This is a genomic window from Acidimicrobiales bacterium (genome assembly GCA_035547835.1).
Lineage (GTDB): Bacteria > Actinomycetota > Acidimicrobiia > Acidimicrobiales > Iamiaceae > DASZTW01.
This window is the reverse complement of record DASZTW010000008.1, coordinates 115,343-230,685: the sequence shown is the minus strand read 5'-3', so window position 1 is coordinate 230,685 and position 115,343 is coordinate 115,343. Positions and strand designations below refer to the sequence as shown.

Below are 115,343 nucleotides of genomic sequence, written 5' to 3'. Positions count from 1 at the left end.
GGCCTCACTCCGAGGGCCGTGAAGCAGGTCCAGGACATGGGCCTCGAACCGGTCATCGCCAAGTACCACCGGTGCCAGGGCTTGCGGGCCCTCGGCCACGGGATGACGCTCGAGCTGCCGTGGCCGGAGCACTCCGAGTTCCCGAACTATGGCTACGTCGTGAAGCGGTGGGACCTCGATGAGGCGGTGGCCCGCCACGCGGCCCGCGCCGGTGCCGTCTTGCACGAGGCGACCGAAGCCGTGGCCCCCCTCTTGGAAGGAGGGCTCGTTCGCGGCGCGGTGGTGAAGGACAAGCGCAGTGGCGAGCAGCGCGAGATCAGAGCCCGCTACGTGGTGGTGGCCGACGGGGCGAACTCGCGGTTCGGGCGGGCGCTCGGCACCAACCGCAACCGCGCGTACCCGATGGGCCTTGCCATCCGTGCCTACTACGAGAGCCCGATGGCGGCCGACCCGTGGATCGAGAGCTCGCTCGACGTGCGCGACCGGGCCGGCAACTCACTGCCGGGCTATGGCTGGATCTTCCCGCTGGGCGACGGAACCATCAACGTCGGCATCGGGCTGCTGTCGACGTTTCGCGACTACAAGAGCGTGAACACCACGAAGTTGATGAACGAGTGGGTGGCCACGTGCCGGCCCGAGTGGGGCATCCGCGATGCCGAGCCGCTCGGCCCCATGCTCGGCGGCCGGCTCCCGATGGCCGGGTCGGTCACCCCCAACGCCGGACCCAACTGGTTGGTGACGGGCGACGCCGCCGGTTCGATCAACCCGTTCAACGGTGAGGGCATCGATTACGCATACGAGACGTCGCGCATCGCGGCCGAGCTGATCGACGAAGCGCTCGGGACCGGTGACGGTCTCGAGCTCGCTCGCTACCCCGCGATCCTCGAGGAGCGCTACGGGCTGTACTTCAAAGTCGCCCGCCTCTTCATGAACCTGATGGGCAACCCGGCGCTGATGCGGGAGCTCACGCGTGTCGGCATGTACTCCAAGACGCTCATGGAGTGGGTGCTGGCGATCATGGCCAACGTGCTCGAGCCCGACGAGATCGGCGCAGCAGAGGCGGTGTACCGCACTGTCGCGACGTTGGCGAGGGTCATCCCCGAGCCACTCGCGAGCTGACCACACCACCGGCGCGCTCACACCTCCCCGAACCGGCTGGGGATCTGGTCGCCCCCGACCACCGCATCAGCCCCCACCGCGAACAAGGAAAGGGGTCTTGCGGACCGGTCGGGGCCGCGTCCCGCCACCGAGTGTGGTGTCCCATTCGCGGAGAATGAGTGGCGAGATGACCGCGGACCGTGCACAATGAGGCGTCGCCCGACTCGTGGGGGTGCCCGAGATGCACGTCGCGACCCGACCCGGCCGAGTCCGGGTCCTGCTCAGCGCAGCGTTGCTGCTGGCCGTGTGCGCGCTCTTCGCGCCGACGACAGCCGCGTCTGCGGCGGCCACCGCACCCTGCAACAGCAACCCCTACGGCTGCACCACCACTTCGTCACCGCCACCCGCCGCGCCGGTGTCCTGCACGCTCAGCGTGAACATCGGCGGGCCCGGCGCCCTGGTCACGTTGACGTGCACGGCGGTCGCGCCCGGCACCGCGCTGCAAGTGGTGCTCGACGGCCACACCGTGTTCCACGGGGCCACCCGGGCCGTGCCCGCCGATCTGCGCCCGGCCGCGGCGGGGGCCGCGCAACCGTTCGACGGTGCCGGCCGCGTCTCGGTGACCACCACCAAGGGCTCATACGTACGGTTCCGGGTCCCCGACCTCGCGCCCGGCGCCTATCACGTGTTCGTGGCCACCTCGTCGTCGAACGAAGCGCTGGGCACGTTCCGACTCACGGCGTTGACGGCGCGACCGGTCGGCGGTGGGAACAGCGGCGTGTCGCCGCTCGGGGTCGGCTTGCTGGTCCTGGCGGCGATCATCACCATGGCTGCCGCCAAGCGGTACCTCGGCTCACGGCGCCGGGCCCACTGACCCTGCCGCCTCGGGGAGCTCGCACGACCGCGGCCGCCGCGCGCGCCCGGCCGCGGCATGGATGTCAGGCCGAGGAGCGACGGGGGCGTGGACGGACACCGAGGATCTGGCGGACCACGCCGAGCAGCTCCTCGCGCAGCACGACCGGATCGGTCTCCACCATCAGGGTGGGCGCCCAGTCGTCGAAGCCGGTCACTGCGGCAAGCGCGGCCACCATGCGCACCTGCTCGCCCAAGTCGCTCGACATCTGCCGCACGGTCCGCTCCAGCCGTGCATGCGCCTCTTCGTGGTCGGAGAAGGCTTCTCGCGCCGCCTGGTGCGCGGCCAGGGAGGCTCGGTTGCGCACGATCATGCGGAAGAAGTCGAGCCGCTCGAACCACTGATCGACCGCCCACTCGAGGGCATCGACCCATTCGGTCGCGTCGGTCGCGCCTTCCAGGCGGTCGAGGAACTCGTGGAGCATCTCGTCCATCGGCTCGACCAGCGCGACGAGGATCTCGTCCTTGCTCTTGAAGTGGTAGTAGAGCGCGGCCTTCGTGAACCCGAGCTCGTCCGCGATCTCCCGTAGCGACGTGCCGTCGTAGCCTTGGTCGGTGAACAGCCGTGTGGCGGTCTCGAGGATCCGTTCCCGGGTGCCGAGTGGTGGCTCCGACTCCTGCTCGAGGTGGTCGCGCCGGGCCGCCTCCCTGATGTGGTGCCGCTGGCTGCGACGGGTCGGCTCCGCGCTCATGTGTCGCATGTTACTTGACGGCCGGTAAGTTCGACACTTACCTTTCGGCAAGTAACTACTTGCCGACCGGCAAGCAGCCTTCCCCACCGCCACACTGATGAGGAGATCACCATGTCCGATCTCGTGATCGAAGCCTCGGGCCTCCACAAGCGCTACGGCGACGAGATCGCCGTCGACGAGGTGAGCCTCGCCGTGCCGCAAGGCCGCATCCTCGGTGTCCTCGGCCCGAACGGCGCCGGCAAGTCGACCACCGTCCGCATGCTCACCACCATGACGCAGCCCGACGCCGGCACGGGGCGTGTGGCCGGGCTCGATATCGTCCGCGACGCACGGGCGGTCCGCCGGCTGATCGGTGTGACCGGGCAGGACGCCACCCTCGACGAGCAGCTCACCGGCCGCCAGAACCTGGTGCTCATCGGCCGCCTCTCGAAGCTCTCCCGTGGCCAGGCGCGCCGGCGCGCCGTCGAACTGCTCGACCAGTTCGAGCTCGCCGACGCCGGCGACCGCCAGGTGAAGACGTACTCGGGCGGCATGCGGCGCCGCCTCGACCTGGCGGGCAGCTTGGTCACGCGCCCGCCGGTCCTGTTCCTCGACGAGCCGACCACCGGCCTCGACCCGTCGAGCCGGCAGCGCATGTGGGACCTCATCCGCGTGCTCGTGGCCGACGGCACGACCTTGTTGCTGACCACCCAGTACCTCGACGAGGCCGACGCCCTCGCCGACACGATCTCGGTCATCGACCGCGGCACGGTCATCGCCGAAGGGACCGCCAGCGAGCTCAAGGCGCGCATCGGTGGCGAGCGGGTGGAGGTCAGGTTGAGCCAGCCTCACCCCGAGGCGGTCGCCGCGCTCTCGCCGCTTGCCACTGGAGCCGTGCAAGTGACAGACGACGGCCGTCGGCTGACCGCACCGGTCGTGCTGCGCCACGGTCTCGCCACGGCCGTCATCCGCGCGCTCGACGAGGCCGGCGTCGACGTGGACGACATCGAAGTGCACCGGCCGTCGCTCGACGACGTGTTCTTCACCCTCACCGGCGCGCCACCGGACAGCGGCGGGCCACACGACCCCAGCGCGCCGGACGCGACCGACGGCCGCTCGGCCGTCGCGGCAGCACCCGACGATTCCGAGCCCGCTCCCACCGAGGAGGCCTACGCATGACTGCAGCAGTGCTCGACCCCCGCCTCACCGCGGCCGACGCCGCCCGCCGCGACGACCGCCTCGCCACGCGAGCCCGCGACTGGCTGACCGACGTCGCCGTGCTCACCAAGCGCAACTTGGTGCACGTCGCCCGCGAGCCCGCTCAACTCTCCGACGCCACCATCCAACCCATCTTGTTCACCGGCTTGATGGTCTTCATCTTCCAAGCGTCGATGCACATCCCCGGCGGCGGCGGCTACAAGGCGTTCGCCATCGGCGGACTGATCACCATGAACCTCACGACCGCCTCGATGGGCACCGCGGTCGGCCTCAGCAGCGACCTCTCGACCGGCGTGGTGAACCGCTTCCGCACCCTTCCGATGGCGCGCAGCGCGATCCTCACCGGCCGCACGTTGTCGGACCTGTTGGCCAGCGCCCTGTGCGGGTCGATCGTGGTCGCCACCGGCCTCGCCATCGGTTGGCGACCCGAATCAGGGCTGACCGGAGTGCTGGGCGCGCTTGCCGTGGCCGTGCTGTTCGCCTACGCCCTGAGCTGGCTGACCGCGTGCTTCGGTCTGCTGGTCACCGACCCCGAGTCGGCCCAAGCGGTCGGATTCCTCGTGCTGTTCCCGATGGCGTTCGTGTCGAGCTGCTTCGCCCCCACACAGGGCATGCCGGCCTGGATGCGCACCATCGCGGACTGGAGCCCTGTGTCCGCCGTGGCCGCGTCGTGCCGGCATTTGATGGGTGATCCCAACCCCGCCGCGCTGGTGCACAACTTCCCCTCGCAGCACCCCGTGCTGGTGGCGTTGCTGTGGAGCGTGGCGATCGTGGCGGTGTGCGCGCCGATCTCGAGCCGGCTGCTGCGCCGACGCACCACCGACTGAGTCGGAGCAGGCGTTCGGGACCAAGTCCTACAGGACCCAGTGGACTCCCATCAGGCGAGCCGACCCAAGCGCCCGTGACGAGCGGCCGCTCGCCGTCGGGCGGCTCAGCAGGGATCGACCCACCCGCCGAAAGGCCGGGCGAGCGCCTCGGCCTCGGGCGGGCCCATCGAGCCCTCGTCGTAGAGGTGCACCGGCGGGGGGTCGAGCAACAGCGGCTCCACGATGCGCCACTGCTCCTCGATCGCGTCGGCCCGGCCGAACCGGCGGTGGTCGCCTGCGATGGCGTCCTCCAACAACCGTTGGTATGCGTCCTCACGGTGGCCGAGGACTTGCTCGTAGTTCACATCGAGCGCCATCGGTTGGGTGACGAGCTCGTCGCCGGGTGCCTTGGCGAGCAGGTCGAGGACGACCCCGTCGTCGGCGCCGAGACGGAACCGCAACCGGTTGGGCGCCGGCCGCTCGCCGGTCCCGTTGCCGAACAACAGGCGCGGCGGCTCGTTGAAGGTCACCACGGCCTCGGTGGCGGTCGACATGAGCGACTTGCCGGCGCGGATGAGCCACGGGACGCCCGCCCAGCGCCACGACTCGATCTCGAAGCGGATCGCCACGAACGTCTCGGTGTCCGAGTGCGGATCGACGCCGTCGATGTCCTTGTACGCACGGGCCTGCCCACGCACGATCTTCGCAGGGTCGAACGAAGGTGTCTGGCGGAACACCTTGAGCTTCTCGTCCTGCATCGCGGCCGCGTCGCTGCCCGCGGGCGGTTCCATGGCCAGCAAGGCGACGATCTGCAGGAGATGGTTCTGCACGACGTCGCGCGTCGCGCCGACCGTCTCGTAGAACCGGCCGCGGGTACCCACACCGAACTGCTCCGCCATGGTGATCTGCACGTTGGAGATGAAGTTGCGGTTCCACACCGGCTCGAGCAGCGAGTTGGCGAGCCGGAACACCAGCAGGTTCTCCACCGGCTCCTTGCCGAGGAAATGGTCGATCCGAAAGATCGCCTCCTCTGGGAACACCGAGTGGAGGCAGTCGTTCAGCCGGCGTGCGCTCACCAGATCGCGGCCGAACGGCTTCTCGACGACGACCCGGGCGTCGCGGGCGAGCCCGACCCGGCCCAGGCCCGTCACGACATCGTCGAACATGGCGGGTGGGATGGCGAGGAAGAACAGCGGCCGTTTGACGTCAGCCAGCTTGGCGGCGAGAGCATCGAAGGTCGTCGGGTCTCGGTAGTCACCGCTCACGTAGCGCATCCGCGAAGCCATGTCCGCGAAGGCCGCGCGGTCGACCTCGCCGCGTTCGGCGATCGAGTCATGCGCGCGGGACCGCAAGTCGTCGTCATCCCAGGCGGACCCCGACACGCCGATGATCTGCAGCGCGGGGCCACCGGCCTGCTCCAGCTCCCACAGCGCCGGGAAGATCTTCTTGCGGGCGAGGTCGCCGGTGGCGCCGAACAGCACGACTGCGTCGGCGTCGGTCGGCGATCGGTCGTCGCGGCTCACGGCGCGGCCCACACCATCGCTGCGGCGCGGCCAGCCGCGGCCCGCACCTCGTCGACCACTTGGTCGTCGTGTGCCAGACCCGGGAATGCGATCTCATACGCACCCGGGGCGAGGGCGACCCCTTCGTCGAGCAGCGCGTGGAAGAAGCGGGCGTAGGCGGCTTCGTCGGTGCGGCGCGCGTCGTCGTAGTCCTCAGGGAGCTCCTGGCCGAAGTAGAGACCGACGAGGGTGCGGACGACGGGCACCGACACCGGCGCGCCAACCGACGCGAACGCCTCTTGGAAGGCGCCGGCCAACGCGTGGGCTTGCGCCTCGAGCAGCGTGTACGCCGCTTCGTCGAGCAACTCGAGCACGGCCAGGCCTGCCGCGGTCGCGAGCGGATTCCCCGACAGCGTGCCCGCCTGGTACACGGGGCCCACCGGCGCGAGCACGTCCATGACCTCGGCCCGGCCGCCGAACGCGCCGATCGGCAGTCCTCCGCCGATCACTTTGCCAACGGTGGTCAGATCGGGCTGTACGCCGAAGTAGCCCTGCGCGCCGCCGTACGCGAGCCGAAAGCCCGTGATGACCTCGTCGAACAACAACAGCGCGCCGACGCGGTCGCACGCGGCGCGCAGACCCTTCAAGAAGCCGTCGCCGGGGGCGACGAGGCCCATGTTGGCGGCGACCGGTTCGACGATGACGCAAGCCACGGACTCGTCGAGGTCGGGAACGACGTTGTACGGCACGACCGAGGTCGCAGCCACCGCATCCGCCGGGACACCGGCCGAGCCGGGCACCGCGCCCGACGCCGCCACCGCGCGAGCGTCGAGCTGCGCCACGCCCGATCCCGCCTCCGCCAGCAGTGCGTCGCTGTGGCCGTGGTAGCAGCCGGCGAACTTCACGATCCGGTCGCGCCCGGTGAAGCCCCGCGCCACTCGGATCGCGCTCATGGTCGCTTCGGTGCCGCTCGACACCAACCGCACGCGCTCCATCGACGGCATCCGCTCCCGGATGGCTTCGGCCAGGAGCACTTCTCGCTCGGTCGGCGCGCCGTAGCTCGTGCCGCCTCGGGCCGCTTCGGTCACGGCGTCGACCACTGACGGGTGGGCGTGGCCGGCGACGATCGCGCCGTAGGACTGCACCAGGTCGACGAGCGCGCGGCCTTCGGCGTCGTACACGTATGCCCCCTCCGCGCGATCCACGAAGTACGGCGTGCCACCCACCGAGCGGAATGCCCGGACCGGCGAGTTCACGCCGCCAGGGATCACCGCCGCGGCCCGGGCGAACAGATCTGCGTTGGTGGTCATCGGTCTCCGCGGAGGATCGGCCGTTGGGTGGGAGCGCGCTCGCGCGCGTCCCCACCCTACGGCCACAGGCCGCTACCCAGGCCCCGAGATCGGCGCCATCGGGCGCGGCGACACCACCGCGTCAGCTCGGACAGCGAATGCCCGCGTCGAAGCTTCCGATGCCCTTGAAGATCTGCAAGGCCAGGATGTAGATCGGCTGCACGAAGAAGCGCAGCGGCTGGAGATAATCGCCCGCGGGCGCCACGAGGAACGTGCCGTCGTCGGTCGTCTCGAACCCGTTGGAGAACTGCGACAGCAGGCCAGGGTGGGTGTCGACGTACGCGTGGTAGGAGGTGATGTCGACACCGTCCCACGACACGTCGACGTCGCACGGCACCAACAAGTTGATGTCGATCCAGTTGCCGGTGCTGTTCGACGAAAGGTCGACCATGTTGATGCTGATCGGGAACGACAAGTTCTCGAGGTCGATCGGCGGGAACACCAACGGGAAGCTCGGGTTGATCGAGTCCGAGATGTGGACGGTGATCTTCAGACCGACGCCCGCCAGGTAGCCGTTGACGATGTGCGGGTCGCGGAGGCCGAACTTGACCTTGGCGAAGTCACCGCTCACGCCGACCGTCACCCCCGGATCCAGCGTGACGTTCTTCAGCCCGTCGATGTCGAGCACAATCCCGGTCGACAAGTCGAACCGGAGCCCTCCGGCGCTGGAGAACTCGATCGGCCCGATGCTCTTGCTGAAACCGCAGCCACCCTCGCTGGGCGGCTGGAGGCTCCAGTTCAAGATCTTCAGGATCTGCGTGCTGACCTCGAGGTGGAGGTTCCCCGTCGGCGCGGCTGACGGGTCGGGCTGGGTCACCTCGAACTTGCCGTCGTGGGTGTTCACGAACTGCACCGAGTGCGACAAGTTCGTGGCCGACACCTTCAACGCCGGATCCGGCTGCTCCTTGACCGTGCCGTCGTCGTCGAGCTCCGGGTGCGTCGGGTCATGGGCGAGCATCACGAAGTCGATCTCCGCGTCGAGGTCGAGCGCGTCGCGCTGGTCGCCCTCGGCGGAGTACGTGATGCCCGGCAGCGTGTTCGACGACTTGGCGCACGGCTGTGCGACCGACGAGTCCTTCGGCACGCCGGCCCCGATGAGGATGTTCATGTGGGCCGGAACGTCGCGCAGGTGCGCCTGCACTTGCGGGACGGTTCGCACGGTCTGCGTGCCCGGCTCGTACTGCCAGCTGAGGACGTTCAGCTTCACATCGTTGATCGACTGCGAGTTGTCCTGCTGATGGTTCGTGCCGAGCAGCGTCATGTCCATGATCGTCTGCTTGGACCCGTCGGGACCCGGCTTGGTCGAGTCCAAGTTGAACTCGAAGCCTGGCGGCAAGTTGGAGATCGTGCCCGTCAGCTGCAAGGCGCACTGCGAGCACGGCGCGGGGTCGATCGGCGTGGAGGACCCGTTCTGGTTCTTTCGCTTCGGCACGCCGGCCCCCACGTCGAGTTCGACCCCACCGCTCAGCGGCGCGCTCCCCTCCACGCGCATGTCGAAGTACGTGCCGTCGTCGCCACCGGTCGAGTCGTTGCCCTTGGCGATCGGCAACACGTTCACGCCGTAGCCAGCTGGCACGCCACGGAGCACCGCTTGGACGCGGATGTCCTTCGACAAGTCGCGGTTGCCGTTGTCGTCGACCGAGTTCTTCAAGTCGATGTCGACGGAGAGGTCGGCGCTCCCGCCGGGCGGCTGGTAGTCGGTGAACGTGAGGAAGCTCGGGTCGTTGGTGCCTCGCGTCGCGGTCGTGATCTTGTCGACCAGCAAGTCGAGCGTGCTCGGCGCGCCGAGCAGCAGCAGACCCACCTTCTTGTTTCCGAGCGTCGAGCTGTCACGCAACATCACGCCGACGGGACGGTTGGCCGGGAGCGACACCGTGTCGAGCTCGCCGGCGTGGCCGAGCGCGATCTCGAGGTTGGTGTCGAGGTGCCCACCTGGGGTCTGGTAGTGGACTTGCGTGTCGCCCTCAACCAGGCCGAGGACCAGGTGCAAGTCGGGCGTCAGCTTGTTGATGGTGCCGCGCACCCGCGCTTCAGAGCTGTCCTCGGACGTGAAGTCGAGGTTCGTGCCCACGTCGTCGAGCTCGCTGGCCAGCGCCAACTTCGTCTCGACCCCAGTCGTCTTGCTGTCGGGATCGGCCGGGTTCTCGTGGCGGACGTCGAGCTGGAACAGCTTCACGCCCGCGATGCGGACGCTGGCGGCTGTGCCCTTCGTCGGCGAGCTCGCGCGCTTGTCGGACTCGACCGACAAGCTGTTGGCGGCGGGCACGTCCGGCACCGTCCCGTTGGGATGATCGGTGAAGGCCACCGCCACCGATCCGATCGGGGTCGACGTCGGCGTGTCCTCGGCCAGGCCGACTTGGGTCAGGGGCGTCGTCGTGTCGGCAAGGTCGCTGAAGCGCAGACGGTTGGGGTCGATCGCGGCCCCGAACTGCAGCGGCAGCTGCCGCAAGTCCGCGTTGATGCCACTGCTGGCGGTGCATGCGCCGGAGCCGACGCTCTGCGACAAGATGCTGGCAGCGACTTGGCCGATCTCGGAGTCCGCCCGGTACTTCACCTGCTTGGTGTGACCGTTGACGAACATCTCCATGTGTTGCGGGATCGGCCCGGTGTGCGTGCTCGGGTCCCGGCCCGCGTTCAACACCGTGAGGTTGTTCGGGTCCGGGTCGCCGTTGGCGAGCTTGCCTTGCACGCGGACCGTCGCCTTGTCGATGGGACCGGACGCGTCATACACCACCGAGTGGGTGTTCTCCGGTGAACCGCAATCATCGGTGGTTCCGGTCTGGCGACGGTGGTACGAGACGTCCACGTCCTTGGGCACGTTGAGCACCTCGGCGTCGACCGTCGACTCCGGGTTGTCGAACTGGACCGTGGTGGCCCGGTCGAGGTCGTTCACGACCTTGGCGTGCAGGTCGAGTGCGCCCTTGTCCAAGCCGTCACTGGTGAGCGACACGTCAGTCCGCTTCAGACCCGCGTACTGCGCCTCGAGCGCGAGGCGGTCGTCGTCGGTCGAAGCCGTGTTGTCGGGCCCCTTGTCGCTCCTCACCACCGCGTACTGCGCGGTGGACGGTCGGGTGGTGTCATCGAGCGACAGGAAGTCGCTGTTCTTCGCGTAACGGATGAACGCAGTGCCGAGCTGTGCGGACCCATCCGCCGCGTCGGGTGCCGACTTCGCGTCGAAGTCGATCGCGTCGGTGCCGCCAAGCCCGACGACATGGTGCGAGACCGTCGCGGTGAGCGACGGGGGCAGCGACGTGACGTTGCCGCTGAGCTTGCTGGTGCCCGAGTCGCTCTTGTCGAAGAAGTCGACGGACAGGTCGTGCGCCTCGCTCGACGCGTCGTACGTGAGCCCGACGTCGAGGTTCTTGCCCTTCGGTTGTGGCGGCGTGTTCAACGAATCGCCGGCGAGGTTGGCGTCGAGCTTCACTTGTCCCGGCACGTCGTTCACTTGCGCCGACAAGCTGCGTTGCACATCGCCCGCTGTCTGCTCGACGGTGCCGAACGCGAATGTCGGCACGACCACCAACGTGTTGGGGTCCGCGGCTTTCGAAGCCCGGTAGTCGACGCTCACGTGGCGTGGGTTGGCGTTGGGAAGCGGCAGCGTGGCCACGACGTCGACTTTGGTCGGGAGGTTGCGCACGTCAGCCGTGAACGTGTTGACCGTCTGCTCGGCGGGTGGTTTCAAGAAGTCCTCGACGGTCGGGAAGTCGAAGCCCTCCAAGGTGAGGTGGTCGACGTTGGCGTTGGCGCCATAGTGCGCGGTCCAGCGGTTCAAGTCGTCCTGCTTCAAGATGTCGATGTTCAATGCGGTCGGCAGCTTGTCCACCGTGGCCAGGAACGACTGCACCGGGCAGCACGGCGAGAGCGGATCAGCAGGGCTGAACTGACGGGTGATGCCCAACTTGAACTTCGAAGGACTCGAGGTGGTCATGTCGTTGATGAACCGCGCGCTGTTCTTGCCGACCGCCGCTTCGGATGTCCGGATGTCGAGGGTGCCCTTGGTGGTCTGCGGCACTCCGACGAAGTTGAGGTAGGCGGCGGTGGTCTCGGGGGTGCTCAGCGCGCCCGTGTCGGCGCGCAGCACCTTGGTCACGCCCGCCATCGCGAGGCTCTCTGGGCCAGCGCCCTGCTGGGTCAGCGTGTACGCGATCTTCGGGTCGCCCTTGGTGGCGTCGGTGAGGTTCGTCACCGTGGCGAGCATCGAGTTGTGCCGCGGCAGAGTGAACCCGCCATACGTGCTACCGAACCCGAGGTGCACGCGCATGTTTGCGAGCGGCACGTCCCACGTCGCCCACACGTCGGCCGTGACCGGCGGCGGCGAACCCAACGGGTTGAGCAAGGGCGGCAAGCGGTCGAGCGTGAAGCCCATCGTGACGCCCGTCGGGTACTGGAGGTTCACCGACGGGGCGAGCTGGGCCGAGAGGTCTGGCTGCGCATCGCCTTGCACGTCGAGAAGCACGGGAAGACCGATCAAGGTGCGAGTGCATCTGACCGCGCCGCCGGTCTTGGCGCCCCGGTAGCAAACCTCGTACGTGGTCGAGTCGAGCACCGAGCGGATCGTGTTGATCAGGTCCGTGATCGACGGGAGCGAGAGGTCGGGCAGCGGCGGCAGCGAGATCGGCAGCGGCGGCAGTTGGAGCAGGTCGGCGAGCGATGGCAGCTTGGGCAGCCCGATGCCTTGGAGCGCGGAGACGAGGTTGTTGATCAACTGCGTCGCCGGGGTGAGGATGCCGAGGTCCGACGGGATCGAGATGGTCGGCACGGTGAGGTGCTGGAGTGCGTCGAGGCCCACGCCCCGAAGCGCGTCGCCCACCACGTCGGGGAGGGGGATCTGCGGCGCGACCGCAGGGGTGCTCGGCTGGCTGGTGGGCTTGTTGTGGAAGACCGTCAGGGCGAGCATCGACTTGACGGTGTCGTCGGGGAACGCTTCGGGCGGGCTCTTGCTCGTGTCCATGCCGAATGACGCATCCATCGTCTTCAACACGTCGAACAGCTTGCTGACGAGGCAGCCACGGGTGAGTGTGTCCTTCGTCGCGTCGTTGAAGCCCGGCTCGGCCGCGATGTCGGCCGGGATGGCGTCGGCGTCCAGGTACGACTGCAAGTTGAAGGTCGGGTCCTGCCCTTCGATCCGAGCCGCCCACCGATTGGCGAAGTCGGTCTGCTCTTGTGCCGTCGCGGTCACGTCGGGCGTGCACGAGTACATGGGCGGCGGGGGGTCGGCCGCCGCGGCCGGTTCCCGGTTCGCGGTGGCGGACTCGTCCGCCGCGCCAGCACGTCGAGCGGTGATCGCCGGCGAGAGCGTCGCGACCAGCAACACCAAGAAGAACAGGAGTCCCAACGCCGCCCGACGCCCCGTCGGGAAGGTCGACCGTTTCGTTCCCATGTGCTCGCTCCTCGTCTCGGTCCGTGTCGCCAGGGTCAAGTGCTGGGTGGGTCGGATGCCGCGCATCAGCCGTGCTCGATCACCAGTTGCGCGAGTCGCAGCGCGTCGCGGCGGGCCTGTACGCCGCCCGCGTCGTGCTGCACCCGGATCTCGAAGCGCAGGCTCCCGGCTCTCACGAGCAACCGGGTGCCGTCGGGGCGTGGTGCGGTCAGATAGGCCTGATCACCGATCCCCGCGACGGGCTCGGCGTACTGGCCTTGCGACAGCCCCGACTGGGTGAACGCCACCGCCAGCTCGCGGTTGAACGTGGCGTTCGGCGCCAGCGCGCCGTCGGCGGGATGGAAGCTGCAGCTCGCCGCGTCACGATCGACCTGGATGCCGAGCACGTCGGCGACCTGCGCCGCGGTGATCGGGCACCCGATCGTGCCGCTCGCCGGTTGTCGCACACCTTGCACGACCCGCGCGTCGGCGTCGCCGCTGCCGCTGCATGCAGCAAGGACGGTGACCGTGGCGAGCGCGAGCGCGAGCGCGACAGCAGACCGTCGTGGCCGAACCAGGTCGCTCGTCACGTCAAACGATCGCTCGCCCATCGCACCCCTCTGCGCTGGCACCCAAATGTACCTTTCGTGTGTTTTGCGTCAACCCCTTAGGTGTGCCACCGGGTGTGCCATCGCCGCGGCCGGACGCGCTCGTGCGGCAGACGGGTGCGGCAGTTGGGCGTCGAGCGGCGGTCGCCGCGCCGCGCCATGACGTCGGGAACTGCCGTGGTGAGGTGGTGGGCGCGGCGACCTCGGCCTGCGCCGACCCGTCAGGCCAGACGCTCGGCGAGATCGCGGGCGAAGTACGTGAGGATGAGGTCGGCGCCAGCCCGCTTGATGGCCCCGATCTGCTCGGCCGCGACGGCCGGGCCGTCGATCCAGCCACGCTCGGCTGCCGCCATCACCATGGCGTACTCACCCGAGACGTGGTAGGCGGCCAGCGGCGCGTCGACCTCGGCGCGGGCCCTGGTGAGGATGTCGAGGTACGGCAGCGCCGGCTTCACCATCACCATGTCGGCGCCCTCTTCGAGATCCGCACGGATCTCCTCGAGCGCCTCACGGGCGTTGGCCGGATCCTGTTGATACGCCCGGCGATCACCGCCTCCCGCGATCTCGACGTCGACCGCGTCGCGGAACGGGCCGTACAAGGCCGAGGCGTACTTGGCGGCGTACGCGAGGATCGGGACCTCGAGGTAGCCGGCCTGGTCGAGCGCGGCCCTGATGGCGGCGACCTGCCCGTCCATCATCCCCGAGGGGGCCACGACGTCGACGCCCGCGTCGGCCTGCACCACGGCCACTTCGCCATACCGCTCGAGGGTGGCGTCGTTGTCGACCTCGCCCGACGGGGCGACGATCCCGCAATGACCGTGGTCGGTGTACTCGTCGAGACAGAGGTCGGCGAACACGACCATGTCGTCGCCCAGGTCGTCGCGCAGCTCCCGGAGCGCCACTTGCACGATGCCGGCGGGGTCGCTCGCGCCGGACCCGACCGCGTCCTTGCGCTCGGGGACGCCGAACAGGATCACGCCCGAGATCCCGAGGTTGTGCAGCTCGGCGACTTCCTTGCGCAGCGATGCAACCGTGTGCTGGACCACACCGGGCAACGAGGCGACCGGCTGTGGCTCGTCGATCCCTTCGCGCACGAAGAGGGGCGCGATCAGGTCGTCGACCCCGAGGCGCGACTCCGCGACGAGGCGGCGCAGGGCTGCGGTGCGGCGCAGCCGGCGGAGTCGGCGCTGCGGGAACGGCATCGCCCCAGCGTACGTCGCGCCACGGCGAGCCAGCGCGGCCAGACGGTCGGACGTGGCGGTGCGTTGCTACACGGGCGGACCGACCGAGGCGTCCCGTGTGAGCGCGCCCACCAGCGCATCGACCAGGCCGTCGATGGTGTGGGGCTCGGCGACCGCGTCGACCTGGAGCCCCGCGTCTCGGGCGGTCGCCGCCGTGATCGGGCCGATGGCGACGACGACGGGCGACACCTGTGCGCTCGCCCCGCGGGTGCCAGCGACGGTCAAGTAGTTGGTGACCGTCGACGACGACGTGAAGCACACCGCGTCGGCGGTCGACGCCGCGGCGAGCGCACTGGGGTCGGGGCGACCCGGGACCGTCCGGTACGCGTCGACCACGTGGACGTCCCACCCTCGCGCCCGCAACCCGTCGGGCAGCACGTCGCGAGCCACCGCTGCCCGGGGGAGCAGGATCCGACCGCCGGCTGCGGGCGCCGGAGGGAACACCGCGAGGAGGCCTTCAGCTACGAACCGGTCGGGAACCAGGTCGGGCAGCACGCGGTACCGGGCGAGGGCCGCCGCCGTTTCGGACCCGATCGCGGCCACTTGCACGCCGCCGAGGAGGCGCGCGTCGGGGATCTCTTCGAACGTCCGGTGCACGCCGTTGGCCGACGTGAACACGACCCAGTCGAACCGGGCGGGCCCGGCGCCGGGCGCCAACTGCGCCACCGCCGAGCGCAGCGCCGCTCCCCCGTCGTCGGGGGGACCGATCTCGATGGCGGGCACTTCGATCACGTCGGCGCCGAGCTCCCGCAACCGCGCCGACAGCACGCTGGCCTGGGCGCGGGAGCGAGTGACCACGACCCGGCGACCGAACAGCGGGCGCGAGGTGAACCAGTCGAGGTCGATCGCCGCGACTTCACCCACGACGATGACCGACGGCGACTCGAGATCGTGTTCGGCGAGCGTGGCGAGGGTGGCACGGACGGTGTGCTGCTCGGGCCGGGTCCCCCAGCGCACGGCGGCCGCCGGTGTGTCGGGGGGACGGCCCGCGGCCAACAGGCGCTCTGCGATCCGGGGCCAGCGGCCGACCCCCATCAGGATCACGATCGTGCCGCCGACCCGCGACACCGCCTCCCAGTCGACCGACCCCTCCGGCCCCGCTCGGCTGGGATCTTCGTGGCCCGTCACCACCGTGAAGGAGGTGGAGGAATGCCGCCGGGTCACCGGGATGCCGGCGTACGCCGGTGCCGCGATGGCCGACGTGATGCCAGGCACGATCTCGAACGCCACGCCGGCGGCCGCCAGCGCGGCGGCTTCCTCCGCGCCCCGGGCGAACACGAAGGGATCGCCCCCCTTGAGCCGTACGACCTGCTGTCCGGCTCTGCCTCGGTGGACCAGCAGCTCGTTGATGGCCTCTTGCGCCATGGTGACCCGGCCCGGCGCCTTGCCGACACCGATCCGCTCCGCGTGCGCGGGCGCGAGGTCGAGCAGCCCGGCGATCGACAGCCGGTCGTAGACCACCACGTCGGCGCTGGCCAGGACCTCCGCACCGCGCACGGTGAGGAGCCCAGGGTCGCCGGGGCCCGCGCCCACGAGGTAGACGGTCACCGCGCCAGCGTACGGCCCCGCGAGATCTGGCCTCGCGTGCGAATCCGCCCGTCCAGCCCATCCGGAACCGGTGGTGCCAAGGCTGGGCCCACGGGGGATGCGGTCCACGGGGGATGCGGTCCACGGCGATCGCCCGCGACGCGCGTCCTACCGGAGCCGGGCCTCGAGCCCGTCGAGGCCGGCGAGGCCGCCACTACGCTCGACGCGATGCCCGACGCTCCGCCGGATCCGTCTGCGCCTGGCCCTGGTTGGGGCCACTTCCTGAGCGCCAACCAACGCCGAGCGCTCGACCAGGCCCTGCAGCAGGAGCTCGATGCCCGCCGCGCCGGCGATGGTCCGCAACTCGACTTCGACGCGGATGCCGGCCGCCTGACGGTGACCAGCAACGGCCCCGAGGCCGACGTGGTCGATTTGGCCGACTTGGCACGGGCGGTCGCCGAGCACGGCGAGGGCCCGCTCGACGTCGACGAGATCGTCGAGGCCTGGTTCGCCGCCGTCCTCGACGCGCCGGCAGCCGCCGACGCGCTGCTCGACCGACCCGACGACGCCCGCGCCGCGCTGCGCGTCCGCATCATCCGCGACGACGACCTCGCCGGCGCACCCGCCCTCGTCCGCACCGACGCGTTCCCCGGCCTCAGCGCGGTCCTGTTACTCGAGCTCGACGCTTCGCTCGCGACCGTCCCGGCGGCCCGGGTGGCCGAGCTGGGTCCGGTCGACGACTTGTTCGCCCGCGCGCTGGCCAACGTCGCCGCCCTCGACGAGCCCGACGTCGGCCGCGCCGAGTTCGACGCCGAGCTCTCGGTCGTGACGGTCACCTCGGACTCGCCGTTCGCCTCGTGCCATGCCCTGTGGCCTGACCGCTTCGCACCCGTCGGCGCCGACGGGGCGCTGCTGGCCGTCCCGACCGAGAACCTGGTGCTGATCCACCCGCTGCACGACGCGTCGGCCAACCGGGCTGTCGGCACGATGGCGCTCGAAGCGCGCCACCACCACGAGCTCGGTCCGGCGTCGCTCAGCCCCGACCTGTTCTGGTGGCGGCCCGGCGAGGTGGAACACGTCCCCACCAGCTTCGACGGGGTCACGGTCCACGTCACCCCGTCCGAGGCCCTCCTCGACGTCCTCGCCCAACTCGCCCCCGAACCTTCCGAACCCCCCGAACCCCCCGAACCCCCCGAACCCCCGAACCCCCCCGAGGTGTGAGCACTTGACCACCGTGGAGGTGGCCAAGTGCTCACAGCAGGGTCGATGGGGACACGATCAGGGGAGGAGGGCCGCGGCGCCCGTCTCGTCGCGCAGGCGGCGGGCGAGTCGGTGACCGAGCTCGGCGGGCGTCTCGCCGCTGCCGAGGTCGGCGACGTCACGTAGCACCACGTGGCCGTCGAGCGACGCGATCAGGGCGTCGAGCCGTAGCGAACCATTGGCCCCTCCGACGGCGTGCGCGCCGGCAGGGAGGTTGCAGTCGCCGCCGAGCTCGGCCAGGAACCCTCGCTCGGCGTCGACGCGCCGTCGCGAGCCCGCGTGTTCGATCGCTGCGAGGAGCGTGCGGGTCGCGTCGTCGTCCTCGCGACACTCGACAGCCAGCGCGCCTTGCGCCACTTGCGGCAACAGCAGGCGCGGGTCGAGCACCTCGGTGAGGTGTTCGTCGAGGCCCAGGCGCTCGAACGCCACGGCGGCCACGACGATGGCGTCGAAGTCGGCTGCCTTGGCCAACCGGGTGGCCATGTTGCCCCGCAGCTCGCCGAACGTGAGGTCGGGCCGAAGGTGCGCCAGCTGGGCCCGACGGCGGACCGATCCCGTGCCGATACGTGCGCCAGACGGGAGCGCGTCGAGTGTGCTGCCGACCAGCGCGTCGCGGGCGTCGCCGCGTTCGGGGACTGCGGCCAGCACCAACCCGTCGACGGCGATCGACGGGAGGTCCTTGCCGGAGTGGACGGCCAGATCGGCACGGCCGTCCAACACCGCGGCCTGGACTTCCTTGGCAAACACCCCTTTGCCGCCCAGCTCCCAGATCGGGACGTCGAGCCGGCGGTCGCCGGTGGTCTGCACGGGCACGAGCTCCACCGAGAGCCCGGGGTGCGCGGTCGCCAACAGGGAGCCCACGTGGTCGGCCTGCCAGCGGGCCAGCTCGCTCCCCCGGGTCGCGATGCGAACGGCGCCCGCGGCGGCGGAAGTGATCAACGGGCGTTCGGGGGTGCGGCGATCGGCGGGACGGACCCGGGCGGTATCTCCTCACCCAGCTCCGACAGAGGCGTGGACCCGAGCGGGGCGGGCCCGTCGCCTTCCTCCCGCAACCCGAACACGTCGCGCAATGCGTCGGCAAGCCGTTCGCCACGGGCCGACCCGGCCGTGTCCTTCAACGCCACGGTGGGTTGATGGAGGAGCTTCGCGACGATGCCACGGGTGAGCGCCTCGACCGATTCGCGCTGGCGGGGATCCAACCCTTCGAGCCGCGCGGCATACCGCTCGAGCTCCGACCGACGGATCCATTCGGCGCCTTCGTGGAGCTTGGCGATCAGCGGCGACACCGTACGGGCCGAGGTCGAGCTGCGGTAGCGCTCCAGTTCCTCCTCGATGATCGACTGAACGTCGACCACCTCGCGGCGGCGGGCGCGCATCCCGGCTTCGGCGAACCGCCGCAGGTCATCCATGTCGAGCAACGTGACGCCAGCGAGGTCGCCGATGGCGCGGTCGACGTCGCGCGGCACGGCGATGTCGACGATCAACAGCGGCCGGTCGTCGCGCTCCTGCACGAGCGGGGCGAACTCGGCGTGGTCGACGATCAACTCGGTGGCGCCGGTCGAGGTGAGCAGCACGTCGACGTTTCGCACGGCATCGGGGATGGCGTCGAGCCCGACGGCCCGCCCACCGACCCGTTCGGCGAGGGCGTCGGCCCGCGCCCGGGTGCGGTTGGCCACCAGCACCTCTCGGACGCCGGAGCGGGCGAGCGTGACGGCCATGCCTTCGCCCATCTCGCCGGCGCCCACCACCAGCACCGACCGACCTTCGAGGGTGCCGAGCCGCTCGGCCGCCATGGCCACCGCGGCTTGCGACGCCGATGCGATGTGGCGTCCGATGCTGGTCTCGGTGCGGGCCCGCTTGCCGGTCTCGACCGCATGCCGGAACAACATGTTGAGGACGGGCCCTGCCGCGGACTCGTCCTGCGCGAGCTCCCAGGCGTCTTTGGTCTGACCGAGGATCTCGTGCTCGCCCACCACCACCGAATCGAGCCCGCACACCACCGAGAACAGATGCCGCACCGCGCCTTCGTCGTAGTGGACATACAGGTGGTCGCTGAACTCCTCCGGGGCGACATCGGCCATCTGCGCGAGGAAGTCGCGGATGTCGGAGTACGCACCGTGGAACTTCTCGGCGACGGCATAGACCTCTGTGCGGTTGCACGTGGAGAGCACAACGGTCTCGGCGACGTGATCGGTGCCGCGCACCATCGCCAGTGCCTTGGGCAACTGGGGCTCACCGATCGCCATGCGCTCGAACTGATCGAGCGGCATGGTGCGGTGGTTCAAGCCGATGACGACGACAGACACGCGTCGAGCAACTCCTTGGCGTCAGCGGTCCGACCCTGGCGGACCAGATCAAGGATTCCCGAATCGAGCGCTCGTTGCCAACCTCGGGGGTCCGACGACGCGCCGCGCGCCTGGCGTTCACGCCGGACTCGGCCCAACAAGGTCGTCAACGTCTCGTACTCCGGCCCATACGTCTGCTCGGCCTGGCGCCGCAGCCACTTGCTCAACGCCGGGCTCGTGCCGCCGGTCGAGAACGTGACCAGCAGGTCGCCTCGCCGCAGCCGCGACGGCAAGATCGCCGTGCAGCTCGCCGTGTCGTCGGCGGCGTTGACGAACACGTGGCGAACATCGGCAGCCGCCCGCACCGCCGCGTTCACGGCCGGGTCGCCGGTCGCGGCAACGACGTACCAGACCCCGTCGAGGTCGGCGTCTGCATAGGGGCGCGAGGCAAGCTCGACTTCCCCCGCGGCAGCCCGTTCGGCGATGGCGGGAACGGCCCGAGGAGCGACCACGACGACCTCGGCACCCGCGTCGAGCAGGCCGTCGACCTTGTCGACCGCGACGCTTCCGGCGCCGACGACCAGGCACCGGCGACCACGAAGGTCGAGGTTCACCGGATACCAGGACGTGCCCATGTCAGGCGTTCGGCGCCAGCTCGCCCCTGCCCACGCCGGGTGACGCCCCGTCGAGCAGGGGCGGTCCGCCCTGGCGGCGCTGCTGGTAGAAGCTGAGGACCTGCAGCTCGAGGGCCAAGTCGACTTTTCGCAAGCTGACATCGGCGGGCACCGACAGCACGACGGGGGCGAAGTTCAAGATGGCCTGCACGCCGGCGTCGACCAGCATGTTCGTGACGTCCTGTGCCGCATTCGGGGGTGTGGCCACGATGCCGATCGCGACGTCCAGCCGCTCCACCAGGTCGGGGAGCTCGGCAACGCCGCTCACTTCGATCCCGTGCACACGGCTGCCTGCCTTCGCCGGGTCGGCGTCCACCAACGCCACCACAGGGAAGCCGCGCTGGGCGAAACCGCGAAAGTCGGCGAGCGCGCGGCCGAGGTTTCCGACGCCCACGATGACAACCGGCCAGTCCTTGGTGAGGCCGAGCTCGCGGCTGATGTGGAAGATCAGCGGCTCGACGTCGTAGCCGACACCGCGGGTGCCATAGCTACCGAGGTACGAAAGGTCCTTGCGGACTTTGGCGGCATTCACGCCCGCCAAGTCAGCGAGCTGCTCCGACGACACGGTGGCGGATCCGGCGTCTTGCAGGTCGGCGAGGCTGCGCAGGTACACCGGCAAGCGGGAGACGGTGGCCTCTGGAATCCGGCGCGGGGGGCGGTTCGCCATGGTGCTCTGAACATACCCCGCTCGTTCGTTTGTTCACAAAGGACGGTTCTCAGTCCAACGCCGACCGCAGGACCTTTCCGCTCAGTCCCTTCGGCAGCTCGGTCACGAACATGACCTTCTCCGGGCACTTGTAGCGCGCCAAGTGCTGGCCGCACCACGCGATCAGGTCGTCTTCCTCGAGGGCGACACCCGGCGCGCCCACCACGTAGGCCTTGACGGACTCGCCGGAATAGGGATGCGGCACGCCGACCACTGCGCACGCGTCGACGCCAGGATGGGCGATGAGGACGTCCTCGACCTCGCCGGGGTACACGTTGAACCCCGACACGATGATGAGGTCCTTCATCCGGTCGACGAGCGTGAGGTGCCCGTCGTCGGACACGACCGCGAGGTCGCCGGTGCGCAGCCACCCGTCGTCGGTGAGCACTGCGGCGGTGGCCTCGGGGTCGTCCCAGTAACCCTGGAAGACGTTGGGTCCGCGGACCCACAGCTCGCCGGGATCGTCGATCAGGGCGTCGTCGCCGCCGGCGTCGACCAGGCGGACCTCGACACCGGGCAACGGCACGCCGATCGACCCGTAGCGGGGTTGGTCACCCACCGACGTCGTGACCACCGGCGCGGCCTCGGTCAGGCCATAGCCCTCGTGGACCACGACGCCGAACCGGGCTTCGACGGCCTCTGCCACGGCGGCCGGAAGCTTGTCGGACCCGCTGAGCGCGAGCCGCACCGATGCCAGCGCGTCGGGCGACGCGTCGGGCAGGTTGGCCCAGGCCGCCCACATCGCGGGTGCGCCGGGGATGATCGTGACCCCGTGCCGCCCGACGGTCTCGAGCGCCGAGCTGGGATCGAAGCGCTCCACCAGCACGACCGATCCGCCGTTGGCGAGCGCCGCGCCGATGCCGACCGTGAGGCCGAAGATGTGGAACAGCGGCAACACGACGAGCACGACTTCGTCGGCTCGGATCGCCCTGCTCGGCTCGGCGTTCAACTGGGCGATGTTCGACAGCAGGTTGCGGTGGCTCAACATGGCGGCCTTGGGCCGACCGGCCGTGCCACTGGTGAACACCAGCGCGGCGAGGTCGCCGGGCTCGCGATCGACGATCGGTGCCGGCCCGGCCGCGAGCAGCTGCTCCAAGTCGACCGCGTCGGCGAGCCCGTGGCCGGCAGCCGCCACCACCGCCTCCAACTCCGGCAGAGCGGCGCGGTCGAGGCCGCTGACCCCGTGACGACCAGAGGGGCCGGCGATCACGGCCTTGGCACCGACCACGGTCAGCTCGTGCTGCAGTTCGGGCGCGGGGCTGGTGGGGTTGAGGGGCACCGCGATCGCGCCGATGCCGACCACCGCCAGGTACGACACCACGAAGTACCAGTTGTTGGCACAGCAGATGGCGACCCGGTCGCCGGGCTGGATCCCGAGCCCGACCAGCCCGCCACGCAGTCGCTCGGTCTGGTCACGCAGCTGGCCGTAGGAGGTGACATCGGCGCGGCTCACCAGCGCCGGCGATTCGGCGGGGTGCGACTCGATGATCGATGCGAGGTTCACGTCGACTCCCTGGCTGCCTCGGCGAGGGTCGCAGGCGGCTCGATGGTAGAGCGCCGAGGCCGCGCCGCTCCCCGAGGCCAGGTCCTCAACGGGCGAGGAACACGAACTGGATGAACGCTGCGCCGAAGATCAACAGCAGCAGGCCGACCAACACGATGGTGGTTCCGGGTCGCACCGCCCCATTGGAGAGCGCGCCAAGAGTGACGCGCAAACCAGGCTCATGGCATCGGCGGCGTCGCTCGCCCACCGCGGTCGCACGCGCCGGCCTCCCCTACCATCGACCCATGCCGAACCTGCGGGAGTCGCCCGACCCAGCGGACCCGCCCGCGCCCGACGCCCCGGCCACACCCGAGGAGCTCGACGCACTCGACCGGCAGATCGACGAATGGCTGCAAGACCTGCGCGAGGACAACCCGGTCATCGACGTGGTGGAGCGCGGCGATCCGGGTGAGCACCGGTGGTACGCCCGCCTCATCGGCGACGAGCGGGGACCGTTCACCATCTGGTTGACGCTCCGCCAACGATCGCTGCACCACGAGACGTACGTCATGCCGGCGCCCATCGAGCGGCACGGCGAGCTGTACGAGCACTTGCTCCGGCGCAACGCGCGGCTGCAGGCGATGGCCTTCGCGATCGGGCCGGAGGACGCGATCTACCTCGTCGGCCAAGTGCCGTTCGACGAGGTCGACGAGGCGCGCCTCGATCAGCTGATCGGGTCGGTGTGGGCTTACGTCGAGCAGTTCTTCGGCCCTGCCATGCGGATCGGCTACGGCTCGGTGTTCCGCGGTCGACGGTCGTAGCCGACCGGGCTTCAGCCGGCCCACCGCAGCCGGGTTGTACTTTTCAATGATTTCCATTGCTTTTCTATCACTCTCTGTTGTACCTTGAGCACGCCGGGTCGCTGCCCATCGGGGAAGGGGCAGCGGCCCGGCAATCCCGCTCCTGGGCACCGGAGCGTGCCCCCGGTGCACGGTCAGGCGCCTGGAACGGAAGGCCGGCGCACCGGCGATCAGTAGGGTGGCGCCCATGACGCGGCTGCTGATCGTGGGTGGCGGGAGGATGGGCGAAGCCCTCCTCGGTGGACTGATCCAGGCCGGCTGGGCTCCAGCCGAGCAACTCGCCGTCTCCGAGACCGACCCGCACCGCCGCGAGGCGCTCGCCGACCGGTTCCCCGGCCTCGCCACCAGTGCAGAACCCGTCGCTGCCGACGGCGTGGTGATCGCCGTGAAGCCGCAGCACGTCGCAGGCGTCGCCGACCAGCTCAGCGGCCTCGGCGCCACGACACCCAAGCGGGTGTTGTCGATCGCCGCCGGCATCACGCTCACCGTGCTCGAATCGCACCTGCCCGCGGGTACCGCCGTCGTTCGCGCCGTGCCGAACACGCCCTCGCTCGTCGGGGCTGGCGCAGCCGGCATCAGCGCGGGGACCACGGCCAGCGTCGACGACCTCGCGTGGGCGACCGGGATCCTCGAAGCCGTCGGCACCGTGATCGAAGTGCCCGAGCCGCAGCTCGACGCAGTGACCGGGCTGTCCGGCTCGGGTCCCGCTTACGTGTTCCTGGTGGCCGAGGCGCTGATCGAAGCGGGCGTGCTCGTGGGCCTCAGCCGGACCACCGCGATCGACCTGACGATCCAGCTGCTGCTCGGCTCGGCACGCCTGCTCAGCGAAGTGGGCGATGCCCCCGCAGAGCTGCGCGCCGCGGTCACTTCACCGGGCGGCACCACCGCAGCGGGTCTGCGCGAGCTCGAGCGCGCCGGCGTGCGAGCCGCCTTCCTCGACGCCGTGGCCGCCGCAACTGCTCGATCGCGCGAGCTCGGCTGACCGGCACCGGGAGCGACGCAGCGCCGAGCGCGGTCGGTCAGCCGCCACACTCCACGAGGCTGCGCGAGGCCACGTCGGCGTACACCCGACGCAGGCGCGCCGCGGTGAGGGACCACGTGTAGTTCGCGGCGCGGGCCGAGGCGGCCTCCCCCATACGAGCGGCCAGGTCGGGCGACGCCAGCAATGCGTCGACCGCCGCCGCGAAGCGCGCCGGATCGCGGTCGTCGATCAGCAACCCCGTGCGCCCGTCCTCGATGATCGTGGTGAGCCCACCCACGGCCGCAGCCACCACCGGCACGCCACAGGCGGCCGCCTCGAGTGCGACGAGCCCGAACGACTCCGAGCGGCTCGGCACCAGCACGACATCGGCCGCGCGGTAGAAGGTGGACAACAAGTGGTGAGGCTGCGGCGCGACGAACCGGACACGGTCCGCGACCCCGAGCCCGTCGGCCAGCGCGTGGCAGCGGGCGTACTCGGCCTCGCCGCGCTCGCCGCTCGGGCCGCCCACCGCCACCAGCACTGCGTCGGGGCGGGCCAGCTGCGCCAAGGCCGCGATCGCGACGTCGAGCCCCTTCAGCGGCTGCACGCGGCCCACGAACAACAGGACCGGGTGGTTGCCGAGGCCGAGCGCGGCGCGGGCCCCTGCCGCCTCGCCGGGTGAGAAGAAGGCGTGCACCACGCCTGGCGGGACGATCTCGATGCGCCCCGGCGGCGCGCCGTACAAGGTCACGAGCTCGTCGGCCTCCGCGTCGGACGACGCGGTGATCGCGTCGGAACAGGCGATCACCATCGACTCCGCCTCCACCCGACGTTCCGGCTCCGGGTCGCCGGTGTCGGCCTTCACCCGGGCCAGCGTGTGGAAGGTGGCGACCAGCGGCAGGTCGAGGGCGTGCTTGATCTGATGGCCGGCCACGCCCGAGAGCCAGTAGTTGGCATGGACGGCTTCAACCGGGTTCGTGCGGATGCGGGCCAGCGCTCGCTCGGTGAACTCGTCGACGACCTCGGCCAGCAGCTCCTTCGGCAGTGACGGGTCGCCCGCCGGCACGTGGATCACCCGAAAGCCCGGCTCGACGAACACTTCGTCGGGCAGGTCGTCACGCCACCGCCGGACGTAGACGTCGGAGTCGACACCCGCCTGGGCCAGCGACGACACCAGCTCGCGGACGTACACGTTCATGCCGCCCGAATCCCCGACGCCCGGCTGCACCAACGGCGACGTGTGCAGCGACAGGACCGCCAACCTGCGCACGGTGCTCAGCCCGCCTTGCCGCCAGTGGCGTCGGCTTTGGCGCCCGGGGCTTCGACTCGCTCGCGCCGGAACGACTCGTAGATCTGCAGCAGGGTGCGCTTCTGCTCCTCGGTGAGGAGCGGGTCACGCCGGATCTCGGCCGGCACGTCGGACTCGCCCTGGCGCTCGTCGAGGATGCCAGCCCGCACGTACAGGCTCTCGGAGCTGATCTCGAGCGCGCTGGCGATCTGGCGCAGGATCTCCGCCGACGGCTTGCGGAGACCGCGCTCGATCTGGCTGAGGTACGGGTTGGAGATGCCGGCCATCTCCGACAGCTTCCGCAATGACAAGTGGCCGGTGCGACGCTGCTCGCGGATGAACTCGCCGAGGTTCTGCCACCTCTGCTCGATCTCGTCCTTCATGGGCACGCCGCTCATCGGCGACCACCGATCGTGGCCATCACCCCCACGAGGGTAGGGCAGCCGTCTCGCGAAACGACAACCGGCGCGAGCACTTCGCGCACCGCCGCGAACTCCGGCGACCCGCGATCGACAGGGGCGGACGCCCTCAGCGTCGGTTGGCCAAGTACTTCTTGTAGTTCTCGGCCGCCTGCTGGAGCTCGGGGTTGGCATCGAGCACCGGCTGCATCCTCTTCCACGCCGCTTCGGCCTTCGCGGGCCGGTACTCGGTGGGCCAGTAGCCCTCGTGCGGCCGGTAGTCCTTGAGGATCCGGCGGGCCACGGTGGCCTTGTGCACCTCGTCGACGCCGTCGGCGATGCCCATGGTGGGCGCAGCGGCGTACATCGCCTGCAACGGGGTGAGATCGGTGGTGCCCAGCGATCCGAGGATGTGCAGCGCGTTGAACGACACGTCGCGCAGCACGTTGGCCATCGTGAACTTCACCGCCGCGATGTCGGTGCGGGCTTCTTGGGTGGAGGTCTGGTCGATCTTCCAGGCCGTCTCCAAGACGAACAGGCGCAGCATGCGGATCTGGGCGTAGGAGTCAGCGATCTTCTCTTGCACCATCTGGTGCTCGCCGATGATCTTGCCGTGCGACTCGCGCGACAGCGCCCGCTCGCACATCATGTCGAAGGCCAGCTTGCACTGGGCGATGGTGCGCATGGCGTGGTGGATGCGGCCACCGCCGAGGCGACGTTGCGCCAGCACCTTGGCGCCGTCCTCGGGGCCGAGCAGGTGGTCGGCCGGCACGCGCACGTCGCGGTAGATGATGTGGTTGTGGTTGCGGGGCTCGGGCTGGATCTCCACGCCGGGCGTCTGGCGAGGCACCACGAACATGCCGTTGGTGCACATCACGAACAAGATGTCGGCCACCCGGCCGGCGCTGGTGAACCACTTCTCGCCGTTGATCACCCACTCGTCGCCGTCGCGCACGGCGTGGGTCTTGAACAGGTTCGGGTCAGATCCGCCCTGCGGCTCGGTCATCGAGTACGCCGAGAACATCTCCTGGTTCAGGAGCGGCTCGAGCCAGCGCTTCTTCTGCTCGTCCGTGCCGTAGGCCGCGAGCATCTCCATGTTCCCCGTGTCCGGCGCGGCCGCGCCGAACATCTGAGGGGCCGACGGGTAGCGGCCGATGACCTCGTTGAGGAGGCCGAGCTTGAGCTGGCCGAACCCGGGGCCCCCGAGCTCCTCGTCGAGGAAGATGGCCCACAACCCCTGGTCCTTCACTTCCTGCTGGAGGCTGCGCACGTATGCCTTGACGGCAGGGTCGGGCGACCGGATGGCGTACGGGAACACGTACTCGAGCGGCTCGACCTTCTCCTGGCAGAACTGCTCGACCCAGTCGAGCTTCGCCTGGAATTCCGGATCCGTGGAGAAATCCCACGCCATTGGTACGTCCCCCTGCACGTCGGCTGCGTCGCGGCCCGATCATGGGGCGAGATTGACCTGGCGGTCAAGGCGCGCCCCCGCCGGGCGAACCCCGCCACCTGCGCGCCCCGAGCCGCAGGACGTTCAGTGGTGGTGCTGCAAGAAGATGCCGATCGCGAACGTGTACACGGGCGCCAGCACGAGCAGCGAGTCGAGCCGGCGCAGCGCCGGGGCGCTCGAGTGACTCGAAGGGAGGATGGCCGAAGCGGCGACTTGGCCGAGCGGGCACGTGAGCGCGGCCAGCGCCGCGAACTCCCACGTCGGCGCGCCCCGGAACGGTGGGACGTGGAGCACCACGACGACCATGGTCGCCGCCGCGATGGCGAGCCACCCCGCCAGCGGCCCTTCGTACGCGTTCGGCGAGCCGGTGCCGACGAGGAAGTCGCCCGCGTCGTACGCCAGCGTGAACGCCAGCAGCACCGCGCACGCGCCGAGGTCGTCGTAGCGGAGGTTGGTCGCGACGCATGCGCCGACCAGCCCGACGGGGACCGCCGCCAGCAGCGTGTGGCCCGCGTCGGTGTACACCGACGAGTGGCGCCGGGCATTCATCTGGGCCACAGCGAGCGCCGCCAGCACCGCCACGAGCACCGCGGCCCCGACCCAGCGGAGGTCGACCGCGCCGGCAACCACCATCAGCGCCGCGGCGCCGGCGGCCACCCACGGGTCGGCCTCGACGTTGCGCGGCTCCCACGCCCTCGCGACCTGGTGCGCGGCGAGGGCCCCCACCACGGCGAAGACCACGGTCACGGCCGGCAGGCCGATCGCGAGCGCCACGCCCACGACCACGAGCCACAGCAGACCCATCCGCACCCGAGGGCCGTCGATGTCGTGCACGGCGCCGTAGCGCGCCTGCCAATGCCCAGGGAGCCTCGGCTCACGGACCACGCGCGCCCGGTTCCACCAGCGCGCCGCTTCCTCTTGCTCGACTTGGCGCCACAACGGGGTGCGCCCCGCCGGGGCGGCGGCCGCGACTTCCGCGACTTGGGAACGGGTGGCCGGCCGGGAGCGCAATGCCGGCTTCTGCGCGTCGAACGTGCGGTAACGAGTTGCTTGACCGTCGGGGCCCACGGGACCGCGACGCGAAGCGGTGCGCGGCCGGGCGGCCGGCGCAGGTTGGGCTGCCGGTCGCGGCGCAGCGGCGGAGCCTTCGGGTGGCTGGCGGACCGGTGCCCGCGGAGCGCGCGGTGGCTGGCGCGTCACGCGGGTGCGGCGAGGTGGGCGTTGGCCGCGCTGCGGCTCGTCAGCCATCAGCCGAGCCCGCCCGACACGGGCGGCAGCACCGCGACCTCGTCGCCGTCGGTGACCGGCGCGTCGCCCGGCACTTCTTCGCCGTTGCGCCAGACCTTCGACGTGACCAGGACCGCAGCGAAGGGTCGCCCGTAACGAGCCTCGGCCGCGTCGAGCACTTCACGGACGGTGGCTCCAGGAATGACGTCGCGGCCGGTGCCGGCCGCTTCACGGGCAGCGGCGAACAACCGCAACACAGCCATGACCTGCTCAAGGGTACAAACCATGCCCCTCCCACGCCCATCGGGCGCCTCCCCGACCTCGGCTGGTCAGCACATCGGGCGCCCCCCACCTCGGGTGGTGAGCAGCAGGTCGCGTAGAGCGCGGGGCCCGGGGACCCAGCGCGGCGTGGTCGCATCGAGCGCGGGCCCGAGCGGCATTCCGACGTGTCGCACCCGACGGGTACCGTGCACACCCATGTCCGGCGAGCCGACCACGCGCGTGCTGTTGATCCGCCACGGCCAGTCCGAGTGGAACGCCGACGGGCGTTGGCAGGGCCAGGCCGACATCGAGCTCAGCGACCTGGGTCGCGCACAGGCCGCCGCAGCCGCGGCGAGCCTCGGCGCCGTCGACCTGCTCGTCGCGTCGGATCTCGTGCGCGCCGCCACGACCGCAGAGATCCTGGCCGACGCGCTCGGGATCGGCCCGGTGTACCTCGACCCCGACTTGCGCGAGCGCCACGCCGGCGAGTGGCAGGGCCTCACCCGCGCCGAGATCGAAGCGCGCTGGCCGGGCTACCTCGTGCCGGAGGCGACGGCCACGAACGGGCCCTTGCGCGGCGAGCAGCGGCGTCCGCCGGGCTGGGAGAGCGACGAGGAGCTCGTCGCCCGCGCCGAACGGGCGTTGCATCGGGTGGCCGCGGCAGTGCCCGGCGGCGACGCCCTCGGGGTGACCCACGGCGGGTTGATCATGGCGCTCGAGCGGCGGCTCGGATCGCCGAGCCCCCGGTTGTCGAACCTCGATGCCCGTTGGGTGCTGGTGCGCGGAACCACCCTGGAGCTCGGCGAGCGCGTGCGCCTGCTCGAGTCAGGCTCGGTGACGGTCACGACCCCCGAGGGGATCTAGCGCGGCGACCAGCGACGTTCGCGGCGTGCCCACCAGCCCAGATCCGGTGTGACCATCACCAACGTGTGTGAACCGCGCCTTCGTGGCTCCCGCCGTCAGTGGGCGGCGCAACGCGCGGCGGTGGGGTCCACCGCCAACCGGGCGTCGTCGATCGCTGCGCCACAGTCCTCACAACGTCCGTAGCTGCCGTCGTCGAGGCGGGCCAGCGCTCGATCAACCGCCCGCAACGCTGTCTCGAGCTGGTCGATGTCCGGCCCTTCGGCCAGGCGGGCCCCGTCGCGCGCGGGCGTCGCTTCGAGCGCAGCACCCTGACCCAGACCGTCGACGGAGGTGACATCGGCCTCCGCGCGGGCCGCGGCGGCAGGCGACCCGGCGGGTTCCGACAGCGGCGACGGCGTCCACGACATGGGTCGCACCCTAATGGTGCGTCTGGCAAGTGGCGGGGCGGTCCCGGCGGCCCTCGGCACCGCTGGGCGACGTCCTCCTCCTCACCGCAGCCACGGCTGCGCCTTCGTCGTGCGTCCTGGCCAGCGGCACGGATGAATCGCCATGACCACCTCCTCACCCACCCGACACACCACCAGGGCGAGCGGGACGTGACCGATGTCCTGTGGACCCGGCGCCGGCTCCTGACGAATGATTCCATCGATAACGTAACCGTGTTACGTCAGGGGAGTCGGACCCATGCTCGCTCGCATCGGAAGCTTCGTCGTCCGCCGCCGGAGGCCGGTCCTCGTGGCCGCGCTGCTCGCGTTCCTCGTGGCCGGCGCCGTCGGCGGTGGCGCGGCGAAGCACTTGTCATCGGGCGGCTTCGACAACCCCGCCGCCGAAGCGACCAAGGCCTCGAACGCGCTCAAGGACCAGTTCCACCAAGGCTCGCCCAACCTGGTGGTGGTCGTGTCCGCGAAGACCGGGACGGTGGATTCCCCGTCCGTGGTCGCCGTCGGCAACCAGCTCAGCCAGCAGCTCGCGGCGACGACCGACGTCCGCGACGTCGCCTCGTACTGGAGCCTCGGGTCCGTGGCGCCGCTGCGGTCGAAGAACAACCGCAGTGCGCTGATCATCGCCCGCATCGCCGGCGCGCAGAACGAGGTCGTCGACCGGGCGGGCGAGATCCAGACCGACCTCGAAGGCCATCCCCCGGCAGGGGTCACCGTCCGCGTCGGTGGTTTCGGACCCACCTTCCACGAGGTGAACCACACCGTGGAGAAGGACCTTCAGAAGGCCGAGATGGTCGCCATCCCGATCACGATCGTGTTGCTCTTGCTGGTCTTCGGGTCGGGCATGGCATCGCTCATGCCCCTGGTCACCGGTGCGCTCTCGGTCATCGGCACGTTCTTGATCCTGCGAGTCCTGGCCGGGTTCACCGAAGTGTCGATCTTCTCGCTGAACATGACCACGTCGATGGGCTTCGGGCTCGGCATCGACTATTCGCTGTTCATCGTCACGAGGTTCCGCGAGGAGCTGGCCGCGGGGCACGCCCCCAACGACGCGGTCATCCGCACCGTCTGCACCGCCGGCCGCACGGTTGCGTTCAGCGCGCTGACCGTCGCCGCGTCACTGTCGGCTTTGCTGGTCTTCCCGCTGGCGTTCCTCCGGTCGTTCGCGTACGCGGGCGTCGCCGTGGCCGCGCTGGCCGGCGTGTGCGCCGTGGTCGTGCTCCCCGCCCTGTTGGCGGCGCTCGGTGCGCGCGTGAACGCGTTGCCGCTGTGGAAGCGCTCGCTGAAGCCGGCTGGCGAAGGGTTCTGGCATCGGGTGGCCACGGTGGTGATGCGACGGCCGATCCCGTTCGTGACCGCTGCGCTGGTGCTGTTGGTCGCGCTCGGCGCCCCGTTCCTCGGCCTCAAGCTCGGGTACCCCGACGACCGGGTGCTGCCGCCCAGCAGCCATGTGCGCCAAGTCAACGACATGATGCGCGAGCAGTTCTCCTCCAAGGACTTCGGCGCGACATCGGTGGTCTTGCCGGACCTCACCAAGCTCGGCAACGCCGCCGCGCGAGCCCAAGGCGTCGACCGCTACGCGACCGAGATCTCCAAGGTCTCGGGGGTCGGGCGGGTCGACGCGCCGACCGGCATCTACTTCGACGGCGACAAGCTCCCGGCGCCCGCCGCGGTGACCCAACGGTTCGAGGACCCCACGGGTGCGGGCACCTGGCTGTCGGTGGTGCCGACGCTCGAACCGCTGTCGACACGGGCGGTGACGATGGTGCAGGACATCCGCGACGTGCCGACGCCCGATGGCGTCCGTGCGCTGGTCGGCGGACAGTCCGCCGAGATGGCCGACACCAACGCGTCGGTGTTCGGGCGCCTGCCCCTCGCCCTCGGGATCATCGCCGTGGTCACGTTCGTGTTGCTGTTCTGGGCGTTCGGCTCGGTGCTCGTGCCCCTGAAGGCGCTGGTGATGAACGTCCTCAGCCTCTCGGCGACGTTCGGCGCGATGGTCTGGATCTTCCAAGAAGGCCACTGGTCGGGGTTCTTGAACTTCACACCCACCGGCACGCTGGCCGCCACCATGCCGATCCTGATGTTCTGCGTGGCCTTCGGCCTGTCGATGGACTACGAGGTGTTCCTGCTCAGCCGCATCAAGGAGGAGCACGACCGGGGCCAGCCCAACGAGCAGGCCATCGCCCACGGGTTGGAGCGCACCGGTCGCATCGTCACCGCTGCCGCCCTGTTGATGTCGATCGTGTTCCTCGCCATGGCCACCGGGCAGGTCAGCTTCATCAAGCTGTTCGGCATCGGGCTGACGCTGGCCGTGTTGATGGACGCCTTCGTGATCCGCGGCACGCTGGTGCCCGCCCTGATGCGCCTCGCCGGCAACGCCAACTGGTGGGCACCTGGCCCACTGCGGCGCTTGCACGACCGCTACGGGTTCTCTGAGCACATCGACCTCGACGCGGGAGCGCACTCCGAGACCGGTCGACCGTCCGGTGGCGCACCCGCCGACGGCCTCGCCTCGCCCACCCCGATCGCCACCGCACGTGAGACGACGCACAGCGACGACGACAAGGTGGGATCATCGATGTCGAGATGACCTCTGCAACGCGGGCCTCCACGACCGCTCGCCCGCCGGCAACGCGCACGCGGGCCCGGCGCGGCGAAGGGGAGCTGCTGCGCACCGAGATCCTGGAAGCGGCCGAGGAGCTGCTGATGGAGACCGGGTCAGAAGATGCGGTGTCCATCCGGGGCGTCGCCGAACGGGTTGGCGTCACACCGCCATCGATCTACCGCCACTTCGACGACAAGACCGCCCTGCTGGTCGAGGTCTGCCGGCTCGAGTTCGACCGGCTCGGAGAAGCGATCGACTCGGCTGATCCCGAGACCGACCCCGTCGCCGAGGTGTTCCGCCAAGGCCGGGCCTACGTCCACTTCGCGCTCGAACACCCCGAGCACTACCGGCTGATGCTGCTGAGCAGGCTGCCGTCAGACCGCGACGCCTTCGGCGATGTGTTCATGTCGGACCACTCCACGTTCCGCGGTTTCCTCGAAGCCGTCGAGGCGATGCTCGAGAGCGACGCCGTCCGGCCGGAGATCACGGCGATGGGCGCGTTCAACCTCACGCTGGCGTTGTGGAGCTCGGTGCACGGCCTGTCGGCGCTGATGATCGCCAAGCCGCAACTCGACTTCGGCGACGTGGACGAGGCCATCGACCGCCAGTTCGAGCTGGTGTTGCACGGCCTGGTGCGCGACCCGACGGGCAGGCGGCGCAAGTCCTGACGACGCGCGCGCCCGCCCCGCCGGTGGCCCACGCGCCCCGAGTCGCGAGCCCAGAGCCGCGAGGCGCGAGTCCCAGCCCCCAGCCCCAGCCCGAACTCCCCGACCAGCCGCGACCGCGCCGACCTATATTGGCCACATCCACGCGGGAGCCGACTTGGCCGCAAGGCCGGCGAGGCTGAGAGGGCGAGGGTGCCACCGAGGTGCCGGAGCCGACCGCCGAACCTGATCCGGGTCATGCCGGCGAAGGGAGTGCGAATGACTGACACGATCGACCCTGTTCGTGCCGCCAGCCGTCCGAACACCGCCGGCGCGCCCCGGCGGCGCGAGGTGTACGTGACGGGCAGTCGAGCTGACCTGCGGGTGCCGTTCACCGAGGTCGACCTCGACCCGTCGACCACCCCCGACGGGGTCGAGCCGAACGCGCCGGTCCGGCTCTACCGGACCGGGGGACCGGCGGGCGACGTGCACGCCGGTCTCGCGCCGATGCGCCGGGCGTGGGTGCTCGAGCGCGGCGATGTCGAGGAGTACGACGGTCGCGACGCGCAACCCCGCGACGATGGCCGCGCCGCGGTGCGATCCGGTCGGGCTGCCGAAGCGTTCCCTGGCGAACGTCCCAAGCCGCTGCGCGCCCGCGCGGGCGCCACCGTCACCCAGCTCCACTATGCGCGGCGTGGCGAGATCACCCCCGAGATGGAGTTCGTGGCGATCCGCGAAGGGCTCGAGCCGGCGTTCGTGCGCGACGAAGTGGCCCGTGGGCGGGCGATCATCCCGGCCAACGTCAACCACCCCGAGTCCGAGCCGATGATCATCGGCACGAAGTTCCTCACCAAGGTCAACGCCAACATCGGCAACTCGGCCGTCACCTCGTCGATCGAAGAGGAAGTCGACAAGCTGCGCTGGTCGACCCAGTGGGGCGCCGACACCGTGATGGACCTGTCGACGGGTCGCGACATCCACACCACGCGTGAGTGGATCATGCGCAACAGCCCGGTGCCGATCGGCACGGTCCCGATCTACCAGGCGCTCGAGAAAGTCGACGGCGCCGCCGAGGAGCTCACCTGGGAGATCTTCCGCGACACGATCGTGGAGCAGGCCGAACAGGGCGTCGACTACATGACCATCCACGCCGGGGTGCTGTTGCGCTACGTGCCGATGACCGCCAGGCGGGTGACCGGCATCGTGAGCCGCGGCGGGTCGATCCTGGCTGCGTGGTGCCTCGCCCACCACCGCGAGAACTTCCTGTACGAGCACTTCGAGGAGCTGTGCGAGATCTTCGCCGCATACGACGTGTCGTTCTCGCTCGGCGACGGTCTGCGACCCGGGTCGATCGCGGATGCCAACGACGAGGCGCAGTTCGCCGAGCTGCACACGTTGGGCGAGCTCACCGACATCGCGTGGCGCCACGACGTGCAGACCATGATCGAGGGGCCCGGCCACGTGCCGATGCACAAGATCAAGGAGAACGTGGAGCTCCAGATGGAGCTGTGCCACGAGGCACCCTTCTACACGCTCGGGCCGCTGACCACCGACGTGGCGCCGGGCTACGACCACATCACTTCCGCGATCGGCGCGGCGATGATCGGCTGGTTCGGCACGGCGATGCTCTGTTACGTGACCCCCAAGGAGCACTTGGGGTTGCCAAACCGCCAAGACGTGAAGGACGGCGTGATCGCCTACAAGATCGCGGCGCACGCGGCCGACGTCGCCAAAGGTCACCCCGGCGCGCAGGTGTGGGACGACGCGCTGAGCAAAGCCCGCTTCGAGTTCCGCTGGAACGACCAGTTCGACTTGGCGATGGACCCCGACACGGCCCGCGAGTACCACGACGAGACGCTGCCGGCCGAGGGAGCCAAGACCGCCCACTTCTGCTCGATGTGCGGGCCGAAGTTCTGCTCGATGCGCATCAGCCAGGACGTGCGGGACTACGCGCGAGAGCACGGGATGTCCGACGATGAGGCGCTGGCCGCCGGCATGGAGGAGAAGTCGGCGGAGTTCGTGGCGGCCGGCGGCGAGGTCTACGTCGCCCCGCCGACGCACAAGCCGTGACCGCGGCGGTCCGCGCCAGCCGCCTGGGTGGCCTGCACGTCATCGTCGGCTCGGTCGACGTGGCCCGCGCCGCGGCGCGCGGTGGCGCGACGGTCGTGCAAGTGCGAGCAAAGGCCGGAACCGATCGCAGCCGGCTGGCGCTTGCTACGGCGGTCGTCGAGGTGTGCCGCGACACCAGCACGCGTTGCGTGGTCAACGACCGCGTCGACCTCGCCCTTGCCGCCGGTGCCGGCGGGGTGCATCTCGGCGCCGACGACCTGCCCGTTGCCGATGCACGGCGCCTCGCTGCAGGAGTGCGAATCGACGCGCCGGCGACCACCGGCCGGTCGGACTTCGTGGTCGGGGGGACGGCGCGCGACGCCGACACCGCCCGGCGCCTCGTGGCCGATGGCGCCGACTACCTCGGGGTCGGCCCAGTGTGGCTGACCACCTCCAAAGTCGATCTGCCCACCCCGATCGGCGTGGCCGGCCTCCAGGGAGTCGTCGACGCCGTCGACGTGCCGGTGGTGGCGATCTCGGGTGTGTCGGTCGAGCGGGTGGCCGCCGCGCTCGCGACCGGCGCGGCCGGGGTGGCGGTCATCTCGGCCGTGACCAGCGTCCCCGATCCCGAAGCCGCGACCCGCGCGCTCGTCGCCGCGCTCGGCGAAGGGTCGTCGACGTGACCGGCCACGCGACCCACCGGGACGTCGTGGTGGTCGGCGGCGGCATCATCGGGCTCGCCTGCGCGTGGCGCCTGGCTCAGCGCGGTGCCACGGTGGCCGTGGTCGACCCGAGTCCGGCCAGCGGCGCGTCGCACGTGGCCGCAGGGATGCTCGCTCCCGTCACCGAGGCGCACTATGGCGAGGAGCCGCTGCTGGCGCTCAACCTCGACTCGGCCCGGCGCTGGCCGGGGTTCGCCGCTGAGCTCGCCGACGCCAGCGGTCGACCCGTGGACTACGAAGCCGACGGCACGCTGGCCGTGGCCTACGACAACGACGATCGCGCTGCGCTCGGCGCGCTTGCCGACTACCTCGGCCGGCTCGGCCTGGCCGCCGAGCGGCTGCGTTCGAGCGACGCCCGGCGCCTCGAGCCGATGCTGGCGTCGACGGTGCGCAGCGGTCTGTGGGTCGCCGGGGACCATCGGGTCGACCCCCGCACGGTCACCGCCGCGCTGCGCGTGGCGTGCGAGCGGACCAGGGTGCAGGTGGTCCGCGCAACCGCGCGCCGCGTCGTGCTCGACGGGGCCGGGCGCAACGTGACCGGGGTCGAGATCGACAACGGGCCCTCCGGCAGCGAGCAGCTGACCGCTGAGGCGGTGGTGGTCGCGACGGGTGCGGCGTCCGCAGACCTGCCGGGTGTCCCGCCCGACGACCGATCGCCGACCCGCCCGGTGAAAGGCCAGATCCTCACCGTGCGGGGCGAGCCGGGCGAACCGTTGCTGCAACACGCGGTGCGAGGGCTGGTGCGCGGCACCAGCTTGTACCTGGTGCCGCGACCCGACGGACGGATCATCGTGGGCGCGACGGTCGAAGAGCGCGGGTGGGACCACCGCCCGACGGCCGGCGCCGTCTACGAGTTGCTGCGCGATGCGTCGCTGCTCGTGCCCGGCATCAGCGAGGCCGAACTGGTCGAGACCCTCGTCGGCTTCCGGCCCGGCAGCCCTGACAACGCGCCGATCATCGGCACCGGGTCGGTGCACGGGTTGGTGCACGCCACCGGCCACTTCCGCAACGGCGTGCTGCTCACGCCGGTGACCGCCGACGCCGTGGCCGAGATCGTGGTGGCCGGGCGCACACCGGCCGTGGTCGAAGCGTTCACGATCGATCGCTTCGGGCGGGGCGGGCCGCGCACCCGCGGGACGTCCCGCGCCGCGGTGGGGGCGTCGGCCGCGTCAGGAGCGCGGTGACGGGCGCGTCGATCACCGTGCACGTGAACGACGACGTGCTCGACGCGCCCGCCCACATCACGCTCCGCGGGATCCTGCGCGAGCTCGACATCGACCCGCGTGGCACGGCCGTGGCCATCAACGGCGAGCTGACGCCGAAGAGCCAATGGGACGAACACCATCTCGCCGACGGCGACCGCATCGAAGTCCTGACCGTGGCCCAAGGAGGCTGACATGTCACCCCTTCCGCGCGTGGAATCCGACCGCGACGGTGGGATCTTCCGCGCAGAAGGAGATGTCGGCGCGGATGTGGGCGGGGTTGGCGACCGGCTGGTGATCGCCGGTGAGTCGTTCGGCTCGCGGCTCATCATGGGAACCGGCGGCGCGCCGAGCCTCGACGTGTTGGAACGTGCGTTGGTGGCCTCGGGCACCGAGATCACGACCGTCGCGCTGCGCCGGGTCGACCCCGTGGGCGGGCGGTCGCTGTTCGACGTGCTCGAGCGCACCGGCGTGAAGGCCTTGCCGAACACCGCCGGTTGCTTCACCGCGGCCGACGCGGTGCGCACTGCGCAACTCGCACGCGAGGCGCTGGACACGAACTGGCTGAAGCTCGAGGTGATCGCCGACGAACGGACCCTGCTCCCCGACCCGATCGAGTTGGTCGACGCGGCCGAGCAGCTCGTCGACGACGACTTCGTGGTCTTGGCCTACACGAACGACGACCCGGTGCTCGCGCAACGACTGCAAGGCATCGGGTGCGCGGCGGTGATGCCGCTCGGCGCACCGATCGGGTCGGGGATGGGCATCCGCAACCCGTACAACTTGGCGATCATCTTGGAGCACGCCGAAGTGCCGATCGTTCTCGACGCCGGCATCGGCACTGCGTCGGACGCGGCGCTCGCGATGGAGCTCGGGTGCGACGCCGTGTTGTTGGCGTCGGCCGTCACCCGCGCGGAGGACCCCGAGGCGATGGCCACCGCCATGCGGCTCGGCGTCGAGGCCGGACGGCTGGCCCACCGGGCCGGGCGCATCCCTCGCCGCCTGTACGCGGAAGCCTCCACCTCGTTCACCGGTATGGCCGACCTCGCGCCGCCCGCGCGGCGGTCCTGACGGGGCACCGTGGCGGCGCAGGACACTCGGTCGACGCACCCCGGGCGCGCCGAACCCGCGTCACCGGCGGTCCTCGGACGCCTGCTGGTGCTGACCGACCGGGCCCAGTCGCAGGCGGCCGGACGACCCCTGGTCGACACCGTGGCCGCCGCGGCAGGAGCTGGCGCGCCGCTGGTGCTGTTCCGCGAGAAGGATCTGGGCGACGCCGACCGGCACGCCTTGGCACGAGAAGTTGCCGACGCGCTGGCCGGCACCGGGGCCGACCTGGTGGTGGCGTCGGACGTGGAGCTGGCCGCCGAGCTCAATGCGTGGGGCGTGCACTTCGCCGCACGCGACCCGCTGCCGGCACCGACGACGACCGGGGTCCTCTTGCCGTCCGGCCGGTCGTGCCACAGCCCGGCAGATGTGGCCACGGCTGTGGCGACCGGCGCGTCGTGGGTGACGCTGTCGCCCGTGTTCCCCACGGCCTCGAAGCCGGGCTACGGCCCGCCACTCGGCACAGCTGCGCTCGACGGCCACGCGGTGCCGGTGTTCGCGCTCGGCGGGGTGACCAGCGAGTCCGCCGCAGCGTGCCTGGAGGGGGGCGCGCACGGTCTTGCGGTGATGGGCGCGGTGATGCGCGCGCCACACCCTGCGGCGGCGGTCCGCGAGCTGCTCGACCGCATCGCGACGGCCGCGCCGGCCCACCCGGGCACGCCGTGAGCGCCGAGCCACCCGAGCCCACGCCCCCGGTGGCGCTCACGATCGCCGGGTCCGACTCTGGAGGCGGCGCCGGGATCCAGGCCGACCTCACCACGTTCGCTGCCCTCGGCGTGCACGGCACGAGCGCCATCACGGCCCTCACCGCGCAGAACACCCACGCCGTCACCCACGTGCACGTGCCGCCGGTGGAGGTGCTCGAAGCGCAGCTCGACGCGGTGCTGAGCGACTTGCCGGTCGCGGCCGTCAAGACGGGGATGCTCGCCACCGTCGAGGTGATGCAGGCCGTCGGTGAGCTCGCCGCGGCAGGTCGGCTCCCCAACTTGGTGGTCGACCCGGTGCTGGTGTCGTCGGCAGGTGATCGCCTGTTCGCCGAGGCCGCGGAGACGGCGTACCTCCACTTGCTCTTCGGCCACGCGACGGTGGTGACGCCCAACGCCCGGGAGGCCGCCGTCTTGTTGGGTCACCCGGTCGACGCGATCGCCACCGTCGACGACCAGCGCGCCGCTGCCGTCGAGCTCGCCGCACGCGCCCGCGCCGCCGCCACGGCAGGCAAGGGCCCGACTTGGGTGGTGGTGAAGGGCGGGCATCTGCCCGGTGCGGGTGCCGGCCAGGCCATCGACGTGGCCTGTGAGACCGCCTCGGGGTCGACCCATGAGCTCACCGCACGCTGGGTCGAGACAGCCAACGACCATGGCACCGGCTGCACCTTCGCCGCCGCCACCGCGGCCCACCTCGCCCGGGGCGACGCACCGCTCGACGCGCTGCGCGCCGCCAAGGCGTTCGTCCACGACCGACTCGGCCGCTCCGCCGGCTGGGACCTCGGCGCCGGCCACGGCCCGGTCGCGCACACCTCCGAAGCAGCCCGGTAACCTCCCACAGACGGCGTCCGGTCATCCACGCTGCGCAGCTGGAAGACCGAGCACCAATGCCCCGAACAGGCCATTGCGGCGGTGGCGGAACGACCGCATGCTGGACGCGAGGCGCGAGGCGGCAGGCTGTGTGGCCGCGCGGCGGCTGCGCCGGATGATCCTCGACATCACGTTGCGCATGCCCGACAAGCCGCCGATGCACCTGGTGGAGCAGGCGCGCACGTCGAAGTGGGATCAGCCCGTCGACATCGAAGAGCCCGACCCGTCGGACGTGACCCGCAACGAGCACGCCGACTCGATGGCCGAGTGGATGAAGATCGTCAGCGAGGAACTCGACTCCCAGACCGCCTAGTGGTGCCTCTGGTGGCGCGGCGGCGGCCGCGCCCGGCGGTCAGCGCAACTCGTCGACGTACGTGTCGGTACCGGGCAACGTCGGGATCCACGGCGACGAGAACACGATCTGGCCGAGCCCGCCTGCCGCGACCTTGTCGCCGTTGTGGGCGAACACGTCGTCCCACAGCTCGGCGGGGTCCTGCTCGCAGAAGTACAGCAACGTCACCCGGTTCTCGATGCCGGGCGTGTCCTGCACGTGGGAGTCGGGCCCGCCCGGCATGTGCTCGGGATTGAACAGCACGCACATCGCGACGGGTGTGCCGGCGAGCACCTCGGGCACGTAGTCGCCGCACAGCCAGTCGAGCAGCGCCCCCCGGCCTGCCGCGTCGGGCGCGTCGACCACTTCCATCACCATCCCGGCGTACGGGTAGTCGAGCGCGTGGATGTCGCGGGGGCCCGCCTCGCCGTCGCGGTACACGGTCACCTGGTGGCTCTGGAACGACGTGTACAGGTGCGTGCGCTCGTGGTGGATGCGGTCGTCGTCAGCGAGTCGCTGGTTGACGCTGACGCTCCACTTGAACATGCCGTCGAACTGACCGTCGACCACCCAGTAGACCGTGATGTACGGCCCCGCAGTGATCGGATCTGCGATCGGCGACTGCTCGGGGTAGCGCAGCGCGGAGAGCCGGCGGGGTGCCACCCAGCGGCGGCCCGCCATCATCCACGGGAACGCCATCGCCCCTGCGTAGAAGTGGTCGTCCTCGTACCAGCGGTTGTACGCGCGCTCGTGGCCGACGTGCGGCTCGACCATCGTGATCAGAGCCCGGCCGATCTTGACCTCGTAGGGGCCCTTCCACGGCAAGATCCAGTACGGGTTCTTCGCCCCCTCGGGCGGTCCACCGAACTTCTTGCGACCGGCTGCTGGTTCCTCGGCCACCGTGACTCCCCCGACGACATCGCCTCGATCTGACGAACGCCCTGGATCTGACGAACCGTCAGACCCTAACCCCATTCCGGGCACCTGACGGCGCCCCCGGGGCTCGCTGCGGTGCCCGGAACGTGGTGGGTGCGCTAGACCGGCGGGCCATGGCTGACCTGCTCGAGCTCTCCGCCCGCATCATCGACTCCGGCGTGGTCGACGAACCCGTGAACCGGATCTCCAACGAGCTGTCGGAGGTGGCGCCGGCGATCGCGGTGGTCGAGTCGTTCAGCCATGTGGTGCTCCTGCGCACCGACGACGGGCTCGTGGCGTTCGACTCGAGCGGTGTGGCGACCGGCCGAGACGTGGTGGCGTCGCTCCGGGGTTGGACGACCGAGCCGGTGCGGAGCCTGGTGTACACCCATGGCCACGTCGACCACGTCGGCGGGTCGGGAGCGTTCGTGGCCGACGCCGCCGACCGCGGCCACGCCAAGCCGACGTTCGTCGGGCACGCGAACGTGCCGCACCGCATCGACCGCTACCGCCGGACGAACGGCTGGAACCTGTTGATCAACCGCCGGCAGTTCGGCTGGCTGGCCAACCCCCGCATGAACATCGGCGCCGGCCCGGCGACCGAGCTCGACCCGACCGCGACCGGCAGCGGCGGCCGCCAACCGAAGCTCGACCGCTTCCTGCCCGACGACGTGGCCGAGCCCGACATCACGTACCACGGCAGCCGCACGCTCGACGCCGCGCTCACCGGCGGCACGACCATCGAGTTGCATCACGCCCGCGGCGAGACCGACGACCACACGTGGGCGTGGCTGCCTGACCACAAGGCCATCTGCGCCGGCGACTTCCTGATCTGGAACTTCCCCAATGCCGGCAACCCGCAGAAGGTGCAGCGGTTCCCCGACGAGTGGGCCGCCGCCCTGCGCGACATGGTGGCCCGCGGGCCCGAGCTGTTCCTGCCGGCACACGGGTTGCCGATCGGCGGCGCCGAGCGCATCCGGGCCGTGCTCACCGACGTGGCCGACACGCTCGACACGGTGGTCGACCAGACGCTCGCGCTCATGAACGACGGCGCCGACCTCGACGAGGTGATCCACACGGTGAAGGTGCCGGCCGAGACCCTCGCCCGGCCGTACCTCCGGCCGCTGTACGACGAGCCCGAGTTCGTGGTGCGCAATATCTGGCGGCTGTACGGCGGCTGGTGGGACGCGGATCCCGCACATCTCTCGCCCCCGCCGGAACGGTCGGTAGCCGAGGAGGTGGCGACCATGGCCGGGGGCGCGGGCCGGCTGGCGGATCGGGCTTCTGAGGTTGCTGACGGGGGCGACCTCGAGCTCGCGTGCCAGCTCGTCGAGTGGGCCGCGCGCGCCGCGCCCGACGACGCCGCCGTCCACCGGATCCGCGCCGCGCTGTACCAGCGGCGTCGCCAGGCAGCGCCGTCGCTGATGGCGAAAGGCATCTACTCGTCGGCCATCCGAGCGTCGGAGCAGGTCGCGCCACCCGACACCGACGCGTAGGCCGCACCCGCGGACGGCCGCCCGGCGGCACCCACTTCCGCCCGACACAGCGCGTTGGTGGCACCCGCCTGCCCCGCCGCACCGGGCCCGCTGGTGGGTGGCCCTCTGACCGAACCCGCTGAGCCCGAAGCGGTCGGACGGGCCGCCGGGCGACCCGATCGATCAGGCCGGTATCGCTCAGCGCGACGCGGGGCCTGGCAACGGTCGGGGGCGTGGGCGCGACCGGGGTCGTGTGTAGGCCCGCACGCCGTCGACGCCGAACTCCACGCCGAGGCCGGACTCGCCCCACCCACCGAACGGCAACCGCGGGTCGAGGCCACCTGGTCCGTGGGCGTTGCGGTACACCGTGCCCGCCCGGAGCTGCTCGGCCACAGCGCTGGCGAGCTCGCCGTCAGCCGTCCACACCGATGCACCGAGGCCGAACCGCGTGCTGTTCGCGGCCGTGACCGCGTCGCCGATCGCCCGGTAGCCGAGCACCGGCAGCAGCGGCGCGAACTGCTCGTCGGTGACCAGCGCCGAAGTGGGGTCGGGGCGGGCGACGACGGCCGGCCGCACGTAATGGCCGCCGACCTCGGACGGACCCGTGTGGAGCCCACCGGGTTGCACGACGGTGGCGCCCGACCGCATGGCCTCGGCCAACAGCGTGGCGGCCCGGGCCTCGGCGGCGGCCGTGTGCACCGGTCCGTGCGTGACGTCGGGGTTGAGGCCGTGACCGGTCACCGTGGCCGCGGCGCACACGGCCAGGGCTTCGACCCATTGGTCGAGGTGCCGCGCCGGCACGTACAGCCGTTTGAGCGCGGTGCACACCTGCCCGCTGCTGGCCATGGCCGCGTCGAACAGGTCGGCGGCGACGTCTTCGGTCGGCTCGACGTCGGGAGCCACGATCCCCGCGTCGTTGCCGCCCAACTCGAGCAGCGCAGGTGCGAGCCGGTCGGCGGACGCCCGCAGGATGGCGCGTCCGGCCTGCCCGCCGCCGGTCAACGTGGTCATGGCGACACCCGGTTGGGTGACGAGCGCCTCGGCCACGTCGGTGCCGGGACCGCTCACGGTGTTCAACACGCCCGGCGGCAGCACTTCGGCCATCTGGCGCGCCACATAGAGGACCACGGCCGGGCAGGTCGGCGGCGGCTTCACCACCACTGTGTTGCCGGCCATCAGCGCCGGGGCGATCTTGGTCATGCACACCGACAACGGCCAGTTGAACGGCAACAGGGCCGCCACCACCCCGTGTGGGTGGAACGTGACCCGACCGCCGTCGGGAAGCTGCACCGGCATCAGCGCCTCGCGGGCGAGGCCGGCGAACGTCTCGGCGATCGCGCTGACCGTTGCCACTTCGAACTCGGCTTCAGCCAGGACCTTGCCGTTCTCGCGAGTGAGCGGCCGAGCCAACAGCTCGACTTCCTCGGGCTGCACCGCGACCTCGGCCGCGGCCACCACCCAGGCGATGCGCTCTTCGAGTGACAGGCCCGACCAGCCAGGCCCGGCGGCCGTCGCAGCGGCGACCGCCGCGTCGACCTGCGCGGCGCTGGCCGCGGGCGCGTGGGTGACGACCTCGGTGGGTCGGCCCGGGTCGACCACCCGGTACGGCGGCTCGTCGCCGGCCACGACCTCACCGCGGATGACGAGACCCGGCACGTCGAGCGGGTCGACGCTCACTGGCCACCGCTCAACGCGGCACCACCCGGCCCCGCGGCGCGCACTGCAGCACCACGCCGCGCCGCGCCACCCGGCACCGCGGCGCGCACTGCAGCACCGCGCCGCGCCGCGCCACCCGGCACCGCGGCGCGCTCAGGTGGCACGCGCCGACAGCACGCAGAACTCGTTGCCTTCGGGGTCGGCGAGCACGACCCACGTCGGCGTGCCCTGCCCCACGTCGACCGTCGTGGCGCCCAGCGCGAGCAGCCGCTCGACTTCGCCGGGCTGATCGGCGTCGGGTCGGAAGTCGAGGTGCAAGCGGTTCTTCACGACCTTCGCCTCGGGAACGCCGAGGAACAAGACGCCCGGGGGCCGGTCCGGCGCGGGCCGGATCTCGATCCCCTCGTCGTCCTCGTCGACCACCACCCAGCCGAGCGCCTCACACCACCAGCGGCCGAGGGTGACCGGATCCCGGGCGTCGATGACGATCTGTTCCCACTCGAGGCTCATGGCTTGGATGGTAGGAAGCAGCGGCCGGCGCCGCGTGACCGATGAATCCCGGATGGCTCGCCCCGACGGCCGACCGCTACAGTGGCCACTCCGTCGCGCGGCTTCGACCTGCGCGAATCGGTGGCCCGGAGAGACAGCCGGCCGTCACCACCCGGCGCTCGTAGCTCAATTGGAGAGAGCATCTGACTACGGATCAGAAGGTTGGGGGTTCGAGTCCCTCCGAGCGCGCCAGGCCGTTTGCGCTGATGCAGGGCACCCGTCGGGGTGCCCTGCATCGCGTCTGCGGCAAGCGGAGGCTGACCGTGGGAACCAACCTCCATCCCCAAAAGCCCAGTTCTTGGCGTCAGCTGTCCTCGGGCACCCATTGGTTCCCCTGCCAGATGTGAGACTCGACCACGCCGCTAGCGCCTGAGGTGACGAATGGTCGACGGCCCTCTCGGATGGGAACGGTGACCCGCCGCCCGTTGACGACGAGGAGCAGGTCGGCTGTCCATTCAACCCAGTCCCGCCCCGATACTCCTCGTATGTGGAGCACTTCTGCCTCCGATCCGGAGATCGAGAACACAGGTGGATCGATGGGTTCGCAGTCGCCAGGGCCGTACCAGCAATTGGCTGTCTCCGGGAACTCGTCGAAGTGAAGCTCCACACGTCGGGGAACAATCGCCGCTCCACCCACCGCACACGAGACGTGGTGCCAGGCCGGTGCTGCCCGACGACTCGAAACCACCGCGCGGAGACCTGAGACCACAACTGTCAGGTCTTCCTTCGCGGACAGCGTTACGAGTATGTCGGTCTGGCCTTCGTCGACACCGCCGAGGGCACGAGCCCAGCGTCGCCACTCCAGGCAGTTAGAAGGGGGCGACAACTCCATCATGTCTCTATCCGGTGGAAGAAGAAAGCTGGCCCCAATCCAGGGAGGATGGCCAATCCAGATAGCGGTGGGATCGGTCTCGACGTGGACGAAGAGAGGGCAACGGGCCGCTCTCCAGCGCGGAACGCGGCGAACGAGCTCTGCGATGACCGCTCCTGCCACAAGCAGCCCGACTGCCGTCAGGATGGTCATCGCCGGACTTGTACGGGATCAGTTCCTGCCACGCCAGCGCCGCCGAACCGCCAATCGCTAGCGCTCATCCGCTCACTCCGTCCTCAGGCCGTGAAGCCGTGCGTTTTCATCAGAGCCTTGGTGATCGCCTCGGTCGCATCGGTACGTCACCAGAACCCGGACGAAGCATACGGCGATCATCGAGCCAACGGAGCGGGACACCAGGCAGTCCGAGTGCTCCTTCGTCGGGGAAGGCAAACCCGGCTGGCATGCTTTGGGTGACTTGACGCTCACGCCTCTCGGGCCGAGCGGCGGTGAGACCGATGCCAGCCACCTCGCTGAGACAACGTCCGGCATTCGTCACGGCGAACCCTGCTTTCGGAGTGTTTCGACAACGCAAACGCCTCGAACCACTGTGGTGGCCACTCGATCAAATCGGGGCTCGCTCCGGAGCGCCACGGACAAGCCTGTGCTCACTTGCAGCATCGAGCAGTGACAACATTGAGCCTTCCAAGCAGGATGCTGCCGCCGATGTCCCAGGGGGGCACGCGACATGCCACGCGGGAGGGAACCTATGACAGTTCTGCTAGCGGTGGTCGCGGCGATCGTGGCGGCAGCGATTCTTGCCGGCGTGCGGGCGGTTCGGCGCCGTTCGCGAGTTGTGGTTGTTAAGACTCAGGTCGAGCCTATCGGCAAGGCGCAGCTCGTTTGGAGCCAGGCGCTCAACCGACCGATCGACGACGAAGACTTGCGCTGCGCGGCGGAACATCTCGGCCCCGGGCCGCTCTACGAGTCTTTGCGCGGTCGAGGGTCAGTTGACTACCTGACCACGAAGAAGCGGCTCCTGGTTCGGTCGATCGCGAACGAGCCAGTTCTGATCCGCGATGCTTGGGTGGCCATTCTCCAGCGACAGCCCCCAATCACAAAGACGCTCGTCACGTCGCCGGACGCGGGCGCCCATGTAGCCACATGGCTGTTGTTCGACCTCGATGACGACGAGCCGGAGGCGTGGGAAGGTAGGCAGGACGGAGCGATCAGCCGCATCGGCGACTTGCCGCTGTTCTATCGACAGCACTTCTCACTCCAGCCCGGAGAGACCGAGGACTTCCTTATCAAAGCCGACGTGTCACAGACGGCGGTCGACTGGGTCCTCTACCTCCGCGTGGAGCATCGTGGCCGCTCGAGGGAGGTGACGGTGTATGACGTCGATGGTGGTCCGTTCCGCACGTCCGGTTGCGCCCCTGACTCGTTCGACGAGATATGGGGCGCTGGCGTCATGGCGTCCCCTGACGAGCCATTGCGGCGCGTCGATCCGGATATCGACTACTAACCGGCGTGCCATTCTGCGATCTGCCCTGAGGATCGCGACACGTGATCGTTGCCGTTGAAGAACACGAGATTGCGGCACAACCGTCCAGCCGAGCACGATGCCGCTTGGCGCCATGAAGACCAGGCCCATCGTCCCGTTCATCGGGTGCTCGAGCAACACAACCCAGACGTGTCGATCATCAGTGCCGACCCAATTCGGCGGCTCGCTGCCGTTGAGGTTCCGGCAGCCGGCGTACTCCATGCCGGTCATAGGACCGACAGCACCTGCCGGCATCGATGCCGCAGCGAGTGCGCCGAGAGTCGGGCCATGTGACACGATGACCAGTCTCTCTCACCGCTTCCGCACCCGCTGGATAACCTTCAGCAGACCTCTACCTATCTGTGCCAGAGCGAGGAGGTCCCCCGGAATACTTGCGTAGGCAAGAACCAGATCCATACCTGGGCCGGACGTGCCAACGCCGATTCCGCCCAGCCTTACCGAGGCGGCGACGCCGAGGTCGCCTTCGCTCTCCCGCAAGTCCCGCGGCCGCAACCCGGGAACACCGTCGAGGCGTACTGTGTCGGCGTCCATCTCGCCTGTTCGAGCGCTGACTCCGAAGGTCACCACCAACTCATCCAGCTCGATCCGGCGCAAGCTCATATGGCATGGCCTCCTAGCGACCGCTGTTTGAGCCCAGTCCACCGCCAGCGTTCGCTCTCCCACGCTGCCGCGACTGATCGTGTCACTCCAGCAAGAACAGAATCATCATCGCGTGTGGATGCTTGCGCCAGGTTGCTGCATCCGCCTGTGCATTGCGCCGCATCAGCACGGCGTGGTCGGCTGCTGTCATGAGTGATATCTCCGTGTGGGTCGGTTCCGTAGGAACGGTCGGAGCCCTCTTCGCAGCGCTCGGCCAAATCAGCTACGAACGCCGACGGCGCCTAGCGCGCGAGGCATCGGACCGAGCAGCGCACCGCAGAGCCCAAGCGCAGCTCGTTTCCACCTGGTTAGGCCCAGCCGAGAAGACAGCGAGCGGAGCCTGGCGAACACCTATCCACCTCCTCAACGGATCCCACGAACCCGTGTACACCTTGCTGGTATGCATTGTCTTCATACAGGGTGCAGCACCACACGATGCGGAGTCGATGATCGAGGCTCGTCGAGCACAATGGCCCGACGAGCCAATGCCCTTGACGACCGTAAGCCTCCTCCCGCCTGGTTCGTGGCGAACCTGGATTCCGGGCGAGGGGTGGACCGGCATCATGGCTGGCCGAGGAGGCGTCGATGCTGCGTTCACCGATGGCGCCGGGACCCACTGGATCCGCCGTGCCTTGGGGGACCTTCGGGAACTGGCGGAGCCACCGCTGGAGTACTTCGCGAAGCAAGGTCTTTACCCGCCCCACGAGCTGCAAGCGCCCGAGCCGGACGGGTAGTGCACTGGCGCGATTGCAGCCACGCTCACACCGCGGGGACACCGTGGACTTCGACTCGAATACCATCACCCATACTCGCCGCGGGCAACATGCATCCGTCCGTGCATCATCGCCTCCCGGCGACACGGCGAGACGGAGGGGGATGCGCTGCCACACCCCATCGTTAGACACACGGCGTGCGGCGGATCACTAGGGCACAGCGCGACGCAACGGCACGCGCAAGGAGGTTGGGATTGTCCTACGGATCAGAAGGTTGGGGGTTCGAGTCCCTCCGAGCGCGCAAAGCAAGATCCGCAACAGGGTCCGGCTCGCGCCAGGTCCGACGAGTGGCGTCAGGAGCTGGTCGGCAACGCAGCGATCAGTGCCGGCAAGTCCTCCGTCACCGTTGACCAGAGCACGTCAAGGTTGATGTCGAAGTAGTGGTGCACCAGCCGGTCTCTCATCCGCGCCGCGGATGCCCACGGCACGCCGGGAAGCTCGCGCCTCGTCGCTGGCGTCACCTGCTTGGCGGCCTCGCCGACGATCTCGACGAGCTTGGTCAACGCCCGGCGCAGCAGCTCATCGCTGTCGAGATCCGCCCGAGATCGGTCGCGGCAAAAGCTGACGGCTTTGGTGGCCGCGTCCACGAGGTGCTGCAACCGGACGGCGTCGTCAGGCGGCATAGAGGAGGCGGGCCGATGCCCGTACTTCGTCACGGAAGTAACGGCTCAGGTCCTCGTACGTGCGCAACTCAACCTCACGGCCACCGAGCAATACGCTGAGCTCGAGCTCCATCGTCGCGATCCGCAACAGTCCCGGAACACGCTCCGGCTCGAACTCTACGAGGACGTCGATGTCGCTGTCGTCCGTAAAGTCCTCGCGACCGACCGAGCCGAACAGCCCCAACCTGCGGATGCCATGACCTCGGCAGTAGTCGGCAAGGGCTCCCTCGTCCACCTCGATCCCGGGTCGGACCTCCATACGTCCATCATGCACCAACCGGGCGACAGGCAGCGCCCATGCTGGACGCCGAGGTCCACGCAGCGCAGGGTCCGGTTCCACGGCGGAAGACCACGACGCGCCGAGCGTCCGTGCATCCATCCGTGCATCAACGACGCAACGGGACGCGGCGCGACGCGACGAGACGGTCCGCCACGCCTACGGCGCGATCCGACTGCCGCCCACCGGGCCACTGACCCGGGGCGCGACGCCACGACACCAGCCGGGACACTGGAATCGTCCTACGGATCAGAAGGTTGGGGGTTCGAGTCCCTCCGAGCGCGCTGAACAACCGGGAGGCGGGGCCGGTGGCGTAAGCCCCCGTCACCGATCTGGTCGCGTCACACGACGCCGGGCGTCGCGTTTCGCGGCCAGAACGAGCCCGGTGCCCAGACCCAGTCCCCGGCCTCGATCGTCGCTTCCCTTTCAGATCGTATCGGATCAGATACGATGTTGATTGTGTCGTCGTTGCTCTCTCTCGCGCGTGTGGCCGCTGGTCTGTCCATGACGGATCTGGCAGCGCGCGCGGGGACATCGAGGCCGACGTTGTCTGCGTACGAGCACGGGCGGGTGTCGCCGACGCTCGACACGGTCGAACGCATCGTGGCCGCTGCAGGCTGCCGACTTGAGATCGTCCGGACTGTCGAATGGCGATCGGTCGAGGTAGGGCGCGGCCGCACAGCAGCGGTTCCCGATCACCTGCCCGACCTCCCGGTCAACGATGCGGTGCGGATCGTGTCGCTGCCGTTGCATCTGGAATGGTCCCGCCGCAATCGCGACGTCGACTTGAGCGACCGTCGGCAACGCGCGTCTGTGTATGAGACGGTGCTGCGAGAGGGTCGGCCAGGCGACATCGAGATGATCGTCGACGGTGCTCTGCTCGTGGACCTGTGGACCGAGCTGGTACTGCCCAGGCGGCTGCGCGCCGCCTGGCAACCGCTCATCGACGCGGCGCGAGAGCCCGGTGGCTGAGTCGGTGCTCACCGAACCGCAGCGTGAGCTGCTCCGTCTCTTCTTCGAGCTGCCCGAGTCGAGCAACCGCTTCGACCTCGACGGTCTCCTCGACACAGCCGCCGCCATCGACCCCTGCTTCGACACCGACGTCCTCGTTCAGATGCTTGGCACACTCGATCGGTTCGTCGATGACGAGCTCCTGGGGCTTGGTGCCAACCCCAGCTCCCTGCGCTCGTTCATCGCCGACTGGCAAGTCCATCTCACCAGTCGACCGACCTGACACCACCAGTCGGCATCGCCATCAGAGGTACACCATCCCCCCTGCTCGCCACCGCCGCCTCTGTGCATCCGGTCGTGCATCATCGACGCTCCCGGACACGGCGAGACAACACGGGACTGGCGGCCACGCGACCGGCATCAGCCACACGCTGAGCGCCAAGTCACCTTGCATCGAGGGCCAAGTCCCGGGTCGTGGTGTAGCTGACGGTCGCCGTGTCAGCCTCGGTTGATGTTCTACATGGCTTCGGTGAGGGCGGGTGGGGTCTCCTCCTCGAGGTCGCCGTCGATGACGGTTGTCAGCCAGCGTGTTCATCGGGCTGCCGTGCCCGATGAACAGCGCCGGCATCGTGCCCTGGTCGCTCACCGAGGATTGCTCAACCCGGCGATCGCGGCGGCAACCCCCTGGCCGTATGCCGGGTCGCACGCGGTGCAGTGGTCGATGTGCCGTTGCACGATGTGGTCGGGCACGCCGGCGATCGCCCGCGCCGTGTTCTCGAACAGCACCTGCTGTTGCGCCGGGGTCATCAAGTTGAACAGCGCCCGGGGCTGCGAGAAGTAGTCATCGTCGTCGTCGCGGTAGTTCCAGTGATCCGCCACCGAACCGACCGCTTGCGGGGGATCGCGGAAGTCGGGCTGCTCCTGCCAGCGGCCGTAGCTGTTGGGCTCGTAGTGGAGCGTGCCGCCGTGGTTGCCGTCGACGCGCATGGCGCCGTCACGGTGGTAGTTCTGAACCGGACAGCGGGGCGCGTTCACCGGGATCTGGAAGTGGTTGACGCCGAGTCGGTAGCGCTGCGCGTCGCCGTAGGAGAACAGGCGGCCCTGCAACATCTTGTCGGGCGAGAAGCTGATCCCGGGCACCACGTTGGCCGGGTTGAACGCGGCTTGTTCGACCTCGGCGAAGTAGTTGTCGGGGTTGCGGTTGAGCTCCCACTCGCCCACCTCGATCAGCGGGTAGTCGCCCTTGGGCCACACCTTGGTCAGGTCGAACGGGTGGTACGGCACGGTGGCGGCATCCGCCTCGGGCATCACCTGCACGCACAACGTCCACTTCGGGTGGTCGCCGCGCTCGATCGCCTCGAACAGATCGCGCTGGTGGCTCTCGCGATCGCCGGCCACGATCGCGCCGGCTTCCTCATCGGTGAGGTTCCGGACCCCTTGTTGCACCCGGTGGTGGAACTTCACCCAGAACCGCTCGCCGGCCGCGTTGATGAAGCTGAACGTGTGTGAGCCGAAACCGTGCATGTGACGGTACGAGGCGGGGATCCCACGGTCGCTCATCACGATGGTGACCTGATGGAACGACTCGGGCAGCGACGTCCAGAAGTCCCAGTTGTTGGCCGCGCTGCGGAGGTTCGTGCGCGGGTCGCGCTTGACCGCGTGGTTGAGGTCGGGGAACTTCAACGGGTCGCGGAAGAAGAACACCGGCGTGTTGTTGCCGACCAGGTCCCAGTTGCCCTGCTGCGTGTAGAACTTCACGGCGAAGCCCCGGATGTCGCGCTCGGCGTCGGCTGCGCCGCGCTCGCCGGCAACGGTGGAGAAGCGAGCGAACAGCTCGGTCTTGCGGCCGACCTCGGCGAACAGGTCCGCCTTGGTGTAGCGGGTGATGTCGTTGGTGACCGTGAACGTGCCGTACGCGCCCGAGCCCTTCGCGTGCATGCGCCGCTCAGGGATGACCTCACGGTCGAAGTGGGCGAGCTTCTCGAGGAACCACACGTCCTGCAGGAGCTGCGGGCCGCGTGGCCCCGCTGTCAGCACGTTCTGGTTGTCAGGAACCGGCGCTCCGACCGCCGTCGTCAACCGATCTTGACCATCCGCTGCGTTCGTCATCGCCGCTCCAATCTGAGGGTTGAGGTCGACCCTAGTTTTTGCGTCTGGCAAATGGCGGGGCGGTCCTGGCGGCCCTCGGCACCGAATGACTCGCCGTGACCACCTCCTCACCCACCCGACACACCACTACGGCTCGGACGACCCTCGGCGCGAAGCGTTCAGCCGGGGCACGACGAGGCGGGCGAGGAGCGCCTGGTCGGAGCTCCTGGCGATCGCCAGCTCCGCACGCCGGATGCTGACGGACCGAGCGTGCGGCTCCCCCTATTCCGCGCCCGCGGGCGCGTCGACGAGGCCCCTGCGACCGTCGGTAGTGGGTCTACGGTTCGGGTCGAATCGAGGAGTCTGCAGTGCGTGACAAAGGTCGACGGCGGTGACGGTCTCGTGGGGTGTGGTCGGACCCGGGGGCATCGCGACCCGGTTCGCGCAAGCGATCGAGCTGGTCGCCGACGGTCGGATCGCCGCCGTGAGCTCTCGTTCGATCGACCGGGCCAACGCGTTCGGCGACCGCTTCGGGATCCCCCACCGCTACGCCGACGACGATGAGCTCGCCGCCGACCCGACCGTCGATGCCGTCTACGTCGCGACCCCGCACTCGCGCCACGAGCGCGACGCACTTCGTTTCCTCGCCGCCGGCAGAGCGGTGCTGTGCGAAAAGCCGTTCGCGCCCGATGCTGCCGCCACCACCCGTATGGCGGCCGCCGCCCGCGACAAGGGCGTCTTCGCCATGGAGGCCCTGTGGAGCCGCTTCCTGCCGAGCTACCGCATCCTCGTCGACCTGGTCGGCAGCGGTCGGATCGGTGAGCCGCAACTCGTCGAGGCCGACTTCGGGTTCCGCGTGCCCGTCAACCCGAGCCACCGCTTGTTCGACCCGGCGCTGGCCGGCGGCGCGCTGCTCGACCTCGGCATCTATCCCGTCCACTTGGCGAGCCTGGTCCTCGGGCCCGTCGAGCACGTCGTGGCCGACGGCGTCATCGGACCGACCGGTGTCGACGAGCACGTCGCCGCGGTGCTCCGCCACCCGGGCGACCGCCTCAGCGTGGTCAAGGCGGCCATCCGCGTGAACATGGCGTGCACCGCCAGGATCGCCGGCACCGACGGGACGATCGACCTGCCGGCGTTCATGCACTGCCCGCAGTCGCTGACCGTTCGCCGCGGCACCGACGTCGACGTCATCGACGCGAGCTTCGAGGGCGAAGGGCTGCGCTTCGAGATCGATGAGGTGCACCGCAGCCTCGAGGCAGGGCTCACCGAGAGCCCCACGATGCCGCTCGCCGACACGATCTCGATGGCCCGCACCCTCGACCGCATCCGTGACTCGATCCGGGCCACCGGAGCCGCGTGAGCCGCGGCACCGCCGGCGACGGAAGCTGCGCCGACCTGCTGGTCACCGTCAGAGAGGTGGGCAGTGACGGCACCCTGGTCACTTCAGTCGGGCACGTTGCGGAGGTCGACGATCTGGTGCGCCTCGAGGCGTTCCAACTCAGGACGGTCGAGGCCGAGCTCGGCGGTAAGGACCTCCACGGTGTGCTCGCCGTACTTCGGCGCGGCGGCCAGCGGGACGGCTGAAGCCATGCGAGCGGGGTTGTTGACGACCTCGGTCGTGCCCCGCAGGGGGTGGGTGACCTCGACCCACGCGCCGCGCTCGCGCAAGTGCTCGTTGGCGCGGAGGTCGTCGCTGTCGAACACCGCCGACGCGGGCACACCGGCCTCGGCCAACTCGCGCATCGCCTCCCACTTCGAGCGCTGCGCGGTCCACTTAGCGACGATCTCGCGCAGCGCGCCGCGGTTGCGGTTGCGGAGCCGCACCGAGTCGAAGCGCTCGTCGGTCACCAGCTCCGGCTGGCCGATGGCGATGGCGAGACGGTCGAACAGCTTGTCGCCCGGCGCGGCGATCTGGACGTAGTCGTTGGCGCCGAACGGCGGGCAGGCGTACAAGTCGGTCGGGGCGCCCATGCGGTTGCCGACCCGGGGCATGAAGCGGCCGTCCGGCGAGTCGATGAGGATCATCGACCGCAGCGCGCTCAGCACGGCTTCCTGCATCGACAGCTCGACGTACTCGCCGTGGCCGGTGCGCAGCATCCGCACGTACGCCGCCAGCACCGCGGTCGCCGCCATCGAGCCCGACAGGTGGTCAGCGCCCACGTACGCGGTGCGGATCGGTGGCCCGTCGGGCTCGCCGGTGATCGACATCGCGCCGCCCGCCGCCTGCGTGACCGGGTCGAGGGCGGGATAGTCGCGGTACGGGCCGGTCGTGCCGTAGCCCTTGATCGAGCAGTACACGAGCGCGGGCTTGAGCGCGCGGAGATCGTCGTAGCCCAGGCCGTACGACGCAGCGACGCCGGTGCGGAAGTTCTCGACCACGACGTCGAACCGCGGCACCAGGCGGCGCAGCAGCGCCAGACCCTCGGGCTGGCGGTAGTCGAGGAAGACCGAGCGCTTGTTCATGTTGTTGGCCAGGTGCAGCCCGATCTCGAGCAGCTCCAACGGCACACCCGGGCCCGGCGGAGGGTCGACCCGCACCACGTCGGCGCCGAACCAGGCCAGCCACTGCGCGCACACGGGGCCGGCCTCGGCGAGGCTCAAGTCGAGGACCCGCAACCCGGCGAGGGCCTTGCCGGCGGGCGCTGCCGGTCCGCGGTCCGCGCCGACATCCTGTTCTCCAGGGTCCACCGGAAGAACCGTACACTCTTCTCTCCGAGCGAGCCCCGCCTCCCCTTCTGCGCGTGGGAAGTGACCGCTGCCGTCGCATCTTCCGCGCGGAACGGGATGGTGGGCCGTCCTCCACGGGCCATTGGGCCGTTGGCGGCCTGCCGCTAAAGGGTGTACTCTTTAGCCATGTCTTCTGCGACCTCCGCCGAGTTCGAAAAGGCCACCGACTACTCCTTCAAGGAGGAGGACATCGAGCGGGCGAAGTCGCTCGCCGGCCGGTACGCACCGTTGGGATCGCACGAGCACCTCACGGTGGTCAACCGCGACAGCATCCGGAACTTCGCTCGCAGCTACGGCGACGACAACCCGCTGTACAACTCCGAGACGTACGGCGAGCGCACGCGGTGGGGCGCACAGATCGCGCCCCCGATGATCGGCATCGCGCTCAACCGGCCGCTGTACGGCGACCCGCCGAAGGAGAAGATCCGCCGACCGTCGTTCCGAGGCATCCACGTGTTCGTGTCGGGCAGCACGTGGAACTGGTACCAGCCACTCAAAGAAGGCGACGAGCTCTACAGCTTCGGCGGCACGGAGTCGGTGATCGAAAAGAAGTCCGAGTTCGCGAACCGCTCGATCCTGATGACGTACTTGAACGTGAAGTTCAACCAGCGCGCGGAGATCGTCGCCACCTCGCGCACACTTGCGATCCACACCGAGCGCAAGACCGCCCGCGAGAAGGGCAAGTACGCCGCGATCGAGCCGGCCACCTACACCGACGACGATCTCGCGAAGATCGACGAGGTCTACGCCAACGAGCACGTGCGCGGGGCGGAGAAGCGCTGGTGGGAGGACGTGCAGGTCGGCGACTCGCTCCCCGCCATGGCCAAGGGCCCGCTGACCACCACCGACATGATCGTGTTCCACGCGGGCGGCTACGGGTTCGTGCCGTACGCGCCGTGCTCGAACCGCATCGCGTACAAGAACCGGCAGCGGATCGCACCGTTCTACGTGAAGAACGAGTACGGCGTGCCCGACGTGGCGCAGCGCGTGCACTGGGACTCGGCGTGGGCCCAGGCGATCGGCAACCCGATGGCCTACGACTACGGGGTGATGCGCGACTGCCACCTGTCGCACTTCTCCACCGACTGGATGGGAGACGACGGCTGGCTCGTGCAGCAGTCGAGCGAGATCCGCAAGTTCAACTACATCGGCGACACCCACATCATCACCGGAGAAGTCGTCGACAAGCGGATCGACGATGCCGGCAACGCGGTCGTCGACATCGAGATGCGCGGCACCAACCAGCGCGACACCGTCACCTGCCCCGGCAAGGCTACCGTCGCCCTCCCGAGCCGCGAGCACGGCGACGTCACTCTGCCGACCCCGCCGTCGGACCTCGCCGAGCAGGCCGCGCGGATGATGCAGCGCCACGTGGAGATCGTCGCCGAGCGCAAGGCCCGGGGCGAGCTCGATTGAGCGAGGCGCTCGCGGCCGAAGTCCAGGCGTGGGTCGACCGGAACTGGAGCGACTCGCTGACGGTGCGCGAGTGGTGGCGCCGGTTGTTCGAAGCCGGGTACTCGTTTCCCGCCTGGCCCGCCGGCCTCGGCGGCCGCGGTGCGAACGGCAGCGAGGCGCGCACGATCGTGCGCGCGTTGGCCGCCAATGAAGTGGTGGGCCCGCCGGCTGGCCACTTGGCCACCGCGCTCGCCGCACCCACCCTCCTCGCGCACGCCACGCCGGAGCAGGTCGACGAGCTCGTCCGCCCCATCGCGCTCGGCGAGAAGGCGTGGTGCCAACTGTTCTCCGAGCCGGGATCGGGCTCCGACCTGGCCAGCGTCGGTACCCGGGCGGTCCTGGACGGCGATGAGTGGGTGGTGACCGGCCAGAAAGTGTGGAACTCCGCGGCCGACTCCGCCGACATGGGCATGTTGCTGGCTCGGACCGATGTCGACGTGCCGAAGCACCGCGGCATGACGTACTTCGCGATCGACATGCACCAGCCGGGCGTCGAGGTCCGGCCGCTCAAGACGATGAGCGGCTCGAGCCAGTTCTGCGAAGTGTTCCTCACCGAAGCGCGGGTGCCGGCCGGGCGCCAGATCGGCGCGCTGGGCGACGGGTGGCGTGTGGCGCAGACGACCATGCAGAGCGAGCGCACGATGGTGGCCGGCGGCGGTACCCGCGGGCTCGTGCCGGCGCGCTCGGGCCGCGACGGCGACCTCGACAAGACGGTGGGCGCCGTCATCGAGCGCGCCCGGCGAGCGGCCAAGCAACGCCAGAGCAGGATCCGCGCCGGTGCGGTGCCGGCGAGAGTGATGATCGAGTTGGCACAGCAGTACGGCCGCAGCTCGGATCCCGTGATCCGCCAAGACCTCGCCCGCTATCACGCGCAAGTCCGCGTGAACGGCTGGACGATGCGCCGGATCGCGGCAGCCAGGGGTGCGCTGACCGGTGCGGACGGGTCGATCGCGAAGCTCACCACCGCCCGTATCTGCCAGGAGTCGCGCGACCTCAGCTACCGCATCGTTGGTGCCGACGGCCTGCTGCAAGGCAGCGACTCCCCCATGGGCGGCGACCTGCAGTCGGTCAACTTGGCCAGCCCCGGCAACCGGATTGGCGGCGGCACCGACGAGATCCAACTCAACGTGCTCGGCGAGAAGGGTTGCGGGCTCCCCCGCGAACCGGGCGACGACAAGGACGTGCGGTATCGCGACTTGAAGGTCGGGACGCTGCGCTGAGAACGGTGCAACCCGCCGGGCGGTCGGAACCGAACCAAGGGGGGCCACCGCCGCGCCGCTGGCGGGCAACGGTGCCGGGCTACGCCTGCTGTCGGCGGGTCATGCGCGCCATCATCGCCCGACCGGCCGCGCTCTGGTTCTCCGCCTCGTTGGCGAGCAGCCAGCGCCGGCGATCGACCTCGTCTTCGGCCTGGTTCAAGTTGTCCTTCATCAACGCCACCACTTCGCGCGGGGTCCGGGCGAGGATCGATGCGATCTCGAGCGTGTAGCCGCGCAGCTCGGCGGCGGCCCGGACTTCGTGGACCATGCCCCACGCGAGCGCCTGGGCCGCGCCGATCTTCTCGTTCAGCAGGTACAAGCGGCGGGTCAGTGCCGTACCGGCGATGCGCGTCCAGAAGAAGGAGCCGCCGTAGTCGCCGCTCAGGCCGTTGGGCGAGAACCCTGCGCAGAACAGCGCATCGTCGGACGCGAACCGCAAGTCGCAGGCCCCCGCCAGCGCGAACCCGGCTCCCACCGCCGGGCCGCCGACCATGGCGATCGACACCTTCGGCATCTGGTGCAGCAGCATCGACGCGTGCCGGTCGTGGCGGGCGAGGTCGCCCGAGAGCGCGTCAGGCGGCACGCCCAGCGCGAGGCCCGACGAGTCCGACGCGTCGCGCTTGGTGTCGCCGCCGGAGCAGAACCCGCCCGTGCCGCCTTCAGGTGCCGCACCGGTGAGCACCACGACCTTCACGCCGTCGTCGTCGGCCATCGCCTTCACCGCGGCGTCGAGCTGCTCGGCCAGCGGGCCGTTCACGGCGTTGCGTCGCTCCGGCCGGTCGAGCGTGATGATCCCGACCTTGTTCTCGGTGACCTCGGTGCGGACCACGGGTTGCATTGGGTGTACTCTATACGACGTGCAGCTGGATCTCACCGAGGACCAGGCGCTGTTCCACGAGACCACGGTGCGGTTCATCGAAGCCGAACTGCCGGTGGCGAAGACCCGTGCTTGGCACGACGACAGCGTCGGCTACGACCCCAAGTGGCTGCAGAAGGCAGCCGAGCTCGGCTGGTTCTCGATGCTCGTGCCCGAGGCCGACGGCGGCGGCAGCGTCAGCGGCGCCGGCTTCCTCGACGCCGCCATCCTGGCCGAGGAGATGGGGCGCAACGTGCAGCCGGGACCGTTCGTCCCGATGAACGTCGTCGCCGCGACGATCGCCCGCTGCGGGACCGCCGTCCAACGGGCCGAAGTACTGCCCGGCGTCGTGGCCGGCACGACGGTGGCGACGTGGGCCTGGGCGAGCCCCGACGGCGGTTGGGACGACGGCGCGGGGGTCACGGCCACGGGCGACGGCGACCGGCTGCGTCTCGACGGGGCGCGCGGTGCGGTGCAGGACGCGGCGTCGGCCGACTTGCTGCTCGTGGCTGCGTCCAGGGACGGCGAGCCCGTGCACGTGCTCGTGCCGACCGCCGCCGGCGGCGTCACGATCACGCCGTTGGCGAGCTTGGACCTCAGCCGCCGCTTCGCGGACGTGTCATTCGACGGGGTGACCGTGGGCGACGGCGCAGTCGTGGGGAGCGGCGCCGAGGTGTTCGACGTCGCCCACCAGACCGCGACCGCGCTCACCGCCGCGGAGACCGTCGGCGCCGCCGACGCCTTGTTCACCTTGACGCTCGACTACGCCCGCGACCGCATCGCGTTCGGCCGACCGATCGGCTCGTTCCAGGCGATCAAGCACATCCTCGCCGACCAGGTGCTCTCCCTCGAGATCTGCAAGGCGGCCGCGGTCGCCGCGGCGGCTGCGGTGCAAGAAGCGGACCCCGCCGCGACCGAAGTCGTCGCGATGGCGGCGGCGTCGGTTGGCGAGCGCGCCAACGCGCTCGCCCAGCAGTGCCTGCAGGTCCACGGCGGCATCGGCTACACGTGGGAGCACGACCTCCACCTGTACTTGCGGCGGATCCAGTCGAACAGCGTGCTGTACGGCGAACCAGCGTTGCAGCGCGAGCGCGTGTGCGCGTTCCACGGGCTCGGAGTGGCCTCATGAGCGACGACCTCGGCCGATACCGGTCCACCATGCGGGCGTGGCTGGAGGAGAACTTGCCGCGCCGCTCAGGGGTCGAGCTGCGCACCGCCCACGAGTTCGATGCCGACTCGGTGGCGGCTGGCAAGGCGCAGCAGAAGGCCACGTGGGAAGCCGGCTACTTCGGCATCACGATCCCGGTCGAGTACGGCGGGCAGGGCCTGTCCGACCAGCACCAACGGATCTGGGCCGAGGAGTCCGCCGCGTTCCAAGTGCCGGCGCCGGGCGGCATCGCGAGCGGCGTCACGCTCGGCATCGTGTTGCCCACCGTCTTGGCGTACGGGAGCGAGGAGCAAAAGCGCGGGTGGATCCCGCGGATGCTCAGCGGCGACGAGATCTGGGTGCAACTGCTGTCGGAGCCCGGCGCCGGGAGCGACCTTGCCGGGCTCCTCACCCGCGCCACCCGCGACGGCGACGTGTGGATCCTGAACGGCACGAAGGTCTGGTCGTCGGGTGCGATGAGCGCCGACTACGGGATCTGCCTCGCCCGCAGCGACTGGGACGCGCCCAAGCACAAGGGCCTCACCTGGTTCAAAGTGCCGCTGCACGATGCGCAGGTCACGGTCCGGCCGATTCGTGAGATCAACGGTGGCGCGGAGTTCTGCGAGGAGTTCCTCGACGACGTGGTCGTCACCGACGACATGGTGCTCGGCGACGTCAACGGCGGCTGGCCGATCGCCAACGCGATGCTCGCGTTCGAGCGCGGCGCCGGCGGCGACCACCGCGTGCTCGGCGGTGGCGGCGGTCGGCGCCCGCTCGCCCCCGACCTCGTCGAGCTCGCCGACGCGCGGGGGCTCGCGGGCGACGGCGCGGCGCGCCAGCTCGTGGCGAGGGGCCACATCCTCGATTGGGAGCAGGGCCAGCTCACCAAGCGCGTGATCCAATCGATGATGGCCGGCAAGGCCGACCCGACCTCGGCCTCGCTCATCAAGTTGGGGCTCGGTCTGCGCGACCCGGCGCGCGCCGCGGTCGCCATGGAGCTGGCCGGGCGCACCGCGGTCGCCTGGCGCGACGAGAGCAGCTCGGGCCACGCCGCTTCGGTCAACTTCCTCAACGGCCGGATCTTCTCGATCGCCGGCGGTAGCAACCAGATCCAGCGCAACATCGTGAGCGAACGGCTGCTCGGGCTCCCCCGGGAGCCGAGTGTCGACGGCGACAAGCCGTTCCGCGACGTGCTGCGCGACGCGAAGAGCTGGGGCTCGCGTCGCAGTTGAGCCCCCGGCCGAAAGGCCGAGGGCTCGCCGCGTCGGTCAGATCCGCTCGATGATGATCGCCGGCGCCATGCCGCCAGCTGCGCACATCGTGACGAGGCCGAACTGGCCGTCACGCCGCTCGAGCTCGTCGAGCACGGTGCCGATCAGCATGGAGCCGGTGGCACCGATGGGGTGACCGAGCGCGATGGCGCCGCCGTTCACGTTGACCTTGTCGCGGTCGACGTCGAGGTCGCGCTGGTACTTCTCGGCCACCACGGCGAAGGCTTCGTTGATCTCGATGAGGTCGATGTCGTCGAGCGTCAGGCCGGCCTTGGCGAGCACCTTGCGGGTGGCCGGGACCGGCGCGTTGAGCATCAGCGTCGGGTCGTCACCGACGTTGGCCACTGCGACGACACGGGCGCGGGGCGTGAGCCCGTGGGCCTTGGCGTAGTCGGGGCTCGTGTACAAGATCGCGCCCGCGCCGTCGACCACGCCGGAACTGTTGCCCGCGTGGTGGACGTGCTCGATCTGCAAGTCGGGGTAGCGGCGCAGCACCATCGACCGGTAGGTGTTCTGCTCCTCGTCGAGGGGGATGTCGGCGAGCTTCTCGAACGAGGGTGGCAGCGACGACAGCGACTCGAGCGTCGTGTTCGGCCGGGGGTACTCCTCGTGGTCGAGCGCCACCGAGCCGTCCTCGTTCAGGACCGGCACCAGGCTCTTTTCGAAGCGGCCTTCGGCGATGGCCACCGCCGCCCGGCGCTGGGACTCGGCCGACAGCTCGTCGAGTGCAGACCGTGGGATGTTCTCGAGGGTGGCGATCGCGTCGGCCGCGACTCCCTGGTTGGTCTGCGGGTGCAACGCCCGGAGGTGGAGGTTGCCGTTGTCCATGAACGGCGTCCGGTTGCCGCCGCCCATGTTGGCGCCGTAGCTCGACATCATCTCCGCCCCGCCGGCGACCACGACGTCCTCGAGGCCGGCCATGATCGACGCGGCGGCGAAGCCCGAGCTGGTGATGCCCGACCCACAGAAGCGGTCGAGGGTGACCCCGCTCACGGCGGTGTCGTAGCCGGCGTCGAGGGCCGACATCCGGCCGAGGTCACCGGCCTGGGTCCCCATCTGAGCGGAACAACCGAAGATGACGTCGTCGACATCTCTGGTGTCGAGGTCGTTGCGCTTCGCGATGGCCTCGAGCACGGTGGCGCCGAGCCGTTGCGTGTGCAGATGAGCGAGTGCGCCCTTCCCGACCTTCCCGATGCCTCGGGGGGTGCGAACGGCGTCGATGATCCAAGCGTCTCCCATGCGACGAGGCTATTTGAGTGCCCTCATAGCGGCAATTCGCCACCGGGCCCGCGGTCCCACGCGTTGGCGGCGTTGCGCCGATGCCTACCATCGCGGCGCGATCCCACATCGTCGTTTGCCGGGCATGAGTATACTCTTTTCTGGTCGATCGCTGACGAACCCGGCCTCATGAAAGAAGGAACCACCGTGTCCGACGAAGCAACCGAGCCCGTCCTCGTCAAAGAGCGGCGAGGCGCGGTGCAAGTGCTGCGCCTCAACCGACCCGAAGCCCGCAACGCCTTGAACCCCGAGCTGCTCACCGGCATCGGCCTGGCACTGCTCGACGCCGAAGCCGACCCCGAAGTCCGGTGCGTGGTGCTCACCGGCACGGGCGACCGCGCGTTCTCCTCGGGGATGGACCTCCGCGCCTTCGCCGAAGGCGGCGGCCTCGGTGACGCCGACCCGAAGGGCCTCCAGGGCTTCGCCAAGTTCACCGACGGTGACTTGTCGGTGCCGGTGGTCGGTGCTGCGCAGGCAACGGCCGTGGCCGGAGGGTTCGAGTTGCTGCTCGGCTGCGACGTGGTGGTGGCCGCCGACTCGGCGAAGTTCGGGGTGCCGGAAGTGAAGCGGGCGTTGTTCGCCGCCGGCGGTGGCGTCTACATCAGCACCCGCATCCCGCTCGCCGTTGCGCTGGAGCTGACGCTCACCGGCGACCCGATCGACGCGCCGCGTGCGTACGACCTCGGCCTGGTGAACAAAGTCGTCCCGGCCGACGGGGTGCTCGACGCAGCGATCGACCTCGCCGAGCGGATCGCGAAGAACGGTCCGCTCGCCCTGCACGCCACCAAGCTGATCGTGCGAGCCGCCAGCACCGACATGGCGAAGGCCAAGGAGCTGTTCGCCGAGTGGCAGCCGAAGGTGTTCGCCAGCAACGACGCCAAGGAAGGCGCCACGGCGTTCGTCGAAAAGCGCGACCCGCGGTGGACCGGCTCCTGATGGGGAAGTTCACCACCCGGGTCACCGAAGCGCTCGGCATCGAGCACCCGATCGTGCAGGGCGGTATGGCGATCGTCGGCGTCGCCGAGCTCGCCTCGGCCGTGTCGAACGCAGGCGGCCTCGGGATCCTGACCGGGCTCACCCACCCGACACCCGACCACCTCGCGGCGGAGATCGAACGCTGCCGGTCGATGACCGACAAGCCGTTCGGCGTGAACCTGACCGTGTTCCCGACCACGAAGTCGCCCGACTACGCGGCCTACGCGCGTGCGATCGTGGAGGGCGGGGTGCCGATCGCCGAGACTGCGGGCCCGGGCTCGAAGGACGTCTGGCCGATCTTCAAGGAAGCCGGGGTGGTGGTGATCCACAAGGCGACCTCGGTGCGGCACTCGCTGTCGGCGGAGCGCCGCGGCGTCGACGTGATCTCGATCGACGGGTTCGAGTGCGCCGGCCACCCCGGCGAGGACGACGTGCCGGGCCTCGTGCTCATCCCGTGCGCCGCCGACCAGCTCGGCCTGCCGTTGATCGCGTCGGGCGGCTTCGCCGACGGCCGCGGCCTGGCCGCGGCGCTCTCGCTCGGCGCCGACGGCATCAACATGGGCACGCGCTTTTGCGCCACCCGGGAAGCGCCCATCCACCCAGACCTCAAGCAGGTGTACCTCGACGCCGACGAGCTCGGGACCAACTTGATCTTCCGCTCCCTCCACAACACGGCGCGGGTCGGCAAGAGCGACGTGTCCGACGAGGTCGTCCGCCGGCTCAACGAGCAGGGCGCCAGCTTCCGTGACGTGGCCGAACTGGTGGCCGGCACGTCGGGCGCGGAGGTGATCCACACCGGCGACTTGAGCAGGGGGATCTACTGGGCGAGCCTCGCCCAGGGGCTGATCCACGACATCCCCACCGTGGCCGAGCTGATCGACCGGATCGTCACCGACGCCGACGAGATCATCACGAAGCGACTCGCCGGCCTTCGCTCCTGAGGCCAGCCGCCGGCTGCGATCGCCGCCGCGGCGGGGGCGGGCGGCTGGTCCGGGCACCCGGCCCGCGTGGCGCGCCCCCCGCCCGAAGCCGAAGAGAGGATCTTGGCGACCCAAGCACGGACCGCGTCAGACGAGAACCTCGTTTCCCAACCCGCGCGACGGGAGAAGGGTATCCTTTTCCCGGCCAGCATGCGGCCCCCGCCGGACGGTGCCGTTACGCTCGCTCGGAGGCACGCCGTGGCGAAGCACACCAGATCCGCAACCAAGCCAAAGCCCCCGGCCATCGCCGGCATGTCCGAGCGTTCCAACGGCACCACGCTGGCCGCGGTCGTGGCGGACCAGATCGTCGGCGACATCGCGGCGAGAGGCTGGCCGCAAGGCGAGATCATCGGCTCCGAAGCCGACCTGCTGGATCGCTACCAGGTGAGCCGGGCGGTGCTGCGGGAAGCCGTCCGGTTGCTCGAGCACTTGCACGTGGCCGAGATGCGCCGCGGACCCGGCGGCGGGCTCCACGTCGTGGCGCCCAGCGTCGACTCCGTCACCGATGCCGTGTCCGTCTACCTCTACTACGTGGGCGCCGAGATCGACGAGGTGTTCGATGCACGGCTCCTGCTCGAGGAGACCGCCGCGGAACTGGCGCCGCAACGCATGACCGAGACCGACCTGGCCGCGCTGCGCGGCCTCGTCGACGACGAGCGCACCGGGCGCCTTGTGGACCCGCGCGAGCTGCACCGGCTCGTCGCCAAGGCCAGCGCGAACCCTGCCCTCGAGTTCTTCGTCGACTTGTTGAACCGGGTGGCCACGTTGTACCTGCCCGGGACACCGACGTTCGCAAAGCGCACGATCGTCGCGTCGCATGACGCGCACGCAGCCATCGTCGACGCCATCTTGGCCGGCGACGGCGCGCTCGCCCGGCGGCGCATGGACAAGCACCTCCGAGCCGAGGCCGACTACTTGCGGAACCGGCGACCGTCTCGGCGGCGCCTCGCCGAGTTGCCCGACGTCGTCGGACGCAGCGACAAGCGCGCCGAGCAGATCGCCCGGCAGATCTTCAATGAGGTGGCCACCAGCGGGTGGCCGGTCGGCGAGGTCCTCGGGTCGGAAGCCGAGATGATGGCGCGCTACGACATCAGCCGCGCCGTGCTCCGCGAAGCGGTGCGGGTGCTCGAACACCACCAGGTGGCCCGCATGCGACGCGGCCCTGGCGGCGGGCTCATCGTGGCCGAGCCCGGGGTCGAGGCGGTGACCGAAGCCGTCGCGTTGCAGGTCGACCGCCTCGGCATGACCCCCGCGCACCTCTTCGAGCTGCGCATGGCCGTCGAGATGGTGGTCCTCGACCTGGCGGTCCGGAGCCTCGATGCTGCCGGCGAGCAAGCCCTCGAGGCTGCTCAGGAAGCCGAGCGTTCGGCGTTGCCGGCCGAGTTCGCCATCACCGGCCACGACCTCCATGCCGTGCTCGCCCACATCGCCGGCAACCGGGTGATCGAGCTGCTGGTCCTCGTGCTCGTCCGGCTGACCAGGTTCCACGCCTCCACACCCGATGGGGTCGTGGCCGACACCGCGCCCAACGCGGAAGTCATGCACGTCCACGACCGCATCGTCGAGGCGATCCTCGCCCGCGATCTCGAGCTCGCGCGCCACCGCATGCGGCGACACCTCGACGCGCTGCGTCGTTGGACTCGCTGAGCCGCCCTGGCGGGTCAGCGAAGGCCGTCGACGGCGCGGGTGAGGCCCCGGTCGAAGGGATCTTCAGCGAGATACGGGCTGACGGCCACGACCGTGGCTGCCTCGGGCATGTCCTCGGGGCGATCGTCGACGAACGTTGCGGCGGCGAGGTCCGCGAGGAACGCGGGCCGGTAGCGGCCGTCGTCGTCGCGAACCGCCTTTTCGTAGAACCCGTCGACCAGGTGGTCGATGCCGTGCTGGGTGGCCCGGCCCTGTGCGTAGGACGCGCCGCCGGCGCTCCACAACACGATCGAGCAGCCGTCGGCGCGCAGGTCGGCGAACAGCTCGATGGTGCCGGGACGCAACGAGCAACCGGTGTGCGAATCGACGATGGTGCCGTCGACGTCGAAGACCCACACCTCCTGCATCGTCCAAAGAGTATCCCAATAGGTACACTCGCCGACTCATGAGCCGAGCCGGACGGGATGCGCTTCGTGACCAATGGCGAGCACAGGGGTGGTACCCCGACTTGACCGTCGGCGAGGCCATCGCCCAAGGCGCGGCCGCCCACGGCGACACCGAGGTGGTGTTCGCCGCCGCCGATGGCGGCGAAGTCCGCGTCACGCTCGCCGAGCTGTCCGCAAGCGCCCAAGAGCTCGCGGGCGCGTACCGCCGGGCGGGGGTCGAGCCCGGCAGCACCGTCGTGCTGCAAGCGCCCGCGGATCCCGACGCGACCGTGGCCCTGATCGCGCTGTGGAGCCTGGCCACGACCGTGGTCCCGCTCGTGGCGGGCGCGGCGCCCGACGAGCTCACGCACGTGCTGCGCGAGGCCGGCGCGACCACCGTGATCGTGGCGCCCGAGTGGCGTGGCACCGACCTCGGCACACAAGCCCGAACGAGCGCGGCCAGCGTGGGTGTCGAGCGCGTGCTCGTGATCGGCGAGCCGCTGGCGCCGGGGACGACGGGCGACGTGGCACGGCCGGCACCGACCGACATCGCCGTCATCGTCTACACATCGGGCTCCACGGCGATGCCGAAAGGTGTCCAGCACACCCACGAGACGCTGCTGTTCGGCCTCACGATCATGCCGGGCAACGACCTGACGAGGATGTTGGCCTGTTTCCCGGCCGGCCATGTGGCGGCCCTGCTGAGCCTCGTCCGGCCGCTGGTGGTGGGCGGCTACACGGTCGTCATGGACCGCTGGAGCGCCCGCGCCGCGGTCGAGCTGATCGAACGGCACCGCATCACCGCCAGTGCCGGCACGCCCTTCTTCTTGCAGACGCTGCTCGACGAGGCAGAGCGAGCCGGACGTGATCTCGGGTCGCTCAGCAGCTTCCTGTGCGGCGCAGCGGCGGTGCCGCCCGCGTTGGTGGACCGCGCCTTGGCGAGTGGGATCGTGACGTGGCGGACGTACGGCTCCACCGAGCACCCGGCTGTCTCGTCGGGCGGCCCCGACGACCCACCCGACAAGCGCAGCCTCACCGACGGGCGCGTGACGTTCGGCAACGAAGTTCGCTTGCTCGACGACGACGGCCGTGACGTCGGGCCCGGCGAGGAAGGCGAGATCGTGTGCCGCGGCCCCAAGCAGTTCGTGGGCTACCGCGACCCGACGCTCGACGCCGACGCCTTCGCGGACGGCACGTGGTTCCGCACCGGCGACTTGGGGCGCTTCGACGACGACGGCTACCTCGTGGTCACCGACCGGGTGAAGGACATCATCATCCGCGGCGGGGAGAACATCTCCGCCCGCGAGGTCGAAGAAGTGCTCCTGGCACACCCCGGCGTGCACGACGTCGCGGTGTGCCCGGCGCCTGACCCGACGTTCGGCGAGGTCCCTGCGGCGGTCGTGATCGGCACCACGACGCTGGACGAGTTGGTGGCGTTCTGCGAGGCGGCTGGCCTCGCGTCGCACAAGCGCCCTGCGAAGCTCGTGCTCGTCGACGAGCTGCCTCGCACCCCCGCCGGCAAGGTCCGAAAGCGCGACTTGCGCCCGCTGTTCTGATCCGCCGCGCACGCCGCCCATCGCCGTCGGCGCGGTCCGGCTCGACGGCGCGCCAAGGCCGCTGCCGAGCGGCTGACGGCGCCTTCGCCAGCCGACTACCTCAGCTCGGGCTTGCGCTTGTCGGGCGGAGTTTCCGGCATCCACGGCGGCGCGTTGCCGATGTGCGTGTAGCTCATGCCGTTTTGAATCGACGTGGTGCGGTTCATGTCGAGCGACTCCCAGATGGCGCGGATCGTGCCTTGGACGGCCTTGGGGTTGCGGGCCGCGATCGAGTCGGCGATCTGGCGCGCACGGGTGCGGAGGTCGTCGCGCGACACGACCTCGGTGACGAGACCCAGCCGCAGCGCGGTGTCGGCGGTGATGCGCTCCTCGTTGCCCATCAGCGCCCACCGGAGCACGTCGCCGAGCGGGACCCCGCGGTGCAGCATGCCGATCGGTTCGAGCGCCGACACGATGCCGACGTTGGCGTGCGGGTCGAAGAACAGGGCGTCGTCGGAGCACACCACGATGTCGGCTTCGTTGATGAAGTACTGGCCGCCGCCCGCGCAGAACCCGTGCACGGCCGCCACTACGGGCTTCCAGACCTTGTGCACCAGCTTGGGCGCAAGGATCGCGCCGGGGTCGACGGCGTTCCACACGTTGTTCGTCTGGAACCAGCTCGCATCGCTGCCGATGTCGACGCCGGTGCAGAACGCCCGCTCACCGTTGGCCTGCAGAACCGCGACATGGATCTCGTCGGTGTCGCGAACGGTCTGCCACGCGTACGTGATCTCCTTGGCCATCGTCCCGTTGAAGCAGTTGAGCGTGTCGGGACGGTTGAGGGTGATGGTGGCGACGTGGCCGTCGACCTCGAACTCGATCGCTTCGAACTCCATGGATACGTAGGGTATACTCTTTTAGGTGCGACATCCGTGGGACCAACGACTCGGCCTGTGGTGGATCGCAGAAGATCGACCTGACCAGCCTGCGATCGTCGACTCCGCGTCGGGCCGCACCGCGACGTTCGGCGAACTCGCGGGTCGGGCGCACCAGATCGTGCATGGGCTGCGCGCCCGCGGTCTCGCCACCGGCGACATCGTGGCGTACGCGCTGCCGAACGACATCGACATCGTGTGGTGGCAGTACGCGCTCCAAGAGTCGGGCATGCACGCGATCGCGCTGAACCCTGCGCTGTCCGGCAACGAGATCCGCGCGGTGGTCGAGCACTCGGGCGCGGCGGCGATCGTGGTCGACCACAGCTACGCGCAGTCGGCTGAGCTCACCGACGCCACGTCGATCAAGGTCCGCGTGAGCGTGGGCGGCGCGATCGACGGCTTCGAGCCGTACGACGAGCTGGTCGCCGGGCAGCCCACCACCGAGCCCACCGACCGCAGCTTCGGCACCCCGATCTCGTATTCGTCGGGCACCACCGGGAAGCCGAAGGCCATCGCGCGCCCGTCGGTCCCCGGCGACCCTTCTGCCATCGCCGACTCCATGAAGCTGTTCGGCCGGGCGTTCCAGTTCATACCCTTCGACGGCGTGCACCTGGTGTCGGCCGGCATGCACCACGGCGGCTGCCAGAGCTTCTACCAAGGCGCGCTGACCGTCGGCCAGGCAGTGGCGATCATGGGCAAGTTCGACGCGGCGCGCACGCTCCAGATGATCGAGCAGCACCGGGTGACCACGGCGTACATGGTGCCCACGCAGTTCGTGCGCCTCCTGCGCCTGCCCGACGACGTTCGTAGGAAGTACGACTTGTCGAGTCTCCGGGTGGTCGTGCACTCGGCCGCGCCGTGCCCGCTCGAGGTCAAACGCCAGATGCTCGAGTGGTGGGGCCCGGTGATCTGGGAGACGTACGGCGGCATGGAAGGCGCGGCGGCCATCGCCAAACCTCACCGCTGGTTGGAGAAGCCGGGCACCGTCGGACGGGCCGTCAAGGGCATGGCCATCAAGATCCTCGACGACCACGGCAACGAGGTGCCCCGCGGCGAGACCGGCAACGTGTACCTGGAATCGACTTCTCGCACCTTCGAGTACCGAGACGACCCGGAGCTGACCGCGTCGGTCCACCGCGGCAAGGCGTTCACCCTCGGCGACGTCGGCTTCCTCGATGACGACGGCTACCTGTTCCTGCGCGACCGGGCGAAGGACATGATCATCAGCGGCGGCGTCAACATCTATCCCGCGGAGATCGAAGGCGTGCTGAGCGCTCATCCGCTCGTCAACGACGTGGCCGTGATCGGCGTGCCCGATGACGAGTGGGGCGAGTCGGTCAAGGCCATCGTCGAGCTCGTCGACGCGGCCACGCCGAGCGACGAGCTGGCGGCCGAGCTCATCGCGTACTGCCGCGACCGCCTCGCCGGCTACAAGTGCCCACGCTCGGTCGACTTCCGCGATGTGCTCCCGCGCACCGAGACGGGCAAGCTCTACAAGCGCTGGCTGAAAGACGAGTACGCGCAGCAGACCGCAACAACCTGAAACAAGGAGCATCTGTGGACATCAAGGGAAAGAAGGCGATCATCGTCGGGGGCGCCTCCGGCATGGCCAACTCGTCGGCGGCCATGTTGAAAGAGCGCGGGGCGGAGATCGCCATCCTCGACCTGCCCACGTCGGCGGGGGAAGCCGTGAACAAGGAGCTGGGCGGCGTCGGCTTCTTCCCGGTGAACGTCATGGACGACGAAGCCACCGAAGCTGCCATCAACGGCGCGGCCGAGGCCCTCGGCGGCATCCACATCAGCGTCAACACGGCCGGCGGCGGCATCGGCAAGCGCACCCTCACGCGCGAGGGCCCGCACCCGATCGACGAGTTCCGCCAGTGCATCGAGCTCAACTTGATCTCGGCGTTCAACATCAGCCGGCTGGCCGCGGATCACATGAGCAGGAACGAGCCCGAGGACGAAGAGCGCGGGGTCATCATCAACACCGCGTCGATCGCGGCGTTCGAGGGCCAGATCGGCCAAGTGGCGTACACCGCGGCGAAGGCCGGCATCGCCGGCATGTGCCTCACCATGGCTCGCGACCTCGGCAGCCTCGGCATCCGCGCCTTGGCCATCGCCCCGAGCCTGTTCGGCACCGGCCTCACCAAGGGCATCCCTGAGGAGTTCGAGAAGGCCCTCACCAAAGATGCCGCCTTCCCGAAGCGCATGGGTCGCCCGGAGGAGTACGCCAAGTTGGTGTGCGCCATCGTCGACAACCCGATGCTCAACGGCCAGTGCCTCCGGCTCGACGCCGGCCAGCGCTTCGCACCGAAGTAGCCACGCGCACGCCGCGGCCGCTCGCTGAGGCGGCCGCGGCGGTGTTCGTGTCGGCGGGCCACGAGGGCAACCAGACCAGAGCGTCGTCCGACGAAGCGCCCGCGATCGCGCTATGAACGCATCGTGACCAACCGACACGACCGGACCTTGCGCGGCGCCGCCGCGCTCGTCGGTGTCGCCGACGCCGTCTCACCCACCGGCGAGCTCGACCTGTACGGGCGCGCGCTCGAAGCGGCGATGGTGCGCGAAGCGCTCGACGATGCCGGCCTCACGCTCGCCGACGTCGACGGCGTGTGCCACCACGCGTCGTCGGTTTCGTTCGCCGAGCACCTCGGCATCACCGACACCAAGTTCACCGAGTCCACCAACACGGGCGGGTCGAGCTTCGAGGTACACGTCGAGCACGCCGCCGCCGCCATCGCCGCCGGCGTGTGCGAGGTGGTGGTGGGCGTGTACGCCGCGACCCCACGCAGCGACCGCAAGCGCAAGGTCCGCGGCCGCTTCCCCGGCATGGGTGTGGGCGGCTACGACCCCATGGGCGAGTTCGAGCGACCGTACGGTTTGCGGATGCCGATGGGACCGTACGCGCTGGCCGCGTCGCGCCACATGGCTCAGTACGGGACCACGTCGGAACAGCTCGCACAGATCGCGGTGAGCACGCGCGGGTGGGCGAGCCGCAACCCCAGGGCCCGTTACCAGGACCCGATCACGATCGACGACGTACTCGCGTCGCCGATGGAGTCGAGCCCGCTGCACCGGCTCGACTGCTGCGTGGTCACCGACGGCGCCGGTGCGTTCGTCCTGACCAGCGCGGAGCGGGCGGCGACGCTGGCGAAGCCGCCCATCTACGTGCTCGGCGCGTCGACATCACACGACCACCAGATGATCTCCCAGATGCCGGACCTGACCGTGACGCCGGGCGTCGTGAGCGGCCCGGCGGCGTTCGCCATGGCCGGCGTGAAGCCCGACGACATCGACGTGCTGATGGGCTACGACAGCTTCACGATCACCGCGCTGCTCCATCTCGAAGACCTCGGATTCTGCGCCAAAGGCGAAGGCGGGGCGTTCGTCGAGGACGGGCGCACCGGCCCCGGCGGCTCGCTGCCCATGAACACCAACGGCGGCGGCCTGTCGTACACGCACCCCGGGATGTACGGCATGTTCCTCATCGTCGAAGCCGTGCGGCAGCTGCGCGGCGAAGCCGACCAACGGCAGGTTCCCGATGCGCAGCTCGCCGTGGCACACGGCTCGGGGATGGTGCTGTCGTGCATGTCGACCCTCGTGCTCGGGACGGAGGACACGTTGTGAGCGACGCTCGACCGGAACCGCCCACCTCGGCGACCACCGCCCCGTTCTGGGACGCCACGCGTGAGCAACGCCTCACCGTGCAGTGGTGCCGAACGTGCGCGGAGCCGTTCTGGTACCCCCGCGACTTCTGCCCCGGCTGCCTCGGCACCGACCTCGAGTGGCGGCCTTCGGCCGGAACAGGTCGCGTGTACGCCGTCACGGTCGAGCACCGGCCACAAGACCCACGCCTCGCCGACCGCGCGCCGTACGCCGTGGCGCTCATCGACCTCGACGACGGCATCCGCATGATGGCGAACGTGGTCGAAGTCGACCCCGCCTCGGTCGCGGTCGGCGCGTCCGTCGCGGTCACCTGGGAGCCACTGCCGGACGGCCGCAACTTGCCGATGTTCACGCTCCGGGATGACCGGCATGGCTGACCTCGGCCAGTGGGCCGCAGCAACCCCCGACGCCTTGGCCTTCACCTCGCCTGCCGGCAGCCGGACGTTCGCCGAACTCGACGGGAACGCCAACCGGCTGGCCCGGGCGCTGCGATCGCGCGGGCTCGAGCCCGGCGACGCCGTCGCCCTCCTCGCCGGCAACGGGCCGGCGTTCGTCGAGACGGTGTACGCGTGCCGTGCCGGCGGCTACCGGCTGACGCCGATCAACTGGCACCTCGCGCCCGACGAGGCCGGGTACATCATCGGCGACTGCGAAGCGAAAGCGCTGGTCACCACCACCGAGCTCGCGGCCCTTGCGAGCGACGGCCTGGCCGGCGCAGCCGCCTGCGAGGTCTGCCTGGTGGCGGGACCCGATGCGGCAGGGTCCGACAGCTACCGCGCTGCGCTCGAAGCCGAACCCGGTGACCCGCTCGACGACGTTGATGCTCCCGGCACGACGATGCTCTACACGTCGGGCACCACTGGCCGCCCCAAAGGTGTGTACCGCCCCCCGGTTCCGGCCGAGCCCGCTCGGAACTTGTACGGCTACATCGAAACTGGCGGCGACGTGCACCTCTGCACGGGACCGCTGTACCACGCCGCGCCCCTTGCCTTCTCACTGACGATCCCGCTCACGTTCGGTGCCACGGTCGTGACGATGGACCATTGGGACGCCGCCGAAGCGCTGCGGTTGATCGGCGAGCACCACGTGACGCACACGCACATGGTGCCCACCATGTTCCACCGGCTGCTCGCCCTGCCCGAGGAGGATCGGGCCGCGGCCGACTTGTCGAGCTTGCGTCACGTGCTGCACGGCGCAGCCCCCTGCCCGGTGCCGGTCAAGCAGGCGATCATCGAGTGGTTCGGTCCAGTGGTGTGGGAGTACTACGCGGCGACCGAAGGGGTTGGCAGCATGGTCGACTCGCCAACGTGGTTGCAGCGGCCGGGCACGGTCGGGCGACCCTTGGGCAGGGGTCAGGTCATCATCGGCGACGAGACCGGCGCGCCGCTCGCCGCGGGCGAAGTCGGCCTCGTCTACATCAAGGCGCCGCCCACCGGTCAGTTCCGCTACTTCAAGGACGACGCGAAGACCGACTCGACGTACCGCGGCGGGTACTTCGCCCTCGGCGACATCGGCTACCTCGACGACGACGGCTACCTGTTCGTCACCGACCGCAACGCGAACCTGATCATCTCGGGAGGGGTCAACGTCTACCCCGCCGAGGTCGACGCGGCGCTGCTCGAGCACCCTGCTGTCGGCGACGCCGCGGTGATCGGCGTCCCAGATCCGGAGTGGGGCGAGTCGGTCCTCGCGGTCGTGGAGCTGAGAGACGGGATCGAGGCCAGCGACGCCCTGGCCGCCGAGCTGATCGAGCACTGCCGGGCGCGCCTCGCGCACTTCAAGTGCCCCCGGTTCGTCGAGTTCACCGATCAGCTCCCCCGCGAAGACAACGGAAAGATCTACAAGCGCCGCCTGCGCGACGCGTACCGCGACCGCGCAGGCCCCCCGGCCAAACCATCCCTGCTGTGAGCAGTTGGCCACCCTGGAGGTGGCCAACTGCTCACAGCTCGATGGGGTTTGGAGGGTCAGGGGCGGAACCACAGCGACCAACGCGAGACCGCGAGGTAGCCCATCCGCTCATACACCGGACGGCCGAGGTCGCTGGCGGTCAAGACAGCGGGCAGCGTCGGATCGGCCGACGTGGCGGCCCAGGTGACCGCTTCGCCGTAGCCGCGACCGCGAGCGTCGGGCATCGTGGCGACGAACTCGACCAGGTTCACGCCGGCCGCGACGTGACCGGCCGCGGTGGCCACCGGCCGACCGGCCACGTAGCCGGTGAAGAAGTGTGTCGGACCGCCGAGCACCCGCGCATCGTTGAACTCGCCCCACCGGTACGGCTGCATCAACGGCTCGGGATAGGCGTCGACCAAGGTGTGCTCGAAGGTTTCGAGGCCAGCTTCGTCGACCACCTCGGTGATCGTCAGCTCGGCTGGGATGGTGTGTTCGGACGGTCCCGCCGGGCGCACCATCAGCGGCGGGCGTCCGATGGCCTGGAACCCCGACGGCGCCAGGTCGGGCTCCATCGCGCTGGTGATGACCAACGCGGGCGCGGGGCGCGGCACGACCTCATCGACCCGTGCCAGCACCGAGTTCCAGTCCGGCTCGGCCGACAACACACACGCGACGTTGGTGTAGAAGCCGCGAGGGCCCTGCCACGCGACCGCCAAGTCGTCGTCGACCCGGTACGGCCGCCCGCTGGAGCGGGCCAAGTGGACGAAGCGGTCGGCGGTGGCGGCCAACGCCCGCTCGGTGAACGTCGAGGTGTCGGCGAGTGTCGTCATGCCTCCTGGGCGCCAGATCGCGTCTGGCACCGCCAGGCGGTGGGCTGCTCGGGTTGGTAGGAGCAGTACGTGCCGGTGCGCACCGCGTTGGTGAGGTGCCGGGCGAGCGCAGGGTGGACCGCGTCGATTCGGCGGATGGCGTCGCGGATGCGAGCCGACACTGCCTTGCGGAGGCGCTCGACGGGGTTGCTGGCCGACCGGCGGGCCCGGCCGGCCAGACCGACCGCTCCAGCGAGCTGGTCGACCAGCGCGTCGTACTCGATGCGGGCGTGCTCCGCTCGGCCGAGGTCGTGGGAGGCGTCGGCGTCATCGATCTCGGTGGCGAGATCTGCGAGGCGCTCGCGGTACGCGGCGATGGCTTGGCGGTCGAGCACTTCGTCGCCAGCTGTCGTGACCGCTGCAACCGGGACGCCTTCGAGCTCGGCGACGTGCACCTCGCGGCCCGGCGAGGCGAGCAGCACCGCCAGGTCGGCCACACCTTTGCTGTGCTTCACGATGGTCGTCTGGCCGGCGAACGACACCTGCCAGACCTCGCCATCGCGGCGCAGCTCGTTGACGGGACTGGCCGCCGGCGCGACGTCTGCCGCTTCACTCTCGCTCGCCCGCGCGCCACCCGACGGCCGCGCGCTGCCCGACGGTCCGCGGCGCACCAGGCGGTCGAGGCCGAGGGTCCGATATGCGTCGTTCGCCGCCGCATCGTGCCACGCAGCTTCCGGGCCGCCGCCGAGCACGTCGGCCAGCGTGCGATGCGCTTCGGCCAGCAGCACCCCACCGAAGCGACGGTTGATCTCGAGCGCCTGGCGGGCGTGACGTTCGGCGTCGTCGTGCCGACCGAGGGCCCGGGCTCCCGCTGCGAGGAAGCCGGCGACGGCGCCGTACAACCCAGCGCCGATGCCCTCGAAGGCAACCAGCTCAGCGTACGGTTCGAGCCGGGCCACCGCGTCGGCGAGCACTGGGTGGTCGACGAGGGTTGCTGCGGCGACCACCATCGCCAGCTCCGACAACCACCCGCCATCGAACGGCACGTGGTCGAGACCGGCGCCCTGCCACCTGTCGAGCACGGCCGTTGCACCTGACGCGTCGCCGGCCAAGGCGAGCGCCCTGGCGAACGCGCCGCCGGTGGTGATGTACGGCACCAACTCCGGCGCGTCGTCGACGAGCGAATCGATCCGCTCGATGACCTGCACGAAGTCACCCCGGACCAGGGACAGCACCAGCCCGAGCACGGTCGCGAGCAACGGTGCGTTGGTGCTGCCGGCCGCGATCCCGCACGCCGCGGTTTCGGCGATGGCCTGCTCGCAGCCGGCCAGATCGCCGGCCACCAGAGCCTCTTGACCACGCCAAAGCGGAACGCACCAGGAGTAGAGCGGGTTGGCGACGATGTCGGCCCGGCGAGCGAAGGCGGCAATCTCGTCGTGGGCGCCTGCTGCGTCGCCACGCTCCAGCAACGCGACGTACCGCAGCCGCCGGCCGAGCAGCTCGAGCGGGCCGTCGCCGACGCGCTCGCCGATCGCCACGACCTCACTCGCCTCGCGCAGGCGCCTGTCGACATGGTCCGGTGACGCCATCGCGTCGCAATGCGCCGCCAACGCCCTGGCCAGCACGGCCGGCTCATCCGCCTGGCGGGCGAGCTCGACGGACCGCTCCGCGAGCTGGAGTCGGCGCACCGGCGATGCCGCGAGCGACAGGGCCACCGACAACCTCGCGAGCACGGTGGCTTCCAACCCGAGCAACCCGCTGCCGGCGAGCGCTCGCGCCGCCCGCTCCAGCAAGTCGATCTGGCGTTGGTCGTACAGCCGCACCTCGAAACCCGACAGGTCGAGGCTGAACGCCAGCGCCGCTTGCGCCAGCAGCGAGACGGACCCGATCCGGTCCCCCAGCTCGGCTGCTTGCACGAACGCGCGTCCCGCGCCGGCTCCGTCCCCGTCCAGCAACCGGGCGCGGCCGAGGCCGAGCAGCGCCGCGGCGCGGGTGTCGTCGTGGCCTCGATCGCCTACCGGCAGCGCCGCCAGCGCCCGCTCGTAGTGACCTTTCGCCTCCTCCCACGCCATGGAGCTGATGGCACGGTCGCCCGCACGGACCAGCCACCACGCCGCGTCGGCGGAACCGCCGTCTGCAGCTTCGAGCAGGTGACGCGCAACGACCGCGGGCTCGGCATCAACCGCCGCCAAGGAGGCGGCGGCGCGGCGGTGGAGCCGGCGCACGGCTTCGGGGTCGGCCGCATCGAGCACCGCTTGGCGGAACAGCTCGTGCACGAACGACCACACACCCACGCCCGGCGCGCGCTCGAGGATCCGCAGCCCCGCCGCGCGCTCCAGCGCGCCGGACGTCGCCTCGGCGCCCAGCACGGCCGCGACGTCGCGGCCGGTGAAGCGGCTGCCGAGCACGGCGGCGGCCACCACGACTCCTCGATCGGCAGTGGCGAGTCCTGCGAGGCGACCCTCGAGCAGATCGCGAGCGCCGGCGGGCAGCGTGCCGTGCTCGAGGGCGGACGGATCGCCCGCGAAGAGCCGCCCGAGCTGCACGACCAAGAACGGGTTGCCGCCGGTGCGGCGATGGGTCTCGGCGGCGAGCGCAGCGGCCCGTTCGCCACCGACGATCTCCGCCAGGATCCCGCCAACACCACCGACGTCGAGACCGGTGAGCGCGAAACGCTCCGCCGACGCGCCGAGCTGTCGCAACGGCGAACCCGCCGCCACCTCGGTGTCGCGATACGTGCCGACCACGAGAACGGGCAGGCCCGGCAAGTTGCCCACGACGGCGGCGAGAAGTTGCACGGTGCCTTCGTCAGCCCATTGCAGGTCGTCGAGCACCAGGACAATGGTCCGGCTCGCACTCGCCGCTTCGAGGGCCTGGGCCACCTCCGCGTACGCCGATGCGCGCGCGGAGGTGGCGGCTGCCGTCTCGTCGCCGGGGGCTGTCGACAGCGTCCCGACCGCCCGCGCCCCCGCGCCGCCGAGGCCAGACAGCAACGTGACCCACGGGCCGTGGGCGACCGTGGCGCCGCCGGGCCAGCAGGCCGCCCACCGCACGGTCGCACCTGATCGTCGGGCCAGCTCTGCCAGCTCGCGAGCGGCGGTCGTCTTGCCGATCCCGGCGTCGCCGGTGAGCAGGACCAGACGGCCGTTGGCCTCACCGGCCGCCCTGAACGCCGCGACCAAAGCGCGCCGGATGGGTGCACCGACGTCGCTCGACCCATCCCCCATGCGCGCACGCTATCGGCGGCTGGCGACGCCAGACCCGATCTGGCGCCTTCTGGTCGAGCGATCCGAGGAGGAGACCGATGTCCACGACCACCACCGAACCCACCCACCAGGCCGCCGACGAGCTGGCCACGGCGATCGGCGCGTTCGCCCAGCGCGTGGCCATGGCCACGATCGGCACCTTCGAGCTCGCCACGATCGAGCTCGGGATGCGGCTGGGCCTGTACGCGTCGCTGGCGCAGGGCCCCAAGACCCCGCCGGAGCTGGCCCGCGCGGCGAAGATCGACGCCCGCTACGCCCGCGAGTGGCTGGAGCAGCAAGCGACGGCCGGCATCGCGTCAGTCGACGTCGAGCCCACCGACGGTGATCCCGACCGGCGGGTGTTCTCGTTGCCGGTCGCCCACCAGGCCTGCCTGCTCGACCCGGACAGCCTGGCGTGTGTGGCGCCGCTGGCCACGTTCGCGACCGCCGGTCCCGCGGTCCTGCCGGAGCTGGTCGAGGCCTACCGCAACGGGACCGGCATCTCGTTCGCCGGCTACGGCGAATGGGTCCGCCGGGCGCAGGAGGGAGCGAACCGCCCGCAGTTCACCAACCTGCTCGCCGCGGATTGGCTGCCGACGATGCCCGACGTAGTGGCGCGGCTCCAAGGCGACGGTGGTCGAGTGGCGGAACTGGGCTGCGGGAGCGGTTGGGCGTCGATCGCCACAGCACGCGCGTTCCCGGGCGCGACCGTCGACGGGTTCGACAGCGATGCCGCGTCGATCGACGCCGCCAAGGCGAACGCTGCCGCCGCGGGAGTGGGCGACCGCGCTCGCTTCCACGTGCGCGACGCCGCCACCGAGGAAGGCAGCGGCTACGACCTCGTGTGCTGCTTCGAGGCCTTGCACGACATGGCCCACCCGGTGGAGGCGCTGGCCGCCATGCGACAGCTCGCTGCCCCCGATGGTGCGGTGTTCGTGGTCGACGAGCGGGCGGCCGACGCGCTGACCCCGAATGACCCCGACCCGATGCAGCACCTCTTCTACGCGGCGAGCGTGCTGCACTGCCTGCCCGTCGGTCGCAGCGAACCGGATTCCGCCGCCACGGGAACCGTCCTTCGCACCGCCACCCTCGAGCGCTATGCGACCGACGCGGGCTACTCGACGGTCGAGATCCTGCCGATCGAGCACGACATGTTCCGCTTCTACCGCCTGCACGGCTGAGCCCGCGCCCCCGCCGCCCCAACCGCATCCCCGCTGTGAGCACTTGGCCACCCCCGAGGTGGCCAAGTGCTCACAGCTCGGGGACTTGGGGCCCGGCGCCGCCGGTGGGCTCCGCTGGTGGGCGCTGCTGGTGGGCCGGGTTCAGCCCACGGCGTATGACGCGAGATAGCGAGCGGTGGGTGTGCCGACACCGGTGACGTCGTCCCACCCGGACGCGGCCTGGAGCGTGGCGTCGTCGCCGAAGGTTCGCAGGCTGTACACCACGCCGCCGTCGCCGTTGATCCCGTTCGCGTAGTCGGCCCGGACGTTGCCCAGCCCGTATGGGCGCAGCGTGACGTCGCGGTAGACCCCGGCCGTCCGAGCCCGCTGGTAGATGGCGGGGTTGGCGAAGCCGAGGCGTCCGCCCGCCGCCTGGGTGGCCAAAGCCTGCATGCCGGCCATCAGCGGTGACGCGAGGCTGGTGCCGCCGAGGCGGAACTCGTCGTAGTACACGCCGTCGGGGAACGTCTGGGTCTCACCGATCAGCATGCCGGTGGTCGGATCGGCGTCCATGGCGATGTCGGGCACGGCCCGGCCGTTGCGGCCACCCGGCGGCACGACGCCGTGCTGGTACGCGGGCTGGGGCGACAGCCGGGACACCCCACCACCGGCGCCGTACAGGTAGAAGGGGTTGGCGCGCTGCCAGATCTTGCCGTTCTTCGACAGGACGTACTTGTCGGTGCCCCACCCGGTCTGGAACTGGAACGTGCCGTTGGCCGCGATGGCGTCGCTGGTACCTCCAACGCTCGTCACGTACGGGTCCGAGGTCGGGTAGTCGGTCTGGATGCGGTGGGTGGCCGCACGCTCGTCGCCGCTGTCACCCGACGAGAACAGGAAGCCGATGCCCTGCATGGCACCCTGCTGGAACACCTGCTCGTACGCGGCGACCGAACCCGAGGTCTCGTACATCTCGGCCTCGCCCCACGAGTTGGTGACGATCGATGCCTGGTTGTCGTCGACGACTTGTTGCAAGGTGGACAGCAGGTCGTCGTCGTTGCAGCTCGCCGCGCCGTAGTAAGTGACGTTCGCGGCGGGCGCGATCCCGTGGACGGCTTCGACGTCGAGGGTTTCCTCGCCGTACCAACTGCTCGCGTCGCACTCGTCTTCGTCGGTGAACGTGCCCGGCGCCGACTGGCTGAACTGGCCGGTGCCGAACGGCGCGTCACCGCGCCGCGTGGAGTACGTGTTGGCGTCGGCGAGGATCGTGGGCGCCGCGTACGCGTCGGTGATCGCCACCGTGGTGCCTTGGCCCGTGAGACCGCTGGCGGTCACCCCGTAGGCCGAACGGAACTGCGACGGCGTGTAGCCGCACACGGAGTACGGCGCGGGCGTGCCGTTGAACGACGGCAACGAGCCCGCCACCACCTGGCCGTAGTACTGCGAGCACGGCTGCGCGTTGCGGAAGCCAGCAGGCGGAGGAGCCACCGAGTGCTGGACCCGCTGCGGGGTCGAGAGCCCGTTCACGGCCAGGACCTGTCCCGCGATGCTCGCCGGCACCGAGATGTCGCTGCTGGGCGCCTGCTCGACGCGCCCGTTGTGGTGGTACTCGGCGACCGTGACGCCGAACGCGTGCTGCACGGCCTGCGCGGTGCCCGACACCGAGATGGAGCGGTTGCCCGCGGCGACGCCGTCGACATGGAGGCCGGCGCCGGTCAACCAGGCCTCGACGGAGTCGACCTCGGCCGCCGAGGGCGCGAACCGGGCCCGGTACTGGGCAGGCGTCAAGAAGTGCCGGTAGGTCGCGCTGCCCGGCGTCGACACCGCAGCGACCGCGGCGTCGAGCTGCGCCTGCCCGCCTCGCGGCGCCAGGTACACGCGAGCCGACAAGGCCGACGGAGCAGCCAGAGTGGTGGCCTGGTCGGTCGGGTTGGCCCACTCCGGCGCGCTACCCGGCAGCGTCTTGCGGTTGGCCGCCTGCGGCGGCGAAGCGGTTGCCGAGATGGCGATCAACGGCACGGTCAACGCGCCGAGCGCAACCGCTGCCAGACCCTTCCGGAACTTTGGCATGTCGCCACCTTTCGTCCAGCGCCCCGCCGCCGGCGCAGGCTTTCACCAAGATCGTCGCCCCGCAAGCGATTCGCGCGCGGCTGGGCACGTTGCCCAGTTGCTCGCGCCGGCGGCACAGCCGATCACCCGGGGAGGTCGAGCGCTGCGATCCGCTCAGGCCGACGCGGCCGATCCGGTGCCCGACGCCGTGTGGACGCAGCCGCCGAGCAGTTCGACACGGAGCAGCTCGCCGCGATCTTGCTGACGATCGCACCGATCAACGTCTGGAACCGGCTCAACGTGGCGACTCGCCAAGTCGCCGGCGGCGGCTGGTGACTGCGACGCTCGGAGAGTTCTGGTGCGAGAGCGCCCGAACTCTCCGAAGAACGCCTCAGGTGAGCAGGTATGAGGTCATCGACAGCGACCCGAACGTGTAGCCGTCGACGAACGTCTGCGCCGCAGCACCTTCCGCGTCGGCCATTCCGGCGAGGTACAGCAGCGGGAGGAAGTGGTCGGGCGTCGGGACGGCGAGGGGGTAGTCCGCGTGGCGCTCGAGGTCGAGCACCGCGGCCGGGTCGGTGGTCATCAGGCGCCGCGCTTCCTCGTCGAACCGCTCGGCCCAGTCGAGTGCGCCCTCGAGGCGGCTCCAGTCGATGCGCCGCAAGTTGTGCACCACATTGCCGCTGCCGACGATCAGCACGCCCCGATCGCGCAGCGGTGCGAGGCGCCGGCCGAGCTCGAGGTGGTATGCCAGCGGCTCCGTCGCATTGATGGACAACTGCAGGACAGGAACGTCGGCCGCGGGGAAGAGGTGCGCGAGGACCGACCAGGCGCCGTGGTCGAGCCCCCAGCCGTCGCCGTCGAGGCCGACCCACATCGGCGCGACCACTTCGGCGACCTCGGCCGCGACATCGGGCGCCCCGGGCGCGGGGTACTCGAACGCGAAGAGCTCGTCGGGGAACCCGAAGAAGTCGTGGATGGTGCGCGGCTGCGCCATCGCGGTCACCGCGGTCAGGCCGACATACCAGTGTGCGGACACCACGAGGATCGCCCGCGGCCGAGGCAGCGACGCGCCGAGCTCACGCCACGCAGTGGTGTAGCGGTTGAGCTCCAACGTGTTCATCGGGCTGCCGTGACCGACGAACAGCGCGGGCATGCGGGCGGAGTCGCTCATGACGAAACGCTATCGGGCATCCACAACCTCGAAGCCGGCTCGCCGCCGTGCGACCGAGCTCAGTGGTCGCCCGGCAGAACGTCCGTCTCCGACTGGTGCCACACGGGCGAGTCGCCGGCCGTCTCGACGTTGAACCCGTAGTCGTAGACCAGCGTCCCGCCGAACGTGGCACCCACCGACACCAGCGCGGCGACCACGACCGACAGCACCACGATCCCAACTGGCGTGACGAGTGCGGTGTGGTAGTCGTTCAAGCGCCAGACGATGTCGACCAGGGCCAGCACCGTCACGGTCACCATGACCGTGGCGTGCGTGTTGATGGTCCGCCGAGCTTGGGTGCCGGCTTCGGACGACTTCCACGCGTCGAACAGGCCCGTGAGCGCCGCGAAGACCGAGACCGCCGCGCCGGCCAAGAAGACGAAGGTCCCGGCGTGCCACAGCTCATGGGCCCACGCATGACGATCACCGGCGATCGCAGAGATGACGTCGAAGACCGCGGCGATGAGATACGCCGCGATCGGGAAGTCGGTGAGCGGCGGGTGGAGGGGCTTGCCGGACCACCCGCGGAGACCCTTGAACGTGCGACCCCGCAGCGTGAGCGTGGGCCGGACGGAGAACTTGCGCATCGCACCACCTACCTCGATCGACCCGGCCTCGCGTCCTGGCGCCGGGCACCCGACTGTTCTAACGGATAGGATCTTACTTGTTAGAAGCCGTCTCCTGTCAACGGCCGGTGCGGGCTGCGTGGTGCACCCGGCCCGCCACGGCAATCACAATGGACGTCGACCATGACCGACCTCGATCTCGCACGCCGCATCGAGCAAGTGGCGTCGCTCGGTGAGCCGCTCCGACGCGACTTGTACGCATTCGTGCGTGCGCAACCCGAGCCGGTGAGCCGTGAGCAGGCGGCCCAGGCGCTCGGCATCGCCCACCACGCGGCCAAGTTCCACCTCGACCGTCTGGTCGACGACGGCCTCCTCCGGGCGTCGTACCGCCGGCCACCCGGGCGCAGCGGCCCGGGCGCGGGACGACCCGCGAAGGTCTACCGAGTGGTGGGCGACGTGGAGGTGAGCGTGCCGTCGCGCCGGTACGACCTGGCCGGCCGGCTCCTCGTGCGGGCGGTGGCAACCGCGCGCCGGACGGCTCGGCCGCTCGTGAGCACGCTGGCGGAGCTCGCCACCGCCGAAGGCCGTGCCGTTGGCAGCGAATCGTCGCCGGAGCGAGGCCGCGGCGCCGCAGCGCGCCGACTCCGCAAGGCCCTCGAGTCCTGCGGCTACGAGCCTGAGAAGAACGGGCGCGACCTCGTGTTGCACAACTGCCCGTTCCACCAGCTCGCCGAGGAGGACCGCGACCTCGTCTGCAACATGAACGTGGCGTTCGTGCAAGGGGTGTGCGACGGGACGGGCAGCCGTGGTGACGCGCGGCTCGATCCGTTGCCCGGCGGCTGCTGCGTGCGCGTCGTCAAGCCGTAGCTGCGCAGAGCGGCGCGGGACCTACGCTGGTGCGCGACCAGTGAGTCGTCGACGAGCCGGCTGCGCGACCGGCCGCACACGGGGGAGCCACCGCATGGACAGCCAGCCGACCAACGGATCCGCCCCGGCCACGGAGCGCCGCAAGGGCATGGCGTTGTTCGGCGCCAAAGGGCCGGGCCTGTTCGATTCCGGGACCATGTCGTTCCCGGAATTCGACGCCGACGATCAAGCCGACCTGGCAGCCGACGGGCCTCGCAGCGCCAAGCTCCTCAACGGCAACCTCGACTCGGTGCTGTTCCGAGGTGACGGCGACGACGGTTACAGCCTGGTCCGCACCTGGTTCGCACCGCACTACGTGCTGCCCCGCCACACGCACGACGCCGACTGCCTCTACTACGTCGCCGAGGGCGAGCTCACCATGGGCAACCGCACCGTCAAGGCGGGCGAGGGGTTCTTCGTCCCGGCCCACGCGCCGTACGGGTACGACGCGGGGCCCGAAGGCGTGGTGGTGTTGGAGTTCCGGATGCGAACCACCTTCGACATGAAGGTGCCCGGCGGCCAGGCGGACCGCCTCCGCCGCATGAACGCCGCGGCCGAGGACCACGGCGACGAGTGGGCTGAGCTGCAAGTCGCGCAGAAGGCGGCGCACGCACCCGACTGACCCGTTCCCCGGGCAGTTGTGGGTGCAAGGACCCCAGGACCTCCGAAGTTCGGCGGCGCCAGGTCGGGTCAGGGCTCGACCAGGATCTTGCGGTCGGCCGTGGTCGCTTCGAGGCGGGTGAACGCGTCGCCGACCTGATCGAGCGCCACCCGGTCCGTGACGAACGGCCCCGGGTCGATCTCGCCCCGGTCGAGTGCGCGAGCGGCCGCCGCGAACTCCTGCAACCGGTAGTACACGGCGAAGGCGATCTCGACTTCCTTCATCAGCGACACGATCGGAACCAGCGGATCAGTCTCCAGGCACACCCCGGCCACCACCACGCGGCCGTGCACGGTGGCGGCCTGCGTCGCCGACTGGACCAGCCCGGGCGCGCCCACGCACTCGATCACGGCGTCGAACTCGCCGGGTGCCGGTCCGGCCGACGGGTCGTGCACCGCCGTCGCGCCGAACACCGCCGCGCTGTCACGACGATCGGCGGCGGGATCGCTCACGACGATCTCGCCGGCGCCCAACCGACGTGCCCAGGTGGTGACGGCCACCCCCACGCTGCCGCCGCCGATGACCAGCACCCGGTCCTCGGGGCGGAGCCGCGCGGCGGCCACCGCGTGGAGACCCACCGCGAGCGGTTCCACCAGCGCGCCGTAGTGACCCAGCCCCGCGGTGATCGGCACCGACAGGGCGGAGTCGACGCGGACATACTCGGCGAACGCGCCAGCCGAGATGCCCAAACCGAGGAGGTCGGCCTTCTCGCAGTGCGCGGGTTCGCCACCGAGGCACCAGCGACACGATCCGCACGGCCGCACCGGCAACGCGGCCGCGACGGCACCGGCGCGCCACTCCGACACCCCTTGGCCGACCGCCACCACTTCGCCGCAGAACTCGTGGCCGAGTACCGCGCCAGCCGGGAACGACTTGTACGACTTGAGGTCGGAGCCGCAGATCCCGCACGCGCCCACGCGCAACACGAGCTCGCCCGGCCCGGGGGTGGGATCGTCGACGTCGACCACCTCGAACGTGCCGGTTCTCGTCAGTGCCGCAGCTTTCATCGGTCCGACACTACGTCGGGTCCTCCGGAGAATCGGGGCCTTCGACGCCGCACGGACAGGCGAGCCGACCCATCAACACGGCGCCTGTTCGTCAACACGGCGCCTGTTCGCCAGGCGCAGCCCGGCGAATGAACGGTGACCCGCGACTCGGGCGACCCATCCGCGCAGGTCCTTGGACCCCGCACCCCTGCAAACGTCAGGAGGGGCGGACCACGACGCTGGCCCAACCTCGCTCGGGCACGTCGACGGTGAGCTGCCACCGACCTGTCGCGGGGTCGTGACTGATCGGAGCGTCGCCGGCCGAAGGTCGGCCGGCCGACCAACCGGTCACCGTCACCCGCTCCCCCGCACCCTTGACGAGCAGGCGCACACCACCGCCCGAGGCCGCGTCGAGCGACGCGACCTCGATGCGGGCATCGCCCGCCGTCACGAACTTCGTGGTGTCGCCGATCACTGCGAGGTCGCCGTCGAGCACCGGCGCCAGCACCAGATACGCCCAACCCTCCCGGCCGAGCGACACCGGCCAGCGGTGGCCGGGCCCCACCTTCGAGGCCGTCTGCGCACGCCAGTCCCACACGACGACGTCACCGACCGGTGACGACTCGCCGAGTTGGGCGAAGTCAACGTCGCCTGCGACGGCGTCGTCGGACGGGTGGCAGTGCAACGCGAGCGCGTACGTCCAACGCCCCGCCGGGTGGTCGGAGTGGCACTCGGCCACCATCAAGGCCGGCTCGAACGCGGTGTTGGCGAACATCGAGGCGCCGGTCGCGGCAACGGGAACGCGTGGCTTGATGAGCCGCCCGTCGGCCCGGCACGTGCGCAGCGCGAGCCCCGGGTCCATCCGACCCACGCGGTCGCCGAGGCCGACCGGGCCAGTCGACAGCGCGGCGAGGAGCGCCTCGGGCTCGCCGTTGTCACCGGCCACTTCGGGGTCGGCGCGGAACACGTCCTTGAACGGCATGAGGCCGAGCCCGCGGGCGAGCGCGTTCGTGACGCAGAACCACGCCCACAGCTGGCCCGGCGTGGCGATGTAGCCGTGGTCGCCGCACGTGCGCACCGACGTGACCTGGCTGAGAGTCGTGGTCTGCGCGAGATCAGCCGGCGTCTCCATGCACCACTGCAACGTGATGCCCCGCTCGCGGGCGGCCCGGTCGATCCCTTCCTGCCAGGCTCGGGCGACCCCCGGTCGGGTGCGCAGACCTCGCACGCCGAAGAAGACCTCCACCAACCAGTCGTGCTCGAACGTGGTGACCCCCCACGCCACGCACTGGTCGAGCCAGCGCTCGTAGGCCTCGGGGGTCGCGGGCGCCGCGTACGGACCGTCGACGTACATCGGCAGCTCGGCTGCGATCGGCGCCGCGGACGACAAGTGCCGGATGTGCGCGACCAGCGGCGGCGAGCCCAACCGGCGGCGCAGCGCGTCGACGCCGTCGGGCAACACGTCGGGTCGGGGCTCCCACGCCATCATCGCCGAGGGCGGCACCACCCACTCGTCGGTGTCGAACGGTCGGAGGTCCTCGTGCGGGTAGAACCACGAGTCGAGCTGCACGGCACCCACCGGCACGCCGCGGTCGCGCAGCTCGGTCACCGCCGCACTGACCGACCCGGCCGGATCGTGGCCTGGCTCGGTGCGGTACCAGTACGCCGCGCCGTTGTCGGTCCAGTACGACGGGCGCGCCGCGAGCGCGTCGGCCCAGCGGCCCGGGCGAACGGTTCCGGATCGCTCGAGCAGCACGCGGGCCCACTCGTCGATGCACGAGCGCGGGTCGTCGCCGGCGAACACCGCCAAGTCGGTGCAAAAGCCCGCCGGCACGCTCTCGAGGTCACCGTGCCAGCCGCAGCGAACGGTACCCCCGTTCAGGCCGATGGTCACCTCGTGGAAGTCGCCGAGCGGCGCGACGAGCAGCGAACGACCGTCGCCCGCGCGCAACACGAGGGGCCAACCCGTCGGCGGCCGGTGCGGCAGCAGGAAGAACCCGTCGAGGTCGGGGCCGGACACCGCCGGGAGCCCGAACTCGCAGTGCTGGTACGCCAGCGCCTGCACCCCGGGCGGCGCGCCCCCTTCCACTCGCTCGCCCGGTGAGAACACCGGCCACGGCACCGACGGCCGGTCGAACGCGCCCGTGGCCAGACCGTCGAGGTCGCGACGCGCTTGGGCACGCAGCACCAGCACGGCGCGGTCGTGGTACGCGCGGAGCGCCAAGCGGACGGCGCCGTCGTCGAACACCACCGAGCTCGTGGCCCCGCCGAGGTCGTCTGCCATCTCCACCGGGTCGTCGGGCACCAGCGGGTGCGCCGCCCGCCCTGGCCCGAACCAGTCGGGCGCCCCCCAACCGATGCGCAACAGCCCGTCTTCGACCGTCGCGGCCAGTCCACCGTGTGCTTCGAGCCGCATGGTTGGCAGTCTCGCAGCCCCGTCCTGGCCCAGGCGCCCGTCACGCGCCCGCCGCCCGCGCCTACGGTCGCGAGCGTTCGCAACCCGGAGCCTGACCGGGCAACCGGATCAGAGGAGCAGCCATGTCCACCAACGACGCCTCGGCGGCCGGCACCATCGACATCGGGGGCGACCTCACGGTCAACCGCATGGGATTCGGCGCGATGCGGATCACGGGCGACGGGATCTGGGGCGATCCGCCCGACCTCGACGAAGCCAGAGCCGTGCTCCGGCGGGCGGTGGAGCTGGGCGTGAACTTCATCGACACCGCCGACTCGTATGGCCCTGAAGTGAGCGAGCGCCTGATCGGCGAGGCGCTGTCGCCGTACCCCGACGATCTGGTGATCGCCACCAAGGCCGGCCTGGAGCGGACCGGCCCGAACCAGTGGCCGGTCAACGGCCACCCTGACCACATCAAAGCGGCGTGCGAGGGCAGCCTGCGCCGGCTCGGGATCGAGCAGATCGCGTTGTACCAGTGGCACCGCCCTGACTCGAGCGTGCCGCTCGAGGACTCCGTGGGTGCGTTCGTCGAGCTGAAGGATCAGGGCAAGCTCCGGCACTTCGGCGTGTCGAACGTGAGCGAAGAGCAGCTGCGCCAGATCCAGGCGATCACGCCCGTGGTGTCCATCCAGAACCGCTACAACCCCGGCGATCGCACGTCGGAAGGCCTGGTCGACTTGTGCGAGCAGGAGGACATGGCCTTCCTGCCGTGGGCGCCGATCCAGAACCTCGACGGCAACTCCGGCATCCAAGCAGCGGCCGACGCGCATGGCGCCGCTCCTCGCCAAGTCGCACTGGCGTGGTTGCTGGCCCGCTCGCCGGCCATGACCGTCATCCCCGGCACCGGTTCGCGGGCGCACTTGGAGTCCAACGTCGCCGCCGCCGCCCTCGCGCTGACGCCCGAGGAAGTCGCCGCCATCACGGACGGCGCCGGCTGACCCCGACGTCCGCGAGGAACTTGCGGAGCCGCGACGCATGACCTAGTGCTCTGGCGATGCAGATCGGTGTCGTGTTCCCACAAAGCGAGCTCGGCGGCGACGTCGCCGCCGTGCGCGAGTACGGCCAGGGGGTGGAGCGCATCGGCTACGCGCACTTGCTGGCGTACGACCACGTGGTCGGTGCCGACCCGGAGGTCCACCAGGGCTGGGCAGGCCCATACGACATCGACACCACGTTCCACGAGCCGCTGGTGATGTTCGGCTATCTCGCCGCGGCCACCGACCTCGAGCTGGTCACCGGGATCATCATCGCCCCGCAGCGACCCACCGCGCTGATCGCCAAGCAGGCCGCCGAAGTCGACTTGTTGACCGGCGGGCGGTTCCGGCTCGGCGTCGGCATCGGTTGGAACCCCGTGGAGTACGACGCGCTCGGTCAGGACTTCTCGCGGCGCGGGCGGCGACTCGACGAGCAAGTACCGCTGCTGCGCCGTCTGTGGACGGAGCGGTCGGTCACGTTCGGAGGCGAGCGGGAGAAGATCGAGGGGGCCGGCCTCGCACCGCTTCCGATCCAGCAGCCCATCCCGATCTGGTTCGGCGGTGCGTCGGAACCTGCGTACCGCCGTATCGGCCGCTTGGCCGACGGTTGGTTCCCGATGCTCTATCCCGGCGAGCGGCTCGATGCGGCGCTCGCCACGATCCGCGGCGCAGCCGAGGCAGAGGGGCGCGACGCGAGCAACGTGCCGATGGAGGGCCGGGTCCGCTGGCTGGGCGACGACGAAGCCGACGAGTTCCGCAAGCACGTCGACCGGTGGCGCGAAGCGGGCGCCACGCACTTGTCGGTCGACACGATGCGGTGCGGGCTCGACTCGGCGGAGGCGCATGTCGACGCGCTGGGCCGCGCTTGGGACCTCATGCAGGGCTGACGCGAAACACGAACACGTGGCGGCTGCGCGTGGCCGCCGTGCCGCCCGCAGGCGTGGTGATCGTGAACGTGCCCTGGCCTTGGCGGTACCGCAGCGGCCTACCGTCGGACCCGAGCAGCGTGACGTTGGTGGTGGGCCGCACCGGAACGGGCGCTTTGACGGTGAGCTCGGCGCCCGGCCACCCGATGGCCAGCAGGTACACGACCTCGCCTTGGCGGGTGAAGCGCACGTTGCCGTCGGCGGCCTGCACCCACGGGCGGCTCCCGTAGATGGCCTCGCCGTTGATCGCCAACCAGTCGCCGACGGTGGTCAGGCGGGTGACCATCGGCTGCGGGATCGTGCCGTCGGCCCTCGGCCCGATGTTCAACACGTAGTTGGAGTTGTGGGCGACCGCGTCGGCGAGCTCCTGGACGTACTCGCCGGGGTCGCCGTAGTCGATCTCCCAGCGGTTGTAGCCCCACGAGCTGCCCATCGTCCGCACGGTCTCGGTCGGCCGGCCGGTGTAGGAGCCCGCGGTGTAGCTGCCGCCGTTCTCGAACACGGCGTAATCGCGATGGGTCGTGTGGTCGCCGAACCGGTCGTTGACCACCACGCCGTCGGGGTTGTGATCGAGCGCCTGGTTGTAGAAGTCGGCGATCACGCCGTTGTTCTGGAAGTACTGCTCGGGGCCGCCGATGTCGGCCCACAGCTCGTCGGGGTGGTAGCGCTCGATCAGCTCGCGCAGCTGCGTGCGCTGGAACTGGGCGTAGTCGGCCACTGGCCGGTAACCCCGGTACGGCACCGTTGCAGCCGTGTACGCGTTCTTGGGTGTCGACAAGTTGAACCCGACGAGGCTGATGGCGCTGAGCAGTTCGTTGTTCAGCACGTCGTCCTGGGCGCTTTGCAGTTCGCCCGCCACGTTGGTCACCTTGTCGAGGGTGAGCTGGTCGACGGGCGCAGGGTTGTACCACTCCGGCACCGAGTAATAGAGCCCCACTTTCAGGCCCCGATCCCGCGCGGTCGCCACCATTGGCCCGATGAGGTCGCGGCCGGGCCCGATGGCCGACGTGTGGCGTCCCGTGACGGCCGACGGGAACAGGCAGAACCCGTCGTGATGCTTCGTGGTCATGACGAAGTAGCGGGCGCCGGCTCGTTCGATCAGGTCGACCCAAGCCGCCGGGTCGTACCGCTCGGCCTTGAACTGGGGCAAGAAGTCGTCGTACAGGAACCTGGTGCCGTACGTCTCGCGATGGTGCTGGTACTGCGGCGTGCCGGCGATCTGCTGGAAGGCCCAGTACCAAGCGGACCCTTCAGCGATCCAGTGCGGCGGCGAGTACGACGGCACCGCGTACGCACCCCAGTGGATGAACACCCCGAAGCGGGCGTCGTGCCACCACGCGGGCAGCGGATGGCCCGCAAGCGACCCCGAGGTCGGCCCGTATTGGGACCGTCCCGACGGGCGGCGCACACCGGCAGGGACAGCCGGCGCCGCCGGCGCCGCGGCCACGGGCGGGGCCAAGCCGGTGACCGCCGCTCCTGCCACCGCGGCGGCTGCGAGCCCCCCGCCGAGCACGCGCCGGCGCGACCACGCACCCCCCGACGTCACGCCAGGCGCCGCCACGGGCTCCGCCGCGCCGCGCGCTGCTGACCCCAGGTCCGATCCACCCATCGCTCCCCCGTTCGTGTCGACCGCGCCCCCGGCGGACCCGCCCGCCCGCCGTGAACCGAACGGTTGGCGTGTGGCGCTGGCCAGCACTTCTGACCGCGGGCCACCAAGTCCTGCCCGATCCGCGCCGTGAACTGGTCGGACCCGTTCACCCAGAGATCACCGGCATTCGGCAGGACGATCCCGAACCCGGGTGGAAGCTCGTGTCCATGGACCGACGAGGCTTCCTCCAAGGCGCCGTCGGCTTGGCCGCTGCGGGCCTCGCCGCACCGCACTTGCCCACCGCCAGCGCGTCGCCGGCTGGGGCGAGCGCCACCCGTACGGCGCGCAGCATCCTCACCCGACCCGCCGCGGACTGCCCGATCGACACCGTCGTCGTGTTGATGATGGAGAACCGCTCGTTCGACCACATGCTCGGGTGGCTGGCCACCGATTCGGAGTTCCTCGACGCCGGGCGCACCCGCTACGGGCCCACGTTCCACGTCGATGGGCGCCAACACCTCACGTACACCGCGCCGGGTGGCGCCAAGGTGTCGACGTACCACCTCCCGTCGGCGGCGAGCGACGAGACCAACCCGTGGCGTGGCTGCGGCCACCCGGACCCCGGCCATGGCTGGAGCAACGGTCGGACCCAGCGCGACCACGGCTTCCTCGCGAACGGCTCGGGCAACGACGAGTACGCCATTGGTTACTACGGTGCCGGCGACCACCCTTGCTACGAGCAGCTCGCTCGCAACTTCACGACGTTCGACCGGTACTTCGCCTCGGCGATGACCAGTACGTACCCGAACCGCTACTACCTGCACGCGGCGCAAGGCGACGGCACCCAGGGCGGATCGCTGCCGATCGTGAACGGCACGACCGGCTTCACGTTCCCGACCATCTGGGACCGTCTCCAAGCGCGCGGCGTGTCGTGCCGCTACTTCGCCACGGACTTGCCGGTGACCGCGTTCTGGGGCACCCGCCTGCTGCCGATCACCAGCACGATCGCGGATTACCTCGTCGAAGCCGAGGCCGGCACCCTGCCGCACGTGTCGTTCGTGGACCCGGGATTCTTGTCAGGGATGCGCTCCGACGACCATCCGCACGGCGACACTCGCACCGCCCAGGCACTGGTGGCCGCCGTGGTCGGCGCGCTGATGCGCGGACCCCAGTGGCACCGCAGCGCCGTGGTGGTCACGTACGACGAGTGGGGCGGGTTCTTCGACCACGTCCGGCCGCCGGTGCTCCCCGACGACCGCGCCACCAAGGTCGACGCCACCAACTGGGGCCAGGCCGGGTTCCGGCTACCGGTCTTCCTGGCATCCCCGTACGCCCAACCCGGCCTGGTCGACCATCGGACGTATGACCACACGTCGATCCTGCGCTTCATCGAGTGGCGGTTCCTCGGCGCGCCGGCCGAAGGCAGCGCGGGACGCGGCTGGTGGCTCACCAAGCGCGACCGCCACGCCAACAACATCGGCGCGTCGCTCGCGACGACACGCCAGACCGACTTCGAGTTGCGCCGCGGGTCGGTGCCGGTGACCATCTCGGCGCCGTGTCAGGGCGACTACTTCCAAGACGTACCTGGCGTCGGCGATCTCGAGCGCGCGCTCGACCCGGGGTTGCGATCGCTCGGCGTCGATCTCGACCAGCTGACACAACCGCTGGCCGGCACGATCACGCCCGGGCCGGGCCTTCCGTTGACGGCGGGCTCCGCGAGCGACCTGCTCCCGGTGCCCGACCACGACCTCGCGCAAGCCGCCGAGCCGTTCGCCGCCTTGGGCTACCGGATCGACCCGGCGATGAGCTTGCGCGAGCTGCTCGCGCAAGCCTGACCGCTCCGGGCGCCCGGCTTGCCGTCGACCGCCCGGCCTCAGCCGCCGGCCATGCCAGCGAGATCTTGCGGCCCGGCGGGCGGGTAGCCGCCCGCGTCTCGGATGACGTTCGACCAGGTCGCCAGGATGCCGACCAGGTCGTCGAGGTTGTCGCCCAAGGCGTCGACGATCGGCTGAACGGACTGGTCAGTGGCCACTTCGATCGCCTCTCGGGCTGCTCGGCCCTCCGGGGTGAACGCGCCGTCGGCAACCAGACCCCGCTGCTCCAACCGCTCGGTGGCGGCGTCGAAGTCGGCGTCGGTCCACGCCCGCGACCGGGAGTACGTGCGCAGCGGGAGGCCCCAGTACAGCTCGGTGAGCAGGCTGATCTCGGTGGCGTCGAGACCGGCACCGGTCCAGGCGTTGATGTGTACGTCGCCCCGGTACTCGCGCAGCCGGTCCGCGAGCCGCCAGGCGTCGGCCAGCGGTTCACCCGGCAGGCCTTGCGCGACCAGGCCCGCGAACAGCGGCTTGCCCTCGGGTCGCAGGCCGTCGGCCGCTTGGTGCAAGAGCGCGAGACCCCGGTCGAGACCCTCGGGCGAAGGGCCGAGGATCCGGCGCAGCTGTCCGACCGCACCCTCGGTGCGTGCCGCTTCGATGGTTGCCGCGTCGGTGATCGTCCACCCGTGGGTGACCGCAGGGCCGACGACCACGGGGTTGAACACGCCGAAGGCCGCTGCCACGACCTCGCCCGTGACCTGGCCCATCACCGAGCCACGGCTGCAGAAGTACGCGGGGCCGTCGGGCATCTCGACGTCGCCCATCTTCCCCGGGCTGCCCCCGAACCCGAGCGCGGCGTACGCCTCGTGGCACTCGGGCGCGAAGTACACCCCCGCCGCGAACGGCTCGACGGCGGCAGCCAGCCGCCGCGACGGATCGACCGTGCTCATGACGACGCCTCCTGACGGCGCTTGCGACCGAACCCGAACAGCTGCTGAGCGACTTTGCGCATCTGGATCTCCTCGGCGCCCTCGGTGATCCGGTAACGGCGGTGGTGCCGGTAGATGTGCTCGAACGGCATGTGCCGGGTGTAGCCCATGCCGCCACAGGTCTGCATCGCACGGTCGGCCGCGGTGCAGGCCAGGCGGTTGGCCCGGTAGTTGCACATCGCCACCAGGTGGGTGACCTCCATGTGGTGCTGGCGGTCGAGGCGCTGCGCGGTCGAGCGGATCAGCTCGCGCAACATGGCGGCCTCGGTGTGCAGCTCGACCAACGGGAACTGGATGCCCTGGTTGGTGGAGAGCGGCCGGCCCCACGTCTGGCGGTCGTTGGCGTACTCGACCGCGACGTTGATGCAGTACTGGGCCGCACCGAGCGACGACGCTGCCTGGCGGATCCGGTTCTCGTGCACGAAGTGCTGGGCGAGCTCGAGGCCGTGGTCGATGGGCCCGAACAGCGCGTCCGCCGGCACGCGCACGTCGGTCAGCGTCGCTTCGGCGTGATCGGTCGGCATGTTGAACGTCCACCAGAAGAAGTCGATCGAGAACCCCGGCGCGTCGGTGGGCACCAGGAACGCCGAGATGCCGACCGGCGAGCCGGGGTCGCCGGATGTGCGGGCGAAGATGATGTCGTGGGTGGCGTGGTGGAGGCCCGAGTTGAAGCGCTTGTGGCCGTTGATCACCCACTCGTCGCCGTCGCGAACAGCGGTCGTCTCGAGGTACGTGGCGTCGGAGCCGTGGTTGGGCTCGGTCAACCCGAAGGCCAAGCGGCGTGACCCGTCGAGAAAGCCCGGCATCCACTCGGTTCGCTGCTCGTCAGTGCCGAAGTCGCGCATCATCAACACGGTGGGGAAGTTGCCGACGATCGAGCTCTCGTTCTGGAGATCGTTGTGGAGGCCGAGGCCCTTGGTGGCCAAGTGCTCCCGGATCACCGCCATCTCGAAGTTGGTGGCGTCGCGCCCGCCGAACTCGGCCGGCAACGCCAGCCGCAACCAGCCCGCAGCATCGGCACGCCGGCGCATCTCGGCGAGGAGCTGCTCCCACTCCTGGCGTGGCACGCCGCCGCCTTCGAAGTCGGTGCGCGCCCATTCGCGGCGGTGGTCGAAGAACCGGATGTTGTCGTCTTGTTGCTCGAGCGGCTTGATCTCGGCCTCGATGAAGGCGTCGATCTGATCGAGGGTCTGCTGCAGATCGTCGGGGATGTCGAAGTCCACCGCGTCCTCCACGGGTGTGCGTCGTAGCTGAGCGATCGCTAAGTTATCGCGATCCGGGCCGGGCACGTCCGGCCGATCGATCGGGGGGACTCATGCGCATCCGTCGCACGCCACAGGACGACTACCTCCACCCGCTGGAAGACGCGTCGAACTTCAACGAGAGCCGCTACTACAACTTCTTCGACCGCGGTTGCGGGCTCGGCGGCTGGGTGCGGATGGGCAACCGACCCAACGAGGGCTACGCCGAGATGACCACGTGCTTCTACCTGCCGTCGGGCTCGGTCGCGTTCATGTACGGGCGGCCGAAGATCACCGGCCACACCGCGCACGACGCGGGCGGCCTCCGCTTCGAGGTCGTCGAGCCCTACGCCGAACACCACATCTCCTATGACGGGCCGGTCGTGGTGCTCGACCGTCCCCGCGACATGGAAGAACCGCGCGACGCGTTCACGCAGAACCCCCGGGTCGCCTGCACGCTCGACCTCCGAGTGAAGGCGGTCGCCCAACCGTTCGGCGGCGAGCCCGAGCCCGAAGAAGGCGAGGAGCTCCGCGAGATCGACCCCGAGAAGTCGTTCGCCAAGGGGCACACGGAGCAGCACATGGCGTCGACCGGCAGGGTCACCATCGGCGACGACACGTTCGAACTGCACGACGCCCTCGGCCTGCGCGACCACTCGTGGGGCCCGCGGTACTGGCAGGCCGTTTGGTGGTACCGCTGGCTGACGGTGAACTTGGGGCCGGACCTCGGCTTCGCTGCCACGATCGCCGGCACCGAAGACGGCCAGCGCAACGTCCACGGCTTCTTGTACGACAAGGCGCGCTACGGCGACGACCAGTGGGTCCCGATCCGCGACGTCGAGCTGTCGTCTGACTACGACGAGGGTTGGTATCACCACGCGGTCCACGCCAACGTCGTCACCGACGACACCACGTATCCGGTGGTGGGTGAGGTCTGGTCGAACATCCCCCTTCGCAACCGGCGCGACGGCATGGTCACCCGCATCACGGAGGGCATGACCACCTGGCGCTGCGGCGAGCTCGTCGGCTCGGGCCTCGCCGAGTACCTCGACCAGATCGTCGACGGTCGCCCGGTGGGCACGCTCGTCGGCGCCTGACGGCGAGACAGGTCGGGCCGCGTCGGCCGCGACGCCGGTCAGCCCCGGGGCGGAGTGTCGGCCAACGCGGCGGCGAACCGCTGCTGCTGGCCGATGAGGTCGTCGACGCGCGCCGCCGTCCATCGACGCCGCGACGAACCCGACCCGCGCGACGGCTCAGGGAAAGGATCGACCACCGTCGAGCAGAGCCGCACGATCGCCCGGGCCACCTCGTTCGGCTCGTCGGTGTGAAACTCCCCGGCGCGCACGCCGTCGGCCACGATCTCCTCGACGGCGGCGAGCATCTCGGCGATTGTCTGACCGATGGCCAGTTGGTCGCGGCGGTCGAGTCGGCCGTGCTCCCGCCACGCCACTTGCGATGCGTGCCGTGCCCAGGCGTCGTGTGCGTTCGACCACACCAGCGTGGCCACGGCGACGTCGAGTCGCTCACGAGCGGAGCGGTCGGCCGCGCCGTGCACCGCGCGCGCCAAGCGCAGCGCCACCACTTCGTGCGCTTCTTGGAGGAACTCCCGCAGCAAGTCGAGCTTCGAGGGGAAGTGGTAATAGAGCGCGGCGACCGTCACGCCCGCCGCAGCCGCGATGTCGCGCGTGGACGTGCCGTCGTAACCGTGCTCGGCCATCAGCCCCACGGCCGTGCGCATCAACGCCACACGCCCAGGTCGGCGGCGGGTCCCGGCCGCCGCGCCGCTCGTCGCCACGAGCCGATGGTAGCCACCACCCGGCCCGCCACAAGCCTGCACGGATAGGTCGCCCGGGTCGCGGGTCACCGTTCGATCCGCCAGGCTGCGCCCGGCGAACAGGCGCCGAGTTGATGGGTCGGCTCGCCCATCCGCTGAGCCTCTAAGTTCACGTCGTGCCCGAGGATCTGTCCTACGAGGAACGTGACCACGTCGCGCTGCTGACCTTGCGTCGACCCGAGGCCCGCAACGCGCTCACGTTCCGGACGTACGCGGAGCTCGAGGAAGCGGTGCGCAGCTGCACGGCCCGCTGCTTGGTGATCACCGGCGAAGACCCCGCCTTCTGCTCCGGTGACGACGTGAAGCAAGTGATGGCTGCGTCCCGCGATCGCGCCACCGACGGCCAGCAGGTCGGCTCCGGCGGGCTGACGCCGGCCGCCGACGCGCTGCTGCACACGAACATCCCGGTCATCGCCGCGGTCAACGGCGCGGCCGTCGGCTGGGGCATGGAGCTCGCCTTGTTCGCCGACCTGCGGGTCGCGTCGGAGCGAGCCAAGTTCGGCGAACTGTTCGTGGTGCGCGGCCTGTGCAGCGATGTGGGCGGGCTCGGCCGGCTGGCCCAGTTGATCGGCCGCGAGCGCGCCGCCGAGCTGCTGTTCACCGGTCGCGTGATCGACGCCCATGAAGCACACGAGATGCGTCTGGTCTCCCGCGTCGTGCCGCACGACGAGTTGCTCCCCACCGCTCGCAGCCTCGCGGAGGCCATCGCGGCCAACCCTCCCCTCGCGGTGCAAGCCCTGAAGGACGGCTTGCGCCGAGCGCTCGATCCCGACTGGCGCGACCTGGGGACGTGGGTGACCTCGACGTTGGGCCGCTTGTTCACCACGCATGACCATCGAGAGGGCGCAGCGGCGTTCCTCGAAAAGCGCGAGCCCCACTTCGAAGGGCGTTGAGGCGACCCACCCGATTCGTGCGACCGCACGGAAGCCGGGGAGACTTCCCACCCGGGGAGGGCGAGATGACCGACTACGAACAGATCCGCTACGAGGTGGCCGACCCGGTCGCCACGATCACGTTGAACCGGCCCGAGCGCCTCAACGCGTGGACGCAGCGCATGGCGCTCGAAGTCCGCCACGCGGTGGCGCGCGCCGAGGCCGACCCGGCGGTGTTCGGCATGGTCCTCACCGGCGCAGGCGCCGGGTTCTGCGCCGGCGCCGACATGAACGACCTCTCCACGCTGAGCGAGGGCGGGCAGTGGGGCGAGGGGGCCCCCGAGCTGGAACTGCCCGACGACCCCGACCGCCCCGAAGACTTCCGCGGCGAGTACACGTACCTGCTGGCGTGCCGGAAGCCGATCGTGGCGGCCATCAACGGGGCGGTGGCCGGCATGGCCGTGCCGATCGCGCTGTGCTGCGACGTGCGCTTCATGGCCGACGACGCCGTGTTCACCACCTCGTTCGCGCAGCGAGGCCTGGTGGCCGAGTGGGGGCTCAGCTGGCTCCTGCCGCGGCTGGTCGGCCCCGCGGTGGCCCTCGACTTGCTGTTCTCGGCCCGCAAAGTGAGCGGTGCCGAGGCGGCACAGCTGGGGTTGGTCAACGCCTCGCTGCCCGGCGACGAAGTGGTGGCGCACGCTCGCCGTTACGTCGAGCAGCTCGCGGCCGCGTCCTCCGCCGCATCGATCGCCATCATGAAGCGGCAGGTCTACTCGCAGCTGCACGCGGGGCTGGGACCGGCCGAGGCCGAGTCGCAACGGTTGATGGTCGAGAGCTTCGCCCGGCCCGATTTCCGCGAAGGCGTGCAGTCGTTCCTCGAGAAGCGACCGCCGCGCTTCCCGCGGCTCGGAGAGGCCTGAGGAGATGGCGGGCTCCAAGCGGGCGCTCCCCACCGGACGTCTCAAGCGGACGGCGCTTCCCTCGGCCATCGCGCTTCGCACGGGCGCCGCCGTCGCCGCAGCCCGGGTGCGGGCGTTGCGCGGCGACCGCATGGCCGACCTGGCCGACGATCCCCGGCTCGCCGCCGCGGCCACCCGGGCCGCCAAGCAGATGGGCGAGATGAAGGGCGCGGTCATGAAGATCGGCCAGATCCTCTCGTTCGTCGACAACTCGTTCCTGCCCGAGCAGTACCGCGAGGCGCTCGCCATGCTCCAGGCCGACGCGCCCCCAATGCCCTACGACTTGGTGGTCGACGTGGTCCGGTCCGAGCTCGGCGGTCGGCCCGAGGAGGTCTACGACTGGTTCTCGCCGGAGCCGATCGCGGCGGCATCGATCGGGCAGGTCCACATGGCCCACCTCGGTGACGCCGAGGTCGTGGTGAAAGTGCAGTACCCGGGCGTGGCCGAAGCGATCGCCTCCGACTTGCGCAATGCGGCGTTGATCAGCGTCCTCACGAACGTCATGCAGAACGCGCTGCGCGGGATGGTCGGCGACGTCGACACCAAGGCGATCGTCGCCGAAGTCCGCGACCGCGTCACCGACGAGCTCGACTACCGGATCGAAGCACGAAACCAACAGCGGTTCGCTGACCTGTACCGCGGCGATCCATCGATCCACGTGCCCGAAGTGGTGCCCGAGCTGTCGACCGAGCGGGTGCTCACCACCGAGTACGTCGACGCGATGCGTTGGCAGGCTGCGTTGGCGCAACCCCAGGACCTGCGCGACCAGTGGGGGCTCGCGATCTGCCGCTTCGTGTTCGGTACGTTGCGCGACGCCCGGCTGTTCAACGCCGACCCGCACCCCGGCAACTACCTGTTCCACGCCGACGGGCGCGTGTCGTTCCTCGACTTCGGGTGCGTGAAGGAGTTCACGCCCGAGACGATGGACGGGCTCTACCAACTCGCGTGGGCGTTGCGAGCCAACGAGCAGGACCGCATCCTCGACGCGCTGGTGCACATCGGGATGCTGCGCAGCCGCGACGGCTTCGACAGCAACGTGCTGTTCGACCGCATCGGACGGATCTGGGAGCCCATCTACGGGCCTCAGCCGTTCCGCTACAGCCGAGCGTGGATCGAATCCCAGCTCGAGGAGCTGATGCAGCTGCGCCTCGGCAAGCAGGAGCTGCAGCTCATGCGCCAGACCGACATGCCCGCTGACCACGTGTTCCTCACCCGCATCGTGATCGGCCTCAACTCGGTGCTGGCGCAGCTCGAGTGCACGGTCGACTGGGGCCCGCTCGCCGACGAGATCTGGGGCGAGCAGCCGTACTGAGCCTGCCCCGCCGCCCGTTCGGCTGACGCTCGGCTGACCCGCCCGTAAGCTCCGACCATGCACGACCTCGTCATCCGCGACGGCACGATCGTCGACGGGTCGGGCGGCGAGCCCTTCGTCGGATCGGTCGCCATCGACGGCCCCACCATCACGGCCGTCGAACCCTCCGGCGCCGGCTCCGGCGCACTCGATCGGGGCCGGCGTGAGATCGACGCGGCAGGGCTGGTCGTCACGCCCGGCTGGGTCGACTTCCACACCCACTACGACGCGCAGGCCACCTGGGACAGTGACCTCACCCCATCGGGCTGGCACGGCGTCACCACGGTGGTCATGGGCAACTGCGGGGTGGGCTTCGCGCCGGCCGCGCCCGACCGCCACGACTGGCTCATCGGGCTCATGGAAGGCGTCGAAGACATCCCGGGCGCGGCACTGCACGAGGGCATCCAATGGTCATGGGAGTCGTTCCCCGAGTACCTCGACGCGCTCGACACCCGACGCTGGGTCATGGACGTCGGCACCCAAGTGCCCCACGGCGCGCTGCGGGCCTATGTGATGGGGGACCGCGGCGCCGCCAACGAACCGGCCACTGCCACCGACCGGGCCGCGATGCGCCGCCTCACCCGTGAAGCGCTCGCCGCCGGCGCGCTCGGCGTGTCGACCTCGCGAACACCGTTGCACAAGTCGGTCGACGGCGAGCTGGTGCCCGGCACCACCGCGGATCTCGACGAGGTTTTCGCGTTGGGCGACGCGATGGTCGATGCCGGCCACGGCGTGTTCCAAGCCGCGCTCGAACACCAGGCCATCCGTGAGGCGTTTCCCTGGCTGGCCGAGCTGGCACGGCGAACGGGCCGGCGCGTCACGTTCAACCTCCAGCAGACCGACCAGGCACCCGGCTTGTGGCACGACGCGGTCGCGTTTCTCGACCGGTGCGCCACCGAAGGCACACCGGTCTTCGCACAAGTGCACGGTCGGCCGGTCGGCGTGTTGCAGGGTTGGGGCGCGACCATCCATCCCTTTTCGCTGAAAGCCGCATGGGGCCAGCTCGCGTTCTTGCCGCCCGCCGAGCGTCTGGTGGCGCTGCGCACCGAGACCGTCCGCCACGACCTCATCGACGGCCCGCCGGCCGACCTCGACTTCGGCGACTTCGCCACTTTCTTGACCACCAGCTGGCACAAGATGTTCTGCTTCGAGGGCGAGACCGACTACGAGCCGCCGCCCGAGAGCTCGGTGGCCGAGATCGCCGCCCGCACCGGCCGGCGGCCGGAGGACGTCGCGTACGACCACCTGCTGACCAACCGCGGCGAAGGGGTGCTGTACTTCCCGCTGTTCAACTACAGCGACGGCAATCTCGACCTGTTGTGGTCGTTGCACCAGCACCCCCGCACGCGCATGGGTCTGGCCGATGGTGGCGCGCACGTCGGTTCGATCTGCGACGGCTCCACCCCGAGCTTCATGGTCACCTTCTGGACCCGTGACCGCCGCCGCGGCGAACGGCTCCCGCTCCCGTTGATCGTGCGACGCCAGACCCACGACACCGCCGAGCACTACGGGCTGACCGACCGGGGCCGGTTGGCACCAGGACTGCGCGCCGACGTCAACGTGATCGACCTCGAACACCTCGACGTCCATCGGCCGACGTTGGCGTACGACCTGCCCGGCGGCGCCAAGCGCTTCGTGCAGGGCTCTGACGGCTACCGCTTCACGATCTGCCGGGGCGATGTCGTGCGCGAGGACGACGAGTTCACCGGCGCGACGCCCGGCCGCCTGGTCCGCGGCCCGCAGTCGCGCCCTGCTTGATCCTGCCGGCGGCCAACCGGAGCGCCGCGTCGTTCACGGCCATGAACAGTGCGGTGGCATCGTCGACGATCTGGTCGATCGACACGTCGATGCGACCGTCGAGCCACGCCACGGCCAGCTCCGTGAAGCCGCCGACGAGGACCGCGGCGCTGATCTTCGCCACCGGCTCGCCTTCTGCTGCGGGACCATGCCAGGCGACCGCGTCCTGCTCCACCAAGTCGACCAGCGCGTGGCCGGTGTCGAGCCGGCGGCGGTTCAGCGCTTCGTTCCCCAACGCTTCGACGTAGAGGATCTGACCGCGCCGGCGGTCCGCCTCGATGAACCGCAACACCGCCCCGAGCACCGCACGCACTTGGGGTTCGAGCTCACCTGCGACCGTACCGTCGGCCGGCCCACCCGCCGCCTCGACGGCCTGACGGACCGCCTCGCCCATCTCGATCACCACATGGTCGTACACCGCGATCAGCAGCGCATCGAGGTCGGTGAAGCTCTCGTAGAAATACCGCGGGTTCAAGCGGGCACGCTGGCAGACGCCCCGAACCGTGGTGGCCGACCAGCCTTCGGTACCGAGCAGTTCGTACGCAGCGCGCAGGAGCAGTCGGCGTCGCTCCTCTCGACGCTCGTCAGCGGTGAGTCCCACCCAGCGGACGTCGTGGCGGGTTCGACTACGGGAAGGTCCTGAAGTTGGCAACGCTCGTTACCATAGTCGACCGCCTCTTCAGACCGAGTGGTTTGAGATTCAGACCGAACGGTCTAAGCTGCCGGCGTGCCACTCCCCCGGTTCGAGAAGCTGCCCGATGAGCGCCGACGAGAAGTGCTCGACCATGCGATCGGGGTCTTCGCACAGGCCGGCTACGAAGGCACCTCCTACAACCGGATCATGGCCGACCTCGGGCTGTCGAAAGGCGCTGCGTACTACTGGTTCGCGGACAAGGAAGACCTGTTCCGCACCGTGCTCGCGGAGTCGATCGCCCGCTTGCACGCCGCGCTCGGCGACGTGCCGGTCGCCTCGTCGAGAGCGGCGTTCTGGCGCGACTTTCGCGCCGCGTTCGCGCGCATCGGCGACTTCTATCGCCAGGAACCGGCAGCAGCCGTGCTCGCCATCGGTTTGCTCCGCCGCCCCGACGACCCGACGCTGACCGCCTCGGGCGAGAAGTGGTTCGAGACGTTGATCGCCGAGGGTCGCCGGGTGGGCGCGGTCCGCAGCGATCTGCCCGGCGACCTGCTGGCGCACCTCACGTTCTCGATCGCCGAGGCCGGCGACCAGTGGTTGGCCCACCACGTCCAGGACCCGGGCAGCGACCCTCGCGTGCCCGAGATCGTCGCTTCGCTCACCGACATCGTCGAGTCGGTGTTGCGGGCGTCGCGCACCAAAGGAGGCTCCGCGACATGACCGTCACCGACACGCACCACTACCCCGAAGGCTGGTACGCGATCGAACGTTCCGCCCGGGTGCGCCGGCGCCCGGTGGGCGTGCGGCGGTTCGGCCTCGACCTCACGTTGTGGCGAGACACCGACGGCACCATCGCCTGCGTCCCATCGCCGTGCCCGCACCGCGGCGCCGACCTGTCACAAGGCAACGTGCACGACGGCGCGCTCGTGTGCCATTACCACGGGTTCGCGTTCGGCGCCGATGGCGGCTGCCGGCACGTGCCCTGCGACGGGCCCGATGCCCGCCGCCCGCCTCGGTTGCGCACCACTCCCCGGCCTGTCCGCGAGGAGCACGGCCTGGTGTGGACCTGGTGGGGCGCAGGCGAGCCCGCCGACGGGCCGGTGCCGTGGTTCGACGACCTGCACGACGACCCGGGCCAGGCAGTCGTCTCGCTCGAGTACGGCTGCCACCTCAGCCGCTTCATGGAGAACACGTTCGACGTCCACCACTTCGCGCACGTGCACCGCTGGGTGCTCCCGACTGCCGGCTCGCACGTCACGCTCACCGAGTCCGGCGCGGACGGCGACCGGATCTCGATCGCCGGCAGCCTCACCGCACTGCCGGGCGAACGGGGTCGCCGGCCGATGGACTTCCACATCCGCGCGCGCTTCCCGACCACCGTCCACCTCCGCCTCGCCGGCACCGAGTTCGTGGTCATGGCGGCACCGATCGATGACCGCCACACATGGGTCGCGGCTCGCTACTACCTCCGCCAGCTGGGCTCGGGGCGAGTGGCCCGCGCCGCGAGTTGGCTGTTCGCGCAAGCCGACGCCCAGATCGCCCAGCGACAGGACCGCCGGGTGCTCGACGCCATCCGGCCGGTCGTCGGCGGACCACACGAGAACGTGCTCGCCCGGGCCGACCGCGGGGTGTCGCTCTGGTACCGCCTGGCGACAGCCACGGAGCGAGCCGTCGACGTCCGCGCTCGGGCCGGGTGACGCGCTCGGGCACTACCTTCAACCGGGTGGACCTGAGCAAGCAGCGCAAAGTCGAGCTCCTGTCGGGCCGGTCCGACTGGTATCTCGAGGCGATCCCCGAGCGGTCGCTGCCGGCGATCATGATGACCGACGGCCCGCACGGCCTGCGCAAAGTCGAGAGCGAGAGCTTGATCGACATCGCCGGCTCCGCCCCGGCCACGTGCTTTCCCACCGCGGCCGGGCTCGGCGCCACGTGGGACCCGGCGCTGGTGCGCGAGATCGGCGAGGCGATCGGGCGCGAGGCCCGAGCGTCGGGCGTGTCCGTGGTGCTGGGGCCAGGCGTCAACATCAAGCGGCATCCACGATGCGGCCGCAATTTCGAGTACTACTCCGAAGATCCGCTCATCTCGGGGGTGCTCGCGGCGGCGTTCATCAACGGTGTGCAGCTCAACGGGGTCGGCACGAGCCTCAAGCACTTCGCGGTGAACAACCAGGAGGCCGACCGCATGGTGGTCGACGCCGTCGTCGACGAACGCACCCTGCGCGAGATCTACCTCCCGGCATTCGAGACCGCCATCGCCCGCGCGCACCCGTGGACGGTGATGTGCGCGTACAACCGTGTGAACGGCCCGTACTGCAGCGAGCACCATTGGCTGCTCACCGAGGTGCTCCGCGACGAGTGGGGGTTCGACGGGCTGGTCGTCAGCGACTGGGGCGCCGTCAACGACCGCGTCGCCGGCGTCAAGGCCGGCCTCGACTTGGAGATGCCAGGTGGATCCGGCGCGTACGACCCGTCGGTCCTCGCTGCGCTCGACGACGGCTCCCTTCGCACCGCAGAGCTCGACGCCTGCGTCGAGCGCGTGATCGGGCTGGCCGAGCGAGCCACGTCCGCGGTTGCGGCGATCCCTCCGCCGGGGCCGGACCCCGAGACCGGTGCCGCGACGTTCGATGCCGACGCGCACCACGCGCTCGCTCGGCGCGCCGCGTCCGCGTCGACGGTCCTGCTGCACAACTACGACCACGTCCTGCCCATCGATCCTGGCGCGCACGTCGCCGTGATCGGCGGCTTCGCGGAGAAGCCCCGCTACCAGGGCGCGGGCAGCTCCGGCGTCAAGCCGACCCGGCTCGACTCGCCGCTCGAAGAGCTGCGCGCGATCGCTCGTCCCGCCGGTGGCCGGGTCACGTACGCGCCGGGCTACGAGGCCGACGCGGGCGAGCGCCCCGACCTGATCGACGACGCCGTCGCCATCGCCCGCAACGCGGAGTTGGCCGTCGTCTTCGCCGGGCTCCCACCGCGGTGGGAGTCGGAAGGGTTCGACCGCGACCACTTGCGCCTGCCGTACCAGCACGACCAGCTCATCCGGGCGGTCGCGGCGGCCAACCCGCAGACCATCGTCGTGTTGTCCAACGGCGGCCCGGTGCTGATGCCGTGGGTCGACGACGTGCCCGGGATCGTCGAGGCCTACCTCGGTGGCCAGGCGATGGGCGGCGGGATCGCCGACGTGCTGTACGGGTTGGCCGAGCCCGGCGGCCGCTTGGCCGAGACGTTCCCGAACCGCCAGGCCGACGTCCCCTCCGATGCATGGTTCCCGGGTAGCGGCCGGCAGGTGCAGTACCGCGAAGGGCTGTACGTCGGCTACCGCTGGTTCGAGTCTGCCGACGCCGACGTCTTGTTCCCGTTCGGGCACGGCCTCTCCTACACCACCTTCGAGGTCGGCGAGCCGGCGCTGTCGGCCGCGGCGATCGACGCCGGCGACCAGACCACGGTGACGGTCGACGTCACCAACACCGGTGGGCGGGCCGGGTCCGAGGTCCTGCAGGTCTACGTGCGGCCGGTCAGCTCCCCCATCGCCCGCCCCGAGCGGGAGCTGCGCGACTTCGCCAAGGTCCACCTCCAGCCGGGCGAGCGCGCCCGCGTGCAGTGCACGCTCGGGCCACGCGCCTTCTCTCACTGGGATGTCGACACGGGTGCGTGGCAGATCGTCGACGGCGAGTACGAGATCCTCGTGGGGACGTCATCGCGCGACATCCGCGGGGTGCTGCCGCTGAAGATCCGGTCCGACTTCGCACCGGCGACCAACCCCGACGATCCGTACCGCAACCCGTTCCCCGATGGCTGGACGGTGAGCGACGAGGCGTTCACGGCCTTGCTGCGCCACCCCATCCCCGAGCCGGACCCGATCCGTCCGTTCCACCGCAACAGCACGCTCGGCGACCTCGGCGACAGCCCGGCCGGACGACCCCTGCTGACCGTCGCTCGCGCGATCGCGGCGCGGGCCACCGCCAAGATGGACTCCGAGGGCGGCATTGCGGTCATGGTCGACCGGGTCCTCCAAGAGGCGCCGCTGCGCAGCCTCAGCACCATGTCGAAAGGTCGCTTCTCGCTCAAGGCGCTCGACCGGAGCATCCGCGCGCTCAATGCAGTGTCGGGTCGCTCGGGCCGCCGGCGCAGGCCACCACGTGGGTGACGCACCGCCAAAGCCGACGTGAACCCTCGGCGTCTGCCATGCTCCTCCGGTGACCACCATCACCGACCCGCGACTCGAGGGCACGATCGCCGCCGGGAAGGACCGCAAGCTCGGATTCGCCGAGTTCGGTGACCCCCAAGGGCGGGCGTTCGTGTGGCTCCACGGCACGCCCGGCGCCCGACGCCAGATACCGGAGGACGCCCGCCTCCACGCCGCCGCGCACGGCCTGCGGGTGATCGGCATCGACCGACCCGGCACCGGCCTGTCGACCGATCACGTCTACCCGAACGTCCGGGCGTGGGCCGCCGACCTCGAGGCGCTGGTCGACAAGCTCGGCATCGACGAGCTCGGCGTCATCGGGCTCTCCGGCGGCGGGCCGTTCGCCCTCGCGTCCGGGGTCGGGCTCGGCGAGCGAGTCCGGGTGATCGGCGTGCTCGGGGGCGTCGCGCCGACCCAGGGCCCCGACGCCATCCGAGGCGGACTCACCCAGCTCGGCGTCACGATGGCGCCGGTGATCGCACGCACCCGCGGACCCCTCGGCGCCGGCATCAGCCAGGCGATGCGGCTGCTGCGACCGGTCGGCTCCCCTGCGCTCGAGATCTACGCCCGGTTGTCGCCGCCCGGCGACCGGCGCCTGCTCGGCCGTCCCGAGTTCAAGGCCATGTTCCTCGACGATCTGCTCAACGGGCGACGCCGCCCACGCCTCGCCGCGCCGCTGTCGGACGTGCTGTGCTTCAGCCGAGATTGGGGCTTCGCCGTCGGTGACGTCACCCAGACCGTGATCTGGTGGCATGGCGACGCCGACCACATCATCCCGTACCACCACGGCCAGCACATGGTGGAGCGGCTCCCGAACGCCGAGCTGCGCACGATCCCCGGGGAGAGCCACCTCGGTGGCCTCGGCGCGGCCGAGGAAGTGCTCACCACCTTGGTCGACAAGTGGGGCCCGACCACGCGGTGACCCGACGCCTGCGGGTCACTTCCGGCGGGTGCGTGGCTTGTTGCCAGGGTGGCGCAGGGCGACGGCCGCTTCGGGCGACGTCGGCACGAACACCGCCGTCTCCTGCAACTCCAACGTCACGGTGCCGGCGTCGTGGCTCCGGTACGCGATCGACGCGTCCTGACCGACCGTGAGGTCGAAATCGCCACCCCGCTGGCTCAGCACCACCGCGCCGTCGACGGCGGGCGCCCACACGACCGGGCCGTTCAGGATCAGACCCAGGTGCTGCAGCAGCGGGTAGCCGCCCTTGTCGGTGGTCTCGATGACCCCCTCGTAACAGCGGGGCCCGAGCGCGATCGCGTACGGACCGGCCACGCCCGCGGACTTCAGCACCGCCACGGCCTTGGCGACGTGGTTGGGGTACCGCTCGAAGTCGGCGCTCAGCTCGATCGGGGCATGCGGCGACGCCGCGGCAATGCCCTCGATCTGGGCGGCGGGATAGCCCTCGAACACCAAGTGGTCCTCGGCCGTCGCCAGCGCGCGGCAGGCGTCGACCACCGCGTCGAGGTCGGCGTCGCAGGCGCCACGGTCGATGGCGTCGAGCTCTGAACGCTGCAACGTGAACGGCCGGTGCAGCTCGACGTAGGGGAGGACTTGGCGGCGGGTGGCCGTCACGCCGTCGTCGGGCTGTGGGGTGAGCGTGTCGAGCCGGCCGAGGCTCAACGCCGACGCGTCATAACCGGTGGGTCCGTGGAAGTCGACCAACTTCCGGGCAGCCAGGAAGTGCGACAACGTGCGGGTGGCCTCGGCCTCGATCTCCGACCAACCGGCGTCAGAGATGGGGGCGAGCTCGCGGTGCAAGTGGTTCATCGGTGCAGGGCTCCTCGGATCAAGGGCTCGAGCGGGTGGGCAAGGCGCACGGCTCGATTACGGAGACGGATGGGTCCAGGGCACGAGCCCGGCCGTGCGGATGGCGTCGGAGTCGCGCAAGGAGCCGAGCCCGAGGCTGCCGTCGGTCGGCGCGCCGGACGATGCTGCGCCAGCGGTGTCGCCGGGCTCGCCGTCGCCCGCCGCGCCTTCGTCGCCGACGTGCTCGATGCCGAGTATCGAGCCTTCGGTGAACAGGTACGTGCGGAGCTGCTCGTCGAGCTTGGGGTCGCGGCGGCGCAGCCATTCGAGGGTCATCGCCGCGTGCTCCTTCTCCTCGTCGCGGTTGTGCGCCAGCACTTGGGCGAGCTCGGGATCGTCGGTGGCATCGACGCGCTGGTCATACCAGTCGACCGCCTCGAGCTCTTCGATCAACGACTGCAGCGCCCGGTGGTGGTCAATGGTCTGAGGACGGAGCCGGTCGACCGGCTCGTGGTAGCCCTCGCTGGCCATGCATGCCTCCTCGCGGCTCGGACGTTCGGACCAACTCACCATAACGGTCGAGCGACACGGCCGACGCCGGGAGGCACCAACCCGCGCTGCGGCGGTACCGTCAACACATGACCACGACCAGCACCGACATCGTGTCGGACCGCCTCGATCAGCTCCTCTCAGAGGTCGACCCCGCCACGGCGGATCCCATCGAAGTGCGAGGTCGCCAGTACGACCTGGGGCTGGCATGGGTGCACTTCCCCGCGGGTTGGGGCGGCCTCGGTCTTCCCCCGAGCCGCCAGCGCGAAGTCGACGAGCGGTTGCGCGCCGCGGGCCTCCCGGCACCCGGATCGGATCACTTCTTCGGCCTCACGCTCGCCGGCCCGACGGTGGTCAGCCACGGCAGCGACGAGCTGCGAGGTCGGCTGTTGCGGCGGATGTTCACCGCCGAGGACGTGTGGTGCCAGCTGTTCAGCGAGCCTGGTTCCGGCTCCGATCTGGCGAGCTTGTCGACCCGTGCGGTGCGCGACGGCGACGAGTGGGTGATCACCGGCCAGAAGGTGTGGAACACCTTGGCGCACTTGGCCGACCGCGGCATGTTGGTCACCCGCACCGACCCCGACGTGCCCAAGCACAAGGGCCTGACGTACTTCGCGCTCGACATGCATGCACCCGGCGTCGAGGTCCGCCCCCTCTTTCAGATCACCGGCGAGGCCGAGTTCAACGAGGTGTACCTCACCGAGGTTCGGGTCCCCGACGCGGACCGCATCGGCGACGTCGGCGACGGATGGCGCGTGGCCATGACCACGCTGTCCAACGAGCGGACCACCATCGGCGGCGGTGGCGGCGGCCTCCCGCCGCGCGGCTCGGGCTCCATCGCGGAAGCGGTACGGATCTGGCGGGACGAAGTCCTCCAGCACGATCCGGCCACCCGCGACCGGCTGGTCCGGCTGTGGATCGAGGCCGAGGCGCTGCGCCTCACCAACGTGCGCGCCGGCCAGAACCGCAAGGCGGGCAACCCCGGGCCCGAAGGGTCGATCGCCAAGCTGATGTTCGCTGAGGTCAACAAGGCCATTTACGAGCTGTGCGTCGACTTGCTCGGCGCCGCCGGCCAGACCGGCTACGAGTACTCCCACACCCGCAGCGAGGCCCTCGGGCTCACCGGCCCGCCCGGGTCGGCACGCAAGATGTTCCTTCGGTCGCGGGCGAACTCGATCGAGGGCGGCACGTCGGAGATCCAACGCAACATCCTCGGCGAGCGGGTGCTGGGCCTGCCCGGCGAGCCCCGCTCCGACAAGGACCTGCCCTGGAAGGACGTCCCCCGAAGCTGACCCCCACCCCATTCCTGCTGTGAGCACTTGGCCACCCAGGAGGGACGTACGTGCTCACAGCACTGGATGTCGGGACGCGCAACGCCCCCGACCATCGGCCGGAGCCGTCGATCGGGGGCGTTGATCGGGGGATCGGGAACGTCAGCCGAGCGGGACGAGCCCGAGCAGGCTCGCGTGGAACGCCTGGGTGCCCGTGACGAGATGGGCGTTCGGGCCGCCGTGGCTGTGCATGTAGGCCAGCATGTGGCCGAGGTCCGAGACGTTGTTGCTGCCCGGGGTCGGCAGGAGCGTCAGCGTGCTGAGCACGCCGATGGCCTGGCCGTTGGCGTTGAGGAAGCCACTGCCCGAGTCGCCGGGGATGCCGGGGGTGAGCGTGTACACCTCGTGGCTCCAACCATTGCCCTGGTCGCCGAAGCTGAGGCCCGTCTTCGGGCTCAGCAGGCTGATGCCGGCTCGCAGCTCGGAGTTGCCGTAGCTGTAGACGAGCTGGCCGGACGTGGTCGACGGGCCGACACCGGTGGGCCCACCGAAGCTCGGCACCGAGGGATTGACGAGGCCCACCGCGCTCGCCGGGATCTTGACGAGCGCGATGTCGTTGTATGCGCACGCATTGGCGTCGGTCTCGTGGTTGGCCTGCATGGTGAGCCACGACGAGTAGACGATCGTGCCCTGCACGCCGGTGTCACCGATGTCGACCGGCGTGCCGAGCGGCAGTGAGCCGGAGGTGCAGCCGTCGGTGTCGGTGGAGGCACCGGTGCTCTGGCAGTGCGCCGCCTGGCCGATGTAGGTGTTCGTGCCGTCGGAGAAGATGAAGTTCGCGGTGCACTGGGCGCCGTCGGTGAACAGCTGGACGCCCGGATGGATGGTGGCCGACGCCGCAGGCGCCCACGTGGGCGCGGCGACCGAGGTCGGGGCGGCGCCGAGGACGCCGATGGTGGCTACGAGGCTGGCCGCCGCGAGCAGGCGGGCAGCGCGGTGGTGGAGCAGGGTGCGCATGGCGAGACAATTCGCCGCGTGTGACCCCGGTCCCTCCCGATCCGACGCCAGGTGCCCGCAACCTCACCGACCGTGACCGCCCGCAAGGGGACAGCCACCCCAAGAAGTCCTCCTGCTGTGAGCACTTGCGCACCCAGGAGGTGGCAAGGAGGCGGGCCATCAGGCAGGCCGACCCATCACCACGGCGCCCGCTCGCCGGGCACAGCGTGGCGAACCGAACGGTGACCCGCGACTCGGGCGACCTGACCGCGCAGGTTCGAAGTGCGCACAGCAGGGGTGATGGTCAGCGCGGGAGGTCGAGGCCGCCGAGGAAGTCGAGCAGGGCCTTGTTCACCGCGTCGGGTGCTTCTTGTTGCACCCAGTGGCCGGCACCCGGGACGATCACCGAGCCGCGCAAGTCGGTCACGTGGCCTTCCATCATCGATGGCGGCGACATCATCAGCACCGGGTCGGTGGCGCCGCCGATGAACAACGCCGGCATCTCCACCTTCACGCCCGCCAGCTCGGGCGTGCGCTCCCAGTTGCGGTCGAGGTTGCGGTACCAGTTGAGGCCGCCGGTGAAGCCGGTCTCGGTGAACACCTCGATGTAGTGGTCGAGCTCGGCCTGGGTGAGCCACGAGGGCAGGCCGTCGGGCTCGGGGAGGCGCTCCACGAAACCGCGGCCGTCGTACGCGCCCGCGAGCTCGCCGAGCGACTTGCCCTCGCTGTTTTCGATCGCTTCACCACCGATGGCGCACAAGAACCGCGTCATGGTCACGGCGGGGTCCGCGCCGAGGTTCGCGTCGGCCACGCCCGGCTCTTGGAAGTAGAGCATGTAGAAGAACGTGTCGGTGAAGATCGCCTTGAACAGCTGCGTGGGCGGGGCGGGGGCGCGCGGGATGAACGGCACGCTCATGCCGACGACCGCGGCAACCCGCTCCGGTGCCCGCTGCGACAGGCCCCAGACCACGGGTGCACCCCAGTCGTGGCCGACGAACACGGCCTTCTCTTCGCCGAGGGCGTCGAGCAGGCCGAGCATGTCGTCGGTGAGGTGGATGATGTCGTAGTCGCTGATCTCGGCAGGCTTCGAGGAGCCGCCGTAGCCGCGCTGGTCGGCGGCGATGGCGTGGTAGCCGGCCGCCGCGACCGCGGGGATCTGGTGGCGCCACGAGTACGCCAGCTCGGGGAACCCGTGGCAGAACACCACCGGGAACCCCTCGCCGGCCTCGGTCACCGCGAGCTCCACCCCGTTGGTGGCAATGGTGCGCTGCGTCGGTGCATCGGCCATCAGGCTGCCCCCGCCGGGGTGGCTTGCGGGCCACGGAGCAGCTGCCCGGGCAGCTCGCCGGTGGCTTCGTCGTGCTCGCGGACCACGGCGCCGCGCTTGACGGTGGCGCGGTAGCCGTTGCCTCGCTGGATCAGGCGCTTGCCGCCCGCAGGCAGGTCGTACACCATCTCCGGCGGGTCGAGGCGCAGGCCCTCGAAGTCGATCACGTTGACATCGGCGAGGTAGCCGGGCTGCAGCAGGCCGCGGTCGAGGAAGCCGTACAGCTCCGACGTCCGCCGGGTCTGGAGGTGGACTGCGTACTCGAGCGGTAGGCGCTCACCCCGATCACGGTCGCGCACCCAGTGGGTGAGCATGAACGTGGGCAGGCTCGCGTCGCACAGCACGCCGCAGTGGGCGCCGCCGTCGCCGAGCCCCAACACGGTGCCGGGGTGGTTCAGCATCTCGTACGCAGCGCTGAGACCCCCGCCGGCGTAGCCGAGCACCGGCAGGTACAGCAGCTCGTGGCCGTCCTGGCGCAACATCAGGTCGTACGCCACCTCGCGCGGCTCGCGGCCCTCGCGCTTGGCGATGGCCTCCACGCTCTGGTCGGGCGACGGCTCGTAGTTCGGCGGGTCGCCGAGCGGGAACAACTTCGAGAAGCTGGCGAGCAGCAGCGCTTCGAGACCGCCCGCGGGCACGTCGGTGCCCAAGATCGCCTCGCGCACTTCGGGCGTGCGCAGCTTGGCGATGCGCTCCTCGAACGGCAGGTGGGCGATGGCCTGGTAGGCGGGGTTGCTGGCAAACGGGTGGTAGGTCGACTCGAAGCCGACCAGAACCGACGCCGGCTTGCCGGCCACCTGCGGCACCAGCCAGGCACCACGACGGTTGGCGGCGAGACCCCGGTTGATCCACTCGCGCCACAAGTCAGGGGCGAAGTCGGCCTGGAGCACCTGGTACGTGACCGGGATGCTGGCTCGCTTGGAGATCTCCGACATCCAGCCGATCTCGTGGTCGAGGTCGAGCATGTCGCTCGCCACCGAGAACACCCGGTGGCCGGCCTTGCCGAGCGCCTCCCCGATGCCGATCAGCTCGTCCGCCGCGGCGGTGGTACCGGCGGCGAGCTCGCCGTCCTTGGCGCGGTGCAGCATCGTGCGGGTCGTCGACACACCGATGGCGCCGGCGAGAACGCCCTCGCGGGCCAGGTTGGCCA

The 115,343-nt window shown here is 70.3% G+C and carries 100 protein-coding genes, 1 tRNA gene and 1 riboswitch (2 of these 102 running past the window's edge); of the genes, 54 read left to right on the top strand and 47 right to left on the bottom strand.

Translation table 11 applies throughout. The features are described 5' to 3' along the window. A protein-coding gene (locus VHA73_09750; GenBank protein HVX18305.1) for a geranylgeranyl reductase family protein crosses the window boundary here: on the top strand, nt 1–1,119 show its 3' portion. 159 nt of this gene lie to the left of the window's left edge; 1,119 of the gene's 1,278 nt are visible here — the last part of the coding sequence; the start codon falls outside the window, past its left edge; it ends in the stop codon at nt 1,117–1,119. 220 nt (nt 1,120–1,339) lie between these two features. After that, a complete protein-coding gene (locus VHA73_09745; GenBank protein ID HVX18304.1) occupies nt 1,340–1,972 on the top strand; it encodes a hypothetical protein in 633 nt (210 codons plus the stop codon). Between the two features lie 64 nt (nt 1,973–2,036). Here the strand turns inward: VHA73_09745 and VHA73_09740 are convergent, their stop codons facing one another. Further along, nucleotides 2,037–2,702: a helix-turn-helix domain-containing protein gene (locus tag VHA73_09740; protein HVX18303.1), complete on the bottom strand. Its 666-nt coding sequence runs from the start codon at nt 2,700–2,702 to the stop codon at nt 2,037–2,039. A 111-nt stretch (nt 2,703–2,813) separates the two neighbouring features. Between VHA73_09740 and VHA73_09735 the strand changes: the two genes are divergently transcribed. Beyond that, complete coding sequence (locus VHA73_09735) at nt 2,814–3,860, top strand: ATP-binding cassette domain-containing protein (GenBank protein ID HVX18302.1); 1,047 nt, start codon at nt 2,814–2,816, stop codon at nt 3,858–3,860. Continuing rightward, nucleotides 3,857–4,726 (top strand): ABC transporter permease, encoded by an 870-nt coding sequence (locus tag VHA73_09730; GenBank protein HVX18301.1) that lies wholly within the window; start codon nt 3,857–3,859, stop codon nt 4,724–4,726. Before VHA73_09735 ends, VHA73_09730 begins: the two co-directional genes overlap by 4 nt. A 104-nt stretch (nt 4,727–4,830) precedes the next feature. On the opposite strand, the gene zwf is transcribed toward VHA73_09730, so the two are convergent. The 6 genes from zwf to cobA all read right to left on the bottom strand — a co-directional run bounded on the left by zwf (nt 4,831) and on the right by cobA (nt 16,312). After that, nucleotides 4,831–6,228, bottom strand: a complete 1,398-nt coding sequence (zwf, locus tag VHA73_09725) for a glucose-6-phosphate dehydrogenase (GenBank protein HVX18300.1) — start codon at nt 6,226–6,228, stop codon at nt 4,831–4,833. Continuing rightward, the gene (gene hemL / locus VHA73_09720) at nt 6,225–7,517 is read right to left on the bottom strand and encodes a glutamate-1-semialdehyde 2,1-aminomutase (GenBank protein ID HVX18299.1); all 1,293 of its coding nucleotides are present in this window, start codon (nt 7,515–7,517) and stop codon (nt 6,225–6,227) included. Before hemL ends, zwf begins: the two co-directional genes overlap by 4 nt. 121 nt (nt 7,518–7,638) lie before the next feature. Further along, nucleotides 7,639–12,936, bottom strand: a complete 5,298-nt coding sequence (locus tag VHA73_09715; GenBank protein HVX18298.1) for a hypothetical protein — start codon at nt 12,934–12,936, stop codon at nt 7,639–7,641. Nucleotides 12,937–13,001: 65 nt separating this feature from the next. After that, nucleotides 13,002–13,526, bottom strand: a complete 525-nt coding sequence (locus VHA73_09710) for a hypothetical protein (GenBank protein HVX18297.1) — start codon at nt 13,524–13,526, stop codon at nt 13,002–13,004. A gap of 218 nt (nt 13,527–13,744) precedes the next feature. Continuing rightward, entirely contained in the window at nt 13,745–14,725 is a 981-nt protein-coding gene (hemB, locus tag VHA73_09705) for a porphobilinogen synthase (GenBank protein ID HVX18296.1), read from the bottom strand. 66 nt (nt 14,726–14,791) lie between these two features. Then, a complete protein-coding gene (gene cobA / locus VHA73_09700; GenBank protein HVX18295.1) occupies nt 14,792–16,312 on the bottom strand; it encodes a uroporphyrinogen-III C-methyltransferase in 1,521 nt (506 codons plus the stop codon). 207 nt (nt 16,313–16,519) lie between these two features. On the opposite strand from cobA, the gene VHA73_09695 reads away from it, so the two are divergent. Then, nucleotides 16,520–17,512 (top strand): hypothetical protein, encoded by a 993-nt coding sequence (locus VHA73_09695; GenBank protein ID HVX18294.1) that lies wholly within the window; start codon nt 16,520–16,522, stop codon nt 17,510–17,512. A 57-nt stretch (nt 17,513–17,569) separates the two neighbouring features. On the opposite strand, the gene hemC is transcribed toward VHA73_09695, so the two are convergent. Genes hemC through VHA73_09670 form a run of 5 tightly spaced genes read right to left on the bottom strand, consistent with a single transcriptional unit; the run spans nt 17,570 to nt 22,720 of the window. Then, nucleotides 17,570–18,490: a hydroxymethylbilane synthase gene (hemC, locus tag VHA73_09690; GenBank protein HVX18293.1), complete on the bottom strand. Its 921-nt coding sequence runs from the start codon at nt 18,488–18,490 to the stop codon at nt 17,570–17,572. Continuing rightward, nucleotides 18,487–19,857, bottom strand: coding sequence for a glutamyl-tRNA reductase (locus tag VHA73_09685; protein HVX18292.1), 1,371 nt, complete (start codon nt 19,855–19,857; stop codon nt 18,487–18,489). Before VHA73_09685 ends, hemC begins: the two co-directional genes overlap by 4 nt. After that, nucleotides 19,833–20,471: a bifunctional precorrin-2 dehydrogenase/sirohydrochlorin ferrochelatase gene (locus VHA73_09680; protein HVX18291.1), complete on the bottom strand. Its 639-nt coding sequence runs from the start codon at nt 20,469–20,471 to the stop codon at nt 19,833–19,835. The genes VHA73_09685 and VHA73_09680 overlap by 25 nt, the downstream gene beginning before the upstream one ends. A gap of 1 nt (nt 20,472) precedes the next feature. Next, nucleotides 20,473–21,177 (bottom strand): redox-sensing transcriptional repressor Rex, encoded by a 705-nt coding sequence (locus VHA73_09675; GenBank protein HVX18290.1) that lies wholly within the window; start codon nt 21,175–21,177, stop codon nt 20,473–20,475. 49 nt (nt 21,178–21,226) lie between these two features. Further along, on the bottom strand, nt 21,227–22,720 hold the full coding sequence (locus VHA73_09670) for an AMP-binding protein (GenBank protein ID HVX18289.1): 1,494 nt from the start codon (nt 22,718–22,720) through the stop codon (nt 21,227–21,229). Between the two features lie 284 nt (nt 22,721–23,004). On the opposite strand from VHA73_09670, the gene VHA73_09665 reads away from it, so the two are divergent. Together VHA73_09665 and proC are read left to right on the top strand one after the other, a co-directional pair. Further along, nucleotides 23,005–23,520 carry a YbjN domain-containing protein gene (locus VHA73_09665; protein ID HVX18288.1) on the top strand — a complete coding sequence of 172 codons (516 nt, stop codon included), beginning with the start codon at nt 23,005–23,007 and terminating at the stop codon, nt 23,518–23,520. Between the two features lie 226 nt (nt 23,521–23,746). After that, the gene (gene proC, locus VHA73_09660) at nt 23,747–24,541 is read left to right on the top strand and encodes a pyrroline-5-carboxylate reductase (GenBank protein ID HVX18287.1); all 795 of its coding nucleotides are present in this window, start codon (nt 23,747–23,749) and stop codon (nt 24,539–24,541) included. Nucleotides 24,542–24,578: 37 nt separating this feature from the next. Here proC and VHA73_09655 read toward each other — a convergent pair whose 3' ends face one another. From VHA73_09655 to VHA73_09635, 5 genes are all read right to left on the bottom strand, one after another. Further along, entirely contained in the window at nt 24,579–25,781 is a 1,203-nt protein-coding gene (locus VHA73_09655; protein HVX18286.1) for a glycosyltransferase, read from the bottom strand. Nucleotides 25,782–25,795: 14 nt separating this feature from the next. Then, the gene (locus tag VHA73_09650) at nt 25,796–26,206 is read right to left on the bottom strand and encodes a helix-turn-helix transcriptional regulator (GenBank protein HVX18285.1); all 411 of its coding nucleotides are present in this window, start codon (nt 26,204–26,206) and stop codon (nt 25,796–25,798) included. A 130-nt stretch (nt 26,207–26,336) separates the two neighbouring features. Further along, nucleotides 26,337–27,617, bottom strand: coding sequence for an acyl-CoA dehydrogenase family protein (locus tag VHA73_09645; GenBank protein ID HVX18284.1), 1,281 nt, complete (start codon nt 27,615–27,617; stop codon nt 26,337–26,339). Between the two features lie 123 nt (nt 27,618–27,740). Further along, nucleotides 27,741–28,724, bottom strand: coding sequence for a hypothetical protein (locus VHA73_09640; GenBank protein ID HVX18283.1), 984 nt, complete (start codon nt 28,722–28,724; stop codon nt 27,741–27,743). Between the two features lie 179 nt (nt 28,725–28,903). Continuing rightward, on the bottom strand, nt 28,904–29,146 hold the full coding sequence (locus tag VHA73_09635; protein ID HVX18282.1) for a MoaD/ThiS family protein: 243 nt from the start codon (nt 29,144–29,146) through the stop codon (nt 28,904–28,906). A gap of 214 nt (nt 29,147–29,360) precedes the next feature. Here VHA73_09635 and VHA73_09630 point away from each other — a divergent pair, with 214 nt between their 5' ends. Then, on the top strand, nt 29,361–30,008 hold the full coding sequence (locus VHA73_09630) for a histidine phosphatase family protein (protein ID HVX18281.1): 648 nt from the start codon (nt 29,361–29,363) through the stop codon (nt 30,006–30,008). Nucleotides 30,009–30,103: 95 nt separating this feature from the next. Here VHA73_09630 and VHA73_09625 read toward each other — a convergent pair whose 3' ends face one another. After that, nucleotides 30,104–30,415 carry a TraR/DksA C4-type zinc finger protein gene (locus tag VHA73_09625; GenBank protein HVX18280.1) on the bottom strand — a complete coding sequence of 104 codons (312 nt, stop codon included), beginning with the start codon at nt 30,413–30,415 and terminating at the stop codon, nt 30,104–30,106. Nucleotides 30,416–30,692: 277 nt separating this feature from the next. On the opposite strand from VHA73_09625, the gene VHA73_09620 reads away from it, so the two are divergent. The 10 genes from VHA73_09620 (at nt 30,693) to VHA73_09575 (ending at nt 40,667) form a co-directional block, all read left to right on the top strand. Then, nucleotides 30,693–33,041, top strand: a complete 2,349-nt coding sequence (locus VHA73_09620) for an MMPL family transporter (GenBank protein HVX18279.1) — start codon at nt 30,693–30,695, stop codon at nt 33,039–33,041. After that, nucleotides 33,038–33,724: a TetR/AcrR family transcriptional regulator gene (locus tag VHA73_09615; protein HVX18278.1), complete on the top strand. Its 687-nt coding sequence runs from the start codon at nt 33,038–33,040 to the stop codon at nt 33,722–33,724. The genes VHA73_09620 and VHA73_09615 overlap by 4 nt, the downstream gene beginning before the upstream one ends. A gap of 132 nt (nt 33,725–33,856) precedes the next feature. Further along, a riboswitch (TPP riboswitch) is annotated at nt 33,857–33,990 on the top strand. Next, nucleotides 33,980–35,770: a phosphomethylpyrimidine synthase ThiC gene (gene thiC, locus VHA73_09610; GenBank protein HVX18277.1), complete on the top strand. Its 1,791-nt coding sequence runs from the start codon at nt 33,980–33,982 to the stop codon at nt 35,768–35,770. It overlaps the preceding riboswitch by 11 nt. Continuing rightward, on the top strand, nt 35,767–36,432 hold the full coding sequence (locus VHA73_09605) for a thiamine phosphate synthase (GenBank protein HVX18276.1): 666 nt from the start codon (nt 35,767–35,769) through the stop codon (nt 36,430–36,432). Before thiC ends, VHA73_09605 begins: the two co-directional genes overlap by 4 nt. Next, nucleotides 36,429–37,655, top strand: coding sequence for a glycine oxidase ThiO (thiO, locus tag VHA73_09600; GenBank protein HVX18275.1), 1,227 nt, complete (start codon nt 36,429–36,431; stop codon nt 37,653–37,655). The genes VHA73_09605 and thiO overlap by 4 nt, the downstream gene beginning before the upstream one ends. Further along, complete coding sequence (thiS, locus tag VHA73_09595) at nt 37,652–37,867, top strand: sulfur carrier protein ThiS (protein ID HVX18274.1); 216 nt, start codon at nt 37,652–37,654, stop codon at nt 37,865–37,867. The genes thiO and thiS overlap by 4 nt, the downstream gene beginning before the upstream one ends. Nucleotide 37,868: 1 nt before the next feature. After that, nucleotides 37,869–38,744, top strand: a complete 876-nt coding sequence (locus VHA73_09590; protein ID HVX18273.1) for a thiazole synthase — start codon at nt 37,869–37,871, stop codon at nt 38,742–38,744. Nucleotides 38,745–38,753: 9 nt separating this feature from the next. Further along, nucleotides 38,754–39,446 (top strand): thiamine phosphate synthase, encoded by a 693-nt coding sequence (locus VHA73_09585; protein HVX18272.1) that lies wholly within the window; start codon nt 38,754–38,756, stop codon nt 39,444–39,446. Beyond that, complete coding sequence (gene thiD / locus VHA73_09580) at nt 39,443–40,315, top strand: bifunctional hydroxymethylpyrimidine kinase/phosphomethylpyrimidine kinase (GenBank protein HVX18271.1); 873 nt, start codon at nt 39,443–39,445, stop codon at nt 40,313–40,315. The genes VHA73_09585 and thiD overlap by 4 nt, the downstream gene beginning before the upstream one ends. 97 nt (nt 40,316–40,412) lie before the next feature. After that, on the top strand, nt 40,413–40,667 hold the full coding sequence (locus tag VHA73_09575) for a hypothetical protein (GenBank protein ID HVX18270.1): 255 nt from the start codon (nt 40,413–40,415) through the stop codon (nt 40,665–40,667). A 39-nt stretch (nt 40,668–40,706) separates the two neighbouring features. On the opposite strand, the gene VHA73_09570 is transcribed toward VHA73_09575, so the two are convergent. Continuing rightward, a complete protein-coding gene (locus tag VHA73_09570) occupies nt 40,707–41,585 on the bottom strand; it encodes a hypothetical protein (protein ID HVX18269.1) in 879 nt (292 codons plus the stop codon). A gap of 149 nt (nt 41,586–41,734) precedes the next feature. Between VHA73_09570 and VHA73_09565 the strand changes: the two genes are divergently transcribed. Beyond that, nucleotides 41,735–43,096 carry an alkyl sulfatase dimerization domain-containing protein gene (locus tag VHA73_09565; GenBank protein ID HVX18268.1) on the top strand — a complete coding sequence of 454 codons (1,362 nt, stop codon included), beginning with the start codon at nt 41,735–41,737 and terminating at the stop codon, nt 43,094–43,096. 177 nt (nt 43,097–43,273) lie between these two features. Here VHA73_09565 and VHA73_09560 read toward each other — a convergent pair whose 3' ends face one another. Genes VHA73_09560 through VHA73_09550 form a run of 3 tightly spaced genes read right to left on the bottom strand, consistent with a single transcriptional unit; the run spans nt 43,274 to nt 45,241 of the window. After that, nucleotides 43,274–44,752: an aldehyde dehydrogenase family protein gene (locus VHA73_09560; GenBank protein HVX18267.1), complete on the bottom strand. Its 1,479-nt coding sequence runs from the start codon at nt 44,750–44,752 to the stop codon at nt 43,274–43,276. Next, nucleotides 44,749–44,895: a hypothetical protein gene (locus VHA73_09555; protein ID HVX18266.1), complete on the bottom strand. Its 147-nt coding sequence runs from the start codon at nt 44,893–44,895 to the stop codon at nt 44,749–44,751. Before VHA73_09555 ends, VHA73_09560 begins: the two co-directional genes overlap by 4 nt. Beyond that, nucleotides 44,885–45,241, bottom strand: coding sequence for a VOC family protein (locus VHA73_09550; protein ID HVX18265.1), 357 nt, complete (start codon nt 45,239–45,241; stop codon nt 44,885–44,887). The genes VHA73_09555 and VHA73_09550 overlap by 11 nt, the downstream gene beginning before the upstream one ends. A gap of 154 nt (nt 45,242–45,395) precedes the next feature. Between VHA73_09550 and VHA73_09545 the strand changes: the two genes are divergently transcribed. Continuing rightward, nucleotides 45,396–45,472, top strand: a tRNA-Arg gene (locus VHA73_09545). 1,403 nt (nt 45,473–46,875) lie between these two features. Next, a complete protein-coding gene (locus tag VHA73_09540; protein ID HVX18264.1) occupies nt 46,876–47,613 on the top strand; it encodes a hypothetical protein in 738 nt (245 codons plus the stop codon). A 1,744-nt stretch (nt 47,614–49,357) separates the two neighbouring features. On the opposite strand, the gene VHA73_09535 is transcribed toward VHA73_09540, so the two are convergent. After that, entirely contained in the window at nt 49,358–49,687 is a 330-nt protein-coding gene (locus tag VHA73_09535) for a HepT-like ribonuclease domain-containing protein (GenBank protein HVX18263.1), read from the bottom strand. After that, on the bottom strand, nt 49,677–49,985 hold the full coding sequence (locus VHA73_09530) for a nucleotidyltransferase domain-containing protein (GenBank protein HVX18262.1): 309 nt from the start codon (nt 49,983–49,985) through the stop codon (nt 49,677–49,679). Before VHA73_09530 ends, VHA73_09535 begins: the two co-directional genes overlap by 11 nt. A gap of 477 nt (nt 49,986–50,462) precedes the next feature. Here VHA73_09530 and VHA73_09525 point away from each other — a divergent pair, with 477 nt between their 5' ends. Together VHA73_09525 and VHA73_09520 are read left to right on the top strand one after the other, a co-directional pair. Beyond that, the gene (locus tag VHA73_09525) at nt 50,463–50,975 is read left to right on the top strand and encodes a helix-turn-helix transcriptional regulator (GenBank protein HVX18261.1); all 513 of its coding nucleotides are present in this window, start codon (nt 50,463–50,465) and stop codon (nt 50,973–50,975) included. Further along, complete coding sequence (locus VHA73_09520) at nt 50,968–51,237, top strand: hypothetical protein (protein HVX18260.1); 270 nt, start codon at nt 50,968–50,970, stop codon at nt 51,235–51,237. Before VHA73_09525 ends, VHA73_09520 begins: the two co-directional genes overlap by 8 nt. Before the next feature lie 359 nt (nt 51,238–51,596). Here the strand turns inward: VHA73_09520 and VHA73_09515 are convergent, their stop codons facing one another. After that, complete coding sequence (locus VHA73_09515) at nt 51,597–53,063, bottom strand: catalase (GenBank protein ID HVX18259.1); 1,467 nt, start codon at nt 53,061–53,063, stop codon at nt 51,597–51,599. A gap of 370 nt (nt 53,064–53,433) precedes the next feature. On the opposite strand from VHA73_09515, the gene VHA73_09510 reads away from it, so the two are divergent. Then, the gene (locus tag VHA73_09510) at nt 53,434–54,405 is read left to right on the top strand and encodes a Gfo/Idh/MocA family oxidoreductase (GenBank protein ID HVX18258.1); all 972 of its coding nucleotides are present in this window, start codon (nt 53,434–53,436) and stop codon (nt 54,403–54,405) included. 83 nt (nt 54,406–54,488) lie between these two features. Here VHA73_09510 and VHA73_09505 read toward each other — a convergent pair whose 3' ends face one another. Next, a complete protein-coding gene (locus VHA73_09505; GenBank protein HVX18257.1) occupies nt 54,489–55,733 on the bottom strand; it encodes a CoA transferase in 1,245 nt (414 codons plus the stop codon). A gap of 165 nt (nt 55,734–55,898) precedes the next feature. Between VHA73_09505 and VHA73_09500 the strand changes: the two genes are divergently transcribed. Both VHA73_09500 and VHA73_09495 read left to right on the top strand, forming a co-directional pair. Next, entirely contained in the window at nt 55,899–57,188 is a 1,290-nt protein-coding gene (locus VHA73_09500; GenBank protein ID HVX18256.1) for a MaoC family dehydratase N-terminal domain-containing protein, read from the top strand. After that, the gene (locus VHA73_09495) at nt 57,185–58,447 is read left to right on the top strand and encodes an acyl-CoA dehydrogenase family protein (GenBank protein HVX18255.1); all 1,263 of its coding nucleotides are present in this window, start codon (nt 57,185–57,187) and stop codon (nt 58,445–58,447) included. The genes VHA73_09500 and VHA73_09495 overlap by 4 nt, the downstream gene beginning before the upstream one ends. A gap of 79 nt (nt 58,448–58,526) precedes the next feature. Here the strand turns inward: VHA73_09495 and VHA73_09490 are convergent, their stop codons facing one another. Beyond that, a complete protein-coding gene (locus tag VHA73_09490; protein HVX18254.1) occupies nt 58,527–59,324 on the bottom strand; it encodes an enoyl-CoA hydratase-related protein in 798 nt (265 codons plus the stop codon). 19 nt (nt 59,325–59,343) lie between these two features. Here VHA73_09490 and VHA73_09485 point away from each other — a divergent pair, with 19 nt between their 5' ends. Together VHA73_09485 and VHA73_09480 are read left to right on the top strand one after the other, a co-directional pair. Then, nucleotides 59,344–60,471: an acyl-CoA dehydrogenase family protein gene (locus tag VHA73_09485; protein HVX18253.1), complete on the top strand. Its 1,128-nt coding sequence runs from the start codon at nt 59,344–59,346 to the stop codon at nt 60,469–60,471. After that, the gene (locus VHA73_09480) at nt 60,468–61,721 is read left to right on the top strand and encodes an acyl-CoA dehydrogenase family protein (protein ID HVX18252.1); all 1,254 of its coding nucleotides are present in this window, start codon (nt 60,468–60,470) and stop codon (nt 61,719–61,721) included. Before VHA73_09485 ends, VHA73_09480 begins: the two co-directional genes overlap by 4 nt. 36 nt (nt 61,722–61,757) lie before the next feature. Here VHA73_09480 and VHA73_09475 read toward each other — a convergent pair whose 3' ends face one another. Beyond that, the gene (locus VHA73_09475; GenBank protein HVX18251.1) at nt 61,758–62,999 is read right to left on the bottom strand and encodes an acetyl-CoA C-acetyltransferase; all 1,242 of its coding nucleotides are present in this window, start codon (nt 62,997–62,999) and stop codon (nt 61,758–61,760) included. A gap of 186 nt (nt 63,000–63,185) precedes the next feature. Between VHA73_09475 and VHA73_09470 the strand changes: the two genes are divergently transcribed. The 3 genes from VHA73_09470 to VHA73_09460 all read left to right on the top strand — a co-directional run bounded on the left by VHA73_09470 (nt 63,186) and on the right by VHA73_09460 (nt 66,640). Then, entirely contained in the window at nt 63,186–63,974 is a 789-nt protein-coding gene (locus VHA73_09470; protein HVX18250.1) for an enoyl-CoA hydratase-related protein, read from the top strand. Next, entirely contained in the window at nt 63,974–64,954 is a 981-nt protein-coding gene (locus tag VHA73_09465; protein ID HVX18249.1) for a nitronate monooxygenase family protein, read from the top strand. The genes VHA73_09470 and VHA73_09465 overlap by 1 nt, the downstream gene beginning before the upstream one ends. Before the next feature lie 291 nt (nt 64,955–65,245). Next, nucleotides 65,246–66,640: an FCD domain-containing protein gene (locus VHA73_09460; GenBank protein HVX18248.1), complete on the top strand. Its 1,395-nt coding sequence runs from the start codon at nt 65,246–65,248 to the stop codon at nt 66,638–66,640. A gap of 14 nt (nt 66,641–66,654) precedes the next feature. Here VHA73_09460 and VHA73_09455 read toward each other — a convergent pair whose 3' ends face one another. Next, nucleotides 66,655–67,047: an HAD family hydrolase gene (locus VHA73_09455; protein HVX18247.1), complete on the bottom strand. Its 393-nt coding sequence runs from the start codon at nt 67,045–67,047 to the stop codon at nt 66,655–66,657. Between the two features lie 38 nt (nt 67,048–67,085). Between VHA73_09455 and VHA73_09450 the strand changes: the two genes are divergently transcribed. After that, on the top strand, nt 67,086–68,621 hold the full coding sequence (locus VHA73_09450; GenBank protein HVX18246.1) for a class I adenylate-forming enzyme family protein: 1,536 nt from the start codon (nt 67,086–67,088) through the stop codon (nt 68,619–68,621). 95 nt (nt 68,622–68,716) lie between these two features. Here the strand turns inward: VHA73_09450 and VHA73_09445 are convergent, their stop codons facing one another. Beyond that, nucleotides 68,717–69,496 (bottom strand): enoyl-CoA hydratase/isomerase family protein, encoded by a 780-nt coding sequence (locus VHA73_09445; GenBank protein ID HVX18245.1) that lies wholly within the window; start codon nt 69,494–69,496, stop codon nt 68,717–68,719. Nucleotides 69,497–69,521: 25 nt separating this feature from the next. On the opposite strand from VHA73_09445, the gene VHA73_09440 reads away from it, so the two are divergent. From VHA73_09440 to VHA73_09420, 5 genes are all read left to right on the top strand, one after another. Further along, nucleotides 69,522–71,078 carry an AMP-binding protein gene (locus tag VHA73_09440; protein HVX18244.1) on the top strand — a complete coding sequence of 519 codons (1,557 nt, stop codon included), beginning with the start codon at nt 69,522–69,524 and terminating at the stop codon, nt 71,076–71,078. A gap of 14 nt (nt 71,079–71,092) precedes the next feature. Then, nucleotides 71,093–71,854, top strand: coding sequence for an SDR family NAD(P)-dependent oxidoreductase (locus VHA73_09435; GenBank protein HVX18243.1), 762 nt, complete (start codon nt 71,093–71,095; stop codon nt 71,852–71,854). Between the two features lie 123 nt (nt 71,855–71,977). Further along, the gene (locus VHA73_09430; protein HVX18242.1) at nt 71,978–73,162 is read left to right on the top strand and encodes an acetyl-CoA acetyltransferase; all 1,185 of its coding nucleotides are present in this window, start codon (nt 71,978–71,980) and stop codon (nt 73,160–73,162) included. Then, nucleotides 73,159–73,578, top strand: a complete 420-nt coding sequence (locus VHA73_09425) for an OB-fold domain-containing protein (GenBank protein ID HVX18241.1) — start codon at nt 73,159–73,161, stop codon at nt 73,576–73,578. The genes VHA73_09430 and VHA73_09425 overlap by 4 nt, the downstream gene beginning before the upstream one ends. After that, nucleotides 73,571–75,109 (top strand): AMP-binding protein, encoded by a 1,539-nt coding sequence (locus VHA73_09420; GenBank protein HVX18240.1) that lies wholly within the window; start codon nt 73,571–73,573, stop codon nt 75,107–75,109. Before VHA73_09425 ends, VHA73_09420 begins: the two co-directional genes overlap by 8 nt. A gap of 56 nt (nt 75,110–75,165) precedes the next feature. Here VHA73_09420 and VHA73_09415 read toward each other — a convergent pair whose 3' ends face one another. After that, nucleotides 75,166–75,921: a GNAT family N-acetyltransferase gene (locus tag VHA73_09415; protein HVX18239.1), complete on the bottom strand. Its 756-nt coding sequence runs from the start codon at nt 75,919–75,921 to the stop codon at nt 75,166–75,168. Beyond that, a complete protein-coding gene (locus tag VHA73_09410; protein HVX18238.1) occupies nt 75,918–79,127 on the bottom strand; it encodes an AAA family ATPase in 3,210 nt (1,069 codons plus the stop codon). Before VHA73_09410 ends, VHA73_09415 begins: the two co-directional genes overlap by 4 nt. A 77-nt stretch (nt 79,128–79,204) precedes the next feature. On the opposite strand from VHA73_09410, the gene VHA73_09405 reads away from it, so the two are divergent. After that, a complete protein-coding gene (locus VHA73_09405; GenBank protein HVX18237.1) occupies nt 79,205–80,326 on the top strand; it encodes a class I SAM-dependent methyltransferase in 1,122 nt (373 codons plus the stop codon). 141 nt (nt 80,327–80,467) lie between these two features. On the opposite strand, the gene VHA73_09400 is transcribed toward VHA73_09405, so the two are convergent. After that, nucleotides 80,468–82,372 (bottom strand): S53 family peptidase, encoded by a 1,905-nt coding sequence (locus VHA73_09400; protein HVX18236.1) that lies wholly within the window; start codon nt 82,370–82,372, stop codon nt 80,468–80,470. A gap of 189 nt (nt 82,373–82,561) precedes the next feature. Here VHA73_09400 and VHA73_09395 point away from each other — a divergent pair, with 189 nt between their 5' ends. Beyond that, complete coding sequence (locus tag VHA73_09395; GenBank protein HVX18235.1) at nt 82,562–82,687, top strand: hypothetical protein; 126 nt, start codon at nt 82,562–82,564, stop codon at nt 82,685–82,687. Nucleotides 82,688–82,742: 55 nt separating this feature from the next. On the opposite strand, the gene ygiD is transcribed toward VHA73_09395, so the two are convergent. Together ygiD and VHA73_09385 are read right to left on the bottom strand one after the other, a co-directional pair. Beyond that, nucleotides 82,743–83,525, bottom strand: a complete 783-nt coding sequence (ygiD, locus tag VHA73_09390) for a 4,5-DOPA dioxygenase extradiol (protein ID HVX18234.1) — start codon at nt 83,523–83,525, stop codon at nt 82,743–82,745. Nucleotides 83,526–83,584: 59 nt separating this feature from the next. Further along, nucleotides 83,585–84,151, bottom strand: a complete 567-nt coding sequence (locus tag VHA73_09385) for a DUF2231 domain-containing protein (protein HVX18233.1) — start codon at nt 84,149–84,151, stop codon at nt 83,585–83,587. Nucleotides 84,152–84,313: 162 nt separating this feature from the next. Between VHA73_09385 and VHA73_09380 the strand changes: the two genes are divergently transcribed. Continuing rightward, a complete protein-coding gene (locus VHA73_09380; GenBank protein ID HVX18232.1) occupies nt 84,314–84,997 on the top strand; it encodes a helix-turn-helix domain-containing protein in 684 nt (227 codons plus the stop codon). A 94-nt stretch (nt 84,998–85,091) separates the two neighbouring features. After that, nucleotides 85,092–85,658: a hypothetical protein gene (locus VHA73_09375; protein HVX18231.1), complete on the top strand. Its 567-nt coding sequence runs from the start codon at nt 85,092–85,094 to the stop codon at nt 85,656–85,658. A gap of 68 nt (nt 85,659–85,726) precedes the next feature. Here the strand turns inward: VHA73_09375 and VHA73_09370 are convergent, their stop codons facing one another. Together VHA73_09370 and VHA73_09365 are read right to left on the bottom strand one after the other, a co-directional pair. After that, nucleotides 85,727–86,704 (bottom strand): alcohol dehydrogenase catalytic domain-containing protein, encoded by a 978-nt coding sequence (locus VHA73_09370; protein HVX18230.1) that lies wholly within the window; start codon nt 86,702–86,704, stop codon nt 85,727–85,729. Between the two features lie 196 nt (nt 86,705–86,900). Further along, nucleotides 86,901–89,099, bottom strand: a complete 2,199-nt coding sequence (locus VHA73_09365) for a hypothetical protein (protein ID HVX18229.1) — start codon at nt 89,097–89,099, stop codon at nt 86,901–86,903. A 122-nt stretch (nt 89,100–89,221) separates the two neighbouring features. On the opposite strand from VHA73_09365, the gene VHA73_09360 reads away from it, so the two are divergent. Both VHA73_09360 and VHA73_09355 read left to right on the top strand, forming a co-directional pair. Next, nucleotides 89,222–90,076, top strand: a complete 855-nt coding sequence (locus tag VHA73_09360) for an aldo/keto reductase (protein HVX18228.1) — start codon at nt 89,222–89,224, stop codon at nt 90,074–90,076. A gap of 56 nt (nt 90,077–90,132) precedes the next feature. Then, nucleotides 90,133–90,999 carry an LLM class F420-dependent oxidoreductase gene (locus VHA73_09355; protein ID HVX18227.1) on the top strand — a complete coding sequence of 289 codons (867 nt, stop codon included), beginning with the start codon at nt 90,133–90,135 and terminating at the stop codon, nt 90,997–90,999. Here the strand turns inward: VHA73_09355 and VHA73_09350 are convergent. Next, entirely contained in the window at nt 90,986–92,647 is a 1,662-nt protein-coding gene (locus VHA73_09350; protein ID HVX18226.1) for an alpha-L-fucosidase, read from the bottom strand. The two genes, VHA73_09355 and VHA73_09350, sit on opposite strands and share 14 nt — an antisense overlap. 206 nt (nt 92,648–92,853) lie before the next feature. Here VHA73_09350 and VHA73_09345 point away from each other — a divergent pair, with 206 nt between their 5' ends. Continuing rightward, complete coding sequence (locus VHA73_09345) at nt 92,854–94,461, top strand: alkaline phosphatase family protein (GenBank protein HVX18225.1); 1,608 nt, start codon at nt 92,854–92,856, stop codon at nt 94,459–94,461. Nucleotides 94,462–94,499: 38 nt separating this feature from the next. On the opposite strand, the gene VHA73_09340 is transcribed toward VHA73_09345, so the two are convergent. Beyond that, a complete protein-coding gene (locus tag VHA73_09340; GenBank protein HVX18224.1) occupies nt 94,500–95,390 on the bottom strand; it encodes a hypothetical protein in 891 nt (296 codons plus the stop codon). Next, nucleotides 95,387–96,664 carry an acyl-CoA dehydrogenase family protein gene (locus VHA73_09335; protein ID HVX18223.1) on the bottom strand — a complete coding sequence of 426 codons (1,278 nt, stop codon included), beginning with the start codon at nt 96,662–96,664 and terminating at the stop codon, nt 95,387–95,389. Before VHA73_09335 ends, VHA73_09340 begins: the two co-directional genes overlap by 4 nt. A gap of 80 nt (nt 96,665–96,744) precedes the next feature. Between VHA73_09335 and VHA73_09330 the strand changes: the two genes are divergently transcribed. Next, nucleotides 96,745–97,767 carry a hypothetical protein gene (locus VHA73_09330; GenBank protein ID HVX18222.1) on the top strand — a complete coding sequence of 341 codons (1,023 nt, stop codon included), beginning with the start codon at nt 96,745–96,747 and terminating at the stop codon, nt 97,765–97,767. A gap of 38 nt (nt 97,768–97,805) precedes the next feature. On the opposite strand, the gene VHA73_09325 is transcribed toward VHA73_09330, so the two are convergent. Then, entirely contained in the window at nt 97,806–98,465 is a 660-nt protein-coding gene (locus VHA73_09325) for a TetR/AcrR family transcriptional regulator (GenBank protein ID HVX18221.1), read from the bottom strand. A 155-nt stretch (nt 98,466–98,620) separates the two neighbouring features. Here VHA73_09325 and VHA73_09320 point away from each other — a divergent pair, with 155 nt between their 5' ends. The 4 genes from VHA73_09320 (at nt 98,621) to VHA73_09305 (ending at nt 103,444) form a co-directional block, all read left to right on the top strand. Continuing rightward, nucleotides 98,621–99,397 (top strand): enoyl-CoA hydratase-related protein, encoded by a 777-nt coding sequence (locus tag VHA73_09320; GenBank protein HVX18220.1) that lies wholly within the window; start codon nt 98,621–98,623, stop codon nt 99,395–99,397. Nucleotides 99,398–99,462: 65 nt separating this feature from the next. Further along, nucleotides 99,463–100,296, top strand: coding sequence for an enoyl-CoA hydratase (locus tag VHA73_09315; GenBank protein HVX18219.1), 834 nt, complete (start codon nt 99,463–99,465; stop codon nt 100,294–100,296). A 4-nt stretch (nt 100,297–100,300) separates the two neighbouring features. Further along, nucleotides 100,301–101,647 carry an AarF/ABC1/UbiB kinase family protein gene (locus VHA73_09310; protein ID HVX18218.1) on the top strand — a complete coding sequence of 449 codons (1,347 nt, stop codon included), beginning with the start codon at nt 100,301–100,303 and terminating at the stop codon, nt 101,645–101,647. Between the two features lie 57 nt (nt 101,648–101,704). Next, nucleotides 101,705–103,444, top strand: coding sequence for an amidohydrolase family protein (locus tag VHA73_09305; protein HVX18217.1), 1,740 nt, complete (start codon nt 101,705–101,707; stop codon nt 103,442–103,444). Here VHA73_09305 and VHA73_09300 read toward each other — a convergent pair. Beyond that, nucleotides 103,389–104,084 carry a TetR family transcriptional regulator gene (locus tag VHA73_09300; GenBank protein ID HVX18216.1) on the bottom strand — a complete coding sequence of 232 codons (696 nt, stop codon included), beginning with the start codon at nt 104,082–104,084 and terminating at the stop codon, nt 103,389–103,391. The two genes, VHA73_09305 and VHA73_09300, sit on opposite strands and share 56 nt — an antisense overlap. Nucleotides 104,085–104,210: 126 nt before the next feature. On the opposite strand from VHA73_09300, the gene VHA73_09295 reads away from it, so the two are divergent. From VHA73_09295 to VHA73_09280, 4 genes are read left to right on the top strand one after another with little or no spacing between them, the layout of a single operon-like run. Continuing rightward, complete coding sequence (locus VHA73_09295) at nt 104,211–104,837, top strand: TetR/AcrR family transcriptional regulator (GenBank protein ID HVX18215.1); 627 nt, start codon at nt 104,211–104,213, stop codon at nt 104,835–104,837. After that, on the top strand, nt 104,834–105,814 hold the full coding sequence (locus VHA73_09290; GenBank protein HVX18214.1) for a Rieske 2Fe-2S domain-containing protein: 981 nt from the start codon (nt 104,834–104,836) through the stop codon (nt 105,812–105,814). Before VHA73_09295 ends, VHA73_09290 begins: the two co-directional genes overlap by 4 nt. 26 nt (nt 105,815–105,840) lie before the next feature. After that, nucleotides 105,841–108,261: a glycoside hydrolase family 3 C-terminal domain-containing protein gene (locus VHA73_09285; GenBank protein ID HVX18213.1), complete on the top strand. Its 2,421-nt coding sequence runs from the start codon at nt 105,841–105,843 to the stop codon at nt 108,259–108,261. A 49-nt stretch (nt 108,262–108,310) separates the two neighbouring features. Beyond that, on the top strand, nt 108,311–109,222 hold the full coding sequence (locus VHA73_09280) for an alpha/beta hydrolase (GenBank protein HVX18212.1): 912 nt from the start codon (nt 108,311–108,313) through the stop codon (nt 109,220–109,222). Between the two features lie 15 nt (nt 109,223–109,237). Here VHA73_09280 and VHA73_09275 read toward each other — a convergent pair whose 3' ends face one another. Beyond that, a complete protein-coding gene (locus VHA73_09275; GenBank protein ID HVX18211.1) occupies nt 109,238–110,071 on the bottom strand; it encodes a family 1 encapsulin nanocompartment shell protein in 834 nt (277 codons plus the stop codon). Between the two features lie 57 nt (nt 110,072–110,128). Next, nucleotides 110,129–110,581, bottom strand: coding sequence for a ferritin-like domain-containing protein (locus VHA73_09270; GenBank protein HVX18210.1), 453 nt, complete (start codon nt 110,579–110,581; stop codon nt 110,129–110,131). 107 nt (nt 110,582–110,688) lie between these two features. Between VHA73_09270 and VHA73_09265 the strand changes: the two genes are divergently transcribed. Then, the gene (locus VHA73_09265; protein ID HVX18209.1) at nt 110,689–111,891 is read left to right on the top strand and encodes an acyl-CoA dehydrogenase family protein; all 1,203 of its coding nucleotides are present in this window, start codon (nt 110,689–110,691) and stop codon (nt 111,889–111,891) included. Between the two features lie 141 nt (nt 111,892–112,032). Here VHA73_09265 and VHA73_09260 read toward each other — a convergent pair whose 3' ends face one another. The 3 genes from VHA73_09260 to VHA73_09250 form a co-directional block, all read right to left on the bottom strand. Continuing rightward, the gene (locus VHA73_09260; GenBank protein ID HVX18208.1) at nt 112,033–112,887 is read right to left on the bottom strand and encodes a hypothetical protein; all 855 of its coding nucleotides are present in this window, start codon (nt 112,885–112,887) and stop codon (nt 112,033–112,035) included. A 283-nt stretch (nt 112,888–113,170) separates the two neighbouring features. Beyond that, nucleotides 113,171–114,154, bottom strand: a complete 984-nt coding sequence (locus VHA73_09255) for an alpha/beta hydrolase (protein ID HVX18207.1) — start codon at nt 114,152–114,154, stop codon at nt 113,171–113,173. Further along, on the bottom strand, nt 114,154–115,343 hold the 3' portion of the coding sequence (locus VHA73_09250; protein ID HVX18206.1) for an amidohydrolase family protein. It continues 529 nt past the right edge of the window; only the last 1,190 of its 1,719 coding nucleotides appear in the window; the start codon falls outside the window, past its right edge; its stop codon occupies nt 114,154–114,156. The genes VHA73_09255 and VHA73_09250 overlap by 1 nt, the downstream gene beginning before the upstream one ends.

Excerpts from the sequence above, each read along its gene's own strand:
- VHA73_09490 (HVX18254.1), bottom strand. The coding sequence starts at position 59,324 with ATGCAACCCGTGGTCCGCACCGAGGTCACCGAGAACAAGGTCGGGATC.
- VHA73_09730 (HVX18301.1), top strand. The coding sequence starts at position 3,857 with ATGACTGCAGCAGTGCTCGACCCCCGCCTCACCGCGGCCGACGCCGCC.
- VHA73_09445 (HVX18245.1), bottom strand. The coding sequence starts at position 69,496 with ATGGAGTTCGAAGCGATCGAGTTCGAGGTCGACGGCCACGTCGCCACC.
- VHA73_09650 (HVX18285.1), bottom strand. The coding sequence starts at position 26,206 with ATGAGCGGCGTGCCCATGAAGGACGAGATCGAGCAGAGGTGGCAGAAC.
- VHA73_09465 (HVX18249.1), top strand. The coding sequence starts at position 63,974 with ATGGGGAAGTTCACCACCCGGGTCACCGAAGCGCTCGGCATCGAGCAC.
- VHA73_09695 (HVX18294.1), top strand. The coding sequence starts at position 16,520 with ATGCCCGACGCTCCGCCGGATCCGTCTGCGCCTGGCCCTGGTTGGGGC.
- VHA73_09360 (HVX18228.1), top strand. The coding sequence starts at position 89,222 with ATGTCCACCAACGACGCCTCGGCGGCCGGCACCATCGACATCGGGGGC.
- VHA73_09715 (HVX18298.1), bottom strand. The coding sequence starts at position 12,936 with ATGGGAACGAAACGGTCGACCTTCCCGACGGGGCGTCGGGCGGCGTTG.
- VHA73_09305 (HVX18217.1), top strand. The coding sequence starts at position 101,705 with ATGCACGACCTCGTCATCCGCGACGGCACGATCGTCGACGGGTCGGGC.
- ygiD (HVX18234.1), bottom strand. The coding sequence starts at position 83,525 with ATGAGCGACTCCGCCCGCATGCCCGCGCTGTTCGTCGGTCACGGCAGC.
- VHA73_09275 (HVX18211.1), bottom strand. The coding sequence starts at position 110,071 with ATGAACCACTTGCACCGCGAGCTCGCCCCCATCTCTGACGCCGGTTGG.
- proC (HVX18287.1), top strand. The coding sequence starts at position 23,747 with ATGACGCGGCTGCTGATCGTGGGTGGCGGGAGGATGGGCGAAGCCCTC.
- VHA73_09550 (HVX18265.1), bottom strand. The coding sequence starts at position 45,241 with ATGAGCCTCGAGTGGGAACAGATCGTCATCGACGCCCGGGATCCGGTC.
- VHA73_09515 (HVX18259.1), bottom strand. The coding sequence starts at position 53,063 with ATGACGAACGCAGCGGATGGTCAAGATCGGTTGACGACGGCGGTCGGA.
- VHA73_09735 (HVX18302.1), top strand. The coding sequence starts at position 2,814 with ATGTCCGATCTCGTGATCGAAGCCTCGGGCCTCCACAAGCGCTACGGC.
- VHA73_09310 (HVX18218.1), top strand. The coding sequence starts at position 100,301 with ATGGCGGGCTCCAAGCGGGCGCTCCCCACCGGACGTCTCAAGCGGACG.
- VHA73_09400 (HVX18236.1), bottom strand. The coding sequence starts at position 82,372 with ATGCCAAAGTTCCGGAAGGGTCTGGCAGCGGTTGCGCTCGGCGCGTTG.
- VHA73_09415 (HVX18239.1), bottom strand. The coding sequence starts at position 75,921 with ATGACGACACTCGCCGACACCTCGACGTTCACCGAGCGGGCGTTGGCC.
- hemL (HVX18299.1), bottom strand. The coding sequence starts at position 7,517 with ATGACCACCAACGCAGATCTGTTCGCCCGGGCCGCGGCGGTGATCCCT.
- VHA73_09535 (HVX18263.1), bottom strand. The coding sequence starts at position 49,687 with ATGCCGCCTGACGACGCCGTCCGGTTGCAGCACCTCGTGGACGCGGCC.
- VHA73_09340 (HVX18224.1), bottom strand. The coding sequence starts at position 95,390 with ATGAGCACGGTCGATCCGTCGCGGCGGCTGGCTGCCGCCGTCGAGCCG.
- VHA73_09270 (HVX18210.1), bottom strand. The coding sequence starts at position 110,581 with ATGGCCAGCGAGGGCTACCACGAGCCGGTCGACCGGCTCCGTCCTCAG.
- VHA73_09370 (HVX18230.1), bottom strand. The coding sequence starts at position 86,704 with ATGAAAGCTGCGGCACTGACGAGAACCGGCACGTTCGAGGTGGTCGAC.
- VHA73_09740 (HVX18303.1), bottom strand. The coding sequence starts at position 2,702 with ATGAGCGCGGAGCCGACCCGTCGCAGCCAGCGGCACCACATCAGGGAG.
- VHA73_09635 (HVX18282.1), bottom strand. The coding sequence starts at position 29,146 with ATGGCTGTGTTGCGGTTGTTCGCCGCTGCCCGTGAAGCGGCCGGCACC.
- VHA73_09675 (HVX18290.1), bottom strand. The coding sequence starts at position 21,177 with ATGGCGAACCGCCCCCCGCGCCGGATTCCAGAGGCCACCGTCTCCCGC.
- VHA73_09265 (HVX18209.1), top strand. The coding sequence starts at position 110,689 with ATGACCACGACCAGCACCGACATCGTGTCGGACCGCCTCGATCAGCTC.
- VHA73_09345 (HVX18225.1), top strand. The coding sequence starts at position 92,854 with ATGGACCGACGAGGCTTCCTCCAAGGCGCCGTCGGCTTGGCCGCTGCG.
- VHA73_09350 (HVX18226.1), bottom strand. The coding sequence starts at position 92,647 with ATGGGTGGATCGGACCTGGGGTCAGCAGCGCGCGGCGCGGCGGAGCCC.
- VHA73_09405 (HVX18237.1), top strand. The coding sequence starts at position 79,205 with ATGTCCACGACCACCACCGAACCCACCCACCAGGCCGCCGACGAGCTG.
- VHA73_09565 (HVX18268.1), top strand. The coding sequence starts at position 41,735 with ATGGCTGACCTGCTCGAGCTCTCCGCCCGCATCATCGACTCCGGCGTG.
- VHA73_09255 (HVX18207.1), bottom strand. The coding sequence starts at position 114,154 with ATGGCCGATGCACCGACGCAGCGCACCATTGCCACCAACGGGGTGGAG.
- VHA73_09420 (HVX18240.1), top strand. The coding sequence starts at position 73,571 with ATGGCTGACCTCGGCCAGTGGGCCGCAGCAACCCCCGACGCCTTGGCC.
- hemB (HVX18296.1), bottom strand. The coding sequence starts at position 14,725 with ATGCCGTTCCCGCAGCGCCGACTCCGCCGGCTGCGCCGCACCGCAGCC.
- VHA73_09575 (HVX18270.1), top strand. The coding sequence starts at position 40,413 with ATGCTGGACGCGAGGCGCGAGGCGGCAGGCTGTGTGGCCGCGCGGCGG.
- VHA73_09500 (HVX18256.1), top strand. The coding sequence starts at position 55,899 with ATGTCTTCTGCGACCTCCGCCGAGTTCGAAAAGGCCACCGACTACTCC.
- VHA73_09475 (HVX18251.1), bottom strand. The coding sequence starts at position 62,999 with ATGGGAGACGCTTGGATCATCGACGCCGTTCGCACCCCCCGAGGCATC.
- VHA73_09745 (HVX18304.1), top strand. The coding sequence starts at position 1,340 with ATGCACGTCGCGACCCGACCCGGCCGAGTCCGGGTCCTGCTCAGCGCA.
- VHA73_09365 (HVX18229.1), bottom strand. The coding sequence starts at position 89,099 with ATGCGGCTCGAAGCACACGGTGGACTGGCCGCGACGGTCGAAGACGGG.
- VHA73_09290 (HVX18214.1), top strand. The coding sequence starts at position 104,834 with ATGACCGTCACCGACACGCACCACTACCCCGAAGGCTGGTACGCGATC.
- VHA73_09645 (HVX18284.1), bottom strand. The coding sequence starts at position 27,617 with ATGGCGTGGGATTTCTCCACGGATCCGGAATTCCAGGCGAAGCTCGAC.
- VHA73_09625 (HVX18280.1), bottom strand. The coding sequence starts at position 30,415 with ATGTCGTGGACGCCGTCGCCGCTGTCGGAACCCGCCGGGTCGCCTGCC.
- VHA73_09665 (HVX18288.1), top strand. The coding sequence starts at position 23,005 with ATGCCGAACCTGCGGGAGTCGCCCGACCCAGCGGACCCGCCCGCGCCC.
- VHA73_09480 (HVX18252.1), top strand. The coding sequence starts at position 60,468 with ATGAGCGACGACCTCGGCCGATACCGGTCCACCATGCGGGCGTGGCTG.
- VHA73_09315 (HVX18219.1), top strand. The coding sequence starts at position 99,463 with ATGACCGACTACGAACAGATCCGCTACGAGGTGGCCGACCCGGTCGCC.
- VHA73_09710 (HVX18297.1), bottom strand. The coding sequence starts at position 13,526 with ATGGGCGAGCGATCGTTTGACGTGACGAGCGACCTGGTTCGGCCACGA.
- VHA73_09680 (HVX18291.1), bottom strand. The coding sequence starts at position 20,471 with ATGGGCACGTCCTGGTATCCGGTGAACCTCGACCTTCGTGGTCGCCGG.
- thiC (HVX18277.1), top strand. The coding sequence starts at position 33,980 with ATGACTGACACGATCGACCCTGTTCGTGCCGCCAGCCGTCCGAACACC.
- VHA73_09380 (HVX18232.1), top strand. The coding sequence starts at position 84,314 with ATGACCGACCTCGATCTCGCACGCCGCATCGAGCAAGTGGCGTCGCTC.
- VHA73_09530 (HVX18262.1), bottom strand. The coding sequence starts at position 49,985 with ATGGAGGTCCGACCCGGGATCGAGGTGGACGAGGGAGCCCTTGCCGAC.
- VHA73_09590 (HVX18273.1), top strand. The coding sequence starts at position 37,869 with ATGTCACCCCTTCCGCGCGTGGAATCCGACCGCGACGGTGGGATCTTC.
- VHA73_09330 (HVX18222.1), top strand. The coding sequence starts at position 96,745 with ATGCGCATCCGTCGCACGCCACAGGACGACTACCTCCACCCGCTGGAA.
- VHA73_09260 (HVX18208.1), bottom strand. The coding sequence starts at position 112,887 with ATGCGCACCCTGCTCCACCACCGCGCTGCCCGCCTGCTCGCGGCGGCC.
- VHA73_09450 (HVX18246.1), top strand. The coding sequence starts at position 67,086 with ATGAGCCGAGCCGGACGGGATGCGCTTCGTGACCAATGGCGAGCACAG.
- VHA73_09385 (HVX18233.1), bottom strand. The coding sequence starts at position 84,151 with ATGCGCAAGTTCTCCGTCCGGCCCACGCTCACGCTGCGGGGTCGCACG.
- VHA73_09355 (HVX18227.1), top strand. The coding sequence starts at position 90,133 with ATGCAGATCGGTGTCGTGTTCCCACAAAGCGAGCTCGGCGGCGACGTC.
- VHA73_09615 (HVX18278.1), top strand. The coding sequence starts at position 33,038 with ATGACCTCTGCAACGCGGGCCTCCACGACCGCTCGCCCGCCGGCAACG.
- VHA73_09460 (HVX18248.1), top strand. The coding sequence starts at position 65,246 with ATGTCCGAGCGTTCCAACGGCACCACGCTGGCCGCGGTCGTGGCGGAC.
- VHA73_09455 (HVX18247.1), bottom strand. The coding sequence starts at position 67,047 with ATGCAGGAGGTGTGGGTCTTCGACGTCGACGGCACCATCGTCGATTCG.
- VHA73_09630 (HVX18281.1), top strand. The coding sequence starts at position 29,361 with ATGTCCGGCGAGCCGACCACGCGCGTGCTGTTGATCCGCCACGGCCAG.
- VHA73_09410 (HVX18238.1), bottom strand. The coding sequence starts at position 79,127 with ATGGGGGATGGGTCGAGCGACGTCGGTGCACCCATCCGGCGCGCTTTG.
- VHA73_09375 (HVX18231.1), top strand. The coding sequence starts at position 85,092 with ATGGACAGCCAGCCGACCAACGGATCCGCCCCGGCCACGGAGCGCCGC.
- VHA73_09620 (HVX18279.1), top strand. The coding sequence starts at position 30,693 with ATGCTCGCTCGCATCGGAAGCTTCGTCGTCCGCCGCCGGAGGCCGGTC.